Source organism: Acinetobacter sp. 1294243, from assembly GCF_000588015.1.
GTDB lineage: Bacteria > Pseudomonadota > Gammaproteobacteria > Pseudomonadales > Moraxellaceae > Acinetobacter > Acinetobacter pittii.
In genome coordinates this window covers 173014-288356 of sequence record NZ_JFXG01000002.1, presented here as the reverse complement: position 1 = coordinate 288356, position 115343 = coordinate 173014, and the positions used below count along the sequence as shown (strand labels likewise).

Annotated in this window: 110 protein-coding genes, 6 tRNA genes and 3 pseudogenes (2 of these 119 only partly in view); 72 read left to right on the top strand and 47 right to left on the bottom strand. The window is 37.6% G+C overall.

The window, feature by feature from the left end:
- Positions 1-1190 carry the 5' portion of a penicillin-binding protein 1B gene (gene mrcB / locus J655_RS09035; protein WP_032052280.1) on the bottom strand. It extends 1207 nt beyond the left edge of the window, so the window shows 1190 of its 2397 coding nt (coding positions 1-1190); the start codon lies at positions 1188-1190; its stop codon lies off the left edge, out of view.
- Positions 1191-1375: 185 nt separating this feature from the next.
- On the opposite strand from mrcB, the gene J655_RS09030 reads away from it, so the two are divergent.
- Both J655_RS09030 and J655_RS09025 read left to right on the top strand, forming a co-directional pair.
- Positions 1376-2284 carry an NAD(+) kinase gene (locus J655_RS09030; protein ID WP_032005317.1) on the top strand — a complete coding sequence of 303 codons (909 nt, stop codon included), beginning with the start codon at positions 1376-1378 and terminating at the stop codon, positions 2282-2284.
- Positions 2281-2553, top strand: coding sequence for a YeaC family protein (locus J655_RS09025; protein WP_002118245.1), 273 nt, complete (start codon positions 2281-2283; stop codon positions 2551-2553). Before J655_RS09030 ends, J655_RS09025 begins: the two co-directional genes overlap by 4 nt.
- 200 nt (positions 2554-2753) lie before the next feature.
- Here J655_RS09025 and J655_RS09020 read toward each other — a convergent pair whose 3' ends face one another.
- Positions 2754-3767, bottom strand: a complete 1014-nt coding sequence (locus J655_RS09020) for a glycosyl transferase family protein (protein ID WP_032052279.1) — start codon at positions 3765-3767, stop codon at positions 2754-2756.
- Positions 3768-4270: 503 nt separating this feature from the next.
- On the opposite strand from J655_RS09020, the gene J655_RS09015 reads away from it, so the two are divergent.
- Together J655_RS09015 and J655_RS09010 are read left to right on the top strand one after the other, a co-directional pair.
- Complete coding sequence (locus J655_RS09015) at positions 4271-5629, top strand: dicarboxylate/amino acid:cation symporter (RefSeq protein WP_032052278.1); 1359 nt, start codon at positions 4271-4273, stop codon at positions 5627-5629.
- A gap of 163 nt (positions 5630-5792) precedes the next feature.
- The gene (locus J655_RS09010; RefSeq protein WP_005073480.1) at positions 5793-6938 is read left to right on the top strand and encodes an acyl-CoA dehydrogenase family protein; all 1146 of its coding nucleotides are present in this window, start codon (positions 5793-5795) and stop codon (positions 6936-6938) included.
- Positions 6939-6979: 41 nt separating this feature from the next.
- On the opposite strand, the gene J655_RS09005 is transcribed toward J655_RS09010, so the two are convergent.
- Positions 6980-7924 (bottom strand): alpha/beta hydrolase, encoded by a 945-nt coding sequence (locus tag J655_RS09005; RefSeq protein WP_032042559.1) that lies wholly within the window; start codon positions 7922-7924, stop codon positions 6980-6982.
- Between the two features lie 183 nt (positions 7925-8107).
- Here J655_RS09005 and pheA point away from each other — a divergent pair, with 183 nt between their 5' ends.
- The 5 genes from pheA (at position 8108) to J655_RS08980 (ending at position 15357) form a co-directional block, all read left to right on the top strand.
- The gene (gene pheA, locus J655_RS09000) at positions 8108-9217 is read left to right on the top strand and encodes a prephenate dehydratase (RefSeq protein ID WP_002049199.1); all 1110 of its coding nucleotides are present in this window, start codon (positions 8108-8110) and stop codon (positions 9215-9217) included.
- Positions 9218-9324: 107 nt separating this feature from the next.
- Positions 9325-11571 carry a bifunctional prephenate dehydrogenase/3-phosphoshikimate 1-carboxyvinyltransferase gene (locus tag J655_RS08995; protein WP_032005323.1) on the top strand — a complete coding sequence of 749 codons (2247 nt, stop codon included), beginning with the start codon at positions 9325-9327 and terminating at the stop codon, positions 11569-11571.
- 127 nt (positions 11572-11698) lie between these two features.
- The gene (locus J655_RS08990) at positions 11699-12082 is read left to right on the top strand and encodes a hypothetical protein (RefSeq protein WP_002118252.1); all 384 of its coding nucleotides are present in this window, start codon (positions 11699-11701) and stop codon (positions 12080-12082) included.
- Positions 12083-12315: 233 nt separating this feature from the next.
- Positions 12316-13746, top strand: coding sequence for a formylglycine-generating enzyme family protein (locus J655_RS08985; protein ID WP_017480774.1), 1431 nt, complete (start codon positions 12316-12318; stop codon positions 13744-13746).
- A gap of 150 nt (positions 13747-13896) precedes the next feature.
- Positions 13897-15357, top strand: a complete 1461-nt coding sequence (locus J655_RS08980; protein WP_032052277.1) for an aminoacyl-histidine dipeptidase — start codon at positions 13897-13899, stop codon at positions 15355-15357.
- A gap of 33 nt (positions 15358-15390) precedes the next feature.
- Here the strand turns inward: J655_RS08980 and rtcA are convergent, their stop codons facing one another.
- From rtcA to J655_RS08955, 5 genes and pseudogenes are all read right to left on the bottom strand, one after another.
- Positions 15391-16431, bottom strand: coding sequence for an RNA 3'-terminal phosphate cyclase (rtcA, locus tag J655_RS08975; protein ID WP_032042560.1), 1041 nt, complete (start codon positions 16429-16431; stop codon positions 15391-15393).
- Positions 16432-16690: 259 nt separating this feature from the next.
- Positions 16691-17149, bottom strand: coding sequence for a DIP1984 family protein (locus J655_RS08970; protein WP_005073494.1), 459 nt, complete (start codon positions 17147-17149; stop codon positions 16691-16693).
- A gap of 26 nt (positions 17150-17175) precedes the next feature.
- Positions 17176-17733 carry a hypothetical protein gene (locus J655_RS08965; protein ID WP_032052276.1) on the bottom strand — a complete coding sequence of 186 codons (558 nt, stop codon included), beginning with the start codon at positions 17731-17733 and terminating at the stop codon, positions 17176-17178.
- Positions 17734-17762: 29 nt separating this feature from the next.
- Positions 17763-19031 (bottom strand): RtcB family protein, encoded by a 1269-nt coding sequence (locus tag J655_RS08960; RefSeq protein ID WP_032005327.1) that lies wholly within the window; start codon positions 19029-19031, stop codon positions 17763-17765.
- Positions 19032-19304: 273 nt separating this feature from the next.
- Positions 19305-20258, bottom strand: a pseudogene (locus tag J655_RS08955) (ribonuclease Z); the annotation flags it as partial.
- A 67-nt stretch (positions 20259-20325) separates the two neighbouring features.
- Here J655_RS08955 and rtcR point away from each other — a divergent pair.
- Positions 20326-21927: an RNA repair transcriptional activator RtcR gene (rtcR, locus tag J655_RS08950; RefSeq protein ID WP_032005329.1), complete on the top strand. Its 1602-nt coding sequence runs from the start codon at positions 20326-20328 to the stop codon at positions 21925-21927.
- A gap of 56 nt (positions 21928-21983) precedes the next feature.
- Here the strand turns inward: rtcR and J655_RS08945 are convergent, their stop codons facing one another.
- On the bottom strand, positions 21984-22616 hold the full coding sequence (locus J655_RS08945; RefSeq protein WP_017386507.1) for an alpha/beta hydrolase: 633 nt from the start codon (positions 22614-22616) through the stop codon (positions 21984-21986).
- Positions 22617-22741: 125 nt separating this feature from the next.
- Between J655_RS08945 and yaaA the strand changes: the two genes are divergently transcribed.
- Positions 22742-23521, top strand: a complete 780-nt coding sequence (gene yaaA / locus J655_RS08940; protein WP_032005330.1) for a peroxide stress protein YaaA — start codon at positions 22742-22744, stop codon at positions 23519-23521.
- Positions 23522-23718: 197 nt separating this feature from the next.
- Here yaaA and J655_RS08935 read toward each other — a convergent pair whose 3' ends face one another.
- The 5 genes from J655_RS08935 to J655_RS0104270 form a co-directional block, all read right to left on the bottom strand.
- On the bottom strand, positions 23719-24504 hold the full coding sequence (locus tag J655_RS08935; RefSeq protein ID WP_001154366.1) for a thiazole synthase: 786 nt from the start codon (positions 24502-24504) through the stop codon (positions 23719-23721).
- 13 nt (positions 24505-24517) lie between these two features.
- Positions 24518-24715, bottom strand: a complete 198-nt coding sequence (thiS, locus tag J655_RS08930) for a sulfur carrier protein ThiS (RefSeq protein ID WP_002115323.1) — start codon at positions 24713-24715, stop codon at positions 24518-24520.
- Between the two features lie 13 nt (positions 24716-24728).
- Positions 24729-25094 (bottom strand): DUF423 domain-containing protein, encoded by a 366-nt coding sequence (locus J655_RS08925; protein ID WP_005068311.1) that lies wholly within the window; start codon positions 25092-25094, stop codon positions 24729-24731.
- Between the two features lie 110 nt (positions 25095-25204).
- Positions 25205-26071, bottom strand: coding sequence for an RNA polymerase sigma factor RpoH (rpoH, locus tag J655_RS08920; protein ID WP_002115267.1), 867 nt, complete (start codon positions 26069-26071; stop codon positions 25205-25207).
- A gap of 133 nt (positions 26072-26204) precedes the next feature.
- Positions 26205-26450 carry a sulfurtransferase TusA family protein gene (locus J655_RS0104270; RefSeq protein ID WP_005068314.1) on the bottom strand — a complete coding sequence of 82 codons (246 nt, stop codon included), beginning with the start codon at positions 26448-26450 and terminating at the stop codon, positions 26205-26207.
- A 373-nt stretch (positions 26451-26823) separates the two neighbouring features.
- Between J655_RS0104270 and J655_RS08915 the strand changes: the two genes are divergently transcribed.
- Together J655_RS08915 and rhlB are read left to right on the top strand one after the other, a co-directional pair.
- Positions 26824-27036 carry a cold-shock protein gene (locus J655_RS08915; protein WP_000126912.1) on the top strand — a complete coding sequence of 71 codons (213 nt, stop codon included), beginning with the start codon at positions 26824-26826 and terminating at the stop codon, positions 27034-27036.
- Positions 27037-27145: 109 nt separating this feature from the next.
- Positions 27146-28297: an ATP-dependent RNA helicase RhlB gene (gene rhlB, locus J655_RS08910; protein WP_002115257.1), complete on the top strand. Its 1152-nt coding sequence runs from the start codon at positions 27146-27148 to the stop codon at positions 28295-28297.
- A gap of 37 nt (positions 28298-28334) precedes the next feature.
- Here rhlB and J655_RS08905 read toward each other — a convergent pair whose 3' ends face one another.
- Positions 28335-28715, bottom strand: coding sequence for a hypothetical protein (locus J655_RS08905; protein ID WP_005068317.1), 381 nt, complete (start codon positions 28713-28715; stop codon positions 28335-28337).
- 204 nt (positions 28716-28919) lie between these two features.
- Here J655_RS08905 and J655_RS08900 point away from each other — a divergent pair, with 204 nt between their 5' ends.
- The 12 genes from J655_RS08900 (at position 28920) to J655_RS08845 (ending at position 41276) form a co-directional block, all read left to right on the top strand.
- Positions 28920-29495, top strand: coding sequence for a nitroreductase (locus tag J655_RS08900; RefSeq protein ID WP_005073504.1), 576 nt, complete (start codon positions 28920-28922; stop codon positions 29493-29495).
- A gap of 34 nt (positions 29496-29529) precedes the next feature.
- A complete protein-coding gene (locus J655_RS08895) occupies positions 29530-30603 on the top strand; it encodes an NAD(P)H-dependent glycerol-3-phosphate dehydrogenase (RefSeq protein WP_002115297.1) in 1074 nt (357 codons plus the stop codon).
- A 56-nt stretch (positions 30604-30659) separates the two neighbouring features.
- Entirely contained in the window at positions 30660-31115 is a 456-nt protein-coding gene (locus J655_RS08890; RefSeq protein WP_005068324.1) for a SixA phosphatase family protein, read from the top strand.
- Positions 31116-31138: 23 nt separating this feature from the next.
- The gene (gene gspL, locus J655_RS08885; protein WP_017480783.1) at positions 31139-32278 is read left to right on the top strand and encodes a type II secretion system protein GspL; all 1140 of its coding nucleotides are present in this window, start codon (positions 31139-31141) and stop codon (positions 32276-32278) included.
- Positions 32278-32757: a type II secretion system protein GspM gene (gene gspM, locus J655_RS08880; RefSeq protein WP_005073507.1), complete on the top strand. Its 480-nt coding sequence runs from the start codon at positions 32278-32280 to the stop codon at positions 32755-32757. Before gspL ends, gspM begins: the two co-directional genes overlap by 1 nt.
- Positions 32758-32846: 89 nt before the next feature.
- Positions 32847-33851, top strand: coding sequence for a quinone-dependent dihydroorotate dehydrogenase (locus tag J655_RS08875; RefSeq protein ID WP_005068330.1), 1005 nt, complete (start codon positions 32847-32849; stop codon positions 33849-33851).
- A 6-nt stretch (positions 33852-33857) separates the two neighbouring features.
- Positions 33858-34445 carry a CvpA family protein gene (locus J655_RS08870; RefSeq protein WP_002115251.1) on the top strand — a complete coding sequence of 196 codons (588 nt, stop codon included), beginning with the start codon at positions 33858-33860 and terminating at the stop codon, positions 34443-34445.
- Positions 34446-34470: 25 nt separating this feature from the next.
- Positions 34471-36012: an amidophosphoribosyltransferase gene (purF, locus tag J655_RS08865; RefSeq protein WP_005073509.1), complete on the top strand. Its 1542-nt coding sequence runs from the start codon at positions 34471-34473 to the stop codon at positions 36010-36012.
- Between the two features lie 78 nt (positions 36013-36090).
- Positions 36091-37980: a M48 family metalloprotease gene (locus J655_RS08860; protein ID WP_032005331.1), complete on the top strand. Its 1890-nt coding sequence runs from the start codon at positions 36091-36093 to the stop codon at positions 37978-37980.
- Between the two features lie 100 nt (positions 37981-38080).
- The gene (locus J655_RS08855) at positions 38081-38728 is read left to right on the top strand and encodes a hypothetical protein (RefSeq protein WP_017480785.1); all 648 of its coding nucleotides are present in this window, start codon (positions 38081-38083) and stop codon (positions 38726-38728) included.
- 11 nt (positions 38729-38739) lie between these two features.
- Complete coding sequence (locus tag J655_RS08850; RefSeq protein ID WP_017398569.1) at positions 38740-39705, top strand: 2-hydroxyacid dehydrogenase; 966 nt, start codon at positions 38740-38742, stop codon at positions 39703-39705.
- Between the two features lie 143 nt (positions 39706-39848).
- Entirely contained in the window at positions 39849-41276 is a 1428-nt protein-coding gene (locus tag J655_RS08845; RefSeq protein ID WP_081311971.1) for a M48 family metalloprotease, read from the top strand.
- Between the two features lie 90 nt (positions 41277-41366).
- On the opposite strand, the gene J655_RS08840 is transcribed toward J655_RS08845, so the two are convergent.
- Positions 41367-41813: a GatB/YqeY domain-containing protein gene (locus J655_RS08840; protein ID WP_002115302.1), complete on the bottom strand. Its 447-nt coding sequence runs from the start codon at positions 41811-41813 to the stop codon at positions 41367-41369.
- A gap of 25 nt (positions 41814-41838) precedes the next feature.
- Positions 41839-42054, bottom strand: a complete 216-nt coding sequence (rpsU, locus tag J655_RS08835; RefSeq protein WP_031950045.1) for a 30S ribosomal protein S21 — start codon at positions 42052-42054, stop codon at positions 41839-41841.
- 145 nt (positions 42055-42199) lie between these two features.
- On the opposite strand from rpsU, the gene tsaD reads away from it, so the two are divergent.
- Positions 42200-43210: a tRNA (adenosine(37)-N6)-threonylcarbamoyltransferase complex transferase subunit TsaD gene (gene tsaD / locus J655_RS08830; protein ID WP_005068344.1), complete on the top strand. Its 1011-nt coding sequence runs from the start codon at positions 42200-42202 to the stop codon at positions 43208-43210.
- A gap of 2 nt (positions 43211-43212) precedes the next feature.
- On the opposite strand, the gene J655_RS08825 is transcribed toward tsaD, so the two are convergent.
- Both J655_RS08825 and J655_RS08820 read right to left on the bottom strand, forming a co-directional pair.
- On the bottom strand, positions 43213-44316 hold the full coding sequence (locus J655_RS08825; RefSeq protein WP_032005333.1) for a DUF6670 family protein: 1104 nt from the start codon (positions 44314-44316) through the stop codon (positions 43213-43215).
- A gap of 103 nt (positions 44317-44419) precedes the next feature.
- A complete protein-coding gene (locus tag J655_RS08820; protein WP_032052273.1) occupies positions 44420-45301 on the bottom strand; it encodes an ATP-binding protein in 882 nt (293 codons plus the stop codon).
- Positions 45302-45478: 177 nt separating this feature from the next.
- Here J655_RS08820 and J655_RS08815 point away from each other — a divergent pair, with 177 nt between their 5' ends.
- The 10 genes from J655_RS08815 (at position 45479) to J655_RS08770 (ending at position 50007) form a co-directional block, all read left to right on the top strand.
- The gene (locus J655_RS08815) at positions 45479-46987 is read left to right on the top strand and encodes a DUF3336 domain-containing protein (RefSeq protein WP_005073515.1); all 1509 of its coding nucleotides are present in this window, start codon (positions 45479-45481) and stop codon (positions 46985-46987) included.
- On the top strand, positions 46974-47789 hold the full coding sequence (locus J655_RS08810) for a protein kinase domain-containing protein (protein ID WP_005803618.1): 816 nt from the start codon (positions 46974-46976) through the stop codon (positions 47787-47789). The genes J655_RS08815 and J655_RS08810 overlap by 14 nt, the downstream gene beginning before the upstream one ends.
- 92 nt (positions 47790-47881) lie before the next feature.
- Positions 47882-47966: transfer RNA gene (locus J655_RS08805), tRNA-Leu, on the top strand.
- Between the two features lie 55 nt (positions 47967-48021).
- A tRNA-Trp gene (locus tag J655_RS08800) sits at positions 48022-48095 on the top strand.
- A 27-nt stretch (positions 48096-48122) separates the two neighbouring features.
- Positions 48123-48207 (top strand) — tRNA-Leu (locus J655_RS08795).
- Positions 48208-48262: 55 nt separating this feature from the next.
- Positions 48263-48336: transfer RNA gene (locus tag J655_RS08790), tRNA-Trp, on the top strand.
- Positions 48337-48363: 27 nt separating this feature from the next.
- Positions 48364-48448, top strand: a tRNA-Leu gene (locus J655_RS08785).
- Positions 48449-48513: 65 nt separating this feature from the next.
- Positions 48514-48587 (top strand) — tRNA-Trp (locus J655_RS08780).
- A 461-nt stretch (positions 48588-49048) separates the two neighbouring features.
- Complete coding sequence (locus tag J655_RS08775; RefSeq protein WP_002115279.1) at positions 49049-49258, top strand: cold-shock protein; 210 nt, start codon at positions 49049-49051, stop codon at positions 49256-49258.
- A gap of 278 nt (positions 49259-49536) precedes the next feature.
- Complete coding sequence (locus J655_RS08770) at positions 49537-50007, top strand: AnBLUF65 family BLUF photoreceptors (protein WP_005073517.1); 471 nt, start codon at positions 49537-49539, stop codon at positions 50005-50007.
- Here the strand turns inward: J655_RS08770 and J655_RS25125 are convergent, their stop codons facing one another.
- Entirely contained in the window at positions 50008-50331 is a 324-nt protein-coding gene (locus tag J655_RS25125; protein WP_032052272.1) for a hypothetical protein, read from the bottom strand. It lies immediately after the preceding gene.
- 706 nt (positions 50332-51037) lie between these two features.
- Positions 51038-52189: an alpha/beta fold hydrolase gene (locus tag J655_RS08765; RefSeq protein WP_032005341.1), complete on the bottom strand. Its 1152-nt coding sequence runs from the start codon at positions 52187-52189 to the stop codon at positions 51038-51040.
- A 434-nt stretch (positions 52190-52623) separates the two neighbouring features.
- On the opposite strand from J655_RS08765, the gene gltS reads away from it, so the two are divergent.
- Entirely contained in the window at positions 52624-53859 is a 1236-nt protein-coding gene (gene gltS / locus J655_RS08760) for a sodium/glutamate symporter (protein WP_002115276.1), read from the top strand.
- A gap of 194 nt (positions 53860-54053) precedes the next feature.
- Positions 54054-55889: a monovalent cation:proton antiporter-2 (CPA2) family protein gene (locus J655_RS08755; RefSeq protein ID WP_032005343.1), complete on the top strand. Its 1836-nt coding sequence runs from the start codon at positions 54054-54056 to the stop codon at positions 55887-55889.
- 67 nt (positions 55890-55956) lie between these two features.
- Here the strand turns inward: J655_RS08755 and J655_RS08750 are convergent.
- From J655_RS08750 to J655_RS08740, 3 genes and pseudogenes are all read right to left on the bottom strand, one after another.
- Positions 55957-56325 (bottom strand): annotated as a pseudogene (locus tag J655_RS08750) (SDR family NAD(P)-dependent oxidoreductase); the annotation flags it as partial.
- A gap of 30 nt (positions 56326-56355) precedes the next feature.
- Complete coding sequence (locus tag J655_RS08745; RefSeq protein WP_017386491.1) at positions 56356-56757, bottom strand: DoxX-like family protein; 402 nt, start codon at positions 56755-56757, stop codon at positions 56356-56358.
- Positions 56758-56955: 198 nt separating this feature from the next.
- Positions 56956-57594, bottom strand: coding sequence for a TetR/AcrR family transcriptional regulator (locus J655_RS08740; protein ID WP_032052270.1), 639 nt, complete (start codon positions 57592-57594; stop codon positions 56956-56958).
- Positions 57595-58177: 583 nt separating this feature from the next.
- On the opposite strand from J655_RS08740, the gene csuAB reads away from it, so the two are divergent.
- From csuAB to J655_RS08705, 7 genes are all read left to right on the top strand, one after another.
- The gene (gene csuAB, locus J655_RS08735) at positions 58178-58714 is read left to right on the top strand and encodes a Csu fimbrial major subunit CsuAB (protein ID WP_031968794.1); all 537 of its coding nucleotides are present in this window, start codon (positions 58178-58180) and stop codon (positions 58712-58714) included.
- A 73-nt stretch (positions 58715-58787) separates the two neighbouring features.
- Positions 58788-59336, top strand: coding sequence for a spore coat protein U domain-containing protein (locus J655_RS08730; RefSeq protein ID WP_032005350.1), 549 nt, complete (start codon positions 58788-58790; stop codon positions 59334-59336).
- Between the two features lie 4 nt (positions 59337-59340).
- A complete protein-coding gene (locus J655_RS08725) occupies positions 59341-59859 on the top strand; it encodes a spore coat U domain-containing protein (protein WP_032005352.1) in 519 nt (172 codons plus the stop codon).
- Positions 59853-60686, top strand: coding sequence for a Csu fimbrial biogenesis chaperone CsuC (gene csuC, locus J655_RS08720; RefSeq protein ID WP_152684064.1), 834 nt, complete (start codon positions 59853-59855; stop codon positions 60684-60686). Before J655_RS08725 ends, csuC begins: the two co-directional genes overlap by 7 nt.
- Positions 60683-63181, top strand: a complete 2499-nt coding sequence (gene csuD / locus J655_RS08715; RefSeq protein ID WP_032005356.1) for a Csu fimbrial usher CsuD — start codon at positions 60683-60685, stop codon at positions 63179-63181. Before csuC ends, csuD begins: the two co-directional genes overlap by 4 nt.
- On the top strand, positions 63178-64197 hold the full coding sequence (gene csuE, locus J655_RS08710) for a Csu fimbrial tip adhesin CsuE (RefSeq protein ID WP_032005358.1): 1020 nt from the start codon (positions 63178-63180) through the stop codon (positions 64195-64197). Before csuD ends, csuE begins: the two co-directional genes overlap by 4 nt.
- 113 nt (positions 64198-64310) lie before the next feature.
- The gene (locus tag J655_RS08705) at positions 64311-64832 is read left to right on the top strand and encodes a hypothetical protein (protein WP_032005360.1); all 522 of its coding nucleotides are present in this window, start codon (positions 64311-64313) and stop codon (positions 64830-64832) included.
- A 33-nt stretch (positions 64833-64865) separates the two neighbouring features.
- On the opposite strand, the gene J655_RS25395 is transcribed toward J655_RS08705, so the two are convergent.
- On the bottom strand, positions 64866-65099 hold the full coding sequence (locus J655_RS25395) for a hypothetical protein (RefSeq protein WP_032005361.1): 234 nt from the start codon (positions 65097-65099) through the stop codon (positions 64866-64868).
- Positions 65100-65511: 412 nt separating this feature from the next.
- Between J655_RS25395 and J655_RS08700 the strand changes: the two genes are divergently transcribed.
- On the top strand, positions 65512-66603 hold the full coding sequence (locus J655_RS08700; RefSeq protein ID WP_032052269.1) for a DUF6670 family protein: 1092 nt from the start codon (positions 65512-65514) through the stop codon (positions 66601-66603).
- Between the two features lie 677 nt (positions 66604-67280).
- Positions 67281-67835, top strand: a complete 555-nt coding sequence (locus tag J655_RS08695) for a TetR/AcrR family transcriptional regulator (RefSeq protein WP_032005365.1) — start codon at positions 67281-67283, stop codon at positions 67833-67835.
- Between the two features lie 91 nt (positions 67836-67926).
- On the opposite strand, the gene J655_RS08690 is transcribed toward J655_RS08695, so the two are convergent.
- The 3 genes and pseudogenes from J655_RS08690 to J655_RS08680 form a co-directional block, all read right to left on the bottom strand.
- The gene (locus J655_RS08690) at positions 67927-69525 is read right to left on the bottom strand and encodes a bifunctional aspartate transaminase/aspartate 4-decarboxylase (RefSeq protein ID WP_002116631.1); all 1599 of its coding nucleotides are present in this window, start codon (positions 69523-69525) and stop codon (positions 67927-67929) included.
- A gap of 56 nt (positions 69526-69581) precedes the next feature.
- Positions 69582-71268, bottom strand: a pseudogene (gene aspT, locus J655_RS08685) (aspartate-alanine antiporter).
- A 599-nt stretch (positions 71269-71867) separates the two neighbouring features.
- Positions 71868-72077 carry a tautomerase family protein gene (locus J655_RS08680; protein ID WP_032005369.1) on the bottom strand — a complete coding sequence of 70 codons (210 nt, stop codon included), beginning with the start codon at positions 72075-72077 and terminating at the stop codon, positions 71868-71870.
- A gap of 299 nt (positions 72078-72376) precedes the next feature.
- On the opposite strand from J655_RS08680, the gene J655_RS08675 reads away from it, so the two are divergent.
- The 4 genes from J655_RS08675 to J655_RS08660 are packed head-to-tail and all read left to right on the top strand — an operon-like array spanning position 72377 to position 76163.
- Complete coding sequence (locus J655_RS08675) at positions 72377-72985, top strand: paraquat-inducible protein A (RefSeq protein ID WP_032005371.1); 609 nt, start codon at positions 72377-72379, stop codon at positions 72983-72985.
- Positions 72982-73791 carry a paraquat-inducible protein A gene (locus J655_RS08670; protein ID WP_032005373.1) on the top strand — a complete coding sequence of 270 codons (810 nt, stop codon included), beginning with the start codon at positions 72982-72984 and terminating at the stop codon, positions 73789-73791. Before J655_RS08675 ends, J655_RS08670 begins: the two co-directional genes overlap by 4 nt.
- A 7-nt stretch (positions 73792-73798) precedes the next feature.
- Complete coding sequence (locus J655_RS08665; protein WP_032052268.1) at positions 73799-75466, top strand: intermembrane transport protein PqiB; 1668 nt, start codon at positions 73799-73801, stop codon at positions 75464-75466.
- Entirely contained in the window at positions 75456-76163 is a 708-nt protein-coding gene (locus J655_RS08660) for a PqiC family protein (protein ID WP_032052267.1), read from the top strand. The genes J655_RS08665 and J655_RS08660 overlap by 11 nt, the downstream gene beginning before the upstream one ends.
- A 60-nt stretch (positions 76164-76223) precedes the next feature.
- Here J655_RS08660 and uraH read toward each other — a convergent pair whose 3' ends face one another.
- A complete protein-coding gene (uraH, locus tag J655_RS08655) occupies positions 76224-76625 on the bottom strand; it encodes a hydroxyisourate hydrolase (protein ID WP_032052266.1) in 402 nt (133 codons plus the stop codon).
- Positions 76626-76635: 10 nt separating this feature from the next.
- Entirely contained in the window at positions 76636-77103 is a 468-nt protein-coding gene (locus J655_RS08650; RefSeq protein WP_080973565.1) for a GlcG/HbpS family heme-binding protein, read from the bottom strand.
- A gap of 125 nt (positions 77104-77228) precedes the next feature.
- Between J655_RS08650 and J655_RS08645 the strand changes: the two genes are divergently transcribed.
- From J655_RS08645 to J655_RS08600, 10 genes are all read left to right on the top strand, one after another.
- Positions 77229-77900: a heavy metal response regulator transcription factor gene (locus tag J655_RS08645; RefSeq protein ID WP_032052265.1), complete on the top strand. Its 672-nt coding sequence runs from the start codon at positions 77229-77231 to the stop codon at positions 77898-77900.
- Positions 77897-79300: a heavy metal sensor histidine kinase gene (locus J655_RS08640; RefSeq protein WP_032052264.1), complete on the top strand. Its 1404-nt coding sequence runs from the start codon at positions 77897-77899 to the stop codon at positions 79298-79300. Before J655_RS08645 ends, J655_RS08640 begins: the two co-directional genes overlap by 4 nt.
- A 96-nt stretch (positions 79301-79396) precedes the next feature.
- Positions 79397-79960 carry a lipocalin family protein gene (locus J655_RS08635; protein WP_032052263.1) on the top strand — a complete coding sequence of 188 codons (564 nt, stop codon included), beginning with the start codon at positions 79397-79399 and terminating at the stop codon, positions 79958-79960.
- Between the two features lie 119 nt (positions 79961-80079).
- A complete protein-coding gene (locus J655_RS08630; protein ID WP_032052262.1) occupies positions 80080-81051 on the top strand; it encodes an acyl-CoA desaturase in 972 nt (323 codons plus the stop codon).
- Entirely contained in the window at positions 81048-82310 is a 1263-nt protein-coding gene (locus J655_RS25120) for an NAD(P)/FAD-dependent oxidoreductase (RefSeq protein WP_032005391.1), read from the top strand. The genes J655_RS08630 and J655_RS25120 overlap by 4 nt, the downstream gene beginning before the upstream one ends.
- A 21-nt stretch (positions 82311-82331) precedes the next feature.
- A complete protein-coding gene (locus J655_RS08620) occupies positions 82332-83123 on the top strand; it encodes a DUF1365 domain-containing protein (RefSeq protein ID WP_017480812.1) in 792 nt (263 codons plus the stop codon).
- A complete protein-coding gene (locus J655_RS08615; protein WP_032052261.1) occupies positions 83120-84319 on the top strand; it encodes an SAM-dependent methyltransferase in 1200 nt (399 codons plus the stop codon). The genes J655_RS08620 and J655_RS08615 overlap by 4 nt, the downstream gene beginning before the upstream one ends.
- A 29-nt stretch (positions 84320-84348) precedes the next feature.
- Entirely contained in the window at positions 84349-85128 is a 780-nt protein-coding gene (locus J655_RS08610; protein ID WP_005073547.1) for a DUF1295 domain-containing protein, read from the top strand.
- Between the two features lie 8 nt (positions 85129-85136).
- Entirely contained in the window at positions 85137-86183 is a 1047-nt protein-coding gene (locus tag J655_RS08605) for an SAM-dependent methyltransferase (protein ID WP_005073549.1), read from the top strand.
- A gap of 32 nt (positions 86184-86215) precedes the next feature.
- Complete coding sequence (locus tag J655_RS08600; RefSeq protein ID WP_005073552.1) at positions 86216-87544, top strand: sensor histidine kinase; 1329 nt, start codon at positions 86216-86218, stop codon at positions 87542-87544.
- Here the strand turns inward: J655_RS08600 and J655_RS08595 are convergent.
- The 3 genes from J655_RS08595 to J655_RS08585 are packed head-to-tail and all read right to left on the bottom strand — an operon-like array spanning position 87541 to position 89287.
- The gene (locus tag J655_RS08595) at positions 87541-88236 is read right to left on the bottom strand and encodes a response regulator transcription factor (protein WP_002119620.1); all 696 of its coding nucleotides are present in this window, start codon (positions 88234-88236) and stop codon (positions 87541-87543) included. The two genes, J655_RS08600 and J655_RS08595, sit on opposite strands and share 4 nt — an antisense overlap.
- A 17-nt stretch (positions 88237-88253) precedes the next feature.
- Positions 88254-88748, bottom strand: a complete 495-nt coding sequence (locus J655_RS08590) for a chalcone isomerase family protein (RefSeq protein ID WP_005073555.1) — start codon at positions 88746-88748, stop codon at positions 88254-88256.
- On the bottom strand, positions 88715-89287 hold the full coding sequence (locus J655_RS08585; RefSeq protein WP_032005395.1) for a nuclear transport factor 2 family protein: 573 nt from the start codon (positions 89285-89287) through the stop codon (positions 88715-88717). The genes J655_RS08590 and J655_RS08585 overlap by 34 nt, the downstream gene beginning before the upstream one ends.
- A 280-nt stretch (positions 89288-89567) precedes the next feature.
- On the opposite strand from J655_RS08585, the gene J655_RS08580 reads away from it, so the two are divergent.
- The 4 genes from J655_RS08580 (at position 89568) to J655_RS08565 (ending at position 92761) form a co-directional block, all read left to right on the top strand.
- Complete coding sequence (locus tag J655_RS08580) at positions 89568-90257, top strand: aspartate/glutamate racemase family protein (protein WP_002119648.1); 690 nt, start codon at positions 89568-89570, stop codon at positions 90255-90257.
- A gap of 58 nt (positions 90258-90315) precedes the next feature.
- Positions 90316-90735, top strand: a complete 420-nt coding sequence (locus tag J655_RS08575) for a PH domain-containing protein (protein ID WP_017480817.1) — start codon at positions 90316-90318, stop codon at positions 90733-90735.
- A 172-nt stretch (positions 90736-90907) separates the two neighbouring features.
- On the top strand, positions 90908-92281 hold the full coding sequence (locus tag J655_RS08570; protein ID WP_032052260.1) for a PQQ-dependent sugar dehydrogenase: 1374 nt from the start codon (positions 90908-90910) through the stop codon (positions 92279-92281).
- A gap of 27 nt (positions 92282-92308) precedes the next feature.
- Positions 92309-92761 carry a GNAT family N-acetyltransferase gene (locus tag J655_RS08565; RefSeq protein ID WP_005073564.1) on the top strand — a complete coding sequence of 151 codons (453 nt, stop codon included), beginning with the start codon at positions 92309-92311 and terminating at the stop codon, positions 92759-92761.
- A 58-nt stretch (positions 92762-92819) separates the two neighbouring features.
- Here J655_RS08565 and J655_RS08560 read toward each other — a convergent pair whose 3' ends face one another.
- Positions 92820-94022: an MFS transporter gene (locus J655_RS08560; RefSeq protein ID WP_032005397.1), complete on the bottom strand. Its 1203-nt coding sequence runs from the start codon at positions 94020-94022 to the stop codon at positions 92820-92822.
- A 137-nt stretch (positions 94023-94159) separates the two neighbouring features.
- Between J655_RS08560 and J655_RS08555 the strand changes: the two genes are divergently transcribed.
- Both J655_RS08555 and J655_RS08550 read left to right on the top strand, forming a co-directional pair.
- Complete coding sequence (locus J655_RS08555) at positions 94160-94720, top strand: TetR/AcrR family transcriptional regulator (RefSeq protein WP_032005399.1); 561 nt, start codon at positions 94160-94162, stop codon at positions 94718-94720.
- A 457-nt stretch (positions 94721-95177) separates the two neighbouring features.
- Entirely contained in the window at positions 95178-96476 is a 1299-nt protein-coding gene (locus J655_RS08550; protein WP_002119617.1) for a dicarboxylate/amino acid:cation symporter, read from the top strand.
- 163 nt (positions 96477-96639) lie between these two features.
- Here the strand turns inward: J655_RS08550 and J655_RS08545 are convergent, their stop codons facing one another.
- The 11 genes from J655_RS08545 to J655_RS08495 all read right to left on the bottom strand — a co-directional run bounded on the left by J655_RS08545 (position 96640) and on the right by J655_RS08495 (position 107106).
- Entirely contained in the window at positions 96640-96843 is a 204-nt protein-coding gene (locus J655_RS08545; RefSeq protein ID WP_002119766.1) for a hypothetical protein, read from the bottom strand.
- Between the two features lie 361 nt (positions 96844-97204).
- Entirely contained in the window at positions 97205-97936 is a 732-nt protein-coding gene (gloB, locus tag J655_RS08540; RefSeq protein WP_005068466.1) for a hydroxyacylglutathione hydrolase, read from the bottom strand.
- A 152-nt stretch (positions 97937-98088) separates the two neighbouring features.
- A complete protein-coding gene (locus J655_RS08535) occupies positions 98089-98784 on the bottom strand; it encodes a methionine ABC transporter permease (RefSeq protein WP_002119707.1) in 696 nt (231 codons plus the stop codon).
- Entirely contained in the window at positions 98781-99806 is a 1026-nt protein-coding gene (locus J655_RS08530; RefSeq protein ID WP_002119636.1) for a methionine ABC transporter ATP-binding protein, read from the bottom strand. Before J655_RS08530 ends, J655_RS08535 begins: the two co-directional genes overlap by 4 nt.
- A gap of 75 nt (positions 99807-99881) precedes the next feature.
- Positions 99882-100754, bottom strand: coding sequence for a MetQ/NlpA family ABC transporter substrate-binding protein (locus J655_RS08525; RefSeq protein WP_017480821.1), 873 nt, complete (start codon positions 100752-100754; stop codon positions 99882-99884).
- 487 nt (positions 100755-101241) lie between these two features.
- Complete coding sequence (gene purD / locus J655_RS08520) at positions 101242-102528, bottom strand: phosphoribosylamine--glycine ligase (protein WP_002119643.1); 1287 nt, start codon at positions 102526-102528, stop codon at positions 101242-101244.
- A gap of 123 nt (positions 102529-102651) precedes the next feature.
- The gene (purH, locus tag J655_RS08515) at positions 102652-104226 is read right to left on the bottom strand and encodes a bifunctional phosphoribosylaminoimidazolecarboxamide formyltransferase/IMP cyclohydrolase (RefSeq protein WP_025465553.1); all 1575 of its coding nucleotides are present in this window, start codon (positions 104224-104226) and stop codon (positions 102652-102654) included.
- 85 nt (positions 104227-104311) lie between these two features.
- Positions 104312-104581 carry a DNA-binding transcriptional regulator Fis gene (gene fis / locus J655_RS08510; RefSeq protein WP_001086304.1) on the bottom strand — a complete coding sequence of 90 codons (270 nt, stop codon included), beginning with the start codon at positions 104579-104581 and terminating at the stop codon, positions 104312-104314.
- Positions 104582-104957: 376 nt separating this feature from the next.
- The gene (locus J655_RS08505) at positions 104958-105803 is read right to left on the bottom strand and encodes a zinc-ribbon and DUF3426 domain-containing protein (RefSeq protein ID WP_005073576.1); all 846 of its coding nucleotides are present in this window, start codon (positions 105801-105803) and stop codon (positions 104958-104960) included.
- A gap of 12 nt (positions 105804-105815) precedes the next feature.
- Positions 105816-106721: a 50S ribosomal protein L11 methyltransferase gene (prmA, locus tag J655_RS08500; RefSeq protein ID WP_017480823.1), complete on the bottom strand. Its 906-nt coding sequence runs from the start codon at positions 106719-106721 to the stop codon at positions 105816-105818.
- Positions 106722-106875: 154 nt separating this feature from the next.
- Positions 106876-107106 carry a hypothetical protein gene (locus tag J655_RS08495; RefSeq protein WP_002119672.1) on the bottom strand — a complete coding sequence of 77 codons (231 nt, stop codon included), beginning with the start codon at positions 107104-107106 and terminating at the stop codon, positions 106876-106878.
- 232 nt (positions 107107-107338) lie between these two features.
- Between J655_RS08495 and mnmG the strand changes: the two genes are divergently transcribed.
- Positions 107339-109219, top strand: a complete 1881-nt coding sequence (gene mnmG, locus J655_RS08490; protein ID WP_017385460.1) for a tRNA uridine-5-carboxymethylaminomethyl(34) synthesis enzyme MnmG — start codon at positions 107339-107341, stop codon at positions 109217-109219.
- A 377-nt stretch (positions 109220-109596) separates the two neighbouring features.
- On the opposite strand, the gene J655_RS25390 is transcribed toward mnmG, so the two are convergent.
- Positions 109597-110604 (bottom strand): helix-turn-helix transcriptional regulator, encoded by a 1008-nt coding sequence (locus tag J655_RS25390; protein ID WP_017480825.1) that lies wholly within the window; start codon positions 110602-110604, stop codon positions 109597-109599.
- 225 nt (positions 110605-110829) lie between these two features.
- On the opposite strand from J655_RS25390, the gene J655_RS08480 reads away from it, so the two are divergent.
- Genes J655_RS08480 through J655_RS08465 form a run of 4 tightly spaced genes read left to right on the top strand, consistent with a single transcriptional unit; the run spans position 110830 to position 114532 of the window.
- Positions 110830-112380 (top strand): circularly permuted type 2 ATP-grasp protein, encoded by a 1551-nt coding sequence (locus J655_RS08480; protein ID WP_032005405.1) that lies wholly within the window; start codon positions 110830-110832, stop codon positions 112378-112380.
- Between the two features lie 22 nt (positions 112381-112402).
- Positions 112403-112999 (top strand): alpha-E domain-containing protein, encoded by a 597-nt coding sequence (locus tag J655_RS08475; RefSeq protein ID WP_017480827.1) that lies wholly within the window; start codon positions 112403-112405, stop codon positions 112997-112999.
- A 2-nt stretch (positions 113000-113001) separates the two neighbouring features.
- Positions 113002-113781 carry a transglutaminase family protein gene (locus J655_RS08470; RefSeq protein WP_017480828.1) on the top strand — a complete coding sequence of 260 codons (780 nt, stop codon included), beginning with the start codon at positions 113002-113004 and terminating at the stop codon, positions 113779-113781.
- Positions 113782-113797: 16 nt separating this feature from the next.
- Complete coding sequence (locus J655_RS08465; RefSeq protein WP_002119721.1) at positions 113798-114532, top strand: proteasome-type protease; 735 nt, start codon at positions 113798-113800, stop codon at positions 114530-114532.
- A 59-nt stretch (positions 114533-114591) separates the two neighbouring features.
- Here the strand turns inward: J655_RS08465 and alr are convergent, their stop codons facing one another.
- On the bottom strand, positions 114592-115343 hold the 3' portion of the coding sequence (alr, locus tag J655_RS08460; RefSeq protein ID WP_080973586.1) for an alanine racemase. The gene runs 319 nt beyond the window's last position; the window shows 752 of its 1071 coding nt (coding positions 320-1071); the start codon falls outside the window, past its right edge; it ends in the stop codon at positions 114592-114594.

The window sequence follows — 115343 nt, the reverse complement described above, 5'->3', positions numbered from 1 at the left end:
GCATTTTGAACTTGGGTTTGAGTAATTGGGTCTAAAGTCGTAAAAATACGTAAGCCCTGATTAGTTAAGTCACTCTCTTGATATTCTGTGCGTAATTGACGACGCACAATATCTAAAAAGTCAGGGAATTTTGCAGGGCCCAAACTTGGCTTACTTAACACATTTAAAGGACGTGCAATTTCATCTTCATATTCTGCTTGAGTTAAATAGCCCATTACACGCATGTTATTTAACACGGTATCGCGGCGTTTTTTTGCACCTTCAGGATTTTTCCAAGGATTATATAAAGAAGGGCCTTGCACTAAACCAACTAAATAAGCTTGTTGTGCAACGCTAAGCTCACGTAAAGGTAAACCAAAATAAAATTGAGAAGCCAAACCATAGCCATTAATTGAGTAGCTACCATTTTGGCCTAGATTCACTTCATTTAAGTAGGCTTCTAAAATTTCATCTTTGCTGTAATGCAGCTCAATGAGTAAAGCCATTAATGCTTCATTAACTTTACGTTTTAATGTGCGTTCAGGTGTGAGATAGAAGTTTTTAACCAATTGCTGAGTCAGGGTTGAACCACCTTGACGTTTACCACCTGTGATATTACTCACTAATGCACGGGCAGTACCACGAATTGAAATACCGTGATGATGATAGAAATTACGGTCTTCTGTTGAAATTAAAGCTTCAATAAGTGGTTTAGGGACATTATTCAGTTTAATGAGAACACGGTCTTCATTATGTTGAGGGTAGATCCCTCCAATCAGAAGTGGCTCTAGTCGTGCAACACCCGTTGAAGAAGGTTTTGTACTTCGAACTTCAGCAACCTGATCATTTGCAAAACTTAACTCTAGTACTTGTTCGGGTTCGACACTGTCGCCGTAATCAAAACCACGCGTGTGGATATACATATTGCTGCCCTGAGCAACATAGGTTCCAGACTTGTCATAATTACTTGAAGTTTTGTAACCCAAGAGTTTTAGTTCTTGAGTGAAATTTGCTTGGGTAATAGGTGCGTTATTATAAATTTCCAAAGGACGTGCAAACACTTTGGCGGGAATATCCCACCGTTGTCCTTCAAATTTTTCACGGATAATATTATCTAAACGAATCAGATAGATACTAAGAGCAATAAAAGCACCAATGACCAAAATAGAAAAGATTAGTGCAAAGAAACCGATACCACGTTCAAACTTCATAAAAATGAGATAAAACCCTAACAATGCCTGTAATGATGCGATAGCTTGTCATCAATTTGCAATGATAAAACTGTGAATAATTGGAAAACTTAGATTGAATTTTACTGCATCTTGTTGTTATGTTTTTTTAAATTAATCAGGTTAATGTTATTATAGCCAAGTATCGCTGCGGAGCTTACTCATTCGTGCAAATTTCACATAAGTCCTTCAGAAACGTCGGGTTAATCGGTCGACCAGATAAATCATCAGTAGTAGAAACACTATGTTTAATTCATGATCATTTGTTGAACCTAGGCTTAAACCCCATTTTTGATCAGGAAACTGCTGAATTAGTGCCTTATGATCATGCACAAATTGTAAGTCGTCATTTATTGGGTGAAGTTGCTGATTTAGTCATAGTTGTTGGAGGTGACGGTTCTTTACTCCACGCTGCTAGAGTTTTAGTTCGCTACAATACGCCTGTTATTGGTATCAACCGTGGGCGGTTGGGTTTTTTAACTGATATCAAACCTTCAGAAGCCATTTTCAAACTTGACCAAGTACTTCAAGGGCATTTCCAGCTTGACCGTCGTTTCTTACTTGAAATGGAAGTAAGAACAAATGGTGAAGTCATTTATGACGCCATTGCTTTAAACGATGTGGTTTTGCACTCGGGTAAATCAGTACACATGATTGACTTCGAACTTAATATTGATGGTCAATATGTTTACCGCCAACATAGTGATGGTTTAATTGTTTCGACGCCAACCGGATCAACGGCTTATGCATTGTCAGGTGGTGGCCCAATTTTACATCCAAGTATGGATGCTATTGCATTAGTTCCAATGCATCCCCATACATTGTCATCACGTCCCATCGTAGTCGGTGGTCAAAGCGAAATTAAAATCGTTATTCGCGAAAATCGGGTATTACCAATGGTGAGTGCAGATGGGCAACATAGTGTCTCGCTCAATGTTGGAGACAGTTTACACATCCGTAAACACCCATTTAAACTAAGTTTATTGCATCCACCAGGTTATGATTTCTATATGGCCTGCCGTACCAAACTTGGTTGGAACCAAGATTTTGAATCTTTTCAAAGAGATGAATCATGAATATTGAACAAATGCTATCTGTTTTAAACCCTGAAATTGTAGAGCGTTTAAAAACAGCAGTAGAAATTGGTAAATGGCCAAACGGCGTTGTTTTAACCAAAGAGCAGCGTGAAACTTGTATGCAAGCTGTAATCGCTTGGGAGTTGAAGAACTTACCAGAAGATCAGCGTAGCGGTTATATTGACCGTGGTACAAAAGAAGAAGGTGAAGAGTGTGATGATGATCATCACAAGCATGAGCCAGAGTTTAAACCTATTCGTTTTGTTTAAAACTTAATAAGACAGAAAATTATTTTTGGTTATTCCATACAGCCTTATATAGCATGTTTTTCATAAGTTATAGCATATAGGCTTTTATTACTTTTGAAGGATCAAAAGTAACCAAAAATCCTTTGTATCACTGACGATACTTCCTGTATCGCAGTGATACGGTCGACATCCATGTCGACCTTCACGATAGCATTTGTTAACTACGAATTAAGATTGCTTAAATTTCGTGTATTCCATAACACTTTTGCTTTTTGCATCGCTTCTTCAAAACTAGCAACAACGCCCATCGTATATAGCGCGATTCCGATGGTTTCTGTTACGGCTATTTCTCCATATTCATGGTGCTGTTGACAAAGCCATACTGCTTTAAACGTTGCTAAATCTAATTCTTCTTCAATTGGGCTTCGTTCAGGTGTGACCTTTGGCAACTCATGTTCATAGAGCTCACCATTTTTAATACCGCAAATGAGTGTTTTAGCATCTGGGTTTCGTTCAAATTCACCACCTTCGCCTTTAATAACGGCACTATTTTGATAGCCTGAGCGTAATGCGCTATGTTGGTGAGTAGTTCTGTAAGCAGGGTGGAATATTGCTTGTAAGGTAGCCTTAGCGTTAAAAGGATTGATTAAACGGGCCAAAGTATGAATAGGTGAACGCAATCCCATGACATTTCTTAGAGATATCAATTCGCTTAAAACTGGTGAAATCACGTCTAGTGGTAAGTAAGCAAAATTTTGCTCTGCTAATTGTGTACGAACTTCTTGTTCAGAATGACAAATTTGATAACCAAGATATTCTAAGACTTGCTCTGTATAAACACGGTTAAGCGTGTGACCTGACGCACCATGCATAACAATTTTATGGCCATGCTGGGCAAGCGTAAGAGCGGCTAATAAAAACCATGGATAGTGTTTTCGCTTACCTGCATAAGATGACCAATCTAAATCAACATCTAAAGGCTCAAAATGAAGCTGGTCTTTGGTTGCTTGAACGAAACCCGCGAGTTCTTCAATAGATTCTTCTTTAACCCGAAGCAGCATTAAAAATGCGCCTAGCTGCACATCTAACACTTCGCCTTTTAAAATCATGGTAAATGCTTGATAAGCTTCTTCATAGCTTAAAGAGCGAGATCCGGTTTTCCCCTTACCTAAAATACGGACATATTGAGCAAAGGGATGTTCAGCATCTTTATAGATATTACGTTTAGTATTCATCGTAGTTCAAAACAATAAAAATGATGGGATGTAGGCAGCTCAAAATGAAATGTCCACAAGTATTTAATCAATATGACATAAAAAGCTGCTGAAAAAATATCAAAAGTGTTTCTTATACTAAAGTCTTAGGGTTACCTGAGTGTTTTTTATGCGTATTAGCTAAAAAATTAACCGAATCGTTATTTAATTCGAGTAAACTTTCCCGTGCTTTTTTGAGCACTCATATCATAATTTTATGTGATTCTCCTATATCTTCAGCTTTTTATTGAAAAAGTAAGAGGTTATTTCTAGCTACTCAAAGTGGTTAGAAACTTCAGGTATTCTCCTGTTTTAGAAAACATTGATTTTGTTTTCATTGAGGTAGTAGGAAGGTTTTTTGTTCACAAAAAACCATTTCCCTTTTGCGGTGTTAATGTGAAAGGTTAGGGCTGTGTATTCGTAAAGAATAGACGTTTCATTTTGGTATTTCCAACGGACTTGGAAATATAGATTGAAGTAAAGTTATGGCTAAAAAACCGATTTATAAATCACTTTATTTTCAGGTGATTATTGCAATTATTGCGGGTATCTTGGTAGGACATTTTTCCCCAAGCTCAACGCAAATTGTCAATGGTGTCGAACAGCATATTCCGGGGTTAGGTAAAAAACTCAAGCCATTAGGTGATGCCTTTATTCGCTTGATCAAGATGATCATTGCTCCAGTTATTTTCTGTACCGTGGTAAGCGGTATTGCTGGCATGGAAAGCATGAAGTCAGTCGGAAAAACTGGCGGCGTTGCGTTGTTATACTTTGAAATCGTTTCAACAATTGCACTTCTAATTGGCCTTGTTGTAATTAACATTGCTAAACCGGGTGTAGGGATGAATGTTGACCCTACCACTCTCGATACTTCGGGCATTCAAAAATACGTCAGTTCTGGTGAGTCACAATCTACCATTGATTTCTTAATGCACATCATCCCTGATACGGTGGTTGGTGCATTTGCAAATGGTGAAATCTTACAAGTCCTTCTTTTTGCAATCCTCTTTGGTTTTGCTTTACATAAGTTAGGTGATGCAGGACGTCCAGTTTTAAAATTTATTGATCAAGTTGCACATGTGTTCTTTAACATTGTGAATATGGTCATGAAATTGGCTCCGATTGGTGCATTCGGTGCAATGGCATTCACTATCGGTAAATATGGCGTTGGTTCACTCGTACAATTAGGGCAGCTCATTATCTGCTTCTATATTACGTGCTTACTCTTTATCTTCTTAATTTTGGGTACAATCAGCCGTATTAGTGGATTCAGTATTCTTAAGATGATTCGCCTGATTCGTGAAGAGTTATTAATTGTACTTGGTACATCTTCTTCTGAATCTGTTTTGCCTCGCATGTTACGTAAACTTGAAATTGCAGGTTGTGAAAAATCTGTGGTTGGTTTGGTTATCCCAACAGGTTATTCATTTAACCTTGATGGTACGTCAATTTATTTGACTATGGCTGCAATCTTTATTGCTCAGGCAACAAATACACAGCTTGATATTCAACATCAGATTACTTTGCTATTAGTACTCTTAATCTCATCTAAGGGTGCGGCGGGTGTAACAGGCTCTGGCTTTATTGTTATGGCTGCAACTTTGTCTGCTGTTGGACATATTCCAGTAGCAGGTTTGGCATTGATTTTAGGTATTGACCGTTTCATGTCAGAAGCACGTGCTTTAACTAACCTCGTTGGTAACTCATTAGCAACGATTGTTGTTGCAAAATGGGTCGGTGCTTTAGATAAAGATAAGCTAAATGATGCTTTAAACAATCCAGATGAAGTCGACAGAAAAATGATGGAGCAAAAAACTCCTCAAGTCGCTGAAGGTTTAGATTAATTCAAATAAACCTATATAAAAAAGGAAGCTTTGGCTTCCTTTTTTATTGGCTGACTGAAAAGTACAGTTTTAATGAGCAGCTATGTCATGACAGTAGCTTAAAAAATGATTAGCATGCACAACAATCAGATTAGATAAAACAATAAAGCCGAAGGAAAATATTATGTTGGCATACGATGCAGATTTAGAATTATTCCGTGATAATTTTAAACGTTTTATGAATGAGCATATTGCACCGCAATACGATCAATGGGAACGCGAAGGAATCATGCCACGTGCTGTCTGGAATCAACTGGGCGAAAATGGCTTTTTGTGTGTGGATGTTCCAGAAGAATACGGTGGTTACGGCGTACCAACCTATTATTCATTAATGTTGGTTGAAGAATCGGCACGTGCTGGATTCTGTGCATTATCAACAGCGATTTCTTGCCACTCTGAAATTGCTGCACCATATATTTTACACATCGGGACAGAAGAGCAAAAACAATATTGGTTGCCGAAAATGGTGACAGGTGAAGTGGTTGGTGCAATTGGTATGACTGAACCTGGAGCAGGCTCGGATTTACAATCAATGCGTACCAGTGCCATTTTGCAAGATGACCATTATTTATTAAATGGCTCAAAAACATTTATTTCAAATGGACAACATGCTGACCTTGTGGTGCTTGCAGTAAAAACTGATCCTCAAGCGCGTGCGAAAGGGGTGTCGTTATTATTGGCAGATACTCATCTGGAAGGCTTTAAGAAAGGTACCAACCTCGACAAAATCGGTCTACATTCTCAAGACACATCTGAGCTATTTTTTGACAATGTTAAAGTTCCTAAAAACCAGTTACTCGGTCAAGCTGGACAAGGCTTTGCTTATTTAATGCAAGAGTTACCACGTGAACGTACCGCTATTGCATCTACCGCAATTGGCGCTATTCGTGGTGCAATTGATTTGGCAACTGCTTATGTAAAAGAGCGTCATGCATTTGGTCAACCTATTTCACAGTTCCAAAATACGCGTTTTGTTTTAGCACAAGCAAAAATTGATGAGCTTGCTACAGCTGCTTTTTACGAGAGAAACGTTGCTCTATATCAAGAAGGTAAACTTGATGTTGAAACAGCAGCAGCGCTTAAAAGTTTCAGCACTGACATGCAAATGAAAGTCGCAGATAACTTGCTGCAACTCTTTGGTGGGTATGGCTATATGACTGAATATCCAATTTCACGTTTCTTTGTAGATGCTCGTATTCAACGTATTTACGGTGGTACAAATGAAATTATGAAAGAAATCGTGGCGCGTGGATTAATCGGTAAAGCTTAATAATAGCTTCAAAAAAGCCTACCTTTGAGTAGGCTTTTTTATTATTTAGCTGTTTTCTGCAATGGCTCATCAAATAAAGATTTACAGCTTTCTAAATTTTGACAAGAAGCAAACACAAGGGCTTTAGGTAAGCTCGCATACAAATTTGTAATGTGTTGTTCAGCAGGGTTATAAAAATGCCAATAACTAAATTGGTTTGAACGTTCATTTTCTAAGGCTTTAAAGAAATCTGCTTCATTAAATTTATTGTTAAGTTGAGTGCGAGGACCACCTTGCTCATGTGTACCGACTGTGGTCATGAGTAAAGGGGAATGATTTGGTTTCTGACTTTGCCAATGATTTAACTGCTGAAATAACATGCCTTGGTCAAACCAGAGGGAAGGGCTTGCAGCAAAGTAACGCTGAAATGCATCTGGCTTTTGAAAAAAATGATAAAGCACAAATAAACCTCCAAAAGAATGTCCATAAAGACTTTGCTGTTGGCTATTAATCGGAAATTGTTTTGCAATTGTAGGCTTGAGTTCGCTATTTAAAAAAGCAATAAACTGATCGGCACCCCCATATTTATATTTACCTTGTGCTTGAAATTCAGCAGAAGGTTTTGGAGTATAATCATAAGCACGCTTTTGCACATCAAAGGTTTTTTGCTGAGGGTAGCCAACCGCTACGATCATGAGTGGATCTAGTCCTAATTTGGTAGAACCAGCGCCAATCGACTGAGCAATATTGGCAGCACTTGGAAATGTAGCATTTCCATCTAATATATAAAGTACTGGATACCCATGTTGGGGCGGGGCGACAGGCGGTTTATAAATTTGAATAAGATAATCATGGCCTGTATTTTTAGATTTAATTTGAAATTGAGCCTGATTATTTTGAAAAACGATTTTTGGTTGATTTTGTATAGGCGTTTGGGCGAAGGTAGAACAGCTTATTAACGTACTCAATAAAAAACTAGTAGATAAAAGGAAAAATGATCTTTGCATAATGGGCGATAATAAAATTTATTATACAAATGATAAATGAAAATCATTATCAAATAAAGTAATCAAGAAATGGAAGCAAAAAGGTTAATGAAAAAAGCTCTTACAGCTATATTGCCTAACAAATCAAAGCAGACTATTGTTATACTCTCGTTTAAAAGATGATTTTACTGAGGCTGCATTCTAATGATCAACGATGATCAAAACAAAACGACTTCTCTTAGTTTAGAACAAATTCGTGAAGATATTGATAGTGTAGATCAACAGATTCAAGAATTATTAAATCGCCGCGCAAGCCTTGCCGAAGCTGTTGCTAAAGCTAAATTTGCTTCTGAAGAGAATCCTTTGTTTTATCGTCCTGAACGTGAAGCACAAGTTTTACGCAAAGTCATGGAGCGCAACCAAGGTCCTTTGTCTGATGTCACCATGGCGCGTTTGTTCCGTGAAATTATGTCTGCTTGCCTTGCTTTAGAAGCTCCGCAAAGTATTGCATTCTTAGGACCGGAAGGGACTTTTACTCAATCTGCCGTGCTTAAGCATTTTGGTAAAGATGCAGTTGTTCGTCCACTACCAACAATTGATGAAGTGTTCCGTGAAGTGGAAGCGGGTAGCGCACATTATGGTGTAGTTCCGGTTGAAAACTCATCTGAAGGTATTGTGAACCATACTTTAGATTGTTTTAAAACATCGAATTTAAATGTGATTGGTGAAGTTGAATTACGTATTCATCATCAATTTCTAGTCTCTGAAAATACACGTAAAGACAGTATTAAACAGATTTACGCACACCAACAAACTTTGGCTCAATGTCGTCAATGGTTAGACGCGCATTATCCGGGTGTTGAACGTGTTGCTTTAAACTCAAATGCAGAAGCTGCACGCCGTATTCGTAACGAATGGCACTCAGCAGCAATTGCATCTGATATTGCAGCAGGTATGTATAACCTTGAAATTTTACATAGCAATATTGAAGATAATCCGGAAAATACTACTCGTTTCTTAGTCATTGGCCGTGAAAAAATTCCACAAAGTGGCAATGACAAAACATCGTTATTAATTTCAGCACATGACCGTGCTGGTGCTTTATTAGAAATTTTAGCGCCGTTTGCAAAACATAATATTAGCTTAACAAGTATTGAGACCCGTCCAGCATTACCTGAAAAATGGGCATATGTATTCTTTATCGATTTAGAAGGTCATATCGATCAAGAGAATGTTGCTGCGGCAATCAATGATATTCGCCCAATGGTAAAAGAGCTTCGTATTTTAGGCTCTTATCCTGCTGCCGTTCTTTAATCACTCATGTTGGAATAATGACATGCATCAAGATGGGCATGTCATTATGCTTAAAAACAAATTGCTCAAAGATTTAAATCACTTTGAGCAAAAGCAAAGTTGAAGTTATGTCACAACCCCTATTTAAAAAAGTTGCATTTATTGGTTTAGGACTCATCGGGTCGAGTTTGGCGCGAGTTATTGTTGCAGAAAAGTTGGCGACAACTATTGTGGCTTCTACACGCTCACAAAAAACTTTAGAAGATGCAAAGTCACTTGGCTTAATACAACAAGGATTTTCTGATCCTGTAGAGGCTGTGAAAGGGGCAGATTTAGTTGTTTTGGCCTTGCCAGTACGTGCAACACAAAAAGTGCTTGAGCTAATTAAACCTTATTTGACAGAAACCACGATTGTAACTGATGTGGGAAGTACAAAAGGTAATGTCGTCGATGCAGCAAAAGCTGTATTTGGTGAAGATTTACCAGCAGGTTTTGTACCAGGACATCCTATTGCTGGTAGTGAGCATACGGGCGTTCATGCAGGTAAGGTCGATTTATTTGCAAATCACAAAGTTATTTTAACGCCGTTACCAACAAGTGCAGAATGGGCTGTTGATAAACTAATTCAACTTTGGTCTGCTGCTAAAGCTGAAGTCATTTGTATGGACGTTGCCAAGCATGATGAAGTTTTAGCACATACAAGTCATTTACCGCACTTGATGGCATTTAATTTGGTTGAGCAACTTGCGAATCGTGAAGATAATCTTGATATTTTCCGCTATGCAGCAGGTGGCTTTCGCGACTTTTCAAGGATTGCAGCTAGTGATCCACAAATGTGGCATGACATTTTCTTTGCCAATAAAACAGCCATATTAAATGCTGTAGATGGCTTCGAAAAGCAACTTACCGTACTTAGAAAATTGATTGAAAACGAAGACTCTCATGCATTAATGGGTTTACTCGGCCATGCTCAGGCAGCACGTCAGCATTTCAATCATATGTTAGCCAAAAAACCTTTAATGGAGAAAAATAAGGTGACACAGCAATTCAGTATCTTACCGGGAAATAAGGCATTTAAAGGTAAATTTACCGTACCGGGTGACAAATCTGTGTCACATCGCTCCATTATGTTTGGTGCTATTGCCGAAGGCACGACTCATGTCACTGGCTTCCTTGAAGGTGAAGATGCTTTGGCAACTTTGCAAGCTTTCCGTGATATGGGTGTAAGCATTGAAGGCCCTAAGAATGGTGAAGTGACCATTCATGGCGTGGGCATGCATGGTTTAAAAGCACCAGCGAGTGCCTTGTATATGGGTAACTCTGGAACGAGCATGCGTTTGCTTTCAGGCATGTTATCAGCACAAAAATTTGATTCAGTGATGACAGGTGATGCATCACTTTCTAAACGTCCAATGGAACGTATTGCTAAGCCATTGCGTTTAATGGGTGCGCAAATCCAGACAACAGGTGAGAAAGGTACACCACCTGTAAGTATTACTGGTGCTCAGCAATTAAAAGGCATTCAATACGACTTGCCAATGGCATCTGCTCAGGTGAAGTCAGGTATTTTACTTGCGGGCCTATGGGCTGAAGGTGAAACTTCAGTCACTGAGCCAGAACCAACTCGTGACCACACAGAGCGTATGCTTCGTGCATTTGGTTATGATGTTAAAACCGAAGGCAACAAGATTTCACTCGTTGGTGGTGGAAAATTAGTAGGTACTGATATTCAGGTTCCATCTGATATTTCATCTGCTGCTTTCTTTATGGTGGGTGCTGCAATTACTGAGGGTTCTGATGTTATTCTGGAAGCTGTAGGTATTAACCCAACACGTACTGGCGTAATTGAAATTTTAAAACAGATGGGTGCTGACTTGACTGTTGAAAATGAACGTATTGCCGGTGGCGAGCCTATTGCTGATATTCATATTAAAGGTTCACGCACACTTAAAGGCATTCATATGCCGGAAGACCAAGTACCTTTGGCAATTGATGAATTCCCAGCTTTATTTATTGCAGCAGCTTGTGCCGAAGGTCAAACTGTATTAACTGGTGCAGCAGAGCTTCGAGTGAAAGAGTCTGACCGCATTCAGGTCATGGCTGATGGCTTAAAAATCATGGGTATTGACTGCACCCCAACTGATGATGGCATCATTATCGAAGGTAAAGGCAAATCTGGCGATTGGTCACCAATCTTTACTGGCGGCGAAATTGAATCACATCATGACCACCGTATTGCGATGAGTTTTAGTATGGCAGGGCTTCGTAATTCTGGTCCGATTACAATTCAGGGGACTGAAACTGTGGCGACAAGCTTCCCGACTTTCACTGAGTTGGCGAATCGTGCAGGCTTAACAATCGAAGTTAGCCAATAACTTTTGACCTGACACATTTTATAATTGCTAACACAATAGCAACGGCAGCAGCGGGCTAAAGGCTTGGCTGCTGTTTGTTTATTGCTTATGCTAAGCGCAGATAATGATAATAGTGTTAGGACAAAGGATGAAAAAATTACAATTTATTGCCAGTTGCCCACAACATGGAGTGCTTGATCATCCACCAAATGAATGCCATATCACTCAAGAATATGTAGCGGCTTTACTGTTTAAACAATTGGGGCATTATGGTTTTGATGCGCAGCACATTGTGCATGAACATGAAAAAGTAGAAGTGAGTATTGATAATCATCTTTTGCCATTATCGATTACTTGCCAGAAAACAGACCATGAAGGGCATTTGATGTGTGAAATCTCTGCCAATCCTGATGAAGAACAAGACTGGTTTGAGAAAATCGAAACACAAAGCATTATTCGTCAGCTTGCACAGGCCGTTGAAAATAGTTTGAAAGCTGATCATAGCTTTTCCCAATTTGTTTGGAAGTCTTGATCAATTAAATATATTTTATGAAGTAAGGGTGAACATATTTGTTCACCCTTTTTATTTATTAATATTGATAAGAACTATTTATTTTTGTAGTGACATTATTTAATAAAAATTAACAAACGAAAAAATAATATTGTTTGAATTTTGAACTAATTTTCTATTAATTTAAAAATGCTTTTTAACAAAGAACTACTCAATTTCCTCTTCTTATTTATATTATTTTACAGAGAATTAACATGAACATAATTTCCAGTAATTATTCAAAAGGCTTTGGTATATTGATTATCTCCTTATTATCAGCGTGTAATAGTGATGATAAAGATACCACCATAAACTCAACAAACCAGAAGTTGCTAGAAGGAACAATTACTTCTTTAGAGAATCTTAAGCAAAATCTAGTATGGCAAGAAAATCAGTGTGATAGTGTCTATTCTAAAGTTATCAGTGAGGCAGCTATTGCTCAAAAATCAGCGGCAGAACTAAGAGCCAATATCGCTAGTTCAAATAATTTAGGAGTTTTTCTTGATAATCAAATTATTCCGAAACTAGCTCAGCTTACCGATGAGTCAACTGTATTAAGAGCGAGGTGTAATGCTCCAGACTATGATGGAACAGGCGTAAGTATTGAACGACCTGCCATGCTAAGGGAAATGTTAAGTGAATGGCAAGGAACAATTAATTTATTGATTCGTCAAATCAATAACCCGCCAAATATGAATCCTGAAATTAAATTAGCGTCATTAACCAACACCAATATTAATCAATCAACTCTAGCAAAGTCTAAATTCAAAGATTGTTCAGATAGTTTTTGTCCAGAAATGACGGTTATTCCAGCTGGTAGCTTTTTAATGGGTGGAAATATAAATGAGCAAGAGCAACAAAATGTACCAGCTCAATCTCGACCATACGAATTGCCTCAGCACTTAGTACAAGTCGAAAAACCATTTGCAATGTCAACTTATGAAACAACAATTGCAGAGTTTCAGGCTTTCCAAAAAGAAACGGGATGGGAGGTACAAGGGTGCCGTAATTGGGAAGAGCGAGATGGCCTATTTAATATGTGGTACAGAGATGATTTAACACCTAGCAATCCTGGTTTCTTTCAAACATCTCAGGATCCTGCAGTTTGTGTTCGTCGTGAAGATGGAAGAGAATTTGCGAAATGGTTATCTAAAAAAACAGGTCAGACCTACCGCTTACCAACAGAAGTTGAGTGGGAGTATGCTGCTCGTGCCGGAACGACAACAGCCTTTTACTGGGGAGATGATTTGAATCATGAAGAGGCATGCAAATATGCAAATGTTTTAGACCCTACGACAGTCCAAGCACTACCACAAACAAGTACTTGGGCCTTATTTAATTGTACAGATGGTTATGGAATAACATCGCCTGTCGGAAAGTTCTTGCCTAATAATTTTGGTTTATATGATATGAGTGCCAACGCACGAGAATGGGTGGATGATTGCTGGCATCCAAATTATCAAAATGCCCCTGTTACCAATCGTCGCTGGGGTGAAGAAAATAATGGACAGTGTAATTTCCCAGTTTTACGTGGAGGGGCATGGATATATAACACTTATAATGTGCGAACTGCTTATCGTAATGCTTATGTAACTTCACAAGCTCGTTCAATTATGTGGGGATTCCGTTTGGTTCGCGAAATTTAGCTTTGATTTTTATACCTAATATATTCTACATTTAAAGTCATTTTTTAATTTATCAGCGTCGATTTTAATAAAAACCTAAAACTGCGCTGATAATGTCTTATCTTTCAATAAACCTACGTTTATTAAGAATATTTGTGAGAGTATAAATATATGGTGCCATTTGATTTTTCGAACTTATCTCCTCAAGTGGTTTGGCAGCATTTTCAAACACTTTGCATTATTCCTCGTCCTTCAAAGCATGAACAGCAGCTTCGTGAATTTTTACAAAACTGGGCCGAAAGTCGAAATTTAGAAACTTACGTAGATGAAGTGGGGAATTTGATTATTCGTAAGAATGCGACTCTGGGTAAAGAACATGTGTCTGGCGTTATTCTGCAAGGCCATTTAGATATGGTCACTCAAGCCAATACTGGCACAGTACACGACTTCTTTAAAGACCCGATCCAGCCAGTCCTCGAAGATGGCTGGTTAATTGCTAAAGATACTACTTTAGGTGCTGATAATGGCATTGGGGTAGCATTAGCTTTGGCAGTTTTAGACTCAAATGATATTGCTCATGGGCCAATTGAAGTTCTTCTAACAGTTGATGAAGAAGCAGGGATGAGTGGTGCGCGACTTTTACAGGCAGGGGTACTAAAAGGGAAGTGGCTATTTAATATTGATACAGAAGAGTGGGGCGAGTTGTATCTCGGATGTGCTGGTAGTATTGATATTGAAGTTGAGCAACCGCTTAATTATGAACCAATTCCTGAAAATTTGAATATTGTTAATATTCAGGTGGCTGGTCTTAAAGGTGGCCACTCTGGCGTAGATATCCATTTAGGACGTGGTAATGCCAACGTTATGCTGGCCCGTTTTTTAAATCAGCATTTAGCGAAGCTTGGTGGACGGCTTGTTGAGTTTATAGGTGGTACAGCTCGTAATGCTTTACCTCGCGAAGCTGTAGCAACCATTGCCATTTCATCTAACCAATTGCCTGAATTAGAACAATTACTCACTGAATATCAAACAGCATGGACAAAACAGCTACAAGGTATTGATGACAATCTGCAATTAACTATTCAGCCTAATAGTGCTGAAGTGACCGAAGTGATTGCTCAACAACCGCAAAATGAATGGTTGCAAGCTTTAGCAACAAGTCCTTATGGCGTTGCAAGTATGAGTCAGGTTCTATCAGATGTAGTTGAGACTTCAAATAATATTGGAGTGGTAAGACTAAATAGAGAAGGCGGAAAAGCTGTCTTAATGGTCCGCTCAATGGTGAACCAAGAAGCTCAAGACTTTGCAGAAAAAATTCAAAAACATTTCAGTCAATTTAATATCGGCTCTACACTTACGCCGTTAGTGTCGGGTTGGACACCAAATCCAGATTCAGCTGCTCTAAAGTGCTTACAGCAGGCCTATCAAAATGCATTTAATATTGAGCCAAATCTAAAAGTAATTCATGCAGGCTTAGAGTGTGGGATTATTGCCGAGCATTATCCACATTTACAAATGGTTTCTTTTGGACCGGATATTCAAGGTGCGCATGCACCGGGTGAACGAGTCAAAGTTGATACTGTAGAGAAATGCTGGAAGCTGTTGGTAACAGCTTTAGCATCTGTAGAGTAGTTTTTACAAATAAGAAGCTCAATTGTGAGCTTCTTAAACTTTTACATGAAAATGATGTGGATTTAACTCGACAAATTCGATTTCACAATCAATAAATTTTTCAATCATGGCTGCTTGAGTACGAGTATGTTCGCTAATACATTGTGCGGTGAATTCACCACCTTGACCTAAAGCTAAAGGCAGAAGCAATTGATCTGCCAAATACTCATCTACAACAGCCTGCGAAGATAAATATAGATTTACATCTTTTGCTAAATGTTCAGCTATTTGCTCTGCACTTTTGCGCATCTCACCTAAAGCTGTAAACAGTTGAGTGTGATATTGATGAGCAACTTTCACATAGACTGTATTGCCTTGGCTAATTCCATTTAAATGATATTGCTGCTGAGAGCTTAAGTTTAGTTTTTTACTTAATGTGGTTAATTCACGTTGTGCTATCTGTGCTTCTTCTGAAAGATTTAATACAGCTGCAAAGGCCTCATTACTTTGCAAAGCACCGCGATCTAATAAATTTAGCTTGTTTCGATGTTGCCATGGTTGAACGGTAACCTGAATTTCACCTGCACCAATTGGAAAGAAGCCGGCTTTACTTAATTTAAAATCTACGTTAATTCCAATTTGAGCTAGAGCAGGTAAAAAGCAGTGTTCAATAAAATCTGCTGTTGGTGCAAGGGGGTTATGTGTACCCCCTGAAATGGTGAGTTCAGTAGCTTCATTTTGTAATAACAAAACAGGTAGAAGCGTTTGTAAAACCAGTGTTGTACTACCCGCTGAACCGATTTGAAATTGATATTTACCACTTTGAACATGCTGAGGTGCGAAATATAAACGTTGGCTATGTAATTCAGCACCCTCTACATAAGCTTGGCTAATTTGTTGAGATGCTTGTACACAAACCAAATGTTGACGCATTAATCCTGGTTTTTTACGTCCTGCACGTATATTAATTAATTCAAATGCCTGACCTGTAATCATTGAAAGGGCAAGAGCAGTTCTTAAAATCTGTCCACCACCTTCACCTTGTGAACCATCAATTTGGATGGTTTTGGGCATATTTGCCAAAGCTTTATTCACTTCTGTTTTCCTTATTTTCTAATTTAATAAACATACTGTCAGTACATGGTAATGCGAAGTAACGTTTGACTTTGTTTTCGACAAAGGTTTACTAGGTGCATAGTGCTGAGTCTCATAAGTGAATATCGATGCACGACTCACATGCTGCCATAGCCGCCTGAATTATTTTCAATCCCTCAGATCGGAGTAACGCAGGATCTTGTACTCGCCCAGTATGTCCAAACTTTGATTGTGAAAATGATTTCACAAAATCTATTGTTTAATCGATTAGATCAATTTGCCAATTAGCAGCCTGAATTTTAACGTTTAAGTCACGGAGTTTTGCACTGATATCATCCGCCTGCTTTTGTAAGCTAGAAACAGGAATGACTTTCTTCCACTTAATTTCACGTGAGCTATAACGATCAGGTTCTCGATGTGTATTGGCAATCGCATCTATTAAAATCTTATGCTGTTCAGCATAACTATCACGCAAGCTTAATAGGGACAACAATACTTTGCCATCTTCCAGTTTTGCTTGTGCATTGGTCAAGTGAATACGACAAATCAATTGATTGCTTTCCTGAGTTAAAGCAAACACTTGTTTGATGAGTTCATTTGGATCTTCACTAGGTTCATCACCTTCTTGTACCAATACATTCGCATTGATTCGTTGTTTTAACGAAGCGAGCTTTTTTTGTTGATCGCTTCGAAGTAAAAGTGCTTCTGCGAGTTTCATATTTTATTTTCCTAAAAATTTATTCTTTAATCTGTTGAGCTGGCAAGTAGTAAGCAGCCTTTATTTTGCTCTGGTGAATAGATGGTTAAGCACCAATTACCCCACCATTCTCGGCCCGGTTCAAAATAATCATTCCATTCAGAACTTTCTTCCCGACCACTACCTGAATAACCAACCCAATCATATATTTCACAGTCTTTCTCCGTGAAAAGGCATAGCCGCAAGAAAGCTTGAAAGAATGCTACCTGATTAGAATGGGTAAGGGTTGTGCCATATGGTGGATCAATGATTGCCTCTAACAAACCCCAAAACCAATTATGTCTAGAAAATAAATTAGGTTTGTCCAAACGATCAAAACTTACAAGGCTGCGATCTAATTTTTTAGTGGTTAAAGTATTTAAGTCTAACGTTTTTTCTATTGCTAAACTTTCACAATTCAATAACATCTGTTGATGAATAGCTAGCGTATTCGAAGATTCTGTCTTATGTACGACATTAAACAAAAATACTTCAAATACGGCTTTTATGGCATCAAGATCAGATTGTAACTCTTTTGTCTTCAAATGATCTAATTTGACAAACATATGCTCACCTTCTGGGTATGGTAAATTATCTAGCCCTTAACACACACCACTTGTCTTAATGTATAAACCACTTCAACCAAATCGCTTTGTGCTTTCATTACATCTTCAATCGGTTTATATGCCGAAGGAATTTCATCAATAACAGCAGCATCTTTACGGCATTCCACACCTTCAGTTTGTGCAATCTGATCTTCAACAGTAAAACGTCTTTTTGCTTCAGTACGGCTCATAACACGACCTGCACCATGCGAACATGAACAGAAAGATTCCTGATTTCCAAGCCCACGGACAATAAACGACTTCGCTCCCATTGAGCCTGGAATAATTCCATATTCACCTAAACGCGCACGAACTGCACCTTTACGAGTGACCATCACTTCTTCACCGTAGTGTTCTTCCTTTTCCACATAGTTATGGTGACAGTTCACTGCTTCCAAACGTGCCTGAAAAGGCTTTGGTACAATAGTCGCCAAGGCTTTAATCGCAGATTGCATCATGATTTCTCGGTTCTTCATTGCAAAGCGTTGAGCCCAACCTACAGCAAACCAGTAATCATCAAAGTGTTCAGTTCCTTCTACTAGGTATGCTAAATCTTTATTTGGCAAATTAATGAAATGCTTCTCCATGTCTTTACGGGCAAGTTCGATAAAATGATTACCGATAGCATTTCCTACACCACGAGAACCTGAGTGCAACATAATCCAAACATGATCATGCTCATCTAAACAGATTTCGACAAAGTGGTTTCCCGTACCTAAAGTTCCCAAATGTTTGCGGTTGTTGGTGTTTTTTAAACGTGGGTGTTTTGCACAAATGTATTCAAAGTCTGCAACCAGATCGGTCCAAGCTTGATCTACCATTTCTGGTGGAGTTTCCCATGACCCGCGATCACGTCCGCGCTTAGTCATTCCATGTGGGATTAAACGTTCAAGTTCAGTACGTAGTGCATGTAAGTTATCTGGTAAATCTGAAGCAGTTAAGCTTGTACGAGTTGCCATCATTCCACAACCAATATCTACACCCACAGCTGCAGGAATAATTGCCCCTTTAGTTGGAATTACGCTACCAATAGTTGCTCCTAAACCGAAGTGTACATCTGGCATAACAGCCATCCATTTATAAATAAAAGGCATTTGAGCTGTTTGCAATAATTGTTGTTTTGAGTTGTCATCAACAAGCACGCCTTTAGTCCACATTTTGACTGGCATACTTTTTTCATTTTGCAGAACTTCATAAGAACGTTCTTGCTGCTTTTGTTCAAACTGAGCTTGTTGGTTAATTTCTTCAATGACAGACATTTTCTTTTCCTTTCAAAGCCTGCCTGCCAAGCGTTTGCAGGCAGGTGTTATTCACAATATCCGAATGATGTTGTGTGCTTTGTACTATTGCACTGAGTGTGCCAACTTTTTTAAAATAGTTAATTTAAATACAAGATATTGAAAATAATAGATAAAAATAATTTTAAACTATATCTAGTAAATTTTATTGGTGACTTTTAATGTTAAAAATATATCCATAAATATATTTAAATATCTTTTTGGATATATGTATTTAATTGGTCTTATAATTTTTTCGACTTTTAAAAGCTGTCCAGCTTCATTTAAAGTAAATTCATCAAAATCATTTGCTAAATAAAAATGACCTTTATAAAACTGGCGAACTTCTTCAGTAATAGCTTGCTGCCCAGCTTTATCCTGATGTCGGGGGCTAAAATGCGTCAGAATTAAATTACTTAAAGATTGCTGTTCTGCAAATTCAGCCACCATTTTTGCTGAGCTATGCATTGGACCTTTGCCGACTTTATCTAAAACCGTTTGTAAGTATGTAGACTCATGAATAAGGAGTTGGGCATCTTTGCAAGCGTCAGCTAATAGTTCTGGTTGGTCATTATCACCACCTATAATTGCATGAACTTGGTGATTTTGAATTTTGATAAAGTCTTGAGCTTTTAAAGTTTTTCCGTCAAATTTAACATCGTAGCCTCGTTTTAAATGGCCCCACATATCGCCTTGAGGTACGCCTAACTGGGTTAGAGCTTGGGTATCTAACTTCTTCTGAATCGATTTGATGTAAATGCTAAAAGCAAAACTTGGAACACGATGGCTTAGTGGATGTGCTTGAACAATGAATTCGTCAGTGATTTGTTGTGGCTGTGTTGCTTCATTTACATCAATAAATTGAAGGGAATATGGCAAATGTAAGTCTGTAAGCTGGGCAGTGATTTTAAACCATTGCTGAATTTCTTTCGGTGCAATCACGATTAAGGGCTTGCTACGGGCATTCATGCCTGCACTTGCCAATAAACCAACTAAACCATAACAATGGTCGCCGTGAACGTGTGTAATACAAATGGCAACTAGGTTTTGTAATGAAAGTTTGGCTTGTTGAACGCGGTGCTGTGTACCTTCGCCGGCATCAATTAAAATCCAGTCTTTATTTTTGCTGTTACGAACTGCTAATCCTGAAACATTACGTGTTAGGGTTGGTATACCTGAAGATGTGCCTAAAAAAGTAAAATGAAGCATATTCTTGGAATTTTTTGGTCAAATGCGTATTGTATATTATAGACACTTATAAAATTTTATAGAAATTATGGCGGATGCAAAGAAAACAGTCGTTATTGGCTTTGTCGGTTCTACACTTGATCAGGGGAGAAAGCCAGATAGATGGCAGCGTTGGCGTCCTACGATTAGCCTGTTAATGCATGAAGATTTGCTTGTAGATGAATTGGTGCTGTTACATGATCGACAACATCATAATTTAGTTAAATCTATAGCAGCAGATGCTAAAGAGATCTCTCCACAAACTGAAGTTTCTGGACATAAGGTAAGTATTAAAGATCCTTGGGATTTTGCTGAAGTTTATGGTGCACTCTATGACTTTGTAAAAACCTATCCGTTTGATGTCGAAAAAAATAACTATTTACTGCATATCACAACGGGAACGCATGTTGCTCAAATTTGTTGGTATTTATTGATAGATGCGCATTATTTACCAGCTCAACTTATCCAAAGTTCACCTAGTCAGCAAAAGACCTCAGAAGGTGAATATAGAATTATTGATCTGGATTTGTCTCGATACGATGTTTTAAAACAGCGATTCGATGATGAACAAAAACAAAATTGGCAACAACTTAAAGCAAATATTTCTACTCATAATAAAGCGTTTAATCAGCTTATTGAGGAAGTTGAATTAGTTGCAACCCGCTCTAGTGCGCCTATTTTAATAATGGGGGCAACAGGGGTTGGTAAGTCTCATTTAGCAAAACAAATTTTTCAGTTAAAGAAAGATAAATTTCAATTAAATGGTCGTTTTATTGATGTTAACTGTGCAACCTTACGTGGTGATAGTGCCATGTCAACTTTATTTGGTCATATAAAAGGTGCATTTACAGGAGCAGCAGCTTCTCGTGCTGGTTTATTAAAAAGTGCTGACCAAGGTATTTTATTTTTAGATGAAATTGGTGAATTGGGATTTGATGAACAAGCTATGCTGCTAAAAGCGCTAGAAGACAAAAGCTTTTTTCCCGTTGGAAGTGATAAAGAAATTCAAGTCGATTTTCAGCTAATAGCGGGTACTAACCGTGATTTGCGTAATGAGGTTCAAGCTGGCCGTTTTCGTGAAGATTTATGGGCTCGTTTGAATACGTGGACGTTCTTTTTGCCCAATTTAAAAGACCGTGTAGAAGATATTGCACCCAATATTGATTTTGAGCTACAGCGTTTTGCTGCAATTCATCAAAGACAATTACGTTTTCAACGTGATGCTTTAGAAACATATTTAAAGTTTGCTAAATCAGTAGATGCATCATGGCAAGGAAATTTTAGAGATTTAGCAGCGAGCGTAACTCGTTTGGCAACTTTATCGCAAGGTGAGTTAATTCGCCGTGAAGCTGTAGAAAAAGAAATTCAACGTCTAAAGCAGCTTTGGCTTATTCAGGATGAATCTTACAATGATAAAAATACAGATATTTTGTTGAGCTATTTGGATTCTGAACAAATAAAACAAATAGATGAATTTGATCAGATTCAATTACGAGGTGTACTCAAAGTCTGTGAAAATTCAAAATCAATGGCAGAGGCTGGGAGACAACTCTTTTCAGTATCTCGACAACAACGTAATACAACAAATGATAGCGACCGAGTAAAAAAATATTTGGCACGTTTTGGGTTAAGTTGGAATAATTTTCAATAATGACACGGCTTATAAAATGATGGACATACTCTCAAGTTATGCCCATCAAGTTACTGTTATTTCATGATAATAAAGCGTGTAATGATTTGACGAAGCTGTTTTAAATAACCTGTAAAGAAGTGGTTAGCGCCCGGCAAAATCGTAATTGGATGCTTCTGCGGTTTGGCCCATGCAATTGCATCTGAAAGTAAAGTAATATCATCTTGCTCACCATGAATGAGTAGAATATCACCTTGAATTTCAGGAGTTTTATAGTGACGTAAACCTACTACAGTAGCTGTTGGTAAACCACATAAAATTAACTGTACAGGTCGTAATTCAGGTGCAAGCTGTGCAAAGCATTTTGCTAAAACATGTGAGCCAAAGCTAAAACCGCCTGCATAAAATGGTAGGCCTTCATGAAGCTTACGAACGTGCTCAATTACAGCTAAGATATCTTCAGTTTCACCATGGCCTTCATCATGAATGCCTTCACTGCCCCCTAAACCACGGAAACTAGGACGATAAACAATACAACCATATTCATTAAAAATTTGGGTTAAAAGAGCAGGGACTTTATGTTGAGGAGTTCCACCTTGCAATGGGTGCGGATGGCAAACAACCGCAAAGCCTTTGATTTCACCTTCAGGGCGGTCAACGAAAAGTTCAATTTTACCTACTGGACCCTGGATGAAAGTTTGCTCAGACATATAAGAACCGCTAAATAACAATACGTAGTGCTATTTTACCGATAGTCGTCATTGAAAACACGAGTTAGCATTAAAAAATATCTACTGTTATAGTTGGTATTAAGAATAATTTTTTCAGGTTGTCTATGCTTGCTTTAATTTCTCCTGCAAAAACTTTAGATTATGAAACAGCGTTACCTACAGATGAGTTTACTCAGCCTCGCTTGTTAGAAAACTCAGCACAATTAATTGATGTTTGTCGCAAACTTTCTGCTTCGGAAATTGCGAGTTTAATGAGTGTGAGTGAGAAAATTGCCACATTAAATGCAGATCGATTTAGAGATTGGAATCCCGAATTTAATTTCTCAAATGCTCGCCAAGCAATCTATGCATTTAAAGGGGATGTTTACACCGGTTTAGATGCTTATCATTTAAAAGACAAAGATATTGATTTTGCACAGCAGCATTTGCGTATGCTCTCTGGTTTATATGGTTTATTGCGTCCTTTAGATTTAATGATGCCTTATCGTTTAGAGATGGGTACTAAATTAAAAAATACTCGCGGTCATAATTTGTATGAATTCTGGGGTGATATCATCACTAACCAAATTAATGAAGACTTGGCAGCAATTAAATCTGAATTGCTGGTAAATCTAGCTTCAGATGAATATTACAAGTCTGTCAATGAAAAGAAAATTAAGGCTGAAATTGTAAAGCCTGTTTTCCTTGACCAGAAAAATGGCAAATATAAAGTCATTAGTTTCTATGCGAAAAAAGCACGCGGTTTAATGGCTCGTTTTATGATTGAAAACCAATTAAATAAAGCTGAAGACATCAAAGCGTTTAATACCGAGGGTTATTACTTTGATGCTGATAACTCATCGGCAAAAGAGTTGGTATTTAAACGTGATGAGCAACAGGCTTAGTCTTACTCAACTTAAACTCTCGTAAGCGATGATTATCGTGAAGTGGCATGGATGCCACTGTTTCGCTGTATTACATGGATGTAATATCAGCGAAACAAAAGATTTTTGTTACTTTTCATCTTTGAAAAGTAAAATGCCTATACAAGTCGCATTAAAGTTAAAACGGCAGTTAAAGGCTGTATTCTCACAAGAAATGATTATTTAAAGAAATAACCTGTTTCTGGCGAGCTTGCATTTGCCATGCGTTTACGTGGCATACGACCTGCTAAAAATGCTTCACGTCCTGCTTCAACAGCTTTTTTCATTGCTGAAGCCATCAAAATAGGGTTTTGCGCAGCTGCAATCGCTGTATTCATCAATACACCATCACAACCGAGTTCCATCGCAATAGCAGCATCACTTGCTGTGCCAACACCTGCATCAACTAAAACTGGAACTTTCGCATTTTCTTTGATAATTGAAATGGTATGTGGATTTAAAATACCTAAACCTGAACCAATTAGACTACCTAAAGGCATAATCGCAACACAGCCCATACTTTCAAGTTCTTGAGCAATGATTGGGTCGTCAGAGGTATAGACCATAATCTCAAAACCATCATCAATCAAAGTACGGGCCGCTTTTAAGGTCTCGGTTACATTTGGATATAAGGTTTTTTCATCGCCCAAAACTTCAAGTTTTACTAGGTTGTGACCATCAAGTAACTCACGCGCTAACATGCAGGTACGTACTGCGCTATCAGCATCAAAACAACCTGCGGTATTTGGTAAAATTGTATATTTTTCTGGTGGAATGACAGACAGTAAATTCGGTTGATCTGGATTTTGTCCAATATTCACACGGCGGATTGCGACAGTTACGATTTCTGCACCACTGGCTTGAATAGCTAAATCCGTTTCATTTAAGTCTTTATATTTGCCAGTTCCGACCAATAAGCGAGATTGAAAAGAACGTGAACCAATAATGAGAGGGGTGTCTTGCATGGATAACTCCGACTTAGCCGCCGCCAACAGCGTGAATAATTTCGATACGGTCATGTTGAGCAATAGAAATTTGCTCTAATTTGCTTTTAGAAACGATTTGCTGGTTGTGCTCGACAGCAAAACGTTTTCCTTCAAGTGCCAACTCCTGAATAAGTTGCAACAGGTTTTGGCTAGGCGTGTCCGTTAATTCGCCATTTAAATAAATTTGCATGATCACATTCCGATTATTTTGCGTATTTGAAAGCATTCCAAGCCAAGATTAGCCATCCCGCAATCATTAAGGCTCCACCGATTGGCGTAATTGCACCTAATATTCGTGGTAAACCCAGCGCCATGATATAAAGCGAACCACAAAAGAATAGAATACCAATTTGGATAAGCAAGAAAGATAACTTGATTGGGAAATGAGGAAGAACCTTACTTAAAATACCAAGGGCTAGTAGGCCAAGCGCATGATAAAAAAAGTAGTCGGTTGCAGTTTGCCACCAAGCAAGTTGCTCAGGACCCGCGTGAGCTTTAAGACCATGTGCTCCAAAAGCACCCAACATGACTGCAAAAGCAAGATTAAGGGCTGAAATGGCGATCCACATAACAAAAAACGCAACTGAATAATGAAAGGCAACGTTAACATAGATTGGGTTGGCTAAACATAGCCAGATAAAACAAAAGGGCGATTCGCCCTTTTATTTTTAAATTTATTTTAGCTTGCTGACATGGCAGTTTTAATCTTTTCCATCGCATTCTTTTCAAGCTGACGAATACGTTCTGCCGAAACATTATATTCAGCTGCTAACTCGTGAAGAGTAGATTTATCATCATCTAACCAGCGGCGTTGTAAAATATTACGCGAACGGTCATCTAACTGGTCCATTGCATCATGCAAGGCTGAAGTGCTTTGCTCTTCCCAGTCTTCGTTCTCGACTAAACGGGCAGGGTCGTAGCGGTTATCTTCAAGATATAACGCAGGTGCTGTGTGTGGAGTATCGTCGTCGTCATCGCCTTGTGCTTCAAAAGCAGCATCATAAGCAGTTAAACGACCTTCCATTTCCAGAACTTGTTCTGGAGTTACATTTAAGTCATTAGCAATTGATTGAGCTTCTTCGAGCGTTAACTTTTTACTCGATTTTTTTAAACTACGTAAATTGAAAAATAATTTACGCTGAGCTTTTGTTGTTGCAATTTTGACGATACGCCAGTTGCGAATAACATATTCATGAATTTCTGCCTTAATCCAGTGGACGGCAAAAGATACTAGACGCACGCCCATATTTGGGTCGAAACGTTTCACGGCTTTCATTAAGCCTAAATTACCTTCTTGAATAAGGTCGCCTTGTGGTAGGCCATAACCTGCATAGCTGCGCGCAATATGAACGACAAAACGTAAATGCGACATTACCAGCATTTTTGCGGCATCAAGATCTTGGTCATAATAATAACGTTCAGCAAGTTCTTTTTCTTGCTCAGCCGTTAAAATAGGAATCTGATTGACAGTACTGATATATGCACCAAGGTTTACACCGGGCGCAGACAATGACAGGGGCATCAATTGATTGCTGCTGTCACTCATGAGTTCTCCTTATAGGATCAAATGGGATAACCAATAAATTCATCTTAATTTGAATCAGCTTCATAATTAAGGAAAATTGGGTAGAGAAATGTAAAATTTTATGCAATTTCTAATCTTTTAGTTTAGCAAAGAATTATTGAGTTTCAATTAAATAGTGAAATTCTCTTTCTGATATGTGTGTAGTTTGACACGTAAAATGATGTAAACCACAGTAACGAGTTACATCAATTTCACTATGAGGATCTGAAGATTTTAATAAAAATTGTTGTTTGCCTGACGCTTTTTTAAGTTCACGTTTTAGCATTAACAATGGCATTGGGCAGGGTTGTCCAAGGGCATTAATTTCAATGGGTGCTGTATTAGAAGAAGTATTGCTCATTCATCATCAAAACAACTAAAAAAAATATTCTAACAAATTTTTAATAAATACAGCATATTTTATGAAAGAAGATGCAGGGAATTTCTATAAAAAATATTGTAATAAGCTGTTTAAAAAAAGAACTAAAAATAGGGGAAATATTTGAAAAAAATTCTATTAATTGTCATAAACCCGTGTTAAGCTCGAACCGTTTTAGGATTTACCACACAATCAAATTGATTTAATAACCCTATAACAAATGGATGTAACCGGAAATTGTTGATAGTTTTACAGAATGATTACAAGCTTTAAGATTATAAATATTTTAAAACCTTGTTTGCTCTGCTGTTTGCAACACCGGAAGGTCCTTTTTTCAACATCTGAGGATTGACTTATGACAGCTCGTGAACAAGGCGTAGTAAAGTGGTTTAATGACACTAAAGGCTTTGGTTTTATTCAACGTAACGGCGGCGACGATGTATTCGTTCACTTCCGTGCGATCGTAGGTGACGGTCACCGTTCTCTACGTGATGGTCAACGTGTAGAATTTAGCGTTGTACAAGGTCAAAAAGGTTTTCAAGCTGAAAACGTTCAGCCTTTAGACTAAGACTAATTCATCTTTTTGATGAATGATGGACGCTCCAATTTTTGAATTGGGGCGTTTTTGTTTATAATGATCTTCTCATTCGAGAGATTGTTTGTTAGAGCGCGTATTTATGACATCTGGTTTTGAAACCTTGAATTTACATCCGCAACTTAAAAAGGCGATTGATGCTTTAGGGTTTACTCAAATGACCCCAATTCAGCAAAAGGTTTTAAAATATACATTAGCCGGGCATGATGCAATTGGGCGAGCACAAACAGGAACAGGTAAGACAGCTGCCTTTCTGATTAGTGTAATTAATGATTTACTCAATAATCCGATTCAAGAGCAACGCTTCCGTGGCGAGCCTCGTGCTTTAATCTTGGCGCCTACTCGTGAGTTGGCATTGCAAATTGAAAGTGATGCGAAATTTCTCACAAAATTCTCTAATTTACATTTAGTGACCCTATTGGGTGGTGTTGATTTCGATAAGCAGAAGAAGCAACTTGATGCTAATTTTGTCGATATCATGGTAGCCACACCTGGGCGTTTAATCGATTTTGTAGAACAAAAAGAAGTCTGGCTCGATCAAATTGAATTTTTAGTCATTGATGAAGCTGACCGTTTATTAGACATGGGCTTTATTCCTTCGGTAAAACGTATTGTTCGTTATTCACCCCGTAAGGAACAACGTCAGACACTCATGTTCTCAGCGACGTTTAGTTATGACGTCTTGAATTTGGCAAGACAATGGTTATTTGAACCTGTAACTGTTGAAATTGAGCCTGAACAAAAGACCAATAACGATGTAGAGCAACGTGTTTATGTTGTAGCTAAACAAGATAAATATCGTTTACTGCAAGATATCTTGCGTGAAGAGCCAATCGATAAGGTCATGATTTTTGCTAATCGACGTGACCAAGTCCGCCGTCTTTATGATCATTTAAAGAAAGATGGATATAGAGTTGGTATGCTTTCTGGTGAGATTGCTCAAGATAAACGTTTAAAAATGTTAGAGCAATTTAAGCAAGGTAAACATAATATTATGATTGCGACAGATGTTGCTGGTCGTGGTATTCATGTGGATGGCGTGTCGCATGTCATCAACTTTACATTGCCTGAACAATCTGATGATTATGTACACCGTATTGGTCGTACAGGTCGTGCTGGCTCACAAGGGGTAAGTATTAGTTTCTTATCTGAAGATGATGCCTTTTATTTACCCGAAATTGAAAAAGCAATTGGTAAAAAATTACCACTGACCAGATTAGATGGTTATTGCTAATAAAAAAATCCCAATCATTTGATTGGGATTTTTTTGATTAATTAATTTTACAATAGAAAGTAAGCGTTGTTTGGTAGTCATCATCTTTTGCTAAAGATGCATTTTTACCAGTTAATGTACCAATAACGCCTGCTGCTGCTTCAACCATTTGACCGGTTTTTTCACTTACAACATCTTTTAATACACCGTTATATGTTGTTTTTTCATCTACAACGACTGGTGTAGTGCTTTTTGAGCAAGTTTTTTGAGCTGCAGTAATCGCATTATTTTTCGCAATTAAATTGGTTTTGCCAATACCTGTAACTTCAAACTGATTATTTTCTTTTTGAACTGCTAAAGTATTTTTAGGAGTAGTTGCGCAAGCACCAAGTAATAAAACAACACCGCTCATTGCGCTCGCTAAAATTATTTTTTTCATAATGCACCTAAAGTTAATCGCTAAAAGACATAGCTATTTGAACATAAGTTTTCTAGTTGATTTTGAAGACGTTGTATGAGTTTTGATGTTTTGTATTAAAAAATGTCAAAGTGAGAGTTCGCTAATTTTATAAGCTAGATTCAATGGTGGATTAACGGTAGATTATGCTAATCTATTTTGAATTTTTGAGTTAGATCAATATTAATGACGGAATCAGCAATACAAATAATTCACCAAAATATTCATCAGCGTCAGTCTATTGGCCAATTAGTTGAGCCAGCTCCAAGTACAGAGCAATTAGAGTTAGCTTTCCAAGCAGCTTTGACTGCTCCAGATCATCATAGACTTAAGCCAACGCGTTTTGTGGTTGTTTCAGGCGAACAACGTGGTGCTTTTGGTGAAGTTTTAGCAAAGGCTCTAGCAGATTTAGGTGAAACTGATCCCGCTCAACTCGAACGTGTTAAACAACATCCTTTTCGCGCACCATTACTCATTTTGGCGCTTACACAACTACAAGATCATCCGAAAGTACCGCATTTCGAACAAATCTTAAGTACGGGTGCCGCAGTACAAAATCTTTTATTATCTCTACAAGCTCAAGGTTTTTCGACCATGTGGCGTAGTGGTGCAGTTGTCGAATCAAATTGGTTAAAACAGCATTTAGGTCTGCAACCTCGTGATTTAATTTCAGGTATTATTTACGTCGGCACAGCAGCTAAAGTAATTGCACCACGTGCAGATATTGAAAGTAAAGAATTCGTAAAAGTTTGGCAGGCTTAAACGTCTGTAGAAGTAAGAAATAGGATAATAAAAGATGGCTGAATTTAAGTTTACAGATTTGGTGGAACCTGTTGCGGTTGATAAAAAAACTGCTTTACGTATTACCGTTCTAGGGGGAGGAAGCTTTGGAACGGCTATGGCAAATTTAGCTGCACGTAATGGTTGCGATACCATGATCTGGATTCGTGATGCCGAAACAGCTGAGGAAATTAATAAAACCCACATTAATAAACGTTATTTGCCAGATTTTATTTTAGAGTCATCATTACGCGCTGTGTCTGATCTTGAACAAGCTGTATGTGACCGAGATATTATTTTAGTCGCAATTCCAAGTCACTCATTCCGCGATGTCTTAAAACAAATCGCTCCTTATATTACTGCACAAGCGGTTGTGTCTTTGACCAAAGGTGTTGAAGCTAAAACTTTCAGCTTCATGAGCGATATCATTCGTGAAGAATTACCTGAAGTTCCTTATGGTGTACTTTCAGGTCCAAACCTTGCAAAAGAAATTATGGCGGGTATGCCGTCTGGCACCGTTATTGCCAGTGATTCTGAGTTAGTTCGTTATGCTGTGCAACATGCTCTGCATAGTGCTTTATTCCGTGTTTTTGGTAGTGATGATGTACACGGAGTGGAATTAGGTGGTGCACTTAAAAATATTTATGCGGTTGCAATGGGAATTGGTGCCGCTTACAAAATTGGTGAAAACACCAAGAGTATGATTTTAACGCGTGCGTTGGCTGAGATGAGCCGTTTTGCAGTAAAACAAGGTGCAAATCCGCTTACATTCTTGGGGTTGTCAGGTGTTGGTGATTTATTCGCGACTTGTAATAGTCCTTTAAGCCGTAATTATCAGATTGGTTATGCTTTAGGTTCGGGTAAAACGCTGGATCAGGCAAGTAAAGAGTTGGGGCAGACAGCAGAAGGCATTAATACAATTGTTCAGGTGCGTGGTAAAGCAGAAGAACTAGATGTTTATATGCCTATCACTAACGCTTTATATGAAGTTATTTTCGAAGGGGCGCCTCCTTTAAATATTGCATTATCTCTTATGAAAAACGGACACCGTAGTGATGTTGAATTTGTTTTACCTCATCACGAAGTCTGAAGAAGAAATGTCATAAATTGTGGTTATAATGCAGGAATTATTAACAAGGAAAATTTATGCAACTGACATTGGTTCGCCATGGGGAAGCCGCTCCACCTGTAAATGGTAACGACACTAAACGCCCTCTTACTGCTCGTGGACATGCTCAAGCAGAACAGACAGCAACATTTTTAAAAGATATTGTTAAGCCTGATATTTTTGTAGTTAGTCCTTTGTTACGTGCTCAAGAGACATTGGCACATATTCAAGCTTATTTTAAAGATGTGCCTGTGTTGTTATGCGATAAAATTAAACCGGATGATAACGCCAAAGAGGCAGTCGAGTGGTTGTCTCAGATTCCTTATGAGTCAATTGTGGTCGTGTGTCATATGAATGTAGTAGGGCATATTGCTGAACTCCTGACCCATGAAAACTTTAATCCATTTGCACTGGCTGAAGCTCGAATTTATGATCAGGCTGTGATTGCAACTGGTTTATCAACACAAAAAAATAGTTTTATACCCACAATATAATTAAAAAGGTTATTTAGCCCATTATGCTGTATTTATGGATGCCTGAAACCAATGGAATATGGCATTGGTCTAACGGAGAAAACTGGTTGCAGGCTGAAAGCCTTGATCAATTAATACAAGACCTACAATTGCACCAAGGAAAAGAGGCTGTCGTCTTTTTTCCTAGTCGTCATGCTCAGGTATTCCAGCAACACATAGCAAAGTCTCATTACAAGCAACTTGGAGCAGATGGTGTTAAATATTTGCTTGAAGAGTTTGTAACTTTGCCTATTGATCACATGAAAGTAGTTCATCATTTTCATGCTGATCAATTAACAATATTGGGCGTTGCAAAAACTACTGTGGAAACATGGCAACATGCGATGAATCTGTTGCCAATCAAGCTGGTTGCTTTGTTGCCAGATTTTTTGATCTTGCCGGAACCACAAGAACAGCAAGTTATACTGTGTAATATTGACCAAAAATTACTGGCGCGTGAAAGTAAATGGGTCGGTAATTCACTAGATGATTTGGGATTGTTTTTGGAATTCCAGCCAGTTGAAACAAACTATCAATATAGTGGGTTAACGGTAGAACAGTTAGAAAGCTTAGAAGCAGCTTCTAGTATTGAGCAACGTTCAGAGTTTTTTTATCAATTTCAGGGTTTAGATAAACCTAAACAGCATCCTTTTAATGTTTTGCCAAAAGCCAAAGGACAAGAGCAAACTGTCTCAGGTTACTGGAAAGCATGTGCTGTTATTCTGTTAGCAATTATAGTAGTTCAGTTTAGCTATGATTTGTTGCGTTGGGTAAAATTAAGAAATGTAGCAAATCAAACAGCTGAGCAGACAATTGAGCAATATAAATATTGGTTTGGTCCTTCTAGTCGCGTAAATGAACAAAATATAAAAAGCCAATTTGAAAGTCATTTAAGAATGAGTAAACAAGGCGATACACAAGCACTTTCTTTATTGAGTCGTGTTGGACCTATTTTGATGCAAAGACAAATTTTAGCTCAGCAATTAAATTATGATGCTTCTACACTAACCATGGCCTTGAAAGCAAAATCGGCAGATGATTTGCAAGCTTTAACACAGCAGCTTAATCAGCAAGGATTTAAGGCGGAGTTAGGTAATGTTCAAGCCGATGGTGGTGGGGCTATTGGGGCGGTGAAAATACAATAATGAAAATGTTAGCTCAATTGCAAAACCGCTTTGATCAGTGGATCGAACAAGTTAATCAATATTTAGACCGTTTGACTGTCCGTGAACGTATCATGGTGGTCTTTACTACAATTTTTGTTGTAGTGGCTATTATTGGGGCTTCACTTTGGAAAATGCATTCCTTAGCAGAACAGCAGCAACAGCGCTTAAATGATTTAAAAGATTTGATGGTGTGGATGCAAAGTAATGCAGTCACTATGAAACCTGCGAGTGAGCTTGAGCTGGGGCAGGCAGAAAAAATACAACGTGTAGCTCAACAGCAAGGTTTAACGGTTACTTCTCAGCAAAATGGCGAGCAGTTACAAATTATTGTTACTCATCAGAATTACGCAATTTTAGCTAACTTTTTAACCCAACTGGCACAAATGGGCTTAAGTATTGAAAAAATGGAAATGGTTTCAAGTGAAGGTCAGATTAAATTAACAGCGACGGTTCAATAACATATTAAAATATGCTGGTCTTAAGCATGGTGTTTTGTGCTCCCTGTGCCTATAATATGCCTACCTAAAATCAGTAGATTGTGATTGGTATGTTATATTCACTTGCTCGCCCGATGTTGTTTAGTTTAGCACCAGAGCGTGCCCATGAATTAACATTATCTATGCTTGATAAAGCACATAAGTTCGGCTTACTCCGTCAGAGCGTAGAAGCGAAACCGACGACTTGTATGGGAATTGAATTTCCAAATCCAGTAGGTTTGGCAGCCGGTCTTGATAAAAATGGTGCACACATTGATGCTTTAGCTGGGTTAGGGTTCGGTTTTATTGAAATTGGAACCATTACACCTCGTCCTCAATCGGGTAATCCGCAGCCGCGCTTATTCCGTATTCCAGAAGCTCAAGCCATTATTAACCGTATGGGGTTCAATAATGATGGTGTTGATAAGCTGATTGAAAATGTCAAAGCTTCAAAGTTTAAAGGAATTTTAGGCATTAATATTGGTAAGAATGCTGATACTCCTGTAGAAAAAGCTGTTGATGACTACCTGATTTGCCTTGAGAAAGTGTATAACTACGCTTCTTATATTACCGTTAATATTTCATCTCCAAATACTAAGAACTTAAGAAGTTTACAAAGTGGCGATGCATTAACTGAACTATTGCAAACCTTAAAAGAAAGACAACTTGAGCTAGCTGAACAAAATAATCACTATGTTCCTTTGGTTCTGAAAGTTGCACCTGATTTAACAGCGGAAGATGTTGAATTTATTGCAGCGCAGTTAGTGCAGTTTAAAATTGATGGCTTGATCGTTACTAATACGACCTTATCAAGAGAAGGTGTAGAAAATCTTCCTTATGGTAATGAGTCGGGCGGTTTATCAGGCGCACCTGTTTTTGAAAAAAGTACCGAATGCTTACGTTTGTTTGCCCAAACATTAAAAGGACAAATCCCGTTAATTGGCGTGGGTGGAATTTTGTCGGGTGAACAGGCAGCAGTCAAACAGCAAGCTGGAGCAACATTAGTACAGATCTATAGTGGGCTAATTTATACAGGTCCTATTTTAGTGAAACAATGTGTTGCAGCTATGTCTTAAGTGAATATGAACACAATTGATATCATTATTCTGATACTTTTGCTCATTGGGGGGCTAAACGGTTTGCGACAAGGATTTATTAAAGCCTTTGCGAACTTGGTAGGATGGGTCATTGCATTAATTATGGGTGCAAAATATGCTGTCCTTCTTGCTCCGTCTATGTCGGGTTTAAGTCATGATCCAGTTGTTCAAAAAATTGCAGCTTTTGCATTTATAGCGCTTTTGATCATTGTTTTAACATGGATCGTCTCTGCATTTTTAAATGGCCTCTTGAAAAGTCTGAAATTGGGGCCATTAAATCGTTTAGCAGGTGGTGCTTTTGGTTCTTTAAAGGGCTTGTTGGTTGTACTAATTACAATGCAGGGTGTAGGGCCTTGGGTTGAAAGTTCACCGCACTGGAAACAGTCCAAATTTATACAGTTTTTATTGCCTTATGCGCCTTTAGCTACCGAGTTGTCTAAAGATGCTGCAAGTGAGGCATTTCATCAAATAACATCTGGAGGTAGTGCATCAGGCACTCCTTCAAAACCAATGGACGAATCGGAAGATTTAGAAAACCGATCCGACCATTCGACAAAGAATCCTTTTTATTAATTCCTAGCTTGTCTGCGAGGTTGCTATGTGTGGAGTTGTTGGTATAGCCGGTAAATCGCCAGTGAACCAAATGTTGTTTGATGCTTTAACGATGTTGCAACATCGTGGGCAAGATGCAGCTGGAATAGTAACCTGCCATGAAGGTCGTCTTTTCCTTCGTAAGGATAACGGTATGGTGCGTGATGTCTTTCATACTCGTCATATGAGAGCATTACTTGGTAATTATGGTATTGGCCATGTACGTTACCCAACTGCTGGTTCTGCGAGCAGTGCTGAAGCACAACCATTTTATGTAAACTCACCTTATGGTATTACGCTTGCACATAATGGTAACTTGACCAATGCAGAAGAAATTCATGATGACCTGTTTAAAACAGATTTACGTCATATGAATACAGATTCTGACTCAGAAGTTCTTTTAAACGTATTCGCGCATGAATTACAGAAAAAAGGCACTTTAAATCCTACCGCTGACGATATTTTTCACACGGTTTCTCGTGTGCATGAGCGTTGCCAAGGTGCGTATGGTGTAGTGGCGATGATTACTGGTCATGGTTTAGTAGGTTTCCGTGATCCAAACGGTATTCGCCCACTTATTTACGGTTCGCGTGTAACTGAACAAGGTGAGATGGAATACATCATTGCTTCTGAATCGGTTGCTATTACTGCTCTTGGTTTCAAAATTGAGCGTGATATTGAACCGGGTGAAGCAATTTTCATCAATGCAAATGGCGAGTTGTTCTCTAAGCAATGTGCTGCTAATCCGAAATACCGCCCATGTATTTTTGAGTACGTTTATTTTGCTCGTCCTGATGCGATTATTGATGGAATCTCAGTTTATAAAGCACGTTTAAAAATGGGTGAAAAGCTTGCTCATAAAATTTTACGTGACTGGGGCGAAGACCACGATATTGATGTGGTGATTCCAATTCCAGATACGAGCCGTACTTCAGCTTTAGAACTTGCAAATATTCTAGGTGTGAAGTTCCGTGAAGGTTTTATGAAAAACCGTTATATCGGCCGTACCTTTATTATGCCGGGTCAACAGCAACGTAAAAAATCTGTACGTCAGAAATTAAACCCTGTTGAGTTAGAATTCAAAGGTAAGAACGTTCTATTGGTGGATGACTCTATTGTACGTGGTACAACGTGTAATGAGATTATTCAGATGGCACGTGATTCTGGTGCAAAAAAAGTATACTTTGCGTCAGCAGCACCGAAAGTAATGTATCCAAACGTTTACGGTATCGATATGCCTGCTAAAGCTGAGCTTATTGCTTCAGAACGCAGCGTGGAAGAAATCCAAGAAATTATTGGTGCTGATCGTTTGATTTTCCAAGAATTGGAAGACTTGAAAAATGCTGTGCGTACCAGCAAAGTGCCTGACTTAACTGAGTTTGACTGCTCGGTATTTGATGGAATCTACGTAACAGGTGATATTGATGGTAACTATCTAAATAATTTGGAGCAGAAGCGTAATGACTCTGCTAAGAAGAAAAAAGATGGTTATATTGACGTTAATGTCGATGCTGCTTCTGTAGATTTAACAGGCATCAAAGAAGAATAGAAATAGCCGAAAAAAGCGGGTATTTCCCGCTTTTTTCTTTTATGATGAAACCTAACAATGTAATTGGGAATATTTACATTGAAAGAAGTAAGCCACTATCTCATCGAAAATAAAAATATGGCATGGTCCATCACTATGTGTTTGGTTGCTGTGCTGCTTACTATTTTTATCTTAAATTTAATTTTAGGTTTACTCGTTCATTTTTTTGATTATAGCCAGCCAATTTGGTGGCATACCTTAAGTCCTTACTTCGTTGCACTATTACTTTTTATTATGGTTTGGTCGGTACTTACCGAACTTTATATCCTGCGTAAAGGTGGGCACTCTTTAGCAAAACAACTTAAAGCACGTCGTTTGGTGAAAGAGGAGAGTACTCCCGAAGAACTCGCAGCATTAAAAATTACAGAACACTTAGCTCAAAATTTTTCACTTAAAGTTCCAACTGTATATGTACTACCTGATGAAGTTGGTGTAAATGCACTTACGGCAGGGTTTCATCCCAAAGATATTGTAATTATTCTGACATGGGGTGCTTTACAGAATCTGGATAAGCTTGAGTTATATGGTTTGTTGGGCCATGAGTTTAATCAGATTTTATCTGGTGAGGCTGTTGAGAATACAAAATTAAAGATTTTATATAGTGGCTTAACAACTTTTAGTCAGTGGGGCAGTAAATTAGCCAAGCAAGGTTTTAAGCGCTATAGCCCGGGCTATAAACATAAATTTGAAACTGTTTTTGTTGCGGTCGGTGGAGTCATTTGGTTGGCTGGAAGCCTAGGTGTACTGATTACTCGCTTTATTAAATATTTGACTTTGAGTGGGCGCACATTTCGTAATGACCAAAAAACAGTACGACTATTAAAAAATAATGCGAATACCCAAACTTTATTGCGTATTTATGTTCACCACTCTGGTTCGCAAATTCATAGTGCTTATTCCGAATCAATCGCACATATGTGTTTTGCTAACTCGCTAAGCCCGCAAAGCTGGATGAATATTCACCCGAGTATTCGTGAACGTATTTATGAGTTAAATCCTACTTTGCTACAAGATTTACAATTAGAAAATTTAAAGAAACTTCGCAACCGTCCGTTGTTTAGCTTATTTCATTTCTTAGAAGAATCTGAGAAAGAAATTTATATTCCGTGGTCATCTCCACAGCCTTTACCTTTATTAAGGTTATCACCAATTAGTTTTGCATTAAATGATGCCATTAAGCCCCTGAGTAGTGATGTACGTCGAAATAAAAAGCGTCCTGAATTAATTCAGCGAGCACTACAAACTGCGACTGGTTCACGTGAAGTGATGGTTGCTATTTTGATGATTCGCCAATATCGGGAATTCATTCCAAAAGATGCACCTGTGAGTCATGCCATTATCGATGCATTATTGAATTTGGATGGGCGTATTCATATTCAAATATTTCATGATGCTTGTAAAAATATTGGGCATATACCTGCAAGTATTGCGCGGCAATTTCTTACTAAGCTAGCCCTTATTATCCAAGAAGATGGTGAAATTGGATTGTTAGATGCACTTTTACTGGAGCGTGTTAAATATGAGTTGAACTTGATGCCGTTACATCTACCGACCGCATTTGAAGAAGTGAAACCTCAAATTGTTCGTTTGATTGATGCTTTGCTTCATGTTCAGCAAATTAATAGCCCTAATCAGTTGGAAGTACGTGAGCGCATTTTACGTTCGCTGCTCAATCCCGATGAAATGTATATCTATGATGAAATTTCAGATGAGCCATTAGATCTAGCTGAAATTTTAAATGATATTGCTGGTTTATTATTGCGTGACCGTCTAAGTATTCTAGCTATTGCAGAAATGTGTTTGTGGAGCGACCGTATTATCACGCAAGATGAACTCGATGTGCTTGAATTGCTTTATTGGCGTTTTGGTTTTGAGACAGAAGAAATTGTGGATCAAATGCAAAAGAGAAATAGTGTGATGATTATTTAAAAGACATATACGATTATAAAAACATCTGAATGAAATAAAACACTGAAAAAAAAACTGAAGCCCGTTAGAATGTAGATAGAGTAGAGGTATTGATTTACAGATGATTGGGCAGCAAAGAAATATATTAGCAACTTTAGGAATTGATGTGTGGATTCCTAAGACACAGGTGTGCCAAAAAAATAATGCTCAAAGTCTCTGGCGAGATCAAGCTGCACCAGAAGGTGAACCAATTATATTGCCTTCTAAGAACAATCCAGTTGTTGAGCAACCGACAAAACCACAAGTCAACGAAGTTCCAAAAGTTGAACCTGAAATTGCGGTACCACTTCCAGTAGAAGTTCCGCCTGTTGTGTCACCTCGTACTGAAGTACAAGCTCCAGTGGTTACGATTGCTTCATTTGAGTTGCAAGCTTTTGCGCTTGAAAAATGCGTTATTTTTTTAGATGTTACTAATTTAAGTGAAGAAGAAAAGCAGCTTTGGAATAACATTCAAAAAGCAAAAATAGGGCAATATGCTGAATTAAAATGGCCTTTCCCTTTAGCTAACTATCAAGACCAACGTGGTGCAGGTTCATATATTCAAGGCTTTTTAGATGCTGTCGCAGCAGACAAGAAGATCTTATGCCTTGGTGAATGTTCTTATATTCAGCATGCCAATATTATCCATTTGGCGAGTTTAAAAGAGATGTTGGAGAAACCACTCCTTAAAAAAAGGTTATGGCAATTAATGCAAGATAACAACGAGTAGTAGGGATTTACATGAAAAAAGTTGTAGTTTTTAGCCAAATTGATGAAGAAATTTTGTCTCGATTACAACAGGATTATCATGTTGTGGTTCTTAATCCAAAACTGGGTGATATTAATGAGCAAATACGCCAACAAGTTGTAGATGCTGATGGAATGATTGGTGCTGGTCGACTTCTTAATGAAAGTAATCTTGCGCCTGCTCAAAAACTCAAAATTATTTCATCTGTAACAGTTGGCTATGACAATTATGATGTGGCTTATCTAAACCAAAGAAAAATCTGGTTATCAAATACACCTCATGTTTTAACTGAAACAACGGCTGATCTTGCTTTTACATTATTACTAAGCGCTGCTAGAAAAGTTCCTTTTCTTGATCATTGGACGAAACAAGGTGAATGGAAAAGAACTGTTGGGCCTCAGCAGTTTGGTTTAGATGTTTTTGGAAAGACATTAGGGATTATTGGGCTTGGTAATATTGGTGCTGCAATTGCACGCCGTGGTTTTTATGGATTTAACATGAATATTGTTTACCATAACCGCCGTGAAAAGCCTGAATTGGCAGAACCTTTAAAAGCACAATATCTTGGTTTAGATGAGTTATTGCAACAGTCTGATTTTGTAGTAACTGCAGTTGATTTAAATAATGAATCGAAAGCTTTGATGGGGAAAGCTCAATTTGAGCTTATGCAAAAGCATGCTATTTTTATAAATATTGCGCGTGGTTCAGTAGTTGACGAGCAAGCTTTAATTGAGGCCTTACAAAGCGGGGAAATCTTTGGAGCTGGTTTAGATGTATATGAAAAAGAACCATTACAAGATTCAGAGCTTTTTAAACTGCCAAATGTTGTTACTTTGCCTCATGTAGGATCTGCGACTGCAGAGACCCGTAAAAAAATGGCAAATCTTGCTTATAAAAATCTAGTTGAAGCTTTAGAGGATAAAACTCCTAGATATTTGGTAAACCCAAACTTTGCATAAATGATTAATAACACTTCATTGCAAAACTAAGCGATCTCGAGTGATATATTAAAAGTCTATTGATTGAACATAATTTTTTATGTTTTATATCAGTAGACTTTTTTTGATGGTTTAATTTTACTAGAGAAAAACATTTGAGATTTTTGCCAATTATTTTAAGTACGGCTTTTATAACAAATGCTTCGTACGCGCAGCCTTTCGACCCTCAGCCTTCTGCAAATCAAGTAGAAATTCCAAATATTGGAAGTGGGATTGGTTTGCTTGATCAACAAAAAGAAAAATTTATTGGCGAAAAAGTTTTTCGTGAAGTTCATAAACAAATGCCCGTTATTCAAGATGTCTGGCTAGAAGATCAATTTTTTCAGGTATTTTCGAGTATTTTAAGTGAAACTCAGCTTGGTCAGCCGATTGGTCTAGTCGTGATTAAAGATCCGCAAATTAATGCTTTTGCTGTCCCAGGTGGCTTATTTGCGCTCAATACAGGGCTTATTGCCTCAGCACGAAATATTGATGAAATTGCTGGTGTTATGGCGCATGAAATTGCGCATGTATCGCAAAGACATTTTAGTCGCTCTGAAGAAGCCTTTAAGGGTCAAACATTGCTAAGTCTAGCAGGACTTTTAGCGGGGGTGGCTATAGCTGCGCAGGGTGGTGGCGATGCGGGAGCAGCAGTTATGCTTGGAACCCAAGCTGCACTCATGGATAAGCAATTAACATATAGTCGAAATCAAGAGCGTGAAGCAGACCGTATCGGCATGCAATATATGTATGCGGCAGGTTATAACCCTCAAAGTATGGCTGATTACTTTGAAACAATGCATAGAGCTACAAGTCGAGTAAGTTTTTTACCGGATTTCTGGCTGACTCATCCATTGACGACTGAGCGTATGAGTGAAGCGCGGCTGCGTGCAAACCAGCTGCCTAGAGTTAAAAATCGTATATATGATGCAGATTTTGAGATTTTAAAATGGTATACCATGGTGGTTGCCAATCAAGCAACTGAAAACCAACTACAAAGTTTGGCGTCCCAAAAAAATATTGCTGGTCTGATTGCTATAGCGGCATTTTACACAAGACAAGGTGATTATGTGCAAGCGCAATCTACTCTAGATCAAGCGAAATCTAGTGGAAAGCCTCTTGTCACATTGTTGCAGACAGATATTTATCTTGGCCAAAACAAGCTAGATCAAGCTTATACTACTATTGCTGCTACACAAATGACGATGCCTGAAAATAAAGCTTTTAGTTATAAGTTGGCTGAGGTGCTGCTACGCCAGGGTAAGTTTGCGCAAGTTCAAACCTTGGTTCAAAGATTTATTAATAAGAATCCAAGAGATATACAGGGTTGGCAATTTTTACAGCAAGCTGCAAATTTGGATAAGAATGGACCTTTAAGAGCGGTTAATGTTCTACGCTATCGGGCTGAAGCAGAATATTGGTCAGGTAGTGAGGAAAATGCAATTAAATCAATGTTGCATGCTCAGCGATTGGCAAAAGATAATCAAGCAATGTCGGCAAGAATAGACAGTCGTTTGAAACAAATGCAAGATGAGCGACGAATGAAAATTTAAGGTCTAGGATGACTTAGGAATTTTCACAGGCATAAATATATTTAAACTTACGAGAAAGTTTAATTTAAGGGTATATAAGAAGAGAGGGAATTAAGCTAATTTAGCTTTAATTTTTGCTGAAACTTGAGCAGGATCGGCACGCCCGGCTATGATCGGACGTAGAGAATTCATCACCTTACCCATATCTTTCATGCTAGTTGCTTCTTGAGCAGCAATCGTTTGCTCAATGATAGAATCAAGCTCTTCCTCAGTCATAGCTTCTGGTAGAAACTGAGAGATAATCTCAGCTTCGGCTTGTTCTTTACTAGCTAAATCATTACGACCAGCACCTTCAAAGGCTTTGATCGATTCTTTACGTTGTTTAATTTGCTTTTCAATGACCGCAAGAACCTGAGCGTCGTCAAGCTCTTTGCGCTCATCGACTTCGATTTGCTTAATTGCCGCTTGTAGACTACGCAAAACCGTCACTGTTGCCATATCTTTGGCACGCATAGAAGTTTTTAATGCATCAGTAATTTGGTTTTTTAAAGTAGTCATAATTCAGCAGTCAATCACAAATTAATTAGTAAAGGCGAGTAGTACGTACAGATTCGGGAGCCAATTTCTTTTGGTAGCGTTTAACTGCTGCAGCTTTTTTGCGCTTACGTTCTTGAGTTGGTTTTTCATAGAATTCGCGTTTACGAACGTCAGCTAAAACACCAGCTTTTTCGCATGAACGTTTGAAACGACGGATAGCTACGTCAACTGGTTCGCCTTCTTTCAACTTAACTTGTGGCATGTAAAATCCTCTAGATTATGGATAAGATCAGGCACACCATTGCGCCCGATCACAAGTGAAGGTCAGTATTTTACTCATTTACAACTCATATCACAAGTCTATAATAGCGATTGCAATATTTTGACTCATATAAAAGGCAGTTTTGATGATTGTTTTAGGCTTGGAAACTTCTTGTGATGAAACAGGGTTGGCACTTTATGATAGCGAACTCGGCTTACGGGGACAGGTTCTTTATAGCCAGATTAAACTTCATGCCGAATATGGTGGAGTAGTACCTGAACTTGCTTCTCGTGACCATGTTCGTAAATTAATTCCTTTAATGAATCAATTGCTTGAACAAAGTGGTGTAACAAAACAAGAGATTGATGCGGTTGCCTATACGCGTGGTCCTGGCTTAATGGGAGCATTAATGACAGGTGCACTGTTTGGCAGAACTTTAGCTTTTTCTTTAAATAAGCCTGCAATTGGTGTTCACCATATGGAAGGTCATATGTTGGCCCCATTACTTTCAAGTCAACCACCTGAATTTCCGTTTGTAGCATTGTTAGTTTCAGGTGGGCATACACAATTGATGGCAGCCCACGCTATTGGTCAATATGAACTATTGGGTGAGTCTATTGATGATGCTGCGGGCGAAGCTTTTGATAAAGTTGCCAAAATGATGAGCTTGCCATATCCAGGTGGGCCAAATATCGCAAAACTTGCATTATCTGGTGATCCATTAGCATTTGAGTTTCCAAGACCTATGCTTCATCAAGGCTTGGATTTTTCTTTTAGTGGTTTAAAAACAGCTGTTTCTGTTCAATTGAAAAAATTGAATGGCGAAAATCGTGACGCTGATATTGCTGCTTCATTCCAAGAAGCAATTGTAGATACCTTGGTAAAAAAATCAGTAAAAGCTTTAAAGCAAACTGGACTTAAACGTTTAGTGATTGCAGGTGGAGTTAGCGCAAATTTAAGACTACGCGAGCAATTAGAAACCTCTTTAGCGAAAATTAAAGCGCAAGTTTATTATGCAGAGCCTGCTTTATGTACTGATAATGGGGCAATGATTGCTTTTGCTGGTTATCAACGTTTAAAAGCAGGTCAGCATGATGGGTTGGCGGTAACGACCACACCAAGATGGCCAATGACTGAACTTACTATTCCTGAGTAAGATTACTCCTCTTCAAAGGCTTTTTGGTTTTCAATATCAATGTATTCGATATAACCACGGCCTTGAACTTCATTGCCAAAATAATGACCTGTAAATATATAGCTACTCGCATAACCTCGCCCATGACCATAGCGGAATGGGCAGTCAATTTCTGCCTGAATGTTTAAGATGATTTGCTTTGCCTCATTTCTAGCGATCCAAGAAAAATATTTTGGAAGTCGCATTTTTTGCCTACTAGGTGAAACAAAGTCATCAACTTGATGCGAAATAATATCAAAGCTTACATCTGTATAAATTTCAGCTGGCTGGTCCAGATGTCTAATATGTAGGGTATATGCAGCTGTTTGTCCTGCAATATCGGCTTTGGTAAGAAGAAGCTGAGTGGTTTCATTTAAATTGATGATTTGATAAGTGAAAAAATCAAGTGGCAGTTTATATGCATCAGGAATAAGTTTATTTGTGATGGAGTGAGGACCAACTGCTCGAGCATATTCGTAAGTACAAAGTCCTTGGGTTTCAATGCGTTCTGCTTGATAGTTTAGAAAACCTTTAAACTTTGCCAATAAGCTAAAATGATCATAGATTGGTGTTTTTATAAACCATGAAACATGTGAACTGATATCGATATCAAAGTCGAAATCAAACCCATCGTAATCTCCATTAATATGGATGTGCGGAAATTTGCCTTGAATTGAAATTTCCTGACCTAGTTCTATTAAGGTCCCATCTTTATTAATTTTTGTATCTTCGGGAATGACATAGGCTTTCAATAAGGCTTGTTCCAGAGCAGCTGTGCTTGAAAAGAATGTAGCTGTTTTTCTAGGATTTCCAGTGATGATATCATCATGGTCAAAAGCAAGTGCACCTGGTGTACCAATTAAAATCATAATATTTAAGTAACGATGCGGCTCTGGTAAAAGCGGGAAAAAGATACCGTAATGTGTCCAACTATAATATTTTTCGTCAACTCGTGGATGGATGGTATGAGTTTGAGTAAAAGGAAGAGTTGAATATTTTTTTGCTTGGTCTAAAACGCCTTGTGCAAGTAATAAACTTTTACCAAGCGCTTTACTGGCTGTAGAAATTTTTGGCAATTGTTTTTTCATATATAAACCTAAAGAAGGGCTATCTTTGTTTTAGGTTATGAAAAACAACTGCCAAAGCTAAGCGGTTTATAGGCCAAAGCTAAGGCTTTGCGGGACATTTTATTTAATTGTTAGACAAATCTTTTAAGGCGTTTAAACCAATCCAATGCTTAGAAAACTGATAAGCCGCTCGACCAGAGCGCTGCCCACGCATTTGACACCAACGTAGACTTTCTGCACGAACTTCATCATTGAAAGGCATGTTTGCTTTATCAAGATAATGCTCAACGATTTCTAAATATAGGTTTTGATCCATTGGATAAAAAGATAGCCATAGACCAAACCGATCCGACAAAGAGATCTTTTCCTCAATCGCTTCTTGTGGATGTAGTTCAGTATATTGGGGAACATCGACCTTAGTTACAGGTGTATTTTCATGCATGAATTCTGGTAACAGGTGGCGACGGTTACTGGTTGCATAAATAATAAAATTACTTGAACCTGACTGTAATGAACCATCTAATACACTTTTTAGACTACGGTAATTTTCATCTTCCGCGTTAAAAGCCAAGTCATCACAATAGACGATATATTTTTCAGGGCGATTTTGAATGAGTTTTTGAATTTTGGGTAAGTCTGATAAATCATCACGTTCAATTTCAATTAAACGTAATCCTTGAGGGGCATACTCAGTTAATAAAGCACGAACAATAGATGATTTTCCTGTACCACGTGAGCCTGTTAACAGCACATCATTCGCTGGTAGGCCATTTAAAAATTGCAAAGTATTTTGAATAATTTTTTCTTTTTGACGCTCAATGCCTTTTAAGTCATCAAGATAAATATTTTTTGGCGTATAGATGGCATTAAGTTGCTGATTTTCCCATCTAAAAGCAGGTGCAGTAAAATCTGTTTCTTGTCGAGGCTCAGGCAAGACTTGCTGTAACTGATTTAATACAAGTGATAATGTTTGAACTAAATTGTCCGGTAAATCAATGGTAGCCATGGTAAGTCAATCATGTTAAACAGTGTTTGATAGGATACTAACACCGAAATTAACAGGCTGACAAAAAACTTATTACCTATCCACTTTATCGGTTTTGCAATTGATTGAAATGTTCAGACCGAGCATAGTGTTGTGATGTCTATTCAGTAAAATCATCTGTGAAGATGAGGACGAAATATGTTTGAAAAAATACGAAGTGATATGAATCCACATCAGGCTTACCGTATCAAAAAATTACAACGTCAATTAGACATGGCTGAATCTTATGAAGAATGGAAGTCTTTTGCATTAAAATTAGATGAAGAAACGGGTGTGCAAGAGTGGAAATTTGATAATAGTTCACCTTACTTCGATGCCGAACTGATTTCTTATCGATACACTTTGCTCAAAAGATATCGTCAGCAACATCGGACATTAGACCTCATCTATTTACTTAAAGAGGGTCTAACTTACGATATTGCAAATATTGGTCATCCAATGCTTTTTGCCGCAACACATGTCGGTACAAAAAAGTTAATTGAAGACTATATCGAAGAAGTTAGCCAAAGCTTGGCTTACATCGCTTCAAGTGAATGCATTACGTTTCAAAGAAAAGAAAAAATTGAGTTTTTTGAAAACTGTGAAAAGGCATATGGACAACCTGCACTTATGTTTTCGGGTGGGGCGACTTTAGGCCTTTTTCATACAGGTGTGTGTAAAGCTTTAATTGAACAAGACTTAATGCCTAAAGTGCTCTCTGGCTCAAGTGCAGGGGCAATTATGACAGGTATGCTTGGAACCTCTGCCAGTGAAGATATTCAAAACTTATTAAATGGTGAGCAATTCTTTAGTGACGCTTTTCATTTTAGGAAATTCCGTGAACTCATTAAAGGGAATGGTGGAATTGCCGATGTTCAGTATTTAAAAAAATTCCTCATTGAGAATTTAGGCGATCTTACGTTTGAAGAGGCTTTTAAAAAATCAGGTTTAAACATTAATGTGGCTGTAGCGCCGTATGATGCAACAGAAAACCCAAGAATTATGAACGCCATTATGACACCGAATGTTTTGGTGTGGAGTGCTGTATTGGCTTCATGTGCTGTGCCAATTTTATTCCCACCAGTACGCTTAACCAGTAAACGTTATGACGGTGAACATACACCTTATATGGCAAATACAAAGTGGGTAGATGGAAGTGTAAGAAGCGATTTCCCGCAAGAAAGAATGGCGCGGCTTTATAATTTAAACTACACCATTGCGAGTCAGGTTAACCCACATATTGTTCCATTTATGCAAAATGATGCGGATCGCTTCCGTAAAGACGTTTTAAGCTGGCCTGAAAGAATTCTAAGACGCCAAGGTAAAGTGCTATCAATGGGCATTATGGACTTTACGCGTCAACGACTTGGTTCTATATCCCCAGTTAGAAGATTGTTGGATCATGGCTATGGCGTAATGGGACAGCGTTATTATGGTGATGTAAATATCATTGCTAAATATAGCCTAAGTCACTATACCTATACTTTGCAAAACCCGCGTCCGCATCTGTTTAAGCGTTTGCAAAGAGAAGGGGAACGTGCAACTTGGCCAAAAATTTCTTCAATTGAGACCCATGCTCGTATTGGTAAGACAATTCAGCATTGTTTAGAAGTTTTGCGCTTTGAAGAAAAGAAACAACAGCCTGAGTCTTATTATGCTGAAGCATGATTTTGCTTCGCATATAGAAAACTTAACATGTGTAACAAAGCCAACAAGTGCAGCGTTAGGACGGTGTTTATGGACATGTACCATAGATACCAAGAATTACTGGTTAAAATATCATTTGCCTGAAACCCATGCTCAAAATGAGCAAGATTTCATGCATGAGCAACTATTTTATAAAGAAATTCACCTTAAAAAACCTGCATGGCTTTTACCTTATAAATTGATTGAGGTCAGTTTAATTCCTCAGCTAGGCCATTCTTTGGGTAAGGTTTTAATTTTACCTGATAGTGATGTGTGGTTGGGTTCATTGACTCATGAAAGTGGTTTAACTGATGTATATCGTAAGATTTGGTTAGCAATAAATAAGCTTGCAGAGCTTCATGAACTTGGCTGGATTCATGGAGACGTTAAGGCAGAACATTTTAGAAATTTTCAGCAAAAGCCTTATTTAATTGATTTTGAGAAAACGAGATCTATCTCAAGTTGCAATACAGTCATGGATGCAACACCTCGTTATATGGCTCCTGAGCTATTTCGAGGAGGGTATAAGAGCATACAAAGCGATTTATATGCTTTTGGCATCGTTTTATATGAATGGTTGACTCAAACTCGCTTAGAAGCAAGTAGTTATCGTGATTGGGCAGTCTTACACTGTCAAAATTTAACCATTCAATTACCCACCCAGTTTTTGATTTTTTTACCCTTACTTGTAGGTTTATTACAAAAACAGCAGCAAAATCGGTTTTCAAATGCTGATGAAGCAATAAATTGCTTAAAACAGATTCAAATTGATAAAAATCATTGATCTAGTATCTGTATACAATTTACACGGTTAGTTTTTTTTAGAAAAAAAACACTTGTCACTGTCAGATCTTATCGCTAATATACACAGCCATCGGGGGCGTGGCGAAATTGGTAGACGCACTGGATTTAGGTTCCAGCGCCGCAAGGTGTAAGAGTTCGAGTCTCTTCGCCCCCACCACTTTAAGTTAATAACTTAAAGTTTGATGTAGATGTTAGGTCATCTAGATCTTGGAAGAGGATTGGTGTAATGGTAGCATGACGGTCTCCAAAACCGTTCGTCAAGGTTCGAGTCCTTGATCCTCTGCCACATTTATTTTGAATAAATGTCCCAGATGGGGGCGTGGCGAAATTGGTAGACGCACTGGATTTAGGTTCCAGCGCCGCAAGGTGTAAGAGTTCGAGTCTCTTCGCCCCCACCACTTTAAGTTAATAACTTAAAGTTTGATGTAGATGTTAGGTCATCTAGATCTTGGAAGAGGATTGGTGTAATGGTAGCATGACGGTCTCCAAAACCGTTCGTCAAGGTTCGAGTCCTTGATCCTCTGCCACATTTATTTTGAATAAATGTCCCAGATGGGGGCGTGGCGAAATTGGTAGACGCACTGGATTTAGGTTCCAGCGCCGCAAGGTGTAAGAGTTCGAGTCTCTTCGCCCCCACCATAAAAGAGCAAGATTATGATCTTGCTTTTTTTGTGATTAAATCTTGAGTGTTTAATCATGAATATAGAGGATTGGTGTAATGGTAGCATGACGGTCTCCAAAACCGTTCGTCAAGGTTCGAGTCCTTGATCCTCTGCCATCAAATAAAATAAGGCTCCTGTTTAGGAGTTTTTTATTATCTAAAGTTTTTAATTTAAATTATTTCAATTTAAAAAATAACTCTTTTTATTTTGAATCAAGCTATTTTCTAAGCAATCTTTTTTAATTTGTGTTTTCAAGAATATTTACCAAAATAAGTTATTATTTAAGCAGGGAATATATTGAATTTGCTGATATTTTTACCTAACTTATTGTTTTGTATTTATTTACTATAATTTATTGAAATTATTTATATAAAAGCCTTGAATACAAATTTATTTCCTGTATTATTCAGTTAACTAGAAAAAAGACTTGTTAGTAAATCTTCTTTTAAGTATCGTAGTTTTAGTCATAATCCTTCGTTTTTTAAGATATTAAGCTCAATTTGTTATTCTTTTTTCAAAGTTATGATAGGGTCATTATTTAATGATTCTAAAATATTAGAAATCAGTAGGATATATCATGTCTAATACAGTAAGTGGTACAGTAAAGTGGTTTAACGAAACTAAAGGTTTTGGTTTCATTCAACAAGACAACGGTCCAGATGTGTTCGCTCACTTCAAAGAAATCGCAGGTTCTGGTTTCAAAACTTTGCATGAAGGTCAACGCGTAACATTTACCGTTACTCAAGGGCAAAAAGGCCCAAATGCTGTAAATATTATTCCACAATAATATAACAGCAAGTAAAAAAAGCACTTTTTAGTGCTTTTTTTTATTTTAGCTTTTAAAGAAATTTATTCTTCTTTTAGAGCATTAAAAGCCCTCAATAGAAGGGCTTTTTATTTTCTTGTGAATATAAATCATTAGTTATTAAGCTCTTATAGTTAATAATCGAACATATTTTTAATATAAACTTTAGAATATGTGTGAAATATAAATTATTAGTAATAGAGATATGGTAGATTAAAAAATCTTTAAATAAAGAAATTTTATATTTCACGGAATTGCTAATGAACGTTCGTCTGTGTTATGCCAGTCAACGGAACGAAAAAAATGAAGACTTGTTGCAAGATTTACGTGATATTTTGACAGAAGCACGAGATTTCAATGATTTGAATCAGATCTGTGGGGTGCTCTATTATGCCGATAATGCTTTCTTTCAATGTTTGGAAGGTGAACGAGAGGTGGTTGAACGATTATTTGAAAAAATTACAAATGATGAAAGACACCACAATGTTAAATGGTTGTGTACATATTCCATTGAACAAAACTCGTTTCAACGATGGTCAATGAAATATGTACAACGTAATACAAATATCGAATCTTTCTTTCTAAAAATGGGAGAAAGTACTTTTAATCCTATTCGTCTTGATGAGCAAAACTTAAAAGCTTTCATCAATGAATTAGTTATTGCCGAACAAACTAAAATTAACACAGTTAAGAAAGTGGGTATGGTGAATCGTGGGGTGAAACCGTTTTAGCTATTTGGCTATCACGCCAATATGGATGGTCTTGAGTTTAGGTAATATTTTAGTCATGACTAAATATACAATAACTGAACTTGCGAGCATCCATATCACTTCTAAGCTTTGACTAATGACAAACATAGCCCAATAAAAAAAGCTAAATAGGGCGAGACAGAGTCTACTACCTTTAAAATACCAAGTAATAAATATTCCAAACAGTGCAGAAGAGAGAAGGAGATTAATCGTATCGTTCATTCCTATGTAATTAAAGAAAATAATCAGTAAGCATAAAGCTAACATTGATAGTAAATATACAAATATATTTTTTGCAATAAACATTTTCTATACCCTATCTGATGATTAAAAAGTATCTTTCCTCTGTTTCCAGAGGAAAGATAGTACATATTAATTTTTGAGATTCTTTTTCTATTATTAAGAGTTTTTATATTAATAAAGATGACTTTATCATTTTCTCCAGATCTCTTTATTAATATTCAGCTTTCTATTTAATAGTAAAGAGTGCTTATATGTACTGAAATTAATTATAAGAAAAAAAATCATTTGAGTTGTAAGCTTTGGCTTACATAATTGTGAGAGATTGCCTACATTTGTATAAATAATGATCAAATTTTACAAAATTAAATTTACAAAAAAATTTATTTAACAATAACTTAAGTAAATATATTGTTTAGATGAGCTTTACATAAATAACAAAAAGTAACATCAATTTTAAGAGATACTTTTCTTAAAATTTATAAATATTAATAAGAGAAAATTAATTTATTTAAAAAATTTTAACATTTGATAAAATATTGTTTTATTAAATTGTATTTCTAATAAATAAAATTTATGTGTTGAAGGATTTTTAATGTGATTAATAGTGAGGAAATTATATTTATATTTTTGTGTCATCTAGTAATGAGCTGCTTTTGAATTATGAGAAAAAACTACTGCAATATAAATAAAACTAGAATATCAGACTTATAAAATTTAAATTTTGGCCAGCATAGAACTGACTACACTGGCTTTACTGCTTTTGAATTAATTATTCTGAACGAGTAGCTAACCAAGTACTTACTTCTGGCCAGACCGTAGTGGGTGCTTGACTACCAGAAACTACGCCCATATGACCACCTGGTACCACCTTGAATGTTTTGTCTTGGCTACTAATTAAATCCATGAGTGGTTTAACAGCATCAGCTGTGACAATAATATCTGTGTTGCCACCAATAGCTAACACAGAGCATTTAATATCTTTTAGATAGGCGGTAAGTTCACCAAATTTAACTACACCTTTAGACAGTTCATTATCAATCCAGAAACGGAGAATAATATCGCGCATGACACCGCCCGGATAGGCCAGCATATTATCGATAAATGAACTTGAGGTTGCATGATCGACAATAAACTCTCGGTTATCTAGATTTTTAAAAAGTTCCCAATATGTTTTCAAATTTCCAATCGGATCCGTTAATTTAAAGCCAAGCGTGTTTTGCCAGCCATGAATATGAAATGCTTCACTTGGTACATGATGGCGAATACGAAATGGCGTATGTTTGCGAACCCATTCTGCGGGTTTGGTAAGACTACCGTATAGTTTCCCCATATAACCTGCTTTGTGTGTGTCGATAGGGGAAGCGAGAATAATTAGATTTTTAATATCTTTATCTTTAAACAATGCGGTATAGCAGAGCGAAAGCGCGCCGCCCAAACTCCAACCATGTAAAGAAAGCTGTTGCTGACCGCTGTGTAGGCGAACTTGCTTTAACATCTCTGGCATGAAAACTTTAATATAAGTACCGAAGTTATATTTTGCTTGGTGCCGAGTCGGGATGCCCCAGTCAATTAAATAGACATCAAAACCTTGCGCTAAAAAATAGCGTACAAAGCTACGCGTAGGGAACAAATCGTAAATGAGCATGTTCACTGCTAATGGAGGAACAATAACTAAAGGTACACGGTGTTTATGTGTAGATAAGCTAGTCTCATTTTTATAATGGCGTAAGGTAATGATTTCATGCTTATGAATCACATCAAATGGGGTTTTTCCTGATAAGGCAATTTGAGGGCCTCTGAAAAAGAGATCTGATGCATTGATCAGCATGTGAGGTATTTTTTGACCAGCACGTGTCTGAAGAGATTTTTTAATAGATTGTAGCTGTGGAACGTTCTGACGAACTTTAAGCAATAAACTCATTGAATATAAAACCTATAAAGATGTTGCCCAGAACAGTAAAGAGCTGGTCTTTGAAGGATATTAAAGTGAATGATGCAGAAGTTCAGTGACCCAAAAGACAGGATTTTTCTTTAAATGTATCAAGTTAGAGCTTAGCTTAGCGCAATATACTGTTGCTTAAAAAAAGAGTAATAAGATTGAGGCAACCAGATGTCTTGATTTCATCACTCGAGCATTAAAACTTTTAAAAAAATTAATTCTCAAAGCAAGATAGAAATTTAGGAGAGGGTACATCATGATTTTTTACTAAATACTTAAAACAATATTTTGATTTATATAGTTATTTTTAAATAAAGATGGTTTTTGTAAAGTTTGTTTGTGTTTTTTTTAAATAATAAAAAATAAAATATAATTATTTTACAATCCATTAGGAATGTAATCAGAAAGTAGCATATATGGAATTTGTTTTTAATGGTTTTTATACACTAATTTCGGCGGTTATCGTCTTATTGTTGGGCCGCTTTCTTGTTAATCGAATTGATTTTTTAAAACGTTATAATATCCCTGAACCTGTAGCTGGTGGTTTGGTTGCTGCTGTAGTTTCTTTACTTGTCCACACTTTGTGGGGGTATAGCATTGTTTTTAGTAGCGAATTACAAACCAGCTTTATGCTCGTGTTCTTTGCTTCAATTGGTTTAAGTGCCAATTTTATGAAGCTTAAAGAAGGTGGTACTGCTTTAGTCATCTTCTTAATTTGTGTTGCATCATTCATTGTTGTGCAAAATGCTGTTGGTATGAGCCTTGCGACATTATTGGGTCTTGACCCACTTATTGGTTTGATTGCAGGTTCAATTACCTTAACAGGTGGTCATGGTACAGCTGGCGCATGGGGTGAAATTTTAGAAACCCAGCATGGTATTCAGGGTGCTTTAGCATTAGGTATGGCGAGTGCGACCTTTGGCTTGATTATTGGTGGTGTGATTGGTGGGCCGTTAGCGAAATTACTCATTAATCGTTACAGTCTTGCTCAACCAAAAACCAATGCTGAAATCCAAAATCGCGACACACATCTTGAACAAAATTCAGATGACCTTGCTCCGTTTGAAAACCCGCATCAAGTCCGTTTAATTACTGCCGATAATGCAATTACTACACTGGGTATGTTTGCAGCATGTTTAGCGTTTGCTGAATTTATGACTGGCTTTAGTAAGGGAACGTGGTTTGAGTTACCAACTTTCGTTTGGGCACTCGGTGGCGGTGTAATCTTAAGAAATATTTTAGAAAGCGTGTTGAAAATTGATATTTTCGACCGCGCGATTGATGTATTTGGTAACGCGTCTTTGTCGCTTTATTTAGCAATGGCATTGCTTTCATTAAAGCTTTGGCAACTTGCCGACTTAGCTGGTCCGCTTGTAGTTATTTTAGGTGCGCAAACCATTACGATGGCTTTATATGCGGCATTTGTGACGTTCCGCGTCATGGGCAAAAACTACGATGCAGCAGTATTAGCAGCAGGTCATTGTGGTTTCGGTATGGGTGCAACACCAACAGCCGTGGCAAATATGCAAGCCATTACTAATATGTATGGTCCATCGCATAAGGCTTTCTTGATTGTTCCGCTTTGTGGCGCATTCTTTGTCGACTTAATTAATGCGACAGTCATTCAGCTCATGCTGAAATTTATTGCCTAATATAAAAAAAGCCCGTTAGGGCTTTTTTTATGGGTGTTTGTCCATGAGTATTTGATTTCTATTTATAGGCTCAATTTTTATTTTCGGATGACTTAAATCATTTAATTTTTAGGATGCTTTTTCTCAAAACTAATAATCGCCCTTAAACCTCGTTTCACATAGAATAAATTGCAGATAAATAAAATGAGAAATGTATGAGCTCAGAAGCACATTCAATTAGCTTGGTTGCCCCTGTGGTTTTATTGGCGGCTGCTGTCATTGCAGTTCCTATTTTTAAACGTATTGGTTTAGGTTCAGTACTTGGTTATTTAATTGCGGGTCTAATTATTGGCCCATTCGGTTTTGCTTTTTTTCAAGATTCCACCGCAATTTTGCATATTGCCGAGTTGGGAATTGTGATGTACCTCTTTGTGATTGGTTTGGAAATGCAACCCTCACATTTGTGGAGTCTTAGGCGCGAAATTTTTGGCCTTGGTACGCTACAGATTATTATTTGCGCGCTGGCTTTGACTGGCGTTGGGCTGTTATTTGGCTTTACATGGCAAGTTGCTTTTATTGGTGCGGCAGGGTTCGTCTTAACCTCGACTGCGATTGTGATGCAGTTATTGGGTGATCGGGGGGATTTGACTCAACCCCGAGGACAAAAGATTGTAGCCATCTTACTATTTGAAGATTTACTCATTGTGCCATTGCTGGCTATTGTTGCTTTTATGGCACCGAATCATGTGGTCGAAAGCACATCGGTACGATTAGAAAATATAGGAATTGGTTTACTCGCAATTGCAGGGCTTATTGCGGCAGGGTATTGGTTACTTAACCCATTATTTAGACTATTGGCCGCTGCTAAAGCCCGAGAAGTCATGACTGCGGCGGCTTTATTGGTGGTGTTGGGTGCAGCGTTACTGATGCAAGTCAGCGGTTTGACTATGGCGATGGGTGCTTTTTTGGCGGGGGTACTTTTATCTGAATCGACCTTTAGACATCAAATTGAAGCGGATATTGAACCATTCCGAGGAATATTACTGGGCCTGTTTTTCCTTGGGGTCGGTATGTCATTGGACTTATCGGTAGTTGCTCAAAACTGGCAACTTATTGTGAGTGGTGTAATTGCCCTAATGCTTGTCAAAGCGCTCATGATTTATATGGTCGCCCGAGTAACGAAAAGCTCTCATACTGAAGCGTTAGACCGCGCTTTACTTATGGCTCAAGGTGGAGAGTTTGCCTTTGTACTTTTCTCGGCTGCGCTAAGTGCACAAGTTATTGATAGTATCGTTAAATCTAACTTAACCGCCATTGTTGTGCTTTCAATGGTGTTGACCCCAATAGTCGGTATTATTTTCAAACGTTTTACTCAAGCAAAAACGAAGGTTTCATTAGAAAACATCGACATTGCTGACGGGCTAAGCGGTAGTGTTTTAATGATTGGTTTTGGGCGCTTTGGACAGGTTACTAGTCAATTATTATTAGCAAGAGGTGTCGATGTCACCATTATTGATAATAATACCGACATGATTAGAAACGCCGAAAAGTTTGGTTTTAAAATTTATTATGGCGATGGTTGCCGTCTAGATATTCTGCATGCGTCTGGCGCCGCAACAGCACAAGCGATTGTGGTGTGTGTAGATAGCAAGGAAACGACCAATAGAATTGTAGAACTCGTGACCCATGAATTTCCTTTGGCAAAATTATTAGTCCGTTCATATGACCGTGAGCATTCACTGCATTTAGTTAAACAAAAAGTGGACTTTATGATTCGTGAAACGTTTGAATCTGCAGTTAAGTTTGGCGGTGTGATTTTGCAAGAACTGGGTGTAGATGAAGACGAAGTAGAAAGAATTACCGAGGAAATTCGAGATCTCGATAATGAGCGTTTTGAAACTGAAATCGCTGCAGATGACGTCAATGCGGGAGCAGGTATGCAATATACACATACTCATCATCCAAGACCAACTGCGCCATTGATTCGACCAAAACAAGAAGGGCGGATTTTAAATAAAGAAGATACTTCAGAGAATGAGGGTGTGGATTAGTCATAAAGCTCAGTAAGAGTTTTTTAGAAAAGCTTTTACTGAGCATTTTTATTGGTGGAAGTACCTAAGTGCCCAAAATATTAGTTGAAACGGCTGCATTTAATTCATCTGGCTGAAGGTCAATAAACTCTTTCGTTGGGTGGCAGCTGCCTGCGTTATTAATCCACACATTTACTTGTCCAAAATGCTGAATTGCTCCCTCCCATAAGGCTTGTAAATCTGCAATTTGTGTCACATCACAGCATGAACCAATAAATTTTTCTTTACTAAAATGATTTTCTAGGTGAGTGAGAGCATGCTTAAGATGCTCCGCGTTTCGTCCAGCGATGACAACTGAACATCCCAGATCTAAAAAAGCGTGGGCGAGTGCTAAACCTATACCTTTTGTGCTTCCAGTGATGACTACGCAGCCAACTTCACGACTAGATAAACTCATTGAAATCTCTAAATTTTTTTAAAATTAACGCTATTGAGCAGCTTTATGAAAATGAGTTGTTTGCTCTTTTAATAAAAGCAAATAGATAATTGATAAACTTATCATCGAAATATTCATTACGATAGGGTTATAAGGCGAGATAAGTGTAGAAGGTTTTAAAAAACCAATTAAGAATAGTAAACCGAATAAACCTAAAATACTTAAATAGTGAATATATTTATGAGTATAAAAAAGAAACAATAAACCAAAAATAATTTCAGCTATACCGCTCGCGCGCCCTGCAAGTTTTGCATACTCAAAAGAAAGTCCGATGGTTTGCCATACAAATATTTCATCAGAGTTAATAAAAATTAGTTTAGGAACCAGTCCTTGATAAAACCACAAGAAAGCGAGCATAAAGCTTATAAATTTTAATGCTTTAGCATTATCCATTAAGATTCTCTAAAAGATTGAAATTTCAATTTTGATCATTGCGATTATTATGTTTTGATTTAATTTATTCTTCAATAGCTAATAAGACTAGCTAGTTTTTTTAATCATTTCTTATGGTTGTTTTTTAACATTAATGTAGGGATATGATAGGAAAATTTTATATTAAAACATAGGAGAAATACTCCTATGTTTTTAATTTTATGGTTCACTAACTAATCTTGATATATTTTTTAAAAGTATATTTCTTAGAAATTGTTTATAGCATTCATCTGTATTTTTGTTTGAATGTTGAACTAAATAACCGTTGAGCTGTGTAATTATAATTATGGCTCTTTCTTTGTATTCTTCTGATGAGATTTTATTATGAATAGGGAGTATAATTTTATATATAAGTTCAAAATTATACTTTTGTATCATTGATAAAGAATCATATACATAGGGTAAGTGATCTGAAATAGAAAATACCTCTTTAAATGTATGCGTAATGACCGGTTGTTCTATTTCATATATTATATTGGTGATAATATTCATAAACCGATGCAAGGGTGGCTCATTTACATTTAAGTTGATTAAAATTTCTATACGCTGTATATAGTCGAAAATTAATTTATCGAGTAAAGCTTTTAATAAACTATCTTTATTTTGGAAATAATGCTGTAAGGTACTTAAACTAATATTCGATTGAGCTGCAACTCCTCGCATACTAAAACCAGAATAACCTTTGGTAAGAAAAACTATCTCAGCATTTTTTAAGATTTGCTTTACTCTTTCTTGTCCTTTTAGTGTGGTAAAGGACTTCTTTATTTGCATAGTATCAAAGGTATCAATTTTGATCATTATCCAGCCTGTAAGTACTATTTAAAAAAAGGCATTCTAAACCATGAAATTAGAAAAATATAAATAAAATATTTAAATTCTATTAAACTAATTATGGGTCATGTGACCTATAATTTTTTAATATCGGTCATATGACCTAATCTAAAATTAAAAAATAGGTCGTGTGACTTATTTTTGTCTCTTAAGTAATAGTTAAAATAGGTCGTGTGACCTGTTTAAATAATAATGAGTTTCTTATGATTTTATTGAATCTATAAATTATTGTATTTGAATAAATATTGACTAATTTTTATTTGATAGATGATATTTATTTTCTCTATTTCTTGGACTTTTTTTTAAAGTAGGGGTGGGTATTTAGTTAGGTGTTTTTTTAACTGTTAAAGAAAGAATTTTAAATAAGTAAACATAGTCTTTTTGTAATGTGTGTATACAAGTTAAATAATTGTTATTAAATTGTGAAAAGAATCACACAATAGTAAAAGGTAGTTTGTTTTATATATAAAACAAAGTGGACATATTTTATTTATTGAGTTTGATTCATTTTGTTCTACAAAACTAATCATTATATATGTAGGTTATGAATATGAAAAACATTCAGAAATCACTTCTTGCAGCATTAATAGTTGCTGGTTATGCGGTAAATACTCAAGCGGCTGTTACTGGACAGGTTGACGTTAAATTAAATATCTCAACAGGCTGTACTGTAGGTGGTAGTCAAACTGAAGGGAATATGAACAAGTTTGGTACTTTAGATTTTGGTAAAACTTCTGGTACTTGGAACAACGTATTAACAGCTGAAGTCGCTTCAGCAGCAACAGGCGGTAATATTTCTGTGACTTGTGACGGTACGGATCCTGTTGATTTTACAGTTGCAATTGATGGTGGTGAACGTACAGACCGTACTTTAAAAAATACTGCTTCTGCTGATGTAGTTGCATATAACGTTTACCGCGATGCTGCTCGTACAAACCTTTATGTTGTAACCCAGCCACAACAGTTCACTACAGTTAGTGGCCAAGCTACAGCGGTACCAATTTTCGGTGCAATTGCTCCAAACACTGGCACAGCAAAAGCCCAAGGTGATTATAAAGATACTCTATTAGTTACTGTAAATTTCTAAATATAAAAAGAAATAATTGATTGAGTGGCAGGTTTACTTAAAAGCGAGTGAACCTGTTTTAAATGGAGGGGAGATGATATTTAATCGCGGTTCTATATTTATAATTTCTTATTTTTTAATTTCTTCATTAAATGCGGGTGAAATTGGAGCTAAGTTAACAAATCAAATTGAATTATTACCTTCTTGTTCTATTAATAATAAAGTTGTTGAAAATAATGCGACAAATTTAAATTTCGGAACTGTTGATTTTGGTGAAACCTCAACTGGTTTTAATGGGGTGATCGACGCAAGTTTGATGAATAATGGAAACTCTGGTTTACAGATACAGTGTGCTGGTATTTCTACTGTAAAAATAATATTTGGTTCTGGAAATAATGATAGTAAAGTTCCTGCGTCTTTTTCACAAAATTATTATCATGCATTAAGTAATGGTAGAGATTTTGTTGCTTATAACTTGCTCTATGGTTTAGATAAACAAGTGATTAGAGCGAATGATGCTTTTATTCTTAATGATATGAATACTAAAAAGAATATCGATATTTTTGGTCAAGCCATACACGATGGTGGTCGTATATCTAAGGGTGAGTATAGAGATATAGTACTAATTACAATTGAGTTTTAAGAAAATGAAATATTTTTATTTTAAAGCAATATTATTGCTATCTGTAAGTCCATTTGTATATGCGGTAGATCCTCAATTAAATTCTAGTTTTAAAGTTCAGGCTAAAATTGAAAATGGATGCTCAATAGATAATATCGAACAGAAAATGGATTTTGGTAAATATTCAGCTTTATCAAAAGATAAAGTCGTTTCTAATATTATAAATAGCAAAGAATCTTGGAATATTCGTTGTACTGAAAGCTTGCCTGTTAGTATTTCTATAGATGGTGGTGAAAATCTACAGAATAATATAAGACGTATGAAAAATGGTTCATCTTCGAATTATTTGCCTTATAAGTTATATAACTCTAGCAGTTTGTCTACTGAATATGTTGTCGGTAATAAATATTTATTACCTGCCACAACACCTACAAACCGTCTGGCAAATTTTGAAATATATGGTGTCGTTGATTTAGAAAATAATAATGAACCACATACTGCTGGAATTTATAAAGATACTGTTTCAATAATGATTACATGGTGATTTGTATGAACAATTCTGCATTTATTAAAAATGGCATTTTAAAATCTTTTTTATTTGCAAGTACATTATCACTTGTTACACCTGTGATGGCGCAAGCAACTTTTTTAATTTGGCCTATTTATCCAAAAATTGAAGCCAATGAAAAAGCAACAGCGGTTTGGCTTCAAAATACCGGTAAGACCGATGCGATGGTGCAAATTCGGGTGTTTAAATGGAATCAAGATGGCTTAAAAGATAACTATAATGAGCAATCCGAAATTATACCAAGCCCGCCTGTAGCTAAAATTAAAGCAGGTGAGAAGCATATGCTTCGTTTAACCAAAAGCGCCAATTTGCCAGATGGCAAAGAACAGTCATATCGGTTGATTGTAGATGAGTTACCGATTCGCCTTTCCGATGGAAACGAGCAAGACGCTTCTAAAGTGAGTTTCCAAATGCGTTACTCAATTCCGTTATTTGCCTATGGAAAAGGTATTGGTAGTGGTTTAACTGAAGAGAGCCAAAAAGCGAATGCAAAAAATCCTTTAGCCAAACCCGTTTTACAGTGGTCCGTCCGCAACAATGACAAAGGCCAGTCTGAGCTATATTTAAAAAATAATGGACAGAAATTTGCGCGTCTTTCGGCACTTAAAACTTCAAAAACTGGCAATGATATTTCTTTAGGGAAAGCTGCTTTTGGCTATGTTTTATCGAATAGTACCGTGAAGTTTGCTATTGATAAGTCGACTGCAAATGAATTGTTAAAAACTTCTAAAATTTATGGTGTTGATAGCTCTGGCATAAAACAAGAGTTGATCGAAATCACAAAAATGGAGGATCCAACATGATCCTTCGGCATAATAATTTATGCAAAAGTATTTTACTAATTTTGTTGTCGGGTGGATGCTTAAATATTCCAAATATTGCTGTTGCTGGCGATTTGCCTCCACCACCAAAAGATATTAACGAAATTAATCAATTGTTTAAGCTATATCTAGACTTGGTTGTAAACCAATATTCAGTTCAGCAGGTTGTGCCTGTCATCGTTAAAAATGATGAGTACTTCATACAAAAAAACAAGCTGATCGATGAGTTAGAAATTCAAATTCCTCAGGAGCTACTGACAAACAACGAGACCGCTTTAACCAATCAAGATATCTTAACTTTGGGGTTTAGTGGTGATGCAAGTGACTGGATATCTTTAGATAAGTTGAAAGATGTAAGCTATGAATATCAATCATCAAACCAATATTTTAAGCTTAACTTTCCACCTGCTTGGATGCCGACTCAAGTTTTAGGTAAAGACTCATGGTATAAGCCTGTCGTTGCTCAGTCTGGTATAGGGCTGCTCAATAACTATGATTTTTATACTTATAGACCCTATCAAGGTGGTTCAACCAGTAGTTTATTTACTGAGCAGCGTTTTTTCTCTCCGTTAGGGGTTATTAAAAACTCTGGTGTCTATGTCAAAAATCAATATAAAAATGAAGGTAACTCCGAGTCTTTAGACAATGATGGCTATCGTCGTTATGACACATCTTGGCAATTTGATAACCAAAATAACGCTACATCTTTTGTACTAGGTGACATTATTACCGGTAGTAAAACGACTTGGGGAAGCTCTGTCCGTCTAGGTGGTTTTCAGGTACAGAGAAATTATTCAACTCGACCCGATTTAATTACCTATCCATTGCCACAGTTTATTGGGCAAGCCGCGTTGCCAAGTACAGTCGATTTAATTATTAATGGTCAAAAGACCAGTTCAACAGAGGTACAGTCTGGGCCGTTTATTTTAAACAATGTTCCTTTTATTAATGGTAAAGGGGAAGCTGTTGTGGTCACGACCGATGCAGTCGGGCGTCAGGTTACAACAGCGGTCCCATTTTATATTTCTAATACTTTGCTCAAGCCCGGCTTATTTGATTACTCATTGTCTTTAGGGAAAATCCGTGAAGACTACGGACTTAAGAACTTTTCTTATGGAAAATTTGCAAGTGCAGCCGATGCCCGTTATGGGGTCAATGACTGGTTTACCGTAGAAGGTCGTACAGAACTTTCTTCAGACTTACAGTTATTGGGTGCAGGGTCTGTACTCAAGCTTGCAAACTTAGGTGTGCTGAGTGCTTCTTTTAGTCAAAGTAAGGCCGATAAGTCTATGTCTGAAGATCGAGCTAAAGATTTAGAGGGTAATCAATATACGGTCGGGTACAGCTATAACCGTAATCGGTTTGGTTTTAGTATTAACCATAACCAGCGCGATGATGAATATACCGATCTTTCACGGCTGCAATATAGCAATTTAATTTCGGTCAATAGCAATAAAAGCTTAACGGCCAATACTTACTTTGCGACCAAAAACTCAGGCACATTTGGCGTCGGTTATATTAATACTAAGGCGAATGACTTTAAAAACCGCTTCTTAAACTTGTCATGGGCACCTGTTTTACCGACTTATATGAATGGTGTGACCGTTTCCTTAAGTGCCAACCGTGACTTTATCGAAAAAGAGTGGAGTGCTGCATTTCAGCTTTCGATACCACTGTTCCAACGAAACGCGACTGTGAACTCGGGTTATGCATTTAATAAAGAGGGCGATACGGGTTATGTTAATTTCAACCGTTCTGTGCCGTCTGAGGGCGGTGTGGGTGTCGACTTGACCCGACGCTTTAATGAAAATAGTGAAGATTTAAATCAGGCACGTGTCAATTACCGCAATGGTTATATCAATACCGACTTTGGTATGTCTGGAAACCATGACTATAACTATTGGTTTGGTCTATCTGGTTCACTTATTTATATGGGGGGTGAGATATTTGCTTCAAACCGTTTAGGCGATTCTTTTGCATTGGTCGATACCAACCAAGTACCAGATGTTTTGGTTAGATACGAAAACAGTTTAATTGGTCGTAGTAATAAAAAAGGCCATATTTTTGTGCCATCGGTGACGCCTTATTATTCGGGTAAATACAGCGTCGACCCAATCGATTTACCTTCAAACTTTACAATCACGCAAGTTGAACAACGTATTGCTGCTAAACGCGGCTCGGGGGTTGTGATTAAGTTCCCAGTTCATCAGTCTATTGCTGCCAACGTTTATTTAACTCAAGCAGACGGAAAACCTATGCCTGTTGGTTCAGTCGTGCATAGAGCTGACCAAGAGTCGTCTTATGTGGGAATGGATGGAATTGTCTATTTAGAAAATTTAAAAGCGAACAATACCGTAACTGTTCAACGTTCAGATCAGAGCGTATGTAAGGCAGATTTTTCTGTAGATGTAGAACAAGCCAAGCAACAAATTGTGGTGGTTAAGCCTGTTACGTGTCATGAGGTATCTTTACCATGAAAATAAAAACAAAAAAATTACTCAGCCATTTATGTATGTTTTCTGGACTGATGTTGGCTGGAAATTTGGCTCATGCTGCATGTAGTGTGAGTGCTTCCGGTTCATCTACTATTTCGGTTCCGTCTATTTACCTAATGGAAAACGGTGAGAATTCTTCACAATTTAATTCGGGTTTGTCATGTACGGGTTTTAGTCTGGCTTTAGCAAACATGACATATCTAAAATATCGAGTTGAACAAATGTCGAATTCGTTTACCAATGCTCAAACCGGAGAAAAGCTCAATGCTGTTATTTTAGATAGTAACAATGAAATCATTAGTTTAGGCCAAGAAAAAGACATGAGTAGCTTTACACTGGTCAATCTTTTTAGCGGGCCAGATGGTAATTTGCCTTTTTATATACGCCTTCCGGCTGGGCAAAGCGTATCACCTGGTGTTTATCAGGCTGATTCACCGTTAAAAGTAAAATGGTTCTATTCGGTACCAGGGGTTGCTATTGCCGGAATCGGTATATTCTTTGAAAGCCCAGGGTTTAAACGCGGGGTATTGGGTATCGGTTTTAACTGGGGAACTGGAACAGACTCGCTTGGTTCACTGTCAATTACTGTACTTCCGGACTGTCGAATTTTAGCTCAAGACGTAAACTTTGGTACAGCAGCGTTTGCGTCCAAGCTTGAACCTGTTCAGTCATCTATGGGAATACGATGTTCTGTGAATACGCCGTATTATGTCAGTTTAAACAATGGACTTTCCCCGCAAAATGGCGACCAACGAGCTATGAAGTCGCAAACGGGTAATACATTTTTAAAATACGATATTTTCAAGAACTCATCGAATGATCGATGGGGAAGCGGTAACGAGCGTTGGTCGAGTTTAAATGCAACGATTAACCCAGGCGTACATAATGGAGTAACTCAGCAGAATTATGTGTTTACTACAAAAATTGTGGATGAAAACGCAGACACGGTACCAGCGGGAACTTATCAAGATACGGTCACGGTACAAGTCGAGTTTTAAAAGCTGTTTTATATAGAAGATAAAAGCTCAGTTAATGGGCTTTTTGTCTTGAAAAATAGCTTACAATCAAATAATTATTTTAGGATTTAATTTTAGATTGATAAGGATCACCTATGTTAGTTATGTCTGATAAGCAGCAGCCTAAACATGTACTGACTAACATAGATTCATACATTCCTTTTTCTATTGAGTTCTCTGATAGTGGATTAGCTGATCTATACTGGCGATGTGGAAATGGAAAAACTTGTTTATTTGAACTAGGTTTAAGTAACACTGGCGAAGTAATTAATATTACTCTTGTATCAATAAATTCTAGTAACATTTTGAAAAACAATAATAAATATAAAATTCCATTTCCTGTGGAAAATTTCCTACCTAAATTTGATGTTTCAGAGTGGAATATATCTGAGGATTATTCAAGTATATTTAGAGATGATTTTAATTATGAACTACAATTAATTGTAGGTTTAGATTACTTAGTTTTAACTTATTTAAATATTGAAAAATCAGTATATTACTTTAAAAATGAAGAATTATATTTTGGTTTTAACTCTAATAAGGAACTTTCATCAATACATTTAACTAATATTACAGCGGAAGAAGTAGAAATCATAAAAAGAAATTTCTCAGTTTAATACAAACTAATTTGAGATATTCACAACATATAACTACTCAAGCTCTAATTGGTCATCATCTTTCGTAATTTTAATTTTTAACTTTTTATATTTTCGCTTATTTGGATCTAGGGCTGAATTCATCACTTCATCTGCAAAAGGCGGGCACTGCATCAATTTTGCATAAGCCCTATAGCCGATGCGTATTCGAGTAGGCGGGCAATCGGTTCTTTTTGAGTAGTATTCAATGAGTGAGTTCAGTTCTTGTAATAAAGTTTGCTGTTCCATCATACATACTTAACAATTAGATGACTTAAGCATAATAGACTTACTCGTTTAGCGGAATATGCCTTTAAAATGTACAGCTATATAAATTGTGATGTAGTTCTCTAAAACACATATTTTATGTATGAAGTTTGTTTAGGAGAGATTTTGGATGTTTTTTTAATCGAAATGTCATAAAGAAAGGCTAATTTAGACTCATAACAAAAATGATGAAGATTGTTGCGAACAATAAAATCAAAAGCAATTTTCACAGACGTGGTCGTGAGGTAATTAGGGCTAATTCGAAAGAGTTGGCTTTTTTGTTTTAGTGCATTTGCTTAGATCAAGATGTCCTTTATTAACATTCAATTGCAAATTATCAAGTTCTAATATGGAACTTCTTTTTTTAAGTAGATAAAAATAAAGGATCTTAAAAATGTTAATCTCAAGCGATAGATTACCAAAGAGTTTTAAAGCCAAAGCCAATCAAAAGGTTGCCAAACTTTCAGGCTCATTGTTGGGAGCTGTTACACCAGAGCGACAAGCAACATTGCCAAAAGAGTTTGAACTCAGTCCTCATACGCTTTATAAGCGCTTTGGTAGTACACATTACGGGGTCATGATTCCTGACTTACCTGAACCCTTTCGATATTTATCTTGGGCTTCGGTATTAGGTTATCTTGGATTTACGATTACAGATACCAACTATCAAATGTCTAAAGATGGAAAAGGGGATACAGCTTCTTTGGTACATGGAACAGCATTATCGACAACGCCTGAGGCCTACAGAACATTTTCAATCAAAAATGATATCAAGTTTAACCAAACCCCTTTTGGGATTAATTTTGACAATCAAAGTGTCATGCATGAGGATGGTGATGGATTTATATTAATTACTAAAAGAGAAGATTTAGAACTAGAACTTCATTTAAAGCCTACCAAAGCTATTTCATGGTTTGCCTATAGTGCTTTTTATAAGCATTTTAGTGTCTTGATGCATTATGACGGCTACATTAAACAAAAAGGCAATAGTGAGAGTATTAACGGGCTTTGTACGCTTGAGTCTTGGAAAGCTGTAGCGACCTCAATGCTCAAAAACAAATGGTTAGTTGAGAATATTCAACTTCCTGTAAAAGTCTTTAGCTATCAAGTTATTAATATTGACCATGAACAGCAGTTATTACTGGCTTTTATTTGCTATGAAGACCAACCCATTTTGACTTCTGTTTACTATCGTCATATTGATGGAACATCAATTCAATACAACGGTGATATACTTTTTGAAGTAACCAGTCTTCAAGAAGAACCACAGATTACACCTGATGGTTTTCCAATGAATTTACCAAATACTTTTCGCTGGGCTGCTTATCACAACAATCAAAAGGTTTTAGATATTTCAGCACAAGTAGACACTCCATATTGTTTTGGATTGGCTGCTGGTTTCGTTTCTTCGTATGCATGGCAAGGCGAATTCTATGATCAGCCATTAGTAGGAAGGGGCTATCTGGAATATATTGACCGAAGATAAAATCGTTTTAAAACTTAGTTGTTTATCTACAGCTTTAAGCGAACTAGAAAATATCTGTTTTATAAACTCAATTTAACAATAGATTTTAATTATTTATCCTTACTTTTTAATGATCTATTTTAAAACAGATGTCATTTTGTGTGCTTGACTGAAATAGGGTTGGGCACTATCCTTTGCCTGCTGGCCTACATTGCCAGTCGGTTTTAGCAGACCGTCTACAAAAGGCGCACAACAATGCTGTTTTGGTTTTTGTGCGTTCTCTTAAGTCACGCCTTTATGGTGAGGCTAGGAGGGACACCTTCGGGTGTGCTGGTTTCCTTTTGTACCAGTCTGCTAACCCTTCTAGTCTTGCCACCATTATTTAGCAGTAATTGGTAAGACTCTTCTAAATCAAAAGGAGTCCGCCGTTATGCGTACTATTTCTTCTCTCTCGTTGGCAACCTTTGCCAAATTCTTTCTATCCATACCGCTTAAACAGTCTTTAAAACGATTTAACCGACTTTAGGTTTCTATACCTTAAGAATCGTTACGACTAAAACATAGCAACAATAAACCAGAGATAGGTGAGCACACCATTATTGTGCGGTTTTTGCATGCCTGTATTTAGCACTCATTTTAAGAGTGACGGCATTTCTATCTCTTCTATTTACAACAAAAAATTATTTTAAGCAGTAAACATGAAAAATTTAGAAGTTTCATTTAGAGCGACGCGAACGCTTAACACAGCAGCAGATTTATTTAAACAATACGGCTTCAACAAGGTCGGGGTGGACCGAATTGTTAGTGAGACTAAAATTTCTAAAGCTACTTTTTACAACTACTTTCACTCCAAAGAAAGATTAATTGAAATGTGTTTGTTGGTTCAAAAAGAACACTTAAAAGAAAAAGTGAGAGCGATAAGTGAATCTTGTCAATATCCAGATTTGTCTCTTACGCTTAGACAAATTTACCTTTTACATGCGGACTTAAAAGGGGCGTATTACCTGTTGTTTAAAGCGATTTTTGAAATTAAACAGCTTTATCCAAATGCATATCAAACCGCAATTCGCTATAGGCGATGGCTTAAAAATGAAATTTTCTGGGTTCTGCGAGAATCTAAAAAAAGGGCTACGTATGAAGAGTCGGATATTTTTGTATTTATGATTGATGGTGCGATTTTTGGACTTTTAGGTTCACGCCAAAATGAAGAGCCTGATCAGTTGCTAGATTACTTTTTAAAGGTAAATGCTTAAATCGAACCTTTTACATTCAAAAGCTGAAATAGCAAATTAAAGAACAGAAAGAAAAAAGTGAGGCTGCTAGAGCCTCACTGTATATAGGTGTTTATTTGCCTTTTTTAGTTTTTAAATACTCTGCATAAGCTTCATCTGCAAAGCGTCTTAGAGAATCACCAATTGCAGCATATTGGTATTCATTCAGGTTAGCTAAAGATGCACGAGCAGAAGGGTGCTGCACACCGAAGCCAGAACCCGGCAATAAAACCACACCTGTTTCATCTGCTACTCTAAATAATAGCTCGGTCGGATTTTTATTTTTCATAACCCAATCTGCAAACTCATCTCCATAGAGAGTCCGTGATGTGTTTTCAAGGTTGACTAGGGTGTAGTAGTCCACAGCATTTGGATCTGTTGGAACCTCGACGCCAAGCTGTCTATAAAGTGCTGCATCGCGTTCACGAACAACAGATTTAACTGCTTTTTTATAGCTTTGGCGTGAGTCCATCATATTAAATAGTGCAAATAAAACCATTTGAACTTGTTGTGGGGTAGACAGACCAGCGGTATGGTTCAAAGCAACATTTCGGCTATCGGCAACTAAACGGTCAATAAACTTAATGCTTGCTGGGTCGGTAGTTAAAGATGAATAGCGCTCTTCAAGCTCTTTCTTCTCTTTTTTCGATAAGTTTGCAATTTGTTTATCAAGCACATTGTTATTTGAAAGTGCAATGACACCAAGTCGCCAACCAGTCGCACCAAAGTATTTAGAGAATGAATAAACCAAAATTGTATTGTCAGGACAAATCGCAAATAGTGATTTGAAGTTATCTGCAAACGTACCGTAAACGTCATCGGTCAAAATAATCAGATCAGGGCGCTTTTTGACGATATCGGCCAAAATCGCAAGTCCTTCATCACTCATTTTCACCGATGGTGGGTTACTTGGGTTGACTAAAAAGAATGCTTTAATAGACGGATCTTCTAACTTTCTAAGCTCCGACTCTGGATATTGCCAACCGAGTTTAGGGTCGGCTTCAATCAATACTTCTTCAAGCTGGTAGTCATTGAGTTTTGGAATCTCAAGATATGGTGTAAAAATAGGGCTACCAATGGCAATACGGTCGCCATTTTTGATAATTTTATTTTCTTTTAATGAGTTAAAAATATAGGCCATTGCGGCTGTTCCGCCTTCGACCGCAAACAAATCTAAGTCTCTTTTTTGCATGCCTTGTACGCCCATTTCTCTTAAGACGTACTCTTTAATAATTGTTTCACTCACTCGAAGCATTCGGTCTGGTACTGGATAGTTACAGCCTAAAATCCCTTCAACCATTTCAAGTAAAAAAAGATCTGGGTCTAAACCTAACTGGTCGCGCACATAAGACACGGCTTTGCCTAAAAAGACTACACCGGGTTTGTCACGGTTTTCCAAAATGAAGTTATCAAAACGTGACTGGAGTCCAACGGGGCGCGGGAAGCCACCTAAACCTTCCGGCATATAGGAAAATGAAAATTCGGATTCGGTCGCAGAAAACAAACCCAGTTGAAAGAATGCTCTACGTGGGATGGTAGCAAGAAAGTTTGGATTACCACGCCCAGCATTTAGCATCATTCGGTCAGTTCTGCTTTGAGCTAATTCTATTAAATTATCTTTTAGTTCAAATGGGCTGAGTTTTGCGTATTTAGAATAATCGACTTTCCCCATGGGACGTCTCCTTAATTATAGTGAGATGAATAAAATTTCTAATTCAATGTATAAAATCAGGCCAAGCCTACGATCAGTGGTCCGAGTAAGGTTAAGAACACATTTGCTAGGGCATAGGTAATTGCAAATGGAACGGTCGGAATCGAGTTTCCTGCTTTGTCTAAAATTGCACCAAATGCAGGGTTTGCACTGCGTGACCCAGATAGTGCCCCTGCCATTACTGCAACGTTGTCATAACGCAGAACATAACGAGCAAAGAGCATGGAAAGTAGGAGAGGAACCAGTGTTACCACAACTCCAATCATAAAGAGTGAAAGACCACTTTCTTTAATGGTTTGAATAGCTTGTAAACCTGATTGTAAGCCGACGGCAGCAACGAAGCCTGCAAGACCCAAATCTTTAAGAAGCTGTGAAGCCGCTAAAGGCATATTGCCATGCACTTGATTTCGACTTCGAATCCAACCAAACAGAAGACCTGATAGTAAAGCTCCGCCACCCGCACCAAGAGTTAAAGGCACATCACCTAAACGAATCACAAAAAGACCAATCACCAAACCAACCACAAGGCCTGCACCATGGAAAATCCAGTCCGTTTTTAAGCTTTCAGGTAGGGCTTTACCTGCTTCTTTCACCAAGCGGTCGAGGTCGCTTTTTGTTCCGTATACGGTGACCACATCGCCTTGTCGTAAAACAGTGTCATCACTTAAAGGTTGTGGCTCATCCTTACGCTTAATCGCAAGTACATAAATACCGTGCTTTAAATACGCAGGCGTATTGGCCTTAATGTCTCCTAAGGTGCGGTTGAGATATTTGGAATTTCTTAGGATGACATCACTGGTATCCATAATCATTTCCATACCTTGCGATGACTGTAATTCGCTACCGATTTGCTCGGCAACTGAAACCACACTGGCACGGCGACCAACCAATAAGATGACATCGTCTGTTTGTAAAGTTAGCTCGGGAGCGACATCAATAAACTGATCTTTACGTTTTAACCGTTCAATCGTAATACTCGGCTCTTTTGCTTCAATTTCCGCAATAGTTTGCCCATTGGCTTGTTTAACTTTATAAATACGACCCACAATTTCCGGCATTGCCAGTTCTTGGCCTGGTGCGAGTTCAAAAGCACCTTTTAGCCGCTCACTCTGAGCTTTTAAAGCATCGTCGTGAATTTCTTTACCCATAAATTTAGGCAAGATATTCACACAGACAATAATTGCTCCCAATGAACCGAAAATGTAAGTGACCGCATAGCCAATCGCGACATTTGCTTGAAGTCTTTGAATTTCTGCGAGTGGGAGATCGAGTCTAGAAATTGCATCTCCCGCAGTCCCAATAATCGCTGATTGAGTCATGCCGCCCGCAGCGAGACCCGCAGCCAAGCCTTTATCGAGATGAAAAATTTTAGCCATTACTAAAACAGTGACTAAACCACACACTGCCATGAATACTGCTAATAAAATTTCTTTTATGGACTGTGGACCCAGTGATTTAAAAAAACTGTGGACCACTTTCAAAGCCGACTGCGTAAATGAAGAGAGCAAATAAAATTGCTTTAACGCCGTTATCGACAGGTACGCCAATAAGACTTAAAACAACTGCGACGAGTAAGGAGCCTGCGACTCCGCCAAACTGAAACTTTCCAAACTGGAATTGTCCAATCCAGAAGCCTATTGCGAGTGATAAGAACAATAATATTTCGGGGCTGTGCTTTAAAACACCTTGTAACCATTCAATCATTTTGATCTCACTTTTATTATTAGATCTATCTTTAATATATAAATTTATTTATTTTTCATTTTTAAAATACAATATGAAAATTACTTAAGCAAACCTTTAAGTTTGGTGGTTTTCTTAAGTTTAATTATAAGAATTAATGAGTTTAAAATGCTTGTGATCCAAGGGGTGGTGGTAATTCTGAGTATTTAAATCAACTATTAATTTTTTAATAATGGTTAAAATTTATTTACAATAATATAAAGAATATTTTATGAAATTAAAGCGTCTTGCTTATATCTAATCTTGAAAAAAAGTTTTTAGTTTATTGATATTTAAGTGATTAATTTTTAATTGTTAGGCTGGTCCTAATTTTTATATAAATTAAAAAACAATCTACTTAAAATTAATTTTTTGATAATTGTGTCGCATAAATTAATTTTTAATATATTTGGAATACATTTAAATAAATCTTCATAATAATACTTATTTTAAAGAAAAACATAAAATCAACTTGAACCGTGTTCATTTTTAAATAAAAAGCTTCTGGTTATCGAAGCTTGATATTTAAAAATATTTATTACCTTGAAAATAGTGGCTTATAGTGATTTAAAACTTTGGAATTACTGTTTCGAAGTTAACATTTTTAAGTAAAGATCTGCTCGCTGTGCATGACCAAAGCACCAATCTTCAGCACTGTTTTGCCCAATCACAAACATGACATCTTGCTCTGGAATATTAAGTTCCTGGTGGAGTTGTGCTGTCCCATGCTGCATTAAATCTGATTTTTGCTGAGCTGTTCTGGGTTTACCGGAAGTAATGTACAGCAGCATAAATTTTTCAGAGCGGGGGAGATGTTAAGCAATAGTGAGAGTCTAGTCATTTTACGCTCTCAGCTACTTGGGTGAAAAAGTGTGCTATTTGAGCATAAGTTTTTGACTTTATAAAACTATTTTGATTTGATCACCGAATACGTACAGATTATTTAGTAGTTTCAACAATATATTGAACAGTAGTCATGGTAATTTACATTGTCTGATATAGCTTTTAGATTGATTTATATTTTAATTTATCTTAGTAATAAAAAGAGCTTTGTGTGACACAGTAAAATGATAAACCTTAGAGTATAACTATGAAGCTTAAAGAATTAGCAGGTTGTGAGGAATGCGATACTGTCTATCGTAGAACCCCGCTTGCTTATGGAAAAAGAGCTTATTGCTTATGCTGCGGTGCTGAACTCTATCGGCACACCAAACCTTTTTCGACACTGTTGGCTTTAATCTTAACGGCATTAATTGTATTTATTATTGCCAATAGCTTTCCTATTGTAAAAATTGAATTGCAGGGCAACATCTCTGAAACCACCTTACTGGGTGCGGTCTGGGTGATGTTTCATTATGATCGGGCTTTTGTTGGCATTCTTATTTTAATCACCACTTTTATTGTGCCACTTTCCTATCTTTTATTACTCTCCTATGTGTTGGGCACAGTAAGCGTATTGAAGAAAAGACCCACATTTTTAGTATTTGCCTTACGTACACTTTATTTTATGAGAGTGTGGGGAATGGTTGAGGTCTTCTTAATTGGAATCTTGGTCACGCTTGTGAAGTTAATGGGAATGGTGTTGGTGATTCCCGAGATTGCGTTATGGGCATTTGCGATTTTAAGTGTATTGTTGGTCTATATTACTTCCATAAAGGTGAGTGATATATGGAACGAAATTGATAGGTCACTGCCATGAAAACGATAAAAAATGTGACCCAAACACAAATCTCGCAGCAAGGGTCAATGCTTAAGCAATATCCAAGAGCCAAAGATCTCTCATTAATTGTGTGTCATTGCTGTGGGGTTGTAAATTCTGCTCAAAATGAAAAGAGACGACTCAACCAAAGCCATCAGGTGTTACGTTGTATTCGTTGTAATAGCGTGCTGCACTCACGTAAACCAGCGAGTTTAAATCGAACTTTTGCCTTAGTGGTGGCTGCGACCATTCTCTATATTCCCGCCAATGTACTTCCAATGACGGTGACTGACTCACTGTTGGGTAGCCAGCAAGATACCATCATGAGTGGGGTCATTTACTTTTGGCAAAGTGGAGACTATCTGGTTTCGGTGGTTATTTTCATGGCCAGTATTTTTATTCCCATGTTGAAGCTACTGATTTTGTATTTTTTATTGGTGGCGGTATATCTTCAACAATCGTCAGCTTGGAAGTTTTTACCTGAGCAATGCGTTAAATTATATCGAGTTGTCGAGTTTATCGGCCGTTGGTCAATGATTGACGTATTTGTGGTGGCACTCTTAACAGCGCTCATTCAGATTCAGTCGCTTGCTACGATTTTAGCAGGGCCGGGTTCGATCGCTTTTGGTGCAGTTGTAGTGCTAACCATGTTTGCATCTTTAAGTTTTGACCCACGACTTATTTGGGATAACTTCTACGCATCTCAAAATACAAATAAACCTTCTACTTTTGCCTCAAACAAAACCAAGATTATTCAGGCTGAACACCCGCCGTTGAATAATGATTCCATTAATCCCAGTCAATAAAAGAACAATGAGTATGTCTGAAAATGAAATAACCCCTGGTAACTCAGATCGTCGTGATCCAGATGTTGAACTGGATAGCGTGAATGATTTGCCAGAACCCCAAGAAAAGAAAAGTCGGTGGAAGCCTCTTTTAATTTGGCTCATTCCATTGGTTGCTCTTTTAATCGCGCTTTCATTAGCGATAAAAGCGCTCTTGTCTCACGGCCCGACCATTGACGTATCTTTTAGGACGGCTGAGGGATTGGTCGCAGGTAAAACAACGGTTCGTTATAAACAGGTAGATATTGGCGTAGTACGGCAGATTGATCTTTCAGAAGACCGTTCACATGTGATTGCCAGAATTGATTTGCGTAAAGATGCGAGTAACTTTGCCGCAAAAGATTCACGCTTTTGGGTCGTGCGACCACGGATTGGGACGAGTGGGGTTTCAGGAATAGACACATTATTGTCAGGTTCATATATTGAAGTGGATGGTGGTAAGTCGGAAGAGAAAAAGCTTGAATTTACTGGCTTAGAAGTACCGCCAGTGATTACTTCCGATGTACCGGGCAAAGAATTTTTCTTAAATGCAGATGACTTGGGGTCTTTAGATGTCGGTTCTCCAATTTATTATCGTCGAATTAATGTGGGCCAAATTACAGCCTATAAATTGTCTAACGATGGTAAAACTGTAGAGCTACAAACTTTTATCCGTGCACCATATGATAAGTTTGTCACCACCGACGCACGGTTTTGGCAGGCGAGTGGTATTGATGTGAGCTTAAATGCTTCAGGATTTAGTTTAGATACTCAATCGCTGGCAAGTATTGTCGCGGGCGGTATTGCTTTTGGAATTCCTGAAAGTTCGCGTGCTACCACAGCGGCAAATCATAGTCGCTTTAATCTGTGGGATTCGAAAACTGAGGCATTAAAAGAACCGGATGGGCAACCTCGTGGTGTGATCATGTATTTTGATCATTCATTACGTGGACTGTCTGTGGGCGCACCAATTGATTTCATGGGCATTGAAATTGGTAATGTTAAATCGATTAATGCAGAGTTTTATAACAACTATAAGCAGATTCGTATGCGTGTTGAGGCGGTTATTTATCCGTCACGCGTGGAGAATGGACAGGCACTCAATCCAAACAGCAATATTTTCAAAGATTTTGTTGAACATGGATGGCGTGCTCAAATGAGAACAGGCAACCTTCTCACGGGCCAAAACTATATTGCCCTAGATAAGTTCCCTAAAGCTAAGCCAGCCACATTACAAATTTTGAGTGATGACCGTGTGGTGATTCCAACTACACCAACTGAATTGAGTGGCTTACAAGCACAAGTTTCTCAGATTGCTGATAAATTAACTAAATTCCCGTTAGTTGAGATTGGGCAAGATGTACGTAAAACGCTCAACAATATGAACACAGCCATTGAGTCTACCGACAAACTGGTTAAACAGTTAGATGGAAAAGTTGCACCTGGTTTACAAGCAACCTTAGACGATGTTCGTAAAACTGTAAGATCGTCAGAGTCTATTTTGTCGAGCGATGCGCCGTTACAACAAGACGTACGTAAAGCATTGCAGCAAATGACACGTGCAGCTGCTTCATTACAGTTAATGGCAGACTATATTGAGCAACATCCTGAATCAATTATTCGTGGTAAGACACCAGAGACCGATGATGAAAAATAAAAACACTCTATCTTTTCAACATCCTAAAGCAGCCAAATGGCTGCTTGGGAGCGGCCTGTTTTTAACGGCTGTTGCCATGACGGCATGTTCGAGTTCGCCAACGCCAAATTATTATACGATGTCCCCTAAAATTACTGCGGCTACAAAATCAACTGTGCAGGTGATTGAGGTATTACCCGTCGGGATTCCAGACCGATTGGACCGTGCGCCTTTGGTACTCCAAGACAGTAGTGGTAAGTCTACGGTGTTAAACAATGAGCGCTGGACATCAACCATGGGTACGCAATTACGCGATACCTTGTCGGCGGGTTTACAGCAAAAATTAGGGGCAATTGACAGTTATAGCAGTGGGCTAGCTGGAAACAATCAGCCTTTATATCGAGTTTCTACAGACTTTTCTCATTTTGATATTGTAGATAAAAGCTATATTAATATTGCGGTGTCTTGGGTAGTGAAGCGTCAAATACCGCCCACTCAATTAGAGTCAAATAATGCAAAAGTCATCACGAATGCAGGATCTCAGCTCAATTGTCGAATTGCTTTTAAGCAGCCGATTGATCAGAAAGCTAAAAAGATGGAAGGTATTGTGAATGCTTCAAGTGAAGCGATGACTCAAATCATTAATACGGTTTCTTCTTCAATTGTGGCGCTAGATTCAAACAAAAAATCGGTTATTAGCAATGGAGTTTGTTCGTAAAACGCATCGTTTTTAACCAACCCCTTTATTTGTGCACAACAGATAAAGGGGTTTTTTATTTTAGTTGCCTCGATAGGTTGAGTAACCGTAAGGGCTGAGTAATAAAGGAATATGGTAGTGATTTACGCTTCCATCGACTTTAAAAATTACAGGAACCTCGGCAAAAAAAGTTTGTTGTTTGTTCTTTTTAAACCAGTCTTCTGTTTTAAAAGTAACTTTATAAATACCTTGCTCTAGTTTTTTATTTTCTGGATAGAGCGCAGTAATACGACCATTTGAATCTGTCACTTGCTGGTTGATTTTAACCCACTGGTTATTGGTGTTTTTCTCTAAAACGACTTCAACCTGAGAAGAGGGTAAACCCGTTTCTAGATTTAACACATGCACACTTAGCGGATTAGTTTGTGCAAATGTAGCCGAAGCAATAAATAACGAAGATAAAGCAATAAATGATTTAGTCATGGTGAACTCCTTATGAATGAAAAACGGTTTCAATGGCTTTGCTTGCGCATTGATTGTCATTTTGTGCGCCGCCAGCACCTGCAACCCCAATCGCTCCGATTACTTGCTTCTCAAAACGAACAGGTATGCCGCCGCCTAACAAAAGTAAATTTGCTACCGTGGTTAAATTTTTTGCATCGGGGTTTTGGTTACTGTTTTGGCTTAAAACTAAGGTCGATGTTTTGGTAGATAACGCGGTATAGGCCTTTTTCTCGGCAGCCATTAAGTTATGCGGGCCCACCAACTCATGCCGTTCGGCAGTTAATGGATTACCACCGCGATCTACAACAACAACCGCAATGTTTTGATTTAATTTTTTGCATACCTCTTTTGCACTGTCGGCTAGCAGATGGGCAGTTTGAAGATCTAACGAATAAACTTGATTCAAAGCAGGGGGCTGTGCAAAAGTACTATTACCGAATAGCACGGCTGCTAACATCAGCCAGTTCAATTTTTTCATGATGATTGCCTCTATGTCGCTTTGAAAATCTTAAACAAATTGCTTAATTTCAAGCATGACAATCACATTACAAAGTTGTCATCTTTCAAATGAGTCTCTACAAAATGCGTATCCTTATTATTGAAGACGAGATCAAGATCGCCACTTATTTGGTCAAAGGATTAAAAGAGTCTGGATATCAAGCGGAGTGTGTTTACTTAGGGCTGCAAGGTTTGGAAATGCTAAAGAGAGATAAATATGACTTGCTTATTCTTGATGTCATGCTGCCAGACATAGACGGCTGGAGCGTATTACAAGTCCTACGCCAGTTTTCAAAAATTCCGGTGATTTTCTTAACGGCGAAAGATCAGGTGATGGATAGAGTGAAAGGTTTGGAGTTGGGCGCAGATGATTACTTGGCTAAACCTTTTTCCTATATTGAACTGTTGGCACGCATTAAAAGTCTGTTAAGACGACAGCAATATCTGCAAGAAAATGAGTTGTCTATTAGTGATTTAAAGATGGATGTGGTCAGTCATAAAGTATGGCGTAGTGGCAACTTAATTGAGCTGAGCAAAACCGAATTTAATTTGTTGCGCTATCTATTGCTCAACAAAGAGCAAATTGTGACACGCAGACAAATTGGTTCAGAGGTTTGGAATATTAACTTTGATACCGATACCAACTTTATTGACGTTGCGGTACGCCGTTTACGAAGCAAAATTGATGAAGGATATGAATTAAAACTCATTCATACCATACGTGGCTTGGGCTATAAAATTTCGGTTAGCTTATGAACTTTAAATTTCTACGTTCTCTTGAAGTCCGTATTACATTACTGGTCACGCTTTGTTCTGCCTTAATTTTATGTTCAGTCGGCTTTATGACCTATTTAGGCATTAATCAAATTTTATTGAAGCAGCAAGATAAAGCTTTAGCAGACAGAATTAATCGTTTGGAAATTTTGCTGCAAGATAGCGAAAATGTAGAGCAAATTATTGCGCGTCCTAAGCTGTATCAAAACATGCTCGGTAACCAAGACAACTTGTTTCTGCTCATCCATAAAGACAAAACTTTAATTAATATCAATCCGCTCCATATTCAGTTACCTGAACTTGCACAGCGTGACAGTCTTCAATTTCAAGATTTAGCCAATAACTCATATCCAACGCGTATTGCTTGGAAAACCATAAAAATTAATAACGAGCCTTATCTACTGATTGCAGGTAAACAGTGGTCGGAACGCATCAACATTCTTTTACCTTTTCAAGAAAGTCTCTTGATGTATGTGGTTGGGGGCGTGTTTGCAATTTTTGTACTTTGCATTTTAGTGTGTCATTTAGGTTTAAGGTCGCTACAACAGCTTCGTAAGCAAACTCATTCTATTAATGCAAATCAGCTACAGAACCGATTAAACCTCCCAAATCCACCTTTAGAAGTTGAGCTACTTTCAAAAGATATAAACCACATGCTTGAGCGTATCGAAAAAGGCTATACCCAGCTCAACCGTTTTTCTGAAGATATCGCTCATGAATTCCGTACACCTTTAAATAACCTGATTGGACAAACCGAGATTGCTTTAACTGGCGAACGTTCGGTTGAGCAATATGAAGATTTGCTAGTGTCCCATTTAGATGACTACCACAGATTAAAACGCATGATTGATAGCATGCTTTTCTTGGCAAGAGCCGATCAGAAAATGGTGCTTGTAAACAAACAAGAAATAAATCCCCAAGATGTTATGGATAGGATATGCCAGATTTTTGAATATCAAGCCGAGGAACAAGACTGTCATTTTAGTTTTAATCTAGAAGCTCAAAAGTTATTTGCAGATCCTGAGCTATTTCAACGAGCCGTTTATAACCTTGTTTTAAATGCGCTGGTTCACGGTGGTAACAAGCGAACTATTTATATCGCAACAAAACATAAAATGATTGAACATAGGCAATGGGTAAGCCTAACTGTGGTAACGGGTGGTATTTCAATTGCTGAACATCAACTTGAGCATCTTTTTGAAAGATTTTACCAATGCCATTCAAGTCGAAGTGATGAGAATCAAACAGGTGGATTAGGCTTATCGATTGTTGCTTCAATTATGGATCTACATGATGGCCGCTATCGAGTTTATAACACTGTCGAGGGTGTGTGCTTTGAGCTTGATTTTCCAATTGCAGATGTTCCAAAGAAATACAATTAAATCCTTATTAATGTTCTTTAATTTTTAAAATTCACACTTTGTTCACAACCCTCTGACGTATGTTTAAACGTATGAAATAAACAGAAGAGGGCAATCATGAAATTATTATTTAAATCACTGGTCATGAGCAGCAGTCTTGCAGCGGTGAGCTTAATGCTTCCTTTGAGCACCTTTGCAGACACCAATACTAAACCTGTCGCTGTTGATTCTATCGATATTAATAAATACGCAGGTAAGTGGTATGAAATTGCGCATTTACCGATGTTTTTTCAGCGTAATTGTGTAGCCAATACAACTGCAAACTATTCTATTAACGCGGACAAAACCGTTGGTGTTTTAAATAGCTGTACGACAAAAAAAGGCGAAATGATCTCATCTGAAGGAGTTGCTTATCCGCAAAATGAAGGCAACAGTAAATTGAAGGTGAGCTTTTTACCTTCTGGTCTTAGATGGATTCCTTTTACAAAAGGCGATTACTGGGTTTTAAGAGTTGACCCAAATTATCAGGTCGCTTTAGTAGGTGGCCCAAGCCATAAATATTTATGGATTCTTTCTCGTAGCCCTCAACTTGATGAGGCGACATATCAATCTTATCTGCAAACCGCAAAAAGCTATGGCTACGACGTTTCTAAACTCGTTAAAACAACACAGTCTAAATAGTGAAATGCTGGTTGCGTAGATGCTTATATTTATCTCGTAATTGAGTGAACTTCACATAAAATTCATTGCGCATTTTCTAAATTAGAACCAAAAGAAATGCTTTAGATCAGGAAGAATCAATGTCTAAATTTTTTCTGCGCTGGATCGATAGCTGGTCAGATTCAGAAAATGCGCAAGTGGGTGCTTCTAGCGAATATGTCATTGAAAAGAACATTCAATGGTTAAGAATTATTCCTTTTATTTTATTACATATCGCTTGTTTAGCAGCGTTTTGGGTGGGCATATCTTGGTTTGCTGTGATCTTCATGCTGGGGTTTTATTTTCTTCGCATGTTTGCAATTACTGCTTTTTTCCACCGCTATCTTTCGCATAAAACTTTTCAGACATCACGTATTGTTCAATTCATTTTTGTACTGATCGGGACCATGAGTGCGCAGCGCGGACCTTTATGGTGGGCAGCCCATCACCGTTATCACCATCACTTTACCGACACCGATCAGGACCCGCATTCAGCGAAAGCAGGCTTCTGGTATTCGCATGTAGGCTGGTTTTTAAATGAGCAAAATTTTGCTACTCGAAAAAAAGTCATTAAAGACTGGTTGAAATATCCAGAGCTAATTTGGCTAGATCGATTTAGTTTGCCTATTGTGATTTTGACGGCCTTAGCAATTTATGGTTTAGGTTCGTGGCTTGCACAACATTTTCCTGAGTTGGGCACCAATGGCTTACAACTTTTAGTGTGGGGATTTGTCATTTCCACTGTTCTATTAACACATGCAACCTTGTGTATTAATTCACTCGCTCATCGTTATGGCTCACGTGAGTTTAACACCCCAGATGATAGCCGTAATAACTTCCTACTTTCTTTAATTACCTTGGGTGAAGGATGGCACAACAACCATCACTTTTACGCAGGCAGTGTGCGACAAGGTTTTTATTGGTGGCAGATTGATATCACTTTTTATGTGCTCAAACTGATGTCTATATTTGGTTTGGTGTGGGGGCTAAAGCCAGTACCAGACAAGGTTTATCAATACAAAAAGATTAAAAATTTATCGATAGAAAAAATTGAAAACGGTGAAGTGTTATGAAAATTGCCATTATTGGTTCGGGTATATCTGGACTTTACGCAGCTTGGAGATTGTCAGAACAACATCAAGTCACTGTGTATGAAAAAAATAATTATTTTGGCGGTCATACTGATACTCACGAGCTAGAGATAGAAGGCACTAAAGTCGCGGTAGATAGTGGTTTTATTGTGTTTAATGACTATAACTATCCGTTATTTACCGACATGCTTAAAAAATTAGGCGTAGAAACTCAAAGCAGCGATATGAGTTTTTCTGTGAATAATCTGGTCAGTGGACTTCAATATAATCCTTCAAAAAAATGGTCGCTCTTTGCCCGTCCGCAGAACTTTTTAAACCGAAAATTTCTGCAAATGCTCTCAGATTTGCTGCGTTTTTATGATGACAATAAAGATATAGATGTGGCAGATATTGATCCTAATTTATCGATTGAAGAGTATTTGGACCTTCACAAATATAGTCATGAGTTCCGTTATGAGCATCTTTATCCGATGTGCGGTGCCTTATGGTCGGCACCCTTTGAGCAAGTAGGACAAATTCCATATCGATTTGTGGTGAGCTTTTTTCAACATCACCGCATGTTGCAGTTAAAAGACCGCCCACAATGGCAAACAGTTAAACACGGTTCAGCAAGCTATATTCGTGCTATTCAAAAGAATTGCCCATCCATTAAGTGGAAATTTGCAGAAGTAAAAGCTGTGAGTCGTTCACCAGAAACTGTGTTGATCGAAACCGTTGAAGGGCAAGCCCAATATGACTGGGTGATTTTTGCAAGCCACGCTGACGATAGCCTAAATTTAATTAAAGATGCGTCAGAGCTTGAACAAGAAATATTAAGCCAATTTGGTTATCAAGATAATCGAATGGTCGTCCATCGTGATCTTTCAATTATGCCTAAAAGCCGTTTGCAGTGGGCAAGCTGGCATGTACATGTAACACCAAAATCTCAAGTCCAAAACGATGAGGCCGACATACATTATGGTTTTACCTACTGGATGAATAATTTGCAGAATTTATCCTGCACTACTCAAATTTTTTCTACTTTAAATCCGAATATGAAAATCAAAGCCGAAGACATCTTGGTTGAGCGGCAATATCGACATCCCGTATTTGATGCAAAAGCGATTCAAGCTCAATCTCGTTGGTATGAAATTAATGGGCAAAATCGTACTTCATTTTGTGGAGCATATTGGGGCTGGGGCTTTCATGAAGATGGTGCCCGCAGTGCAGCATGTGTTGTTGAGCAACTCTTAGCGTTATAAGAATAAGTAAGGAGCTTTCAAATGTTATTAAATAAACTTGCTATCGCTCCTGCGCTTATTCGTCATCGGCGTTATAACCCTAAACCGCATGAGTTTACATCGACCTTAAATTATTTATGGTTCGATCCAGATCAATTAGTTGATATCACAAAAGATTGTTCACTCTGGTCGACGGATCATTGGAATGTATTAAATCTATCTAAAAATGATTTTTTAAACATGTATCACGGTTCTATAAGAGAAAGAGTAGAGAAAGCGATACTGCAAAATAATCACTTACATCTTCGGCCAGACTGGCAAATTCGAGTGTTGGCTTTGCCTCGTTGTTTGGGTTTTCGGTTTAATTCGGTCGTATTTTATTTTGTTTTAAATAAAGCTGGAAAACCGCTCTTTATTCTTAGTGAAATCACCAATACCCCGTGGAATGAACGAAAAGTCTATACACATGACTGTATAAAACAACAAGGACAGGTAGGTGACTATCAAAGTTTCGATTTTAACTTTGAAAAATCATTTCATGTTTCGCCGTTCATGCCCATGCAGTTGACTTACCGTTGGCGATTTAGTTTTTCAGATCAGCAGAATGTCATTCACATGCAGCTTTTTGAAGAGCAAAAACAAGTCTTTGATGCCACTATGCGTTTTGAGCTTGTGCCCATCACATTTCCTTCACAGCAATATCGATATGCTCTTATAAACAGCCTAGCACCTTTTAAAATGTTGTTTTCAATATATTTAGAGGCATTTAAGTTGTGGCGAAAAAAAGTTCCATTTTATCGTCATCCTAAAAAGATCAAGGTAGATAAGACATGATAAAAACATTTCTTTATGGTGAAGATGACTCACTACCGTTACTGCTCAAGAGTCTTCTCAAACTACGTCATGGACAGATCACTTTTCAGGGCGCGTGGAATGGGACGGTCGGTGAAGTTTCAGACTTACATGCTGTGATTGAAGTTCACAATCCTTTATTGATGGATCTCATTTTAAAAAATGGTGTTTTGGGAGCAGCAGAAGGCTACATCCGTGGTGACTGGAGCAGCGAGCACCTTGTCGAGTTGATTCAAATCTTGGCACGTAACCGAGCTGTATTGGACCAAATCAACCAGAATGTTATTGCTCAAGCGAGCCAGTTTTTTCTTAAAGCTTGGTATCAAAATCGAAAGAATTCTATAAGTGGTAGCCGTAAAAATATTGCTGAGCATTACGACTTAAGCAATGACTTTTTTAAATTATTTCTAGATCCGTCTTTAATGTATTCGAGCGCAGTTTTCGAAAATGAAAGCATGACCCTCGAAGAAGCATCTGATTTAAAAAAAGAGATCATTTGTAAAAAGTTAGATTTAAAACCGCTAGATCATTTGGTTGAAATTGGAAGTGGGTGGGGTGGTTTTGCCATTTATGCAGCTCAACATTATGGCTGTAGAGTAACCACCATTACCATTTCACAAGCTCAATATGATGAAGCCGTTACTCGTGTAAATGAAGCTGGCTTTGCACATCGAATTGATGTGCAACTTAAAGACTACCGTTTGCTCGAAGGCAAGTTCGATAAGCTGGTTTCAATTGAAATGGTTGAGGCGGTTGGTGCGCAATATTTATCGACATACTTTGATCAATGTAAAGCACTCTTAAAACCGAAAGGGTTGGCATTTATTCAAGCCATTACTATTGAAGATTTCCGGTATAAAAAAGCATTAAATACAGTTGATTATATTAAGCGCTATATTTTCCCTGGTAGCTTTATTCCTAGCATAAGTGTATTAACTCAAACTGCTTCTGAAAGCGGTTTAAGGTTAAAACATTTAAATGATATTGGTTTAAGTTATGCGCAAACACTTCATCACTGGCGAGCGCGTTTTTTAGCGGCGCGGGAACAAGTATTGGCTTTAGGTTTTGATGAAAACTTCATCCGCATGTGGGATTTCTATTTATGTTATTGCGAAGGTGGTTTTAAAGAAGGCGTGATAAGCAATGTTCACTTGTTGTTTGAAAGTACCAGTTACTGACTCAAACCGCTCAAGTAAGGAGACTGCTCATGTTTTGGAATTTACTGATTCTAGATTTAATGATCATGTTGCTGAGCTGGTTACTTGCCACTCTAAATGGCCGAGCTGGAATTGTAGATGCTGCATGGAGTTTCTGTCTGGCAGTAAACATTATCGTGTCTTCTTTACTCATTTCAGTTGCTCCAGTTGAAGTGCGTCTTTTTATCGGTATTTTTAGCGGCTTATGGTTTTTAAGATTGTTTTGGCATCTGTTAAGACGTTATCAATCTGAACAAAAAGAAGATGGCCGTTACGCGAGCATGCGTAAAGCGATGGGTAAGTTTCAGCATATTGGCTTTTTATTCTTTTTTATCTTTCAAACACTTTTAGTGCTTTTGTTCTTTTTGCCGATGTGGACGCTACTCAATGTAGAGGCAATTGAATGGAGTAGTGGATATAAAGTCGCTTTAGTAATTGCAGCTGTCATCATGGCAATTGCTTTTATTGGAGAGCAGCTCGCTGATCAGCAGTTATACCGATTTAAATTAAATCCAGATCATCATGGCAAAACCATGGATCAGGGTTTATGGCGTTATTCACGTCACCCCAATTATTTTTTTGAATGGTTGCATTGGTTTGCCTATCCAATTATTGGTTTAGCGGCAGGCCAATATGTATTGTGGATTTATCCGTTACTGATGTGGCTATTTTTATATTACGTCACGGGTATTCCATTTAGTGAAAAACAAGCAATTAAAAGTCGCGGTCAAAATTATCTTGATTATCAACAAAAAACATCAATGTTTATTCCGCGAAAACCCAAAAAATAGGTGCGCATATGGATTTTATTGTTCATCAGTCTTTGAAAATTGTTGAAAGTGGTGTGATTCCAGATCATGCAATTCGAGCTGCAATTCGTGCTTTAAGTAAAAAGCGCTTAATCCAAGAAGGCCGTTATGACCCTGAGCAAGGAGCGCAGCGCTACATGGATGTGCTTAATATGCTGAAGAAGAGCGAAATCGCGGTTGAAACGGATAAGGCAAACGAGCAGCACTATGAATTGCCGACCGAGTTTTTTCAGGCGGTGCTTGGAAAAAGACTCAAATATAGTGCGTGTTATTTTCCGACTAAAACAACAACTTTAGATCAGGCAGAAGAGTTGGCTCTTCAGCTTTATTGTGAAAGAGCACAACTTAAAAACGGTCAACAGATTTTAGAGTTAGGCTGTGGTTGGGGCTCTTTAACTTTGTGGATGGCAGAAAACTATCCAGGCTCACAGATTACGGCTGTTTCAAATTCTGCAACTCAGAAAAAGCATATTCTTCGGCAAGCAGAATTGAGAGGTTTAACCAATGTTGAAGTGCTTACCTGTGATGTGAATGTACTTGACTTAGACCAAGACAAGTTTGATCGTGTTGTATCGGTCGAAATGTTTGAACACGTTCGTAATTACCAACGTCTTTTTGAAAAAATTCAGGGCTGGTTAAAAGCAGACGGCTTACTTTGGTGTCATATTTTTTGCCATCGCTTTTTACATTATCCTTTTGAAGTGAAATCAGATTATGATTGGATGTCCAAGTATTTCTTTACTGGCGGTTTAATGCCTTCGACTTCGACTTTTTTGCATTTTCAAGAGCATTTAGAGTTGGCTCAACAGTGGCAGTGGTCGGGTGAGCACTATATGAGAACGGCAAATGCTTGGCTTGATAACATGGATAACCAAGAAGTCGAACTGAAGCCCCTGTTTAAAAAAATCTATGGAAAAGATGCCAATATTTGGTGGCAACGCTGGCGTATTTTCTTCATGGCTTGTGCTGAGTTATTTGGTTTTGAGCAAGGTCAAGAATGGGTCATTGGTCACTTTTTATTTAAAAAGCGATCATAGTAATTTCTATAGCCTATCCCGGCGATAAAGATATGATAAAAACTCGACATGATGGCAAAGCGAGTCATCCATTAGCCCAAATGTTCAATCGATATTACTGGTTGCAGATTGGTCTGATTGCATTATCGATCGTGGTCGGGTTGGCTTGTAGTGCTTGGGTGATTAAGGGCTCTTTACTTAAAACCGCTTTAGAACAGGAAATGGAGCATTACTGGTTACGCATAGAACGTAATCCAAATGCTGATTTACCAGATACTAAAAATTTATATGGATATCGGTGGAATACACAGGCCGCGCCTCAACCTTTTCGGGGCATGCATTTAGAGAGTGGCGTGCACCGAGTATTCGTTGATGGTAAAGAACGAATGACGGTCTATGGTGAGCGTAATGGTCAGCATGTTCTATTGGTATTTGGCGAAAGCAATGTTAATAAGCTGATCTGGTTATTTGGTCTTGCTCCACTGATGTTCAGCTTATCTGTTCTATATAGCTTTTTGTGGTGGTCAAACCGAAGAGCAAGACGCTATTTTTCTCCAATTACGCGCTTAGCGAACGCTTTAGAAAATATTGATTGGGCACATCAAGATACTCAGGCATCTCCTTTTAGAGATATTAATACCAATGGCAACATGGAAGCCGAATATCTCAAACAAGCTTTAGAAAAATATCATCAAGTTTTAAGTGATTTTATTCGACGTGAAAGAGAATTTACTGGAGATGTGAGCCATGAGTTACGCACTCCACTCACCATTTTGAAAGGTAATGTACAACTGTGTCAGGCGAAATACGGAGACGATAAATCCTTAGTCCGTCTTCATAACACAATTGAAGATATGCAGCTGCTCGTTGATACCTTACTTGCGATTGCACGTAATACGGTACAGAGCTTGCCATCTGAGAAAAATTTATTATCGAAAACGGTAAAGGATCTTGTTGAAAGTTTAGAAGCGGTAAGTGCAGGTAAAGGGATACAAATTAATATTCAACCTGATGTTTCTGAGCAGCCACGTTGGTTATATCCTTCGATGACTCAAATGGTTTTAGGTAATATTTTACGTAATGCCCTGAACTATTCTCAAGGCTCACAAATCGACATTATTCAACAAAAAAACAGCCTGATTATTGCAGATAATGGAATTGGAATTTCTTTACCTAACGATGTAAAGGTGCAAGAGCTAAGCGACACACAACTTTCCTTAAAGGCTAAAGGCCATGGAATTGGTTTGCAATTGGTACAAAAGCTTTGCAAACAACTAGGATGGAGAGTGGAGCTGTTTGATCGACAATATTATTTAACCACTCATCCTGAACTCGATTTGGAGCCAACCACAGGCTTAATTGTTGTGGTCTATTTAAGTTAAGTCGCGGAATCTTCCAAAGCAATTTTTAAACCGACCCCTGCCACTGTATGTAATAGTTTAGGATCAAAAGGTTTATCAACCATTTTTCTTAGGTTATAGATATGACTGCGTAACGCATCGCTTTCAGGTTCTTCGTCTCCCCATAATTCCATCATCAGTTCTTGCTTAGTCACTACTTTTGGAGACTGGCGCATCAAAATTTTTAATAGTTTAAATTGAATAGGGGGTAACTCGATATTATTTCCGGCACGAACCACAGTTTGAGTTGAGCTATCAAGAATTAAGTCGTGAATTTGAATTTTATGGTGAGTGACTTCACCAGCTGCTCTTTTTATTAATGCACGAATCCGCATCACTAATTCATTAAAATCAAAAGGTTTTACCAAATAATCATCTGTGCCAGCAGTAAAACCTTTAAGTTTGTCATCTAAAGTATCTCTTGCTGTGAGCATAAGAACGGGAATATCAACGCCTTGTTCGGTACGTAGCCAGTTACATAGGTCATAACCCGAGCCATCGGGCAAATTTATATCGAGCAACAAAAGATGATAATGCTGAGATTTGAGAAAAGTCCGTGCAGCATCTAAATTACGTGCATGATCGACAACATAATCATGCACTTCAAGAAATTCGCAGACCGTTGCTGCGAGTTCAAAATGGTCCTCAACCATGAGGATAAAGTGATTACCCATGAGATTTTATTAAGCCATTAATTTAATAATTGTTGTTTTAATTTAGCATTAAACGGTTCGCTACCAAACCAGATTTTAAAATATTGATTTGCATTCGGATTGTTCAAAGAGCCGAGTAGCTTCTGGTTTAATTTTAATTCTAGTTTTTGATTTTCATGTTGATAGTAGAGACTATAAAGATCTCCACTCTTAATTGGCCTATATAGTTCATTAATATGATTAAGCGGGGATTTCGCATCAAAGCCGCTAACATTTTTCTTCAAAAAGTGGGTTGCTGCGCGTTTAAATGCCCACTCGGGAATATCGCGGTTATAGCTAAAGTCCATTTTGATGCTTTGGTTCTGCCAATTTTTTAGGCAATCTTCAGCAAAGTAACTGACATTTCCCACTTTCTTGCTCGTCACCATTAAAGGAGCTGAACTGCATTTTTTTAGTTCAGCCGCATTCGCTTGAGATACGATTAAGATTCCCAGAAATATCAAGATTCGACTTTTTTGAACGGTAATACCCATTTATATACTCCTCCAAATATGGGTAAAGAACGGTAAAGGCCATTTGCCGGATCCCAATAATCTTGCTGGAAAATAATTTTTTGTTGCTCATTAATCTTAATTTGACTAATTCCATAAGAAGCCATGGTTTTTGAGCGACCTAGCATTTTAAAGTCATAGGTCATGTACCAATGAATGTAGGCTGTATCTTGGTGATGAGTTGCACTAATGAGTTTTACAGTGACATTACTCACTCGGGCATTCATGCCTTCAAAATGCTTAATCAGATCTTTCTTTTGAGAGAACTGCGAGAGTGTATCGTTGATATAGAGCTGATCAGCGTAAAGATTGCTAGCATTATTTACAAAAGAAGGAGTACCGAGCGTATTAAATGCAGCGACAAAACGATTGCCGACATCTAGCGCCTGTTGATCATCTAATTCTATACCAGTAATTTTTTGTTCAGCTTTGCCATAGTCACCTGAGTAACTAGGCACACTTTTACACGCCGTTAAACCTACCAAAGTAACCAACCCTAGGGCTGTAGTTATAATTTTCATGTCGATATCCAAGCCAACTTTATAAGATCAAATTAAAGAGCTGGTCGTGAATTTTGCGTGAATTCTTATATTTTATGATTTGGGTTTAATGGAGAGCGTTTTCTGTTTTGGAAATTTAATAAACTAGGCCTAATCAACTTAAAAATTTCTATCGACTTCACAGCGTTTAAGATTAATAAATAAGATAAGCAAGAAAAAATTTAAGAAAGCAATTTTATTCTAGCTGCGCTTTACTCATAAGAGATATAGATAAGTTTTGAATAAATAGAAAGGTTCAATAATGAAAACAATCGGCTTATTAGGCGGAATGAGTTGGGAATCTACAGCGCTTTATTATCAACAAATCAATAAAATGGTTCATCGTAAATTAGGAAAATTGCACTCCGCTAAGGTCATTATTAATAGTGTTGATTTTGAAGAAATAGCAGCCTTGCAAGCGAAGGGTTTATGGCAAGAGGCTGGCACATATTTAGCTGAGCAAGCACAAAATTTAGAAAAAGCAGGAGCAGATTGTATTTTGGTGTGTACTAACACCATGCATAAAATTGCTGCGCAGATTGAAGATTCAATTTCGATTCCTTTCTTACACATTGCCGATGCAACAGCAAAAGAAATTTTGAGTCAAAACATTGGTAAAGTTGCACTGTTAGGGACAGCTTTTACAATGGAGCAAGATTTTTATAAAGCTCGATTGCGGGATTATGGAATTGATGTTGTTATTCCAAATGAAGCCGACCGAAAAATAGTCCATAGCATCATTTATGAAGAACTTTGTTTAGGTGTGATTAACCCCGATTCTCAGCAAAAGTATATCGCTATTGTAGAAAGACTTATAGCTGAAGGTGCCCAAGGAATTATCTTAGGTTGTACTGAAATTTGTATGTTAATTGGTGAGCTTAAATTCTCGGTTCCTTTATTTGATACGACCGCCATTCATGCAAAAGAGGCGGTGAGTTTTGCTTTAACTTAAGAAGATAAATTAGAAACAATAAATTGTTAGGAATTAATTTTAAAGATGGAGGATAACTTTGAAATTTAGATCAAAAATTGATTGGTGGCTTTTATTAATATTTGTTGTGATCACTGCCAATATCGTTATGAAAATTTATGAAGCAAATTATCATTATTCTTTAGCTTCAAATTTTCCACACCTCGTCATTTATAGTTTAGTCATTTTGGTTATTTGGCTTCCGGTCTTTAACACGTATTACGTAGTAGAAAACAACACATTAATCATTAAGAGCTTGGTATTTCGATGGAAAATTAATATCAATGATATTACTCAAATAGAACCTACCCATAATCCACTTTCTTCTCCAGCATTATCGCTAGATCGACTTAAAATTTATTATATGAAAGATGGAAGAATGGCTACCGTAATGATCTCGCCCAAAGATAAAGAGAGCTTTTTAAATACTTTAAACAATAGTTCTGGGACCAAGTTCTAATTGATAGTTAATTAAGAAAGTAAATTAAGTGCCTAATAAATACTCAGTTATGTATTAGATTTTTGAAAAATACGGTCTGTAATGCTCAGCACAGTTAAATAAATCAACTATAAGTCTCTCTTCTAAAGCATTAACCTGTATTTATTGCGAATAAATAAAATGGAGATAAAAGATGCTTAACGATTTTTTGAAGCCAACTTTAGGCATTACGGTTGTATGTGTACTTGCAGGATGTGCGTCATCCTCTCAATATCCAATTACTGATAGTTATGGCCCAGAACCAAAACTTCCTGAACCAAAAACAAGCTTATTACCGACCGTTAATATAGCCCCAGCAGAAGGTTGGCCAAATGGCGCTATGCCTACTCCAGCAGAAGGTTTAAAGGTCAAAGCCTTCGCCAAAGGACTTGAGCACCCGCGTTGGCTTTATGTATTACCAAATGGCGATGTATTGGTTGCTGAAACAGATGCTCCGCCTAAACCGGAAGACAGCAAAGGTATTAAAGGTAAAATCATGACTTTTGTGATGAGGCGTGCAGGCTCATCTCATCCGAGCGCAAACCGTATTAGTTTACTTCGTGACACCAATGGAGACGGCGTCGCTGACCAGAAAACGGTATTCCTTAAAAACTTAAATTCTCCATTTGGTATGGCATTGGTAGGTAATAACTTATATATCGCCAATACGGATGCACTGGTGCGTTTTCCTTACCAAGAAGGGGAAACTCAAATTACAGCCAGTGGAACCAAAGTATTGGACTTACCGGGTGGTGCTTTAAACCACCACTGGACCAAAAATGTAATTGCTAATCGCGAAGGTACAAAGCTCTACATTACTGTCGGTTCTAACAGTAATGTTGCTGAAAATGGTTTAGATCAAGAAAAAGGTCGCGCACAAATTACAGAGTTTGATATTGCAAGTGGTCAATCTCGCCCATTTGCAACAGGCCTACGTAATCCAAATGGTATGGCTTGGCAACCTCAAAGCGGTAAACTTTGGACGGTGGGTAATGAGCGCGATGAAATCGGTAGTGACCTAGTACCCGATTATATGACTTCGGTTCAAGACGGTGCTTTTTATGGTTGGCCTTATAGCTACTATGGTCAACATGTAGATGTGCGAGTAAAACCGCAAAATCCTGAAATGGTTGCTCGTGCAATTAAACCCGACTATGCGCTAGGTAACCATACGGCTTCTTTAGGCCTTGCATTTTATACAGCCGAACTGATGCCACAATTTAGAGGTGGGGCATTGATCGGTCAGCATGGTTCTTGGAACCGTAAACCTCACAGTGGTTATAAAGTCATTTTTGTACCATTTAGAAGTGGTCAGCCCTCAGGTCCACCGCAAGATATTTTGACTGGATTTCTCAGCGATAAAGGCAAAGCGTATGGTCGTCCGGTGGGTGTAGCAATCGATTTTTCAGGTGCTGTGTTAGTTGCAGATGATGTGGGCAATACGATTTGGCGCGTTTCGCCAGTTGCTGAGACAACTTATGAGAGTCCAACCCAGCAATCCATTAGTAGTTCAGTGACTCAACCTTAAAAAGGTTGGACAAAATAGGTTTATTTTATGCAAATATTACGGTTATCTGATTACCCTCAATACAAAGAAATGGCTGCACAGTGGTTTTCTGAAAAATGGCAAATCCCTGTGGAAGCCTATCTTGATAGTATTCAGATTTCCATTGATCAAAAGCATGCTATTCCACAGTGGTACATTGTTTTAAATGAAGATAAGCATTTAATTGCTGGAGCAGGAGTCATTGATAATGACTTCCATGAGCGTAAAGATTTAACACCAAACTTATGTGCTTTATTTGTAGAAGAGAACTATCGAAACCAAAATATTGCAAAGCACATTTTAGATTTTATACGTGAAGACTTGAGTAATCAGGGCATCCAAACACTTTATTTAATAACAGACCATACCGAGTTTTATGAAAAATGTGGTTGGCGGTTTTTAATGTTGGTAAAGGATGAGGAAGGCGAGATGGTACGTATGTATGTAGCAGATACTTTTTAATAGAATTTAAAGAGCATCTATAAAAAAATAGCCTCTATAGAGGCTATTTTTTGTAGGCTTATTTACTTTTAAAATTTTTAAAAATCAGAAGAAGCGCGACAAACGATAGTAAAATAATAAAACTAATATAACTATTTGCTGTACTCATCAGCCCAATTTTCCCAACAAAATAGCCAGCGAAAATTGCAGGAATACTAAATGCTAAATAACTTTCAACAAAAAATGCAGCCATAAGTCCTGCGCGTTCCTCTGGTAAAGCTAGAGGCATTACTGTGCGGATCGTACCCATAAAAGCTGTACCAAAACCCACCCCCGTAATAATAGAACCGAGAAATAAAACTACTGCACTTGTAAGATTAATTGCTAAAAATAAAATGGTTGAACCAATAGCAATTGAAAGAGTACCGGTTAATAAAATACGGTAATTTGTCGACTTTCTAAGTGTTAATATACCGGCTGCGCCTGAGAGTGCTAGCGCTATAAACATAACACCGTTTAGCCATGCCGATGAAGTATGGAAAATTTTTGCCAGTAAAGAAGGCATAAGTGATAGGAAGAAACCACTGACCATCCAAAGAGCAATATTAATCGGACTAATACTCAATAAAGCACTTTTTGTTTGTGGAGGAATAGCCATATTGGGTTTTAAAGAGGCAAGTGCACCCGATCTTTTTTGGGCTGTTTCAGGAGTAAAAAAACTTAAAATGAGTTCACAAATAAGAAGAAGACATAAAAATTCAAAAACAAGCTGTAATGGTTGGGCAGAGAATTGCAAAATAGAACAAGTTAGAAATATACCAACAGCCATGCCGACCATTGGTGCGATACTATTAATAAGCGAACCCTGAAGCTTACTAAAATCTAAAATTGCTGCGCCTATAGCCGAGACAGCAAGCCCTGTTGCGATTCCTTGTAAGCCCCGTGCAATAAATAACATCGAAACATCTGAAGCAAATAAGAAAAAGCTCATCGAAATAATTTGCAGAAAAATGGCTGCAATAATGACAGGACGACGTCCAATATAGTCAGACAAAGAACCAATAATCAGTAATGAACCCAGCAGAGTAAAAGCATAAGTTGCAAAAATTAAAGTCAAAGTGACAGGTGAAAATTGCCAAAGCTGTTGGTATAGACGATAAAGTGGAGTCGGTGCACTAGACGCCGCCATAAAGGTCATGAGCGTGATTGTATTGAGTGTCAATGCACTTGCACTATCTAACTGAAAAACTGATCCAGACCGTTTTGAACTTGAATTGTTCATATAAGATGAATAATATAAAAGCGAATATTTAGCTTTTATACATTATTTTCACACTAAAGCAAATCCTTAGCTTTAGTGTATTTTGTATATAGATATAAATATTTATAAATTTTTTGATCCCTTTACAGAGTTTATAAATGGCAAAAGTTGTTACTGGCTTACGTCCTGGTGGTCGTAGTGAAAGAATTCAAACTGCGGTGCACCAAGCGGTAAAAGAGCTTCAAAAAACCTTAGAGCAGAGCCAAATTACCATACCTATGATCGCTCATGAGGCAGGAGTAACACCTTCGACAATTTACCGCCGTTGGGGCGATATTAATCAGCTATTTTCAGATGTAGCCCTAAATGAACTTAAACCTGATATGGAACCAAAAGATTTAGGTTCATTTCAGCTAGATATCACTGCATGGATTGAACAATATTTTGAGGAGTATTCTTCTGAAGTTGGTCAAACATTATTGCGTGATGTGCTATATACAGCCGACTCTTCAAATGCGAGAAAATGTGAAACCTTAATTATTCAACAACTTGATATTATTCAAGCCAGAGCTAAATCGCGTAATGAACCCACTATAAATAATAAAGAAATTATCGAAGCTGTTATTGCCCCTATGCTATTTCGCATCTTATTCACTGAACGTACCTTAAGTTTAGATTACGTCCACATTTTATTGGAACGGTTATTTAACGCTCCCTAATTTGAATTAATTTATCAAAGCCTATTAGTGTGATTTTTTTAACAAGAACGAGACACTTTATCTTGTTAAAAAATTATATATCAATTTTTCTTATTATTTTTAAACTAAATTTTCATAATTTATAATTTACATGTTTTTTATAAAATCATTTATTTAAGAAATGTTGTTCTTGTATGAGACAATTAAACTTCTACAGACATTTTTGTGCATATTTTTACTTAAAATATTAATATTAAATAATGATTTATAGCGAATTTTGGTTTTTTTTTATTTTTTAAAAACTAGAAAATTAAAATGATTTTATATAATTTATTGCATGATTATTGAATTTGACATTTTTTAAATTTATAACACAGGCCGTTTTTTATTCTTTACAATGGCTTTTCCCTGATAAAGCAGCTTGTGGTGCACGCTTTATATTTTATTTTTTTATCCCCATCGAAAAGGTATTTAGATAATGGATTTCAATACCCTTGACCAAGAAACGGTACAGAAAAAACAGAAATTTCACCAAATTTTGTATGTACAGGTCATCTTTGCAATTATTTTGGGCATTTTAATTGGTCATTTTTACCCAGAACTTGGTGAAAGTTTAAAACCGCTTGGTGATGCATTCATCAAGATCGTTAAAATGATTATTGCTCCCGTCATCTTTTTAACCGTTGTTACAGGCATTGCCAGTATGACAAACATGAGCCGAGTCGGCCGTGTAACTGGTAAAGCTATGCTTTATTTCCTTACCTTCTCAAGCTTGGCGCTTGTGGTTGGTATGATTGTGGCAAATATTATCCAACCAGGTAAAGGTCTTAATATTGACCCTGCTACCTTAGTCAACGACAAAGTAAATACTTACGTTGAAAAGGCGCATGCAACAAATATTACTGACTTCTTCATGAATATTATCCCGCAAACTCTAGTTAGCCCTCTGGCAGGTGGCGAGATTTTGCAGGTTCTGTTTGTGGCGGTATTATTTGGTATTTCTTTGGCTGCATTGGGTGACCGTGCACGTCCAATTACCGACTTCTTAAATAACTTAACAGCTCCAGTTTTTTACCTTGTTGGTATGTTAATGAAGCTGGCTCCAATCGGTGCTTTTGGTGCAATGGCTTTTACCATCGGTGCGTATGGAATCGAATCAATTGGTAATTTATTACTATTAATTATGACGTTCTATATTACAGCGGTATTGTTTGTCATAGTGATCCTAGGAGCAGTAGCCCGTTACAATGGTTTCTCAATTATTCATTTAATCCGTTATATCAAAGATGAACTTTGGTTAGTTTTAGGAACAAGTTCTTCTGAAGCAGCTTTACCATCTTTAATGGATAAAATGCAAAAAGCAGGTTGTGAAAAATCGGTAGTCGGTTTGGTGATTCCAACAGGTTACTCATTTAACCTTGATGGTACAAATATCTACATGACTATGGCTGCTCTGTTTATTGCCCAAGCGTGTAACGTAGACTTATCCATTAGTGAACAAATTGCCTTACTTCTTGTGGCAATGGTAAGTTCTAAAGGTGCAGCAGGGGTGACTGGTGCAGGCTTTATTACTCTGGCTGCCACTCTATCTGTTGTACCAGCTGTTCCTGTTGCAGGTATGGCGTTAATTCTTGGTATTGACCGTTTTATGTCTGAGTGCCGTGCATTAACAAATTTAGTTGGTAATGCTTGCGCAACAATTGTTGTAGCACGTTGGGATAAAGCTTTAGATAAAGATCTTTTAGATAAAGCCTTAAAGAACCCTAAAGCAGAATAACCTTATAAAAAAATCTGTAGCTAAGGGCAATTTGGGAGAGTAGCCCGGCTACAGATTTTTTTTAACATCTAAAAATATATTTTAATTAAATCATTCTAAAGTTCTGCTATTACTTATCTTTTAAAAAAAGACAATCTTAAATAAAAAATTGTGTCGTAAAAAATTATGCTTTTAAGTGATCCTCAAACTCTTCACCTAATTGCATCGCTAATGAGTTTCCTGCCAAATCACAGGTCACTAAACCATATTCTTTTTTAAAACTGAAAGTAAAACCTTTTCCATCAGCAAGATTTTTAACTGAATACCCTAACTTTTCTAACCAAATACGAAACGCAATCAAATTTTTAGCTTTAACAACCTTTTTCACGTGAGAACTCCTTCTATCCGTGGCATTACATCTTATTTATTAATAGGGTTTTAATTAGATTTTTTAAAGGGGGAAATCTTTGTTTTATTTTGCAACTTGTAAAAAAAGTAAGCTAGAGAAAGGAAAGTTTTCTTTTTTATAAAATTATGGAGAGGTTATGTAACTAAAAAATAAAATTTTTTTATTTAAAAAATTGTTCTTCGGCATTTTTTTTAAAAAATATAAATTTGGCGAAATTTTAAAAAAGCTGAATAAATAAGAATAAAGTAAATGTAAAAAATAATTACGATCAACGTGCGCTATGCAAAAAGATACAGTTCTTAAAATGAAACTGTATCTCTTAAAAGGAGAAGCTTTAACTTTAAAAATTATCTTTAAGTGCACGTAAATGAGCAAAATCTTCAGCACTTTCTGCGCGAAGAAAAGGATTGGTTGCTAATTCAAGTTCAATCGTACTCGGAAGAGTGATTGATCCTTGTTTACGTAGCTCACGAACTTCTTCAGCTCGTTCAGATAAGGCATGGTTATGCGGTTCTACCGTTAAGGCAAATTCGGCATTTGAAAGCGTGTATTCATGCGTACAATAAACTTTGGTTTGTGTTGGTAGCGCTGCTAAACGACTAAGTGAGTGATACATTTGTTCAGCCGTACCTTCAAATAATCGTCCACATCCCATTGCAAACAAAGTGTCACCGCAGAATACAGCTTCTAACTCTTCAATAAAATACACAATGTGCCCTAAGGTGTGACCTGGGGTCGCGATAATCTCTACTTTTAAATCATTAAATTTTAAATGATCGTCATGTTGTAAGGGGTGAGTAATTCCCGGAATTTTTGAGAGCTCATCACGTGGACCATAGACAGTAATATTTTGGCCAGCCGTTAAATCCGCTACACCACCGATATGGTCTTTATGCCAATGAGTGAGCCAGATTTGTTTTAAAGTGAGTTGATAATTTTGACAAAATTGAGTCACAAGATCAGCTTCTGTTGGATCAACTGCAACAGCCTCTTGGGTTTCAGTATCTTCTAAAATCCAGATATAGTTTTGGAGGGCATTCTGTACATCAATAAAATGAATTCTATAACGCATTGTTTTATCCTAAAACCAAATCCAAAGAGTAAGTAATCGCTGTTTTTGATAATAACAGAAAATGGTATTAAGCCACTCATTCAACCTTTTTATGAAAATGATGTATATAAAACAAAAAAGCCCCCATTTAGGGAGCGTTTTATATGAGTAATTTAACGGATCTTAGAGAGCCAGTTACCTAGCGTCTGTACAATCTGTACTAAGAGCAATAGAACAATTACTGTTAAAATTACAACGCTTGTATCAAAACGTTGGTAACCATAAGAGATTGCTAAGTCACCAATACCACCTGCGCCCACTGCACCAGCCATTGCTGTTGCACCAATCAAACTGATTGTCGCTGTTGTGAGGTTTAAAATGAGTGAACTGCGTGCTTCTGGCAAAATAAAGCGGTAAATAATTTGCCAAGGTGTAGCACCCATCGCCTGAGCAGATTCAATAATTCCTTCATTTACTTCGAGTAGGGAAGTTTCAATCAAACGTCCCATATATGGACCAACGTAAATTGTTAAAGGAACGATCGCTGCCCATGTACCAATTGAAGTACCTACCAACAACTTGGTAAGAGGAATCACTGCAATAAGTAAAATAATAAATGGGAGAGAGCGTAACGCATTTACAATTGGGTTGAGTAAATGATAGACGAATCTATTTGGCAAAATACCTTCTGGGCGAGTTACAAGCAGGATAACCCCTTGAATGAAACCCCAAATACCACCAAATAACAGCGCAAAAAACACCATGTGAAATGTTTCTTGTAGAGCTGTTACAAACTGGTCAATTGAAAGAGAACTGTGCCAGAAAGGTTGAGTAAGTTCAGTTAACCACTGTACGATTAAATCTCTCATACTTGATCTCCTGATTGAACTACACTCACTTCATTTTTCTCTAAAAACTCGATAGCTTGTTTAATCAACTGAGGCTCACCTAGAAGCTGTACAAACATTTGACCAATGACAGTACCGTTAATTTCAGTCATGTTAGCGAATAAGATATTTAAACTAATATCAAATTGTTTAATCAGTGACTGAATTACAGGTTCTTGAGCAGAACGGCCCAAAAACTGTAAACAGTAGATGCTATGGTGATGCTGATTTTCGAGTTGATTTAAAATATTCACAGGCAACTGTTGATGTAACACAGTTTGAATAAAGTTTTTAGTCGTCGGATGTTGAGGATTACTAAAGATATCAATCGTTGAACCTTGTTCAATGACTTTACCAGCTTCCATCACAGCTACATGATCACAAACAGTTTCAATGACATCCATTTCATGGGTCACCATAACGATTGTGATTTTTTGCTCTTGATTGATTTTCTTGAGTAACTCTAAAACAGACTTGGTTGTTTGCGGGTCTAGGGCAGAGGTTGCTTCATCACACAAAAGAATTTTTGGATGATTTGCCAAAGCACGAGCAATACCGACACGTTGCTTTTGGCCGCCAGAAAGTTCATCAGGATAAGCATCTTTTTTATGCTTAAGATCAATGAACTCCAATAACTCATTTAAGCGCTTTTCACGTTCTGCTTTATTGTAATTCAGCAGACGCATTGGCATTTCGATATTTTCAGCAACCGTTTTGGTTTGTAGCAAATTGAAGTGCTGAAAAATCATACCAATATTTGCACGTTCCTGACGTAATGAACGCGCATCCAAAGCAGTGAAGTCCTTTTGATTAATGATAACCTGACCTTCATTTGGTCGTTCAAGTAAGTTAATCAGGCGGATTAAAGTACTTTTACCTGCACCACTATAGCCAATAATACCAAAAATACTCCCTTCAGGAATTTCCAAATTAATTTGGTCCAGAGCTCGTATGGTTTGGCCTTTAAGCTGATAGTGCTTTGAAATGTTTTTAAATTGAATCATGTCGTCAAAAACTATGCTAAAAAGAAAAAACAGGCAAAGAGTCTTTGCCTGTTTCGCGTTGCAGCTATTATATTACTATTTAGCTTCCGTGAGGTAGCTGATTGGCTGATTCACGTCAACTTTTGTACCACCAAAGTGTTGTTCAACGTATTTTTTAACAGCTTCAGTGTGGTATAGCTGACCAACTTTCTGAAGAATTGGGTCATCTTTGCGAGATTCAGCTGTTGCAAGGATGTTTACATTCAGTTTAGTGCTTTGGTCAACAGGTTCATAGTAGATAGAATCTTTAAGTACGTTTAAACCACCTTCTAAAGCTAACGTATTACCCAAAACAATTGCATCAACTTCATCTTTTACGCGTACAGCTGTCGCCATTTGGATTGGTTTGATATCAATTTTTTTACTGTTATCGATAATATCGCTTGGTGTGCCTTTAGCAGGGTCGAAGTCAGCTTTAAGTTTAATTAAGCCAGCACTTTGTAATAACAATAATGCACGAGCTTCATTCGCAGCATCATTAGGAATTGCAATGCTTGCACCTTGTTGGAATTCTTCTACTTTTTTATGTTTACTTGAGTAGATCCCCATTGGCTCAAGATAAGTTGTAGCAACTGGAGCAATTTTATCTTTATTTGATGCATTGAAAGCCACCAAATATGCATAAGATTGGAATGCATTTAAGTCAACTTCTTTATTTGCTACAGCTGTATTCATTGCAACATAATCAGTGAAATTTTTCACCTCAAGCTTAACACCAGCAGCTTTAGTTTCTGGTAAAGTCGAAATATAACGCCAGATATCAGCGTCAGAACCAGTTGAGGCAATAACCACAGTTTGAGGTTGTGATGAATCACCACTCTTTCCAGCTTGTGGTTCACTTTGTTGTTTCCCGCAAGCTGCAAGTAATAGCACAGACACGCTTAAAAAAAGACTGATCAGCTTTTTCATGTAAAAAAAGTCCTGATTAAGAGAGATATCAACTATTTAGTTGGCTCTCTAGAAAAGAAAATGAGTTTTGTTGTCACGTCACAAAGTTTTGAATGCTAAAAGTTATAGCTTTTAGCTCTTTTCTAATTCCTCAGATACTTGTTTTACCGTTTTTGATCTGTACTAAATAAAACTATTTTCACAACAGTTCTATCATGAGTTGACAGTCTTTAAGCGATTTCTAAAAGTATTCAATGTTAAAAATAACTATTATCCCTAACAGAATTAGATGATGAGCCTCAATATTTAAAGGCACAATAACTTTGTGGAAAGTTCCAACGCTTTATCTAATCATATCAATAAAAACATATTCAATATAGTGGACATGTTTCGATCTTATTGATTGGAAGTGAATAAAAACTGAGGTTTATATAAAATTTTCTGATAAATAAGAATGAAATATAAAAAGCCCTCTTTAATAGAGGGCTTTTTATCAGTTGAGAGTTTTTTACTCAGCTTTTTCTCGTGCAATTGCGCGATAGCCAATGTCACTACGATATTGCATACCAGTAAAGGTAACTTGTCCGCATACTTCAAGTGCATTAATTTGTGCTTCAAGCACGCTGTCGCCTAACGCAGTTACACAAAGAACTCGACCACCAGAAGTCACGATGTGACCATCTTCACGAGTTGCAGTGCCTGCGTGGAAAATTTTAGTATCTTCAGGTGATTGTCCAATACCTGAAATTACATCACCTTTGCGTACGCTATCAGGATAGCCTTCGGCTGCAAGTACGATACCGATTGACTTACGCTCATCCCATTCAGCTTCTTTTGGCAAATTGCCAGCAATACCAGCTTCTACCAATTCAACAAGAGATGACTTTAAGCGCATCATGATTGGCTGAGTTTCAGGATCACCGAAACGACAGTTGAACTCGATCACACGCGGTTGACCTTGTTCATCAATCATTAAGCCAGCATATAAGAAACCAGTGTAGACATGTCCGTCAGCAGCCATACCTTCAACAGTCGGACGCATGATTTCAGTCATAACACGTTCGAAAATGTCAGAAGTTACCACCGGAGCAGGAGAGTAAGCACCCATACCGCCAGTATTAGGACCTTGGTCACCTTCAAAAATACGCTTGTGATCTTGTGAAGTTGCCATTGGTAAAATGTTTTTACCATCAATCATACAAATGAAAGAAGCTTCTTCACCTGCAAGGAACTGTTCAATTACAACACGTGAACCAGCATCACCGAATTTGTTGCCTGCAAGCATGTCATCAATTGCTGCAAAAGCTTCTTCGTTGGTCATTGCAACGATTACACCTTTACCAGCAGCAAGACCGTCTGCCTTAATTACAATTGGTGCACCATTTTTTTCAACATAAGCTTTAGCTGCATCAACTTCCGTAAATACTTCGTAAAAAGCAGTTGGAATGTTATGACGCTTTAAAAAATGTTTAGCAAATGCCTTTGAGCCTTCAAGCTGCGCAGCATATTGAGTTGGTCCCCAAATTTTTAGACCTGCTTCGCGAGCAGCATCTACCACACCATTCACTAAAGGTGCTTCTGGACCAACAATAATAAGTTCAACATTATTTTCTTTAGCAAAAGCGATAATTGCAGGATTGTCTAAAATATCAAGCTGAACATTAACGCATTTGTCTTCAGTTGCAGTTCCCGCATTTCCCGGTGCAACGAAAACTTGAGTAACTTTGGTATCTTGCGCGATTTTCCATGCCAAAGCATGTTCACGACCACCACTACCTAAAACTAAAATATTCATTTTTAATTTGTTCCTTAACTTTAATCCTTTTCATCCCCCTCTATTCCTCAAGGTGGAGTTTAGCTCCATTATTGTGGAAAACCCTCCTGAATGAAAGGAGGGTTAGGGAGGACTAAATTTAAATTAGTGGCGGAAATGGCGCATACCAGTGAACACCATTGCAATACCAGCTTCATCTGCTGCAGCGATTACTTCTTCATCACGCATAGAACCACCTGGTTGAATGATGCATTTAATGCCAGCTTTAGCAGCATTATCAATACCGTCACGGAACGGGAAGAATGCATCAGATGCCATTACAGCACCTTCAACAACCAAACCAGCATGTTCAGCTTTAATGGCAGCAATACGAGCTGAGTTAACGCGACTCATTTGACCTGCACCTACACCAATAGTTTGGCGGTTTTTAGCATAAACAATTGCGTTTGATTTTACGTATTTCGCAACTTTCCAAGCAAAGATAAGATCATCAATTTCTTGCTCAGTTGGCGCACGCTTAGTAACTACTTTAAGATCATCTTTAGTGATCATGCCCAAGTCTTGATCTTGAACAAGTAAGCCACCATTTACGCGTTTATAGTCAAGTTGCGGTGCACGTGCATCAATTGCAGGTAACTCACCACATACTAAAACACGTACATTTTTCTTAGCGCCAGTAACTTCAAGCACGCCATCAGCAATACTTGGAGCAATAATAACTTCAACGAATTGACGCTCTACAATTGCTTGAGCAGTTGCAACGTCTAATTCACGGTTGAATGCAATAATACCGCCAAAAGCAGATTCTGGATCAGTTGCATAAGCTAAATCATAAGCAGCTTTAATGCCGTCTAAAGAAACCGCAACACCACAAGGGTTAGCATGTTTTACGATGACACAAGCAGGTTTTGCGAATGATTTAACACATTCAAGTGCAGCATCTGTATCTGCAATGTTGTTATAAGACAATTCTTTGCCTTGTAACTGTTTTGCAGTAGAAACTGATGCTTCTTTTGCATTAGCTTCGACATAGAAAGCAGCCGATTGATGTGGGTTTTCACCGTAACGTAAATCTTGTGCTTTGTTCAATTGAGTATTGAATGTACGAGGGAATAAGTCAGCTTCACCTTCGGTCTTACCAACGCGAGCGCCTAAGTAAGAAGCGATCATGCCGTCGTATTGAGCTGTATGTTCAAATGCTTTAACTGCTAAATCAAAACGCGTTTCATAAGAAAGCGAACCAGCAGTTTTTAATTCATTAATTACAGTGTCGTAATCAGAAGCATTAACTACAATACCTACTGAAGCATGGTTTTTAGCAGCTGCACGAACCATTGTAGGACCACCGATGTCGATATTTTCGATTGCATCAGGAAGAGTACAGTCAGGTTTTGCAACAGTTGCAGCAAATGGATAAAGGTTTACAACAACAAGATCAATCGGATCGATGTTGTGTTCTTCCATAACTGCTTCATCTAAACCACGACGAGCAAGAATACCGCCATGAATTTTTGGATGTAAGGTCTTAACACGACCATCCATCATTTCAGGGAAGCCAGTATGTTCAGATACTTCTACAACCGCGATATTATTATCTTTAAGCAACTTATATGTGCCGCCTGTAGATAATAGTTCTACCCCTAGAGCTGCAAGGTTTTGAGCAAATTCGACAATTCCTGTCTTATCAGATACAGAAATCAAAGCACGTTTAATAGTCATGATGTTTAATTCAACAATTTCAAGTCTACGGATTAAAACCAATAAGCATAAAAAAATGCCCACGACGTCGTGAGCATTTTATCATTTATTCACTCATTAAACCGTGAGCTTTTAACTTTTTACGTAAAGTGCCACGGTTGAGTCCAAGAATTTCTGCAGCACGCGTTTGATTACCACGTGTATATTCAAGAACTACAGATAAAAGAGGTTTCTCCATTTCTGCTAGCACCATGTCATATACCTGAGATGGTTGCTCACCTTGCAATTGTGCAAAATAATGGCGAACTGCGCGATCCACGTGGATGCGAAGAGCAACATCAGATTGTGCAGTAAAAATAGGAGATTTGCTATTCATGCGAGTTAATCCGAAAATCAAATACTAGCTTGGGTAAAGTAGTATATAAATGTGGTCTAAAAATACGGAGTCCTGTTTTAGATCCTAAAACAGTGACTCTAAAACATAAGAACAATTAGCTTGCCATATTTCTTCGTATTGAATAAAAAATAAGCGTAACAATAATTAAATATTTGTTACAGCCCCCTCAAAAACAAAAAAAGTTAGGCTATGCGCTTAAAGTAGAAAAGCACACATGCTTAACAGTATTTTTTTTGGATTGAGAGCGAGGAGTATATGAGTCAAAGCTTTCGTGGCGCGTATCATACCATTGTCTAGGAAAAAGTGAGCAAATTAACTGCATTTTTTTTTATTTTTTTTTCACTTTTTTTACATTTTAGGGGTGGACAATTTCTAATCGATAATTTACTAGCCTTTTTTTGCTTTTGTTTAGCTCAAATTGGAATCGGAAAGGAGTGTTTGATGGAATACGTTGAATACCCCTTAAGTTTTCAACTAGATATTGTTGAGGAGTTAATATGATTTCCTCTGTTTTGTCTGGCTCTGTTGCAAAAATCAACTTTAGGTTAGGAAGCTCAATACTTTTATCATTCTGGTTGAGCAATATGCCTGAGAACTGGGTATGGTTCGCATCGATCTTGCGGACTTTTAACTTTTCTATATAGATAAGTTGATAAAGTTCTGCTGATTTGTTGCAGTGTAGTATTTGGCAAACGTAATTAAAAGCATGGCTAACGGTTGGGCTTGCATGCATGAGCTTAGGGTTAAACCAGAGGATTTGAAAAGTAAAGACTAAAATTAAAATAAGGTTGGCAGAGCTCCAGAGCGTATAGTACAACCAACTATGCTTTTTATTATTGTCTTGTTCTTGTGGGGATGCCTGCTCAGCTAAATTAAGGTTTGGTAGAGCATTAATAGGTTCGTTGTGAAAGTAATTTAAGTTGTTGAGATAAGTTAAAAGATCAATATTAGAGTTTTCTACTTTTTGGTCAAAGATATCTAGTACGTGAGAATGCGTCATATATCTTGTCTGCATTGAACCATTGGCTAACGTCGTTGAGTTGACCATAACTGGCTGTTCAATATTGATTAGATGGGTTAAGGCATTAAAGCTTGAATTACATTTAGGGCAACAAACCATACCCTGAGCAACAGTCAATTGAGTAAGAGATACTTTATAAACTGTTAAACACTTAGGGCAGCGGGTTTGTTTTTCATTCATGAGTTAAAAATCTCAATTTATTGTTTTACGTTTTCCTGAAATGCGACACCAGTTTTCTTCGCGCTTTTCGACATCTAATATATCAAAAAAATCAGAATAAACACGTGAAACATCAGCAACTTGCTCTTCAATAACACCAGCAAGTGCGAACTCGCCCTCAGATTTGATTAAATTTGCAAATTCAGGCGCAAGCATCATTAAAGGTCCTGCTAAAATGTTTGCAACTAAAACATCGGCTTGTTTAGGTTTGAATTCTTGATCAAACTCTTCAGGAAGACCTACATATAGTCGATCTAATACACCATTAAGCTCTGCATTTTGTTTCGTTGCTAAAACAGCTTGCGGGTCAATATCTGTGGCATATACTTTTTTAGCGCCTAGTAACAAAGCTGCTACGCCTAAAATGCCTGAACCACAGCCATAATCAATCACGATTTTATCTTTAACGTCAGTTTTACCCAGCCATTGTAAGCATAGGAAAGTACTTGCGTGATTACCTGTACCAAATGCAAGACCTGGGTCTAACTTAATGTTAGTTGCGTCTGCTTCTGGTGGCTCTAGCCATTCAGGCACGATCCAGAACTTTTCTCCAATCTGAATTGGCTCATAGTAATCCATCCATGCGCGTTCCCACACTTGATCTTCAAGTTCTTCATGACGCATAGGAACATCTGGAAGTTGAGCTTTTAAGAAAGCTTCTAAAGTGTCGACATCAATTGGGTCTTGTTCGTCTTGTTGATAGATGCCTGTCACAATAACTTTGTTCCATAAAGGTGTTTCACCCGGTAATGGTTCAAGTAAAGCCTGATCTTCAGCATCATCCAGCGTTACGCTTACCGCACCTAGAGACATTAAAAGTGTTTCTGTGAACTCAACTTGTTCTTGATCAACGGTAATGTGTATTTGTAACCACTTCACGAAAAGGACCTAAAAATTTTATTTAAAGGCGTATTGTAGCGGACTAGACCATTTTAAAAAAGAAAGCGGCCCATCTTTAATGGACCGTCTTTGAAAATACTGATGAGATATAGCGGGAAATAAATGACTTCTTCTATACCTATGTCAAAACAGATTAAGGAGCAGGGGCCTTAAATTGTAACTTGCCATTTTCGTTTGGTTGGCAAGTACCGTTAAAGGTTACACCGTTGTGATTGTATGAAACCCATTCACCTTGCTGTTTTTTTGCACAGACTCGAATTTGTTTTTGCATTTCAGCTTTGCTCGTGTCAGCAGCATGGGTAAAAGTTACGCCTGAAAAACAAATTAGAGATGCAGTTAAGATTTTTAACATGGTCGTTTTCATTTTGTATTCCTTCTCGTTGCGTTAATTTTAAAGTCATAGAAGTGCTGTACATTTTTTATTCTAAGATGAATTAATTTTAAAAACATTCACTTTGTATTGAATTCATGAAACAAAATGTCAAATCATGTGGCATAGCGTAAATTATGTGAAGACAATTTTGTAATTATGTACATCAATAAGCAGATAATTTTGCTATAATGTTCCGTCTTTTTTTTCTGGTGTTTTTGTACTCATGCACTATCCTAAAGTTTATGATGTTATCGTTATCGGTGGCGGTCACGCAGGTACGGAAGCGGCCCTTGCTGCTGCGCGTATGGGACGACAGACTTTGCTTTTGACCCATAACATTGAGACTTTGGGCCAAATGAGTTGTAACCCAGCAATTGGTGGTATTGGTAAGTCTCACCTAGTCCGTGAAATTGATGCACTTGGCGGTGCAATGGCTCTTGCTGCCGATAAAGGTGGTATTCAGTTCCGTATTTTAAATTCGCGTAAAGGTGCAGCTGTGCGTGCGACACGTGCCCAAGCTGACCGTGTTCGTTACAAAGCTGCCATTCGTGATACTTTGGAAAATCAAGCAAATCTTGATATTTTCCAGCAAGCAGCTGATGACCTGATTGTTGAAGGCGATACTGTTAAAGGTGTTGTTACCCAAATGGGTATTCGCTTTGATGCTAAAACTGTTGTGTTGACTACAGGTACATTCTTGGGTGGTGTCATCCACGTTGGTTTAGAAAAATCAAGCGGTGGTCGTGCGGGAGATCCTCCTTCTATTGCACTTGCTCAACGTTTACGTGAATTAAAATTACCAGTGGGACGTTTAAAAACCGGTACTCCACCACGTATTGATGCACGTTCAGTTGATTTTTCAGTCATGATTCCGCAGCCGGGTGATTTCCCATCTCCAGTGATGTCATTCATGGGTGATGCTTCTATGCACCCTGAACAAGTAAACTGTTATATCACGCATACGAATGAAAAAACCCACGATATTATTCGTGGTGGTTTAGACCGTTCACCAATGTACACTGGTGTTATTGAAGGTGTAGGTCCGCGTTACTGTCCATCAATCGAAGATAAGATTCACCGTTTCGCTGATAAAGACTCACATCAAGTATTCTTGGAACCAGAAGGTCTAGATACACACGAGCTTTATCCAAACGGTATTTCGACCTCTTTACCGTTTGATGTTCAGTTCGAGCTTGTACGTTCAATTCGTGGTATGGAAAATGCTCATATCTTACGTCCGGGCTATGCAATTGAATATGATTATTTCAATCCGCAAGCTTTGAAATTTACACTTGAAACTAAAGCGATTAATGGCTTGTACTTTGCTGGTCAAATTAATGGTACAACAGGTTATGAAGAAGCTGGTGCCCAAGGTTTACTTGCAGGTTTAAATGCTGCGCGTCGTGCGTGGGAGCAAGAAGAATGGACGCCTAAACGTGACCAAGCTTATATGGGTGTGTTGGTTGATGACCTCATCACGTTAGGTACTAAAGAACCGTACCGTATGTTTACCTCACGTGCTGAATATCGTTTGATGTTGCGTGAAGATAATGCGGATCAGCGCTTAACTTCTATTGGTCGTGAACTTGGTTTGGTTGATGATGTTCGTTGGGCTGCTTATTGCGAGAAAATGGAAGCGGTTGAGCGTGAAACCTCTCGTTTACAACATTTATGGGCAGCACCAAATAACCCTATGGGTAAAAAATTCGTTGAAATGACGGGTGCTGATTTGAGTAAGGAATGTAGTGCGATTGATTTGCTCAAGCGCCCTAATATCACCTTCGGTCAAATTGCTGAACTTACTGGTTCTGAAGTTTCAGAACAAGTGGGGGAGCAAATTGAAATTGCTGTGAAATATGAAGGTTACATTAACCGTCAGCATGAAGATGTTGCTCAATTAAAGCGTCTTGAAGAAACTAAAATTCCTGCCGACTTTGACTATGATGTCGTGTCTGGATTGTCACGTGAAATCACGCAGAAGTTAAAAACAGTTCTTCCAGAAACTTTAGCTCAAGCAAGCCGTATTCCTGGTGTTACACCAGCAGCAGTTCAGCTTGTAATGATCACAATTCGTAAGAATAATATGATTAAGAAAACAGCTTAATCATTTAAATGTACAAAAAGCCCAGTTAAGACTGGGCTTTTTTATTTTCTGTTCAAAAAATATATGGAAACTTCCTAAGGAAGAAAAGAGATTTCGCTTCCTTTTTTTCTTATTTCACATATTTTAAGTCGCCAGTTATATTGAATTCACGTTCAAACAAGAGGGCTTTAATCATGACAATGAAATCAATTCGCTACAATGGATATGAAATGGCATGCCAATGCTCATGTTTAAAATAGCGCAAAAGAAAGAGCAGATCAGTTTTGATGGGGGGAGAACACATTGATCTGAAAACAGTAAAAAAATAAGAACAATATAAAATTAAGAAAATTATAATTCAAAATCTAAAGAGAACCTTATGGTTCTCTTTTTTATATCTACTTACTATCAGTTTCAATTTCACGTACAGCGTTGTGTACTTGAACTGGCTCAATATGCAGTAATTTCTTGCCAAAACTACGTAGCCACCATACTAGTTGAGATGTAAAAGGTACGGTTGCTGAAACTTCTACAATATTTTCTTCAAGCGGAGTAATTGTTTGGTCTTTACTTAACTGACTTTCATAAAAGGTTTTCGCAGTTTGCTCTGTCATAGTTAGGGTGAGCTGAATTGATTCAGTTGGCTGGTTGTAGTCCACTCTAAAGCCTAAAGCCCCTGAATCAATATAATGATCAATATCAAAATTAACTGGATGCAGTGCTCGGCTGTCTAATACTTTTGCTGATTTAAAACGGTGCAGAGCAAATGTTTGCACTTCAGTTTTGTCATGTCTTGTGCAAATTAAATAAATGACTGCACCTTTTTGTACCAAAGCCAAAGGATTTAAAACATAAGTTCTATCTTCACCCTGATTGACCCGTGCCCGATAAACACATTCTATTTGCTTGTCTTGGAGCAAGCCTTCATAAATTGCTTGTTGAGCATTTCGATCGACAACAGGTGGAATAAGAGGTTGACTTGCCGGAACAATACGTACACGGTTAATCCACTGTCTCACATTATTTTGTGTAGAGAGGCTACGTTTGGCCAAATCGAACCATGGTCCCATCTCATCAAGCAGGCTCGGGGGAAGGAGGTGCTTAAGGTGCTCCTCAACCATCATAAAAGTTACCGCTTGAGAACTTGTCATGTGAGGTAAGCTTTGAATAGGTGCATCTGATTGCCACCGCCAGCCCTGAGGTACGGCTTTATTGCTCTCTATCGGAAAACGCTGAGCAATTTGATTTAAGTCACGCTGAATAGTCCTTAAACTAATATCAATACCTTCGCGCTCAAGCATTTCTTGCAATTCTCGAGTCCCGATCCATTTGCCGGTCGGTAGGCGAGACAAGATCTGCCATTGGCGATACAAACTATTCGAAGTTTCTTTTTCTATTACAGACATAAGCGTAATACATCTATATCCAATTGCTTTGGTGTCAACACAATAAAAAATCTTTACAGATTTAGCAAGTTTGTCAGATTCAGTTTATAGCCCATTGGGTAAACGATGATAAGATTTAGAAGAAAGTTATAACAATGATGCCGTACAAGTATTACAGATATATAAGTGGCACTGAAATTGCTTATTTAAAAATGAAATATAGATAAATGATAAGACGAGGTGGTTATGTCAGAACAAGAGCATGAATTACATCTAGATAATGATTTTTTTATACAAGAGCAGACAACAACAGCACTCATTAACCCAACCTCTTTTTTAGAACATATTTCTGTGCAAACTAATCTCTTTGAGCAACTTAAATCACAGTTCTTTAATGAGATGCTTGATGATGTAACATCAAATGGTGCAGCTTCTAAAAAAATTGAACAATGGTTGAGCATCCGTACTTTAGATGAGTTAAAGGAGTTAAATACCCAAGCAAAACAGCATTTTCTTTATCATGGGATTACTTTTAATGTTTATGGCGATAAAGAAGGAACGGAGCGCACTATTCCTTTTGATTTAATTCCAAGAGTAATCGAGAAAAAACAATGGGAAAAAATTGCCTCAGGCTGTGCACAGCGTGTTAAAGCATTAAATTATTTCCTAGATGATATTTATCATGGACAACATATTTTAAAAGAACAAATCATTCCCGAAGAACAAATTATGGGAAATGATGCTTTTCAACCCCATATGCTTAAACATTCTTTAAAAGGAAAAATTTATTCACAAATTAGCGGGATCGATATTATCCGTGATGGTGAAGGGGAGTTTTTTGTATTAGAAGACAATTTGAGAACACCTTCTGGGGTGTCTTATATGATTGAGAGCCGAAATATTAGCCAGAAATTAATGCCTGAGCTATGTACAGCTAATAATTTACAGGGGATTGAGCATTATCCAAAACTTTTAAAAGAAATATTGCAAGAAAATTCTTCTGCAGATCAACCTTTTATTGTGGTGCTAACACCAGGGCGTTTTAATAGTGCTTATTATGAGCACGCTTTTCTAGCACGTGAAATGGATGTGCCATTGGTTACAAATCGGGATTTATTTGTAGAAAATGATCAAGTATTTGTCAAAACTATTCGTGGGCGTCAAAAAGTAGACGTAATTTACCGCCGTTTAGATGATGACTTTCTAGATCCTTTAGCATTTCGACCAGACAGTGCTTTAGGCGTAGCAGGTCTTATGTCTGCTTATTTACAAAAAAATGTCGTGATTGCAAATGCACCTGGAACGGGTGTGGCTGATGATAAATCTATCTATCCTTATGTAGATCAAATGATTCAATATTATTTAGATGAAACACCAATTCTAAAAAATGTACCCACTTATCAGTGCCGTAAAGAAGAACACTTAGACTATGTACTCTCTAATCTTGATCAATTAGTCGTTAAGGAAGCACAAGGTTCGGGCGGATATGGCATGTTGATTGGACCTAAAGCAAGCTCATGCGAAATTGATGACTTTAGAAAAAAATTGATTGCGATGCCTCATATGTATATTGCACAACCTACCTTAGCTTTATCTGTCGCTCCAACTTTAACAACAGGCGGAGTAGCGGAACGTCATATTGATTTGCGTCCATTTGTGTTGAGCTCACCTTATCGTACAGAGATTGTACCTGGTGGTTTAACACGCGTAGCTATGCAAGCTGGCTCTTTGGTCGTAAATTCATCTCAAGGTGGCGGTATAAAAGATACATGGGTTGTTGAAACATTACATTCCTGATTGTGGGTTAAAGAGGAACTTTATGGTTTTACTCAATTCGAGTGCGCATCAAATATATTGGTTGGGTCGATATTTGATGCGAGTTAAATTTGCAGCCTCTCATTTACCCTTTACAGAAGATGAGAAAGCAACAAGATTTGCAGCAGCATTTGGTTTGGTCATAGAAAATGCTGAATTACTAAATCACTATATGTTAGACAAGAAGCAAACATTTTCATTACTGAACCAGCTCATTATTGCTAAAGATAATATTCAGGAACTAAGAGGTATTTTGTCATCACATGCTTATGCAGAATTAAATAATGTGATTAATACGCTTCAAGCTCAACCTGATGCATTGAGTAAAGCAGTCGAACAATGCACACGAATACTAGAAGCGGAACATGAAGATGTTCGTTTATTTTTGTATTTAGGCCAAAAAATAGAGCAATTTGATATAGAACTGCGTTTTGGTGAAGATTTATCTGTTCTCATATCAGAGCTAGATACTGTGGTGCAACAGCTCGCTAATTTGAATTGGGAAAATATAAATGAAAATTGGCAAGCACTAAAGCAGCAACTTACGTGGGACGCTTATTATACTTTTACACAGCAGTTGGAAAATATGTTTGAGGGCTGATTATGAAATTGATGGTTAATCATCAAACGCATTATAGCTATACTGAAACTGCTCGGAACAGCATTCAGTATATTAAAATGATGCCTCAAACATCGCCTCACCAACATGTTATGAATTGGGCAATTAGCGTGCCGGGTGATAAAACAATAAAGAGAGATATATTTAACAATGTATGGATGACGGCTAGTCAGCGTTATCCATATCAACATCTTACATTTATGGCCCAAGGAATTGTTGAGCTTCGAAATGTAGAACTAGGTTGTGTAGATCTCTCTACACCTACAAATTTGTTTTTGCAGATGACAGGTGCAACTCGATGTGATTCGGAAATGTTGGACTTTGCTAAAAATATTGTAGTGGTTAGGGATCGACAGCATATTGCGTTATTAAGCGAATATATCTTGCAAAAAATACTTTATCAGCCTGAAAGTACTTCGGTTCAGACAACTGCGATCGAAGCATTTCATGCTGGTCAAGGTGTATGCCAAGATCATGCTCACATTTTAATTGCGATGTGTCGTGCGCTACAATTACCTGCACGTTATGTCTCTGGTTATCTATTTGATCAAAACTATCCGCACCTTGCCAGTCACGCTTGGGCGGAGGTATTTTTAGAAAATCAGTGGTATTGTTTTGATGTAAGCAATCAGTTGTTTACACCCAAACATCATATCTACCTTGCAGTAGGACGTGACTATCTTGATGTGGCACCTATTCGTGGCATAAGAGAGCAAGGTGGAGTTGAGAATATGATGTCTGTGGTTCAAGTGTTGGCATGTTGAATGTAAAGAGAATGAAATGACCTATTGTTGTGCGTTAAGATTGGAACAAGGTTTAGTGTTTATTAGTGACACAAGAACCAATGCAGGAGTTGACCATATTTCTGTGTTCCGAAAACTGCATACTTTCGGCGTTACCGGAGAACGTTTTATTGCCTTGCAAACTGCAGGTAACTTAGCAACAACGCAAGCTGTTATAGGTCATTTACAAAATGCCCTGACTTTGCAGCAAGAGCCTAATTTATATAGTGTTAATACGATGTTTGAGGCGGCTGAACTAATTGGTAAAACCTTAAAAACTGTTTTAGAGGATATTAGTTCGGACACCCAAGAACAAATGAATTATGCCTGTAGTATTTTGGTGGGTGGGCAGATTAAGGGTGGTGACATGCAACTTTATAATGTTTATCCACAAGGCAATTTCATTTGCGCAACTACAGATACACCTTATTTCCAAATAGGTGAAAGTAAATATGGAAAGCCTATTCTGGATCGAGCTTTATATTATGCAATGCCACTAGACGACGCATTACGTTGTAGCCTGATTTCTTTTGATTCGACTTTGCGCTCAAATGTTTCGGTTGGCTTACCACTTGATGCATTGGTATACATTAAAGATAGCTTTGTTATCCCTATGGGAAAACGAATAACTGAAGATGATCCTTATTTCTCACAGATTAGTAAACAATGGTCAGATACTCTTCGTCGGGGATTACAGGAAATGCCAAAGCCTACAGATGATTACTGGCGATAAATTTTGAATGTTTACATAAAAAAATCCAAGCATGCTTGGATTTTTTTATATTTTATTATTTAAGTGCTTTTACGAGTGGGGCGATTGCTTAATCGACAGAGTAACTCATATCCTATCGTTCCGTTTGCATCCGCAACATCATCAACTAGGCGATGCGGACCCCAGAGTTCAACTGGAGTGCCTAATTTTACTTGCTTGCCTGTCACGTCAATTGCAATCATATCCATGCTCACGCGCCCTACAACCGCACAGAGTTGTTTATCGATAGCGACATGGTTTTGTTTAATATAAGCTCGTGGATAACCATCACCGTAACCTATAGAAACAATTGCAATATCCATTGCTTGCGTGGCGCAGAAAGTTGATCCATAACCGACATGTTCATTAGTTTGAATATGATTGAGTGCAATCACTTCTGCTGAAAAAGTCATCACTGGTTTTAAGTCAAGATCATGGACTGTTTTATCTGCAAAAGGCGAGGCGCCGTAAAGCATGATACCCGGACGAACATAATCAAAATGTAACTCTGGCCATTTATAAATAGCAGCAGAGTTACAGCAAGAAGCTAACACTGGATCACAAGCTTGTTTAACCTGTAGAAATTGTTGTTTTTGTTGCTCGTTAAGTGGATGGTCTACATCTGCATTTGCGAAATGCATCGCAAGTACACAAGTAAATCCTTCAGATTTTAAAGTCTTAATAACTTCAATAATTTCTGGATTTTTAAAACCTAACCGGTTCATCCCACTATTAAGTTTCACCCAGACTTTTAAGCCTTGGCTGATGTATGCTTGTTTGTGTTTAATCAACC

Bases quoted from the DNA above. Each gene is read 5' to 3' on its own strand.
- J655_RS09025 (WP_002118245.1), top strand. From the start codon at position 2,281: ATGAATATTGAACAAATGCTATCTGTTTTAAACCCTGAAATTGTAGAG.
- J655_RS09020 (WP_032052279.1), bottom strand. From the start codon at position 3,767: ATGAATACTAAACGTAATATCTATAAAGATGCTGAACATCCCTTTGCT.
- J655_RS09015 (WP_032052278.1), top strand. From the start codon at position 4,271: ATGGCTAAAAAACCGATTTATAAATCACTTTATTTTCAGGTGATTATT.
- J655_RS09010 (WP_005073480.1), top strand. From the start codon at position 5,793: ATGTTGGCATACGATGCAGATTTAGAATTATTCCGTGATAATTTTAAA.
- J655_RS09005 (WP_032042559.1), bottom strand. From the start codon at position 7,924: ATGCAAAGATCATTTTTCCTTTTATCTACTAGTTTTTTATTGAGTACG.
- pheA (WP_002049199.1), top strand. From the start codon at position 8,108: ATGATCAACGATGATCAAAACAAAACGACTTCTCTTAGTTTAGAACAA.
- J655_RS08995 (WP_032005323.1), top strand. From the start codon at position 9,325: ATGTCACAACCCCTATTTAAAAAAGTTGCATTTATTGGTTTAGGACTC.
- J655_RS08990 (WP_002118252.1), top strand. From the start codon at position 11,699: ATGAAAAAATTACAATTTATTGCCAGTTGCCCACAACATGGAGTGCTT.
- J655_RS08985 (WP_017480774.1), top strand. From the start codon at position 12,316: ATGAACATAATTTCCAGTAATTATTCAAAAGGCTTTGGTATATTGATT.
- J655_RS08980 (WP_032052277.1), top strand. From the start codon at position 13,897: ATGGTGCCATTTGATTTTTCGAACTTATCTCCTCAAGTGGTTTGGCAG.
- J655_RS08970 (WP_005073494.1), bottom strand. From the start codon at position 17,149: ATGAAACTCGCAGAAGCACTTTTACTTCGAAGCGATCAACAAAAAAAG.
- J655_RS08965 (WP_032052276.1), bottom strand. From the start codon at position 17,733: ATGTTTGTCAAATTAGATCATTTGAAGACAAAAGAGTTACAATCTGAT.
- J655_RS08960 (WP_032005327.1), bottom strand. From the start codon at position 19,031: ATGTCTGTCATTGAAGAAATTAACCAACAAGCTCAGTTTGAACAAAAG.
- rtcR (WP_032005329.1), top strand. From the start codon at position 20,326: ATGGCGGATGCAAAGAAAACAGTCGTTATTGGCTTTGTCGGTTCTACA.
- J655_RS08945 (WP_017386507.1), bottom strand. From the start codon at position 22,616: ATGTCTGAGCAAACTTTCATCCAGGGTCCAGTAGGTAAAATTGAACTT.
- yaaA (WP_032005330.1), top strand. From the start codon at position 22,742: ATGCTTGCTTTAATTTCTCCTGCAAAAACTTTAGATTATGAAACAGCG.
- J655_RS08935 (WP_001154366.1), bottom strand. From the start codon at position 24,504: ATGCAAGACACCCCTCTCATTATTGGTTCACGTTCTTTTCAATCTCGC.
- thiS (WP_002115323.1), bottom strand. From the start codon at position 24,715: ATGCAAATTTATTTAAATGGCGAATTAACGGACACGCCTAGCCAAAAC.
- J655_RS08925 (WP_005068311.1), bottom strand. From the start codon at position 25,094: ATGTGGATCGCCATTTCAGCCCTTAATCTTGCTTTTGCAGTCATGTTG.
- rpoH (WP_002115267.1), bottom strand. From the start codon at position 26,071: ATGAGTGACAGCAGCAATCAATTGATGCCCCTGTCATTGTCTGCGCCC.
- J655_RS0104270 (WP_005068314.1), bottom strand. From the start codon at position 26,450: ATGAGCAATACTTCTTCTAATACAGCACCCATTGAAATTAATGCCCTT.
- J655_RS08915 (WP_000126912.1), top strand. From the start codon at position 26,824: ATGACAGCTCGTGAACAAGGCGTAGTAAAGTGGTTTAATGACACTAAA.
- rhlB (WP_002115257.1), top strand. From the start codon at position 27,146: ATGACATCTGGTTTTGAAACCTTGAATTTACATCCGCAACTTAAAAAG.
- J655_RS08905 (WP_005068317.1), bottom strand. From the start codon at position 28,715: ATGAAAAAAATAATTTTAGCGAGCGCAATGAGCGGTGTTGTTTTATTA.
- J655_RS08900 (WP_005073504.1), top strand. From the start codon at position 28,920: ATGACGGAATCAGCAATACAAATAATTCACCAAAATATTCATCAGCGT.
- J655_RS08895 (WP_002115297.1), top strand. From the start codon at position 29,530: ATGGCTGAATTTAAGTTTACAGATTTGGTGGAACCTGTTGCGGTTGAT.
- J655_RS08890 (WP_005068324.1), top strand. From the start codon at position 30,660: ATGCAACTGACATTGGTTCGCCATGGGGAAGCCGCTCCACCTGTAAAT.
- gspL (WP_017480783.1), top strand. From the start codon at position 31,139: ATGCTGTATTTATGGATGCCTGAAACCAATGGAATATGGCATTGGTCT.
- gspM (WP_005073507.1), top strand. From the start codon at position 32,278: ATGAAAATGTTAGCTCAATTGCAAAACCGCTTTGATCAGTGGATCGAA.
- J655_RS08875 (WP_005068330.1), top strand. From the start codon at position 32,847: ATGTTATATTCACTTGCTCGCCCGATGTTGTTTAGTTTAGCACCAGAG.
- J655_RS08870 (WP_002115251.1), top strand. From the start codon at position 33,858: ATGAACACAATTGATATCATTATTCTGATACTTTTGCTCATTGGGGGG.
- purF (WP_005073509.1), top strand. From the start codon at position 34,471: ATGTGTGGAGTTGTTGGTATAGCCGGTAAATCGCCAGTGAACCAAATG.
- J655_RS08855 (WP_017480785.1), top strand. From the start codon at position 38,081: ATGATTGGGCAGCAAAGAAATATATTAGCAACTTTAGGAATTGATGTG.
- J655_RS08850 (WP_017398569.1), top strand. From the start codon at position 38,740: ATGAAAAAAGTTGTAGTTTTTAGCCAAATTGATGAAGAAATTTTGTCT.
- J655_RS08840 (WP_002115302.1), bottom strand. From the start codon at position 41,813: ATGACTACTTTAAAAAACCAAATTACTGATGCATTAAAAACTTCTATG.
- rpsU (WP_031950045.1), bottom strand. From the start codon at position 42,054: ATGCCACAAGTTAAGTTGAAAGAAGGCGAACCAGTTGACGTAGCTATC.
- tsaD (WP_005068344.1), top strand. From the start codon at position 42,200: ATGATTGTTTTAGGCTTGGAAACTTCTTGTGATGAAACAGGGTTGGCA.
- J655_RS08825 (WP_032005333.1), bottom strand. From the start codon at position 44,316: ATGAAAAAACAATTGCCAAAAATTTCTACAGCCAGTAAAGCGCTTGGT.
- J655_RS08820 (WP_032052273.1), bottom strand. From the start codon at position 45,301: ATGGCTACCATTGATTTACCGGACAATTTAGTTCAAACATTATCACTT.
- J655_RS08815 (WP_005073515.1), top strand. From the start codon at position 45,479: ATGTTTGAAAAAATACGAAGTGATATGAATCCACATCAGGCTTACCGT.
- J655_RS08810 (WP_005803618.1), top strand. From the start codon at position 46,974: ATGCTGAAGCATGATTTTGCTTCGCATATAGAAAACTTAACATGTGTA.
- J655_RS08775 (WP_002115279.1), top strand. From the start codon at position 49,049: ATGTCTAATACAGTAAGTGGTACAGTAAAGTGGTTTAACGAAACTAAA.
- J655_RS08770 (WP_005073517.1), top strand. From the start codon at position 49,537: ATGAACGTTCGTCTGTGTTATGCCAGTCAACGGAACGAAAAAAATGAA.
- J655_RS25125 (WP_032052272.1), bottom strand. From the start codon at position 50,331: ATGTTTATTGCAAAAAATATATTTGTATATTTACTATCAATGTTAGCT.
- J655_RS08765 (WP_032005341.1), bottom strand. From the start codon at position 52,189: ATGAGTTTATTGCTTAAAGTTCGTCAGAACGTTCCACAGCTACAATCT.
- gltS (WP_002115276.1), top strand. From the start codon at position 52,624: ATGGAATTTGTTTTTAATGGTTTTTATACACTAATTTCGGCGGTTATC.
- J655_RS08755 (WP_032005343.1), top strand. From the start codon at position 54,054: ATGAGCTCAGAAGCACATTCAATTAGCTTGGTTGCCCCTGTGGTTTTA.
- J655_RS08745 (WP_017386491.1), bottom strand. From the start codon at position 56,757: ATGGATAATGCTAAAGCATTAAAATTTATAAGCTTTATGCTCGCTTTC.
- J655_RS08740 (WP_032052270.1), bottom strand. From the start codon at position 57,594: ATGATCAAAATTGATACCTTTGATACTATGCAAATAAAGAAGTCCTTT.
- csuAB (WP_031968794.1), top strand. From the start codon at position 58,178: ATGAAAAACATTCAGAAATCACTTCTTGCAGCATTAATAGTTGCTGGT.
- J655_RS08730 (WP_032005350.1), top strand. From the start codon at position 58,788: ATGATATTTAATCGCGGTTCTATATTTATAATTTCTTATTTTTTAATT.
- J655_RS08725 (WP_032005352.1), top strand. From the start codon at position 59,341: ATGAAATATTTTTATTTTAAAGCAATATTATTGCTATCTGTAAGTCCA.
- csuC (WP_152684064.1), top strand. From the start codon at position 59,853: ATGGTGATTTGTATGAACAATTCTGCATTTATTAAAAATGGCATTTTA.
- csuD (WP_032005356.1), top strand. From the start codon at position 60,683: ATGATCCTTCGGCATAATAATTTATGCAAAAGTATTTTACTAATTTTG.
- csuE (WP_032005358.1), top strand. From the start codon at position 63,178: ATGAAAATAAAAACAAAAAAATTACTCAGCCATTTATGTATGTTTTCT.
- J655_RS08705 (WP_032005360.1), top strand. From the start codon at position 64,311: ATGTTAGTTATGTCTGATAAGCAGCAGCCTAAACATGTACTGACTAAC.
- J655_RS25395 (WP_032005361.1), bottom strand. From the start codon at position 65,099: ATGGAACAGCAAACTTTATTACAAGAACTGAACTCACTCATTGAATAC.
- J655_RS08700 (WP_032052269.1), top strand. From the start codon at position 65,512: ATGTTAATCTCAAGCGATAGATTACCAAAGAGTTTTAAAGCCAAAGCC.
- J655_RS08695 (WP_032005365.1), top strand. From the start codon at position 67,281: ATGAAAAATTTAGAAGTTTCATTTAGAGCGACGCGAACGCTTAACACA.
- J655_RS08690 (WP_002116631.1), bottom strand. From the start codon at position 69,525: ATGGGGAAAGTCGATTATTCTAAATACGCAAAACTCAGCCCATTTGAA.
- J655_RS08680 (WP_032005369.1), bottom strand. From the start codon at position 72,077: ATGCTGCTGTACATTACTTCCGGTAAACCCAGAACAGCTCAGCAAAAA.
- J655_RS08675 (WP_032005371.1), top strand. From the start codon at position 72,377: ATGAAGCTTAAAGAATTAGCAGGTTGTGAGGAATGCGATACTGTCTAT.
- J655_RS08670 (WP_032005373.1), top strand. From the start codon at position 72,982: ATGAAAACGATAAAAAATGTGACCCAAACACAAATCTCGCAGCAAGGG.
- J655_RS08665 (WP_032052268.1), top strand. From the start codon at position 73,799: ATGAGTATGTCTGAAAATGAAATAACCCCTGGTAACTCAGATCGTCGT.
- J655_RS08660 (WP_032052267.1), top strand. From the start codon at position 75,456: ATGAAAAATAAAAACACTCTATCTTTTCAACATCCTAAAGCAGCCAAA.
- uraH (WP_032052266.1), bottom strand. From the start codon at position 76,625: ATGACTAAATCATTTATTGCTTTATCTTCGTTATTTATTGCTTCGGCT.
- J655_RS08650 (WP_080973565.1), bottom strand. From the start codon at position 77,103: ATGTTAGCAGCCGTGCTATTCGGTAATAGTACTTTTGCACAGCCCCCT.
- J655_RS08645 (WP_032052265.1), top strand. From the start codon at position 77,229: ATGCGTATCCTTATTATTGAAGACGAGATCAAGATCGCCACTTATTTG.
- J655_RS08640 (WP_032052264.1), top strand. From the start codon at position 77,897: ATGAACTTTAAATTTCTACGTTCTCTTGAAGTCCGTATTACATTACTG.
- J655_RS08635 (WP_032052263.1), top strand. From the start codon at position 79,397: ATGAAATTATTATTTAAATCACTGGTCATGAGCAGCAGTCTTGCAGCG.
- J655_RS08630 (WP_032052262.1), top strand. From the start codon at position 80,080: ATGTCTAAATTTTTTCTGCGCTGGATCGATAGCTGGTCAGATTCAGAA.
- J655_RS25120 (WP_032005391.1), top strand. From the start codon at position 81,048: ATGAAAATTGCCATTATTGGTTCGGGTATATCTGGACTTTACGCAGCT.
- J655_RS08620 (WP_017480812.1), top strand. From the start codon at position 82,332: ATGTTATTAAATAAACTTGCTATCGCTCCTGCGCTTATTCGTCATCGG.
- J655_RS08615 (WP_032052261.1), top strand. From the start codon at position 83,120: ATGATAAAAACATTTCTTTATGGTGAAGATGACTCACTACCGTTACTG.
- J655_RS08610 (WP_005073547.1), top strand. From the start codon at position 84,349: ATGTTTTGGAATTTACTGATTCTAGATTTAATGATCATGTTGCTGAGC.
- J655_RS08605 (WP_005073549.1), top strand. From the start codon at position 85,137: ATGGATTTTATTGTTCATCAGTCTTTGAAAATTGTTGAAAGTGGTGTG.
- J655_RS08600 (WP_005073552.1), top strand. From the start codon at position 86,216: ATGATAAAAACTCGACATGATGGCAAAGCGAGTCATCCATTAGCCCAA.
- J655_RS08595 (WP_002119620.1), bottom strand. From the start codon at position 88,236: ATGGGTAATCACTTTATCCTCATGGTTGAGGACCATTTTGAACTCGCA.
- J655_RS08590 (WP_005073555.1), bottom strand. From the start codon at position 88,748: ATGGGTATTACCGTTCAAAAAAGTCGAATCTTGATATTTCTGGGAATC.
- J655_RS08585 (WP_032005395.1), bottom strand. From the start codon at position 89,287: ATGAAAATTATAACTACAGCCCTAGGGTTGGTTACTTTGGTAGGTTTA.
- J655_RS08580 (WP_002119648.1), top strand. From the start codon at position 89,568: ATGAAAACAATCGGCTTATTAGGCGGAATGAGTTGGGAATCTACAGCG.
- J655_RS08570 (WP_032052260.1), top strand. From the start codon at position 90,908: ATGCTTAACGATTTTTTGAAGCCAACTTTAGGCATTACGGTTGTATGT.
- J655_RS08565 (WP_005073564.1), top strand. From the start codon at position 92,309: ATGCAAATATTACGGTTATCTGATTACCCTCAATACAAAGAAATGGCT.
- J655_RS08560 (WP_032005397.1), bottom strand. From the start codon at position 94,022: ATGAACAATTCAAGTTCAAAACGGTCTGGATCAGTTTTTCAGTTAGAT.
- J655_RS08555 (WP_032005399.1), top strand. From the start codon at position 94,160: ATGGCAAAAGTTGTTACTGGCTTACGTCCTGGTGGTCGTAGTGAAAGA.
- J655_RS08550 (WP_002119617.1), top strand. From the start codon at position 95,178: ATGGATTTCAATACCCTTGACCAAGAAACGGTACAGAAAAAACAGAAA.
- gloB (WP_005068466.1), bottom strand. From the start codon at position 97,936: ATGCGTTATAGAATTCATTTTATTGATGTACAGAATGCCCTCCAAAAC.
- J655_RS08535 (WP_002119707.1), bottom strand. From the start codon at position 98,784: ATGAGAGATTTAATCGTACAGTGGTTAACTGAACTTACTCAACCTTTC.
- J655_RS08530 (WP_002119636.1), bottom strand. From the start codon at position 99,806: ATGATTCAATTTAAAAACATTTCAAAGCACTATCAGCTTAAAGGCCAA.
- J655_RS08525 (WP_017480821.1), bottom strand. From the start codon at position 100,754: ATGAAAAAGCTGATCAGTCTTTTTTTAAGCGTGTCTGTGCTATTACTT.
- purD (WP_002119643.1), bottom strand. From the start codon at position 102,528: ATGAATATTTTAGTTTTAGGTAGTGGTGGTCGTGAACATGCTTTGGCA.
- purH (WP_025465553.1), bottom strand. From the start codon at position 104,226: ATGACTATTAAACGTGCTTTGATTTCTGTATCTGATAAGACAGGAATT.
- fis (WP_001086304.1), bottom strand. From the start codon at position 104,581: ATGAATAGCAAATCTCCTATTTTTACTGCACAATCTGATGTTGCTCTT.
- J655_RS08505 (WP_005073576.1), bottom strand. From the start codon at position 105,803: ATGAATGAAAAACAAACCCGCTGCCCTAAGTGTTTAACAGTTTATAAA.
- J655_RS08495 (WP_002119672.1), bottom strand. From the start codon at position 107,106: ATGAAAACGACCATGTTAAAAATCTTAACTGCATCTCTAATTTGTTTT.
- mnmG (WP_017385460.1), top strand. From the start codon at position 107,339: ATGCACTATCCTAAAGTTTATGATGTTATCGTTATCGGTGGCGGTCAC.
- J655_RS25390 (WP_017480825.1), bottom strand. From the start codon at position 110,604: ATGTCTGTAATAGAAAAAGAAACTTCGAATAGTTTGTATCGCCAATGG.
- J655_RS08480 (WP_032005405.1), top strand. From the start codon at position 110,830: ATGTCAGAACAAGAGCATGAATTACATCTAGATAATGATTTTTTTATA.
- J655_RS08475 (WP_017480827.1), top strand. From the start codon at position 112,403: ATGGTTTTACTCAATTCGAGTGCGCATCAAATATATTGGTTGGGTCGA.
- J655_RS08470 (WP_017480828.1), top strand. From the start codon at position 113,002: ATGAAATTGATGGTTAATCATCAAACGCATTATAGCTATACTGAAACT.
- J655_RS08465 (WP_002119721.1), top strand. From the start codon at position 113,798: ATGACCTATTGTTGTGCGTTAAGATTGGAACAAGGTTTAGTGTTTATT.